At 49.2% G+C, this 109,618-nt stretch carries 129 protein-coding genes, 14 tRNA genes, 2 other RNA genes and 1 pseudogene (1 of these 146 cut by a window edge); 105 read left to right on the top strand and 41 right to left on the bottom strand.

Annotated features, from left to right (window positions below):
• The 25 genes from fusA to map all read left to right on the top strand — a co-directional run.
• Window positions 1–944: the 3' portion of an elongation factor G gene (gene fusA / locus OQJ98_00730; protein ID MCW9054494.1), read on the top strand. It extends 1,249 nt beyond the left edge of the window; only the last 944 of its 2,193 coding nucleotides appear in the window; its start codon lies off the left edge, out of view; its stop codon occupies window positions 942–944.
• A gap of 267 nt (window positions 945–1,211) precedes the next feature.
• A complete protein-coding gene (gene tuf, locus OQJ98_00725) occupies window positions 1,212–2,408 on the top strand; it encodes an elongation factor Tu (GenBank protein ID MCW9054493.1) in 1,197 nt (398 codons plus the stop codon).
• A gap of 69 nt (window positions 2,409–2,477) precedes the next feature.
• On the top strand, window positions 2,478–2,861 hold the full coding sequence (rpsJ, locus tag OQJ98_00720) for a 30S ribosomal protein S10 (GenBank protein ID MCW9054492.1): 384 nt from the start codon (window positions 2,478–2,480) through the stop codon (window positions 2,859–2,861).
• Between the two features lie 270 nt (window positions 2,862–3,131).
• A complete protein-coding gene (rplC, locus tag OQJ98_00715) occupies window positions 3,132–3,737 on the top strand; it encodes a 50S ribosomal protein L3 (GenBank protein MCW9054491.1) in 606 nt (201 codons plus the stop codon).
• Window positions 3,738–3,747: 10 nt separating this feature from the next.
• Window positions 3,748–4,440 (top strand): 50S ribosomal protein L4, encoded by a 693-nt coding sequence (gene rplD, locus OQJ98_00710; protein ID MCW9054490.1) that lies wholly within the window; start codon window positions 3,748–3,750, stop codon window positions 4,438–4,440.
• Window position 4,441: 1 nt separating this feature from the next.
• Window positions 4,442–4,852 carry a 50S ribosomal protein L23 gene (locus OQJ98_00705; GenBank protein MCW9054489.1) on the top strand — a complete coding sequence of 137 codons (411 nt, stop codon included), beginning with the start codon at window positions 4,442–4,444 and terminating at the stop codon, window positions 4,850–4,852.
• Window positions 4,853–4,858: 6 nt separating this feature from the next.
• Window positions 4,859–5,698, top strand: a complete 840-nt coding sequence (gene rplB, locus OQJ98_00700; protein MCW9054488.1) for a 50S ribosomal protein L2 — start codon at window positions 4,859–4,861, stop codon at window positions 5,696–5,698.
• A gap of 474 nt (window positions 5,699–6,172) precedes the next feature.
• The gene (rpsS, locus tag OQJ98_00695) at window positions 6,173–6,505 is read left to right on the top strand and encodes a 30S ribosomal protein S19 (protein ID MCW9054487.1); all 333 of its coding nucleotides are present in this window, start codon (window positions 6,173–6,175) and stop codon (window positions 6,503–6,505) included.
• 13 nt (window positions 6,506–6,518) lie between these two features.
• Window positions 6,519–6,848 carry a 50S ribosomal protein L22 gene (gene rplV, locus OQJ98_00690; GenBank protein ID MCW9054486.1) on the top strand — a complete coding sequence of 110 codons (330 nt, stop codon included), beginning with the start codon at window positions 6,519–6,521 and terminating at the stop codon, window positions 6,846–6,848.
• Window position 6,849: 1 nt separating this feature from the next.
• Window positions 6,850–7,515, top strand: a complete 666-nt coding sequence (gene rpsC, locus OQJ98_00685) for a 30S ribosomal protein S3 (GenBank protein ID MCW9054485.1) — start codon at window positions 6,850–6,852, stop codon at window positions 7,513–7,515.
• Between the two features lie 6 nt (window positions 7,516–7,521).
• Window positions 7,522–7,944: a 50S ribosomal protein L16 gene (gene rplP / locus OQJ98_00680; protein ID MCW9054484.1), complete on the top strand. Its 423-nt coding sequence runs from the start codon at window positions 7,522–7,524 to the stop codon at window positions 7,942–7,944.
• 4 nt (window positions 7,945–7,948) lie between these two features.
• Window positions 7,949–8,128 carry a 50S ribosomal protein L29 gene (rpmC, locus tag OQJ98_00675; protein ID MCW9054483.1) on the top strand — a complete coding sequence of 60 codons (180 nt, stop codon included), beginning with the start codon at window positions 7,949–7,951 and terminating at the stop codon, window positions 8,126–8,128.
• A gap of 17 nt (window positions 8,129–8,145) precedes the next feature.
• Window positions 8,146–8,430 (top strand): 30S ribosomal protein S17, encoded by a 285-nt coding sequence (gene rpsQ / locus OQJ98_00670; GenBank protein MCW9054482.1) that lies wholly within the window; start codon window positions 8,146–8,148, stop codon window positions 8,428–8,430.
• A 23-nt stretch (window positions 8,431–8,453) separates the two neighbouring features.
• Window positions 8,454–8,825 (top strand): 50S ribosomal protein L14, encoded by a 372-nt coding sequence (gene rplN / locus OQJ98_00665; protein ID MCW9054481.1) that lies wholly within the window; start codon window positions 8,454–8,456, stop codon window positions 8,823–8,825.
• A gap of 10 nt (window positions 8,826–8,835) precedes the next feature.
• Window positions 8,836–9,144: a 50S ribosomal protein L24 gene (gene rplX / locus OQJ98_00660; protein MCW9054480.1), complete on the top strand. Its 309-nt coding sequence runs from the start codon at window positions 8,836–8,838 to the stop codon at window positions 9,142–9,144.
• A gap of 5 nt (window positions 9,145–9,149) precedes the next feature.
• Window positions 9,150–9,692, top strand: coding sequence for a 50S ribosomal protein L5 (gene rplE / locus OQJ98_00655; GenBank protein ID MCW9054479.1), 543 nt, complete (start codon window positions 9,150–9,152; stop codon window positions 9,690–9,692).
• Window positions 9,693–9,997: 305 nt separating this feature from the next.
• Entirely contained in the window at window positions 9,998–10,183 is a 186-nt protein-coding gene (locus OQJ98_00650; protein ID MCW9054478.1) for a type Z 30S ribosomal protein S14, read from the top strand.
• Window positions 10,177–10,572 carry a 30S ribosomal protein S8 gene (rpsH, locus tag OQJ98_00645; GenBank protein ID MCW9054477.1) on the top strand — a complete coding sequence of 132 codons (396 nt, stop codon included), beginning with the start codon at window positions 10,177–10,179 and terminating at the stop codon, window positions 10,570–10,572. Before OQJ98_00650 ends, rpsH begins: the two co-directional genes overlap by 7 nt.
• 10 nt (window positions 10,573–10,582) lie before the next feature.
• Window positions 10,583–11,119, top strand: coding sequence for a 50S ribosomal protein L6 (gene rplF / locus OQJ98_00640; GenBank protein ID MCW9054476.1), 537 nt, complete (start codon window positions 10,583–10,585; stop codon window positions 11,117–11,119).
• A gap of 21 nt (window positions 11,120–11,140) precedes the next feature.
• Window positions 11,141–11,485: a 50S ribosomal protein L18 gene (gene rplR / locus OQJ98_00635; GenBank protein MCW9054475.1), complete on the top strand. Its 345-nt coding sequence runs from the start codon at window positions 11,141–11,143 to the stop codon at window positions 11,483–11,485.
• A gap of 18 nt (window positions 11,486–11,503) precedes the next feature.
• Entirely contained in the window at window positions 11,504–12,061 is a 558-nt protein-coding gene (locus tag OQJ98_00630) for a 30S ribosomal protein S5 (protein MCW9054474.1), read from the top strand.
• Entirely contained in the window at window positions 12,018–12,521 is a 504-nt protein-coding gene (gene rplO / locus OQJ98_00625; protein ID MCW9054473.1) for a 50S ribosomal protein L15, read from the top strand. The genes OQJ98_00630 and rplO overlap by 44 nt, the downstream gene beginning before the upstream one ends.
• Before the next feature lie 4 nt (window positions 12,522–12,525).
• Complete coding sequence (gene secY, locus OQJ98_00620) at window positions 12,526–13,800, top strand: preprotein translocase subunit SecY (GenBank protein ID MCW9054472.1); 1,275 nt, start codon at window positions 12,526–12,528, stop codon at window positions 13,798–13,800.
• Between the two features lie 215 nt (window positions 13,801–14,015).
• The gene (locus tag OQJ98_00615; GenBank protein ID MCW9054471.1) at window positions 14,016–14,612 is read left to right on the top strand and encodes a nucleoside monophosphate kinase; all 597 of its coding nucleotides are present in this window, start codon (window positions 14,016–14,018) and stop codon (window positions 14,610–14,612) included.
• A 49-nt stretch (window positions 14,613–14,661) separates the two neighbouring features.
• The gene (map, locus tag OQJ98_00610) at window positions 14,662–15,426 is read left to right on the top strand and encodes a type I methionyl aminopeptidase (GenBank protein MCW9054470.1); all 765 of its coding nucleotides are present in this window, start codon (window positions 14,662–14,664) and stop codon (window positions 15,424–15,426) included.
• Between the two features lie 85 nt (window positions 15,427–15,511).
• Here the strand turns inward: map and OQJ98_00605 are convergent, their stop codons facing one another.
• A complete protein-coding gene (locus tag OQJ98_00605; GenBank protein MCW9054469.1) occupies window positions 15,512–15,652 on the bottom strand; it encodes a hypothetical protein in 141 nt (46 codons plus the stop codon).
• Between the two features lie 116 nt (window positions 15,653–15,768).
• Between OQJ98_00605 and OQJ98_00600 the strand changes: the two genes are divergently transcribed.
• The 3 genes from OQJ98_00600 (at window position 15,769) to OQJ98_00590 (ending at window position 18,514) form a co-directional block, all read left to right on the top strand.
• Entirely contained in the window at window positions 15,769–16,374 is a 606-nt protein-coding gene (locus OQJ98_00600; GenBank protein MCW9054468.1) for a nucleoside-diphosphate kinase, read from the top strand.
• Window positions 16,375–16,722: 348 nt separating this feature from the next.
• Window positions 16,723–17,142 (top strand): hypothetical protein, encoded by a 420-nt coding sequence (locus OQJ98_00595; protein ID MCW9054467.1) that lies wholly within the window; start codon window positions 16,723–16,725, stop codon window positions 17,140–17,142.
• Entirely contained in the window at window positions 17,129–18,514 is a 1,386-nt protein-coding gene (locus OQJ98_00590) for an MBL fold metallo-hydrolase (protein ID MCW9054466.1), read from the top strand. The genes OQJ98_00595 and OQJ98_00590 overlap by 14 nt, the downstream gene beginning before the upstream one ends.
• A 45-nt stretch (window positions 18,515–18,559) precedes the next feature.
• Here the strand turns inward: OQJ98_00590 and OQJ98_00585 are convergent, their stop codons facing one another.
• The 5 genes from OQJ98_00585 to OQJ98_00565 form a co-directional block, all read right to left on the bottom strand.
• The gene (locus tag OQJ98_00585; GenBank protein MCW9054465.1) at window positions 18,560–18,979 is read right to left on the bottom strand and encodes a hypothetical protein; all 420 of its coding nucleotides are present in this window, start codon (window positions 18,977–18,979) and stop codon (window positions 18,560–18,562) included.
• 140 nt (window positions 18,980–19,119) lie between these two features.
• Window positions 19,120–19,467 (bottom strand): 50S ribosomal protein L20, encoded by a 348-nt coding sequence (gene rplT, locus OQJ98_00580; GenBank protein ID MCW9054464.1) that lies wholly within the window; start codon window positions 19,465–19,467, stop codon window positions 19,120–19,122.
• 31 nt (window positions 19,468–19,498) lie between these two features.
• Complete coding sequence (locus OQJ98_00575; GenBank protein ID MCW9054463.1) at window positions 19,499–19,684, bottom strand: 50S ribosomal protein L35; 186 nt, start codon at window positions 19,682–19,684, stop codon at window positions 19,499–19,501.
• 5 nt (window positions 19,685–19,689) lie between these two features.
• Window positions 19,690–20,238, bottom strand: coding sequence for a translation initiation factor IF-3 (gene infC, locus OQJ98_00570; GenBank protein ID MCW9054462.1), 549 nt, complete (start codon window positions 20,236–20,238; stop codon window positions 19,690–19,692).
• A 38-nt stretch (window positions 20,239–20,276) separates the two neighbouring features.
• Window positions 20,277–21,347 carry an AI-2E family transporter gene (locus OQJ98_00565; protein ID MCW9054461.1) on the bottom strand — a complete coding sequence of 357 codons (1,071 nt, stop codon included), beginning with the start codon at window positions 21,345–21,347 and terminating at the stop codon, window positions 20,277–20,279.
• A gap of 168 nt (window positions 21,348–21,515) precedes the next feature.
• Between OQJ98_00565 and OQJ98_00560 the strand changes: the two genes are divergently transcribed.
• Complete coding sequence (locus OQJ98_00560) at window positions 21,516–21,824, top strand: rhodanese-like domain-containing protein (protein ID MCW9054460.1); 309 nt, start codon at window positions 21,516–21,518, stop codon at window positions 21,822–21,824.
• A 54-nt stretch (window positions 21,825–21,878) separates the two neighbouring features.
• Here OQJ98_00560 and OQJ98_00555 read toward each other — a convergent pair whose 3' ends face one another.
• The 6 genes from OQJ98_00555 to smpB form a co-directional block, all read right to left on the bottom strand.
• A complete protein-coding gene (locus tag OQJ98_00555; GenBank protein ID MCW9054459.1) occupies window positions 21,879–22,385 on the bottom strand; it encodes a YbjN domain-containing protein in 507 nt (168 codons plus the stop codon).
• 94 nt (window positions 22,386–22,479) lie between these two features.
• Window positions 22,480–22,629, bottom strand: a complete 150-nt coding sequence (locus tag OQJ98_00550) for a hypothetical protein (protein ID MCW9054458.1) — start codon at window positions 22,627–22,629, stop codon at window positions 22,480–22,482.
• 119 nt (window positions 22,630–22,748) lie between these two features.
• Window positions 22,749–22,874, bottom strand: coding sequence for a hypothetical protein (locus OQJ98_00545; protein ID MCW9054457.1), 126 nt, complete (start codon window positions 22,872–22,874; stop codon window positions 22,749–22,751).
• Between the two features lie 411 nt (window positions 22,875–23,285).
• Window positions 23,286–23,540, bottom strand: a complete 255-nt coding sequence (locus tag OQJ98_00540) for a hypothetical protein (protein ID MCW9054456.1) — start codon at window positions 23,538–23,540, stop codon at window positions 23,286–23,288.
• 122 nt (window positions 23,541–23,662) lie between these two features.
• Window positions 23,663–24,075, bottom strand: a transfer-messenger RNA (tmRNA) gene (gene ssrA / locus OQJ98_00535).
• Window positions 24,076–24,130: 55 nt separating this feature from the next.
• Window positions 24,131–24,577 (bottom strand): SsrA-binding protein SmpB, encoded by a 447-nt coding sequence (gene smpB, locus OQJ98_00530; protein ID MCW9054455.1) that lies wholly within the window; start codon window positions 24,575–24,577, stop codon window positions 24,131–24,133.
• A gap of 48 nt (window positions 24,578–24,625) precedes the next feature.
• Here smpB and ftsH point away from each other — a divergent pair, with 48 nt between their 5' ends.
• Entirely contained in the window at window positions 24,626–26,614 is a 1,989-nt protein-coding gene (ftsH, locus tag OQJ98_00525; protein MCW9054454.1) for an ATP-dependent zinc metalloprotease FtsH, read from the top strand.
• 51 nt (window positions 26,615–26,665) lie between these two features.
• Here ftsH and OQJ98_00520 read toward each other — a convergent pair whose 3' ends face one another.
• Window positions 26,666–26,995, bottom strand: coding sequence for a hypothetical protein (locus OQJ98_00520; GenBank protein ID MCW9054453.1), 330 nt, complete (start codon window positions 26,993–26,995; stop codon window positions 26,666–26,668).
• Window positions 26,996–27,093: 98 nt separating this feature from the next.
• Here OQJ98_00520 and OQJ98_00515 point away from each other — a divergent pair.
• From OQJ98_00515 to OQJ98_00505, 3 genes are all read left to right on the top strand, one after another.
• Window positions 27,094–27,167: transfer RNA gene (locus tag OQJ98_00515), tRNA-Ile, on the top strand.
• Between the two features lie 303 nt (window positions 27,168–27,470).
• Window positions 27,471–27,731, top strand: a complete 261-nt coding sequence (locus OQJ98_00510) for a hypothetical protein (protein MCW9054452.1) — start codon at window positions 27,471–27,473, stop codon at window positions 27,729–27,731.
• Window positions 27,732–27,842: 111 nt separating this feature from the next.
• The gene (locus tag OQJ98_00505) at window positions 27,843–28,172 is read left to right on the top strand and encodes a hypothetical protein (protein MCW9054451.1); all 330 of its coding nucleotides are present in this window, start codon (window positions 27,843–27,845) and stop codon (window positions 28,170–28,172) included.
• A 39-nt stretch (window positions 28,173–28,211) separates the two neighbouring features.
• Here the strand turns inward: OQJ98_00505 and recG are convergent, their stop codons facing one another.
• The 5 genes from recG to OQJ98_00480 form a co-directional block, all read right to left on the bottom strand.
• Entirely contained in the window at window positions 28,212–30,365 is a 2,154-nt protein-coding gene (gene recG, locus OQJ98_00500) for an ATP-dependent DNA helicase RecG (GenBank protein ID MCW9054450.1), read from the bottom strand.
• Complete coding sequence (locus tag OQJ98_00495) at window positions 30,365–31,987, bottom strand: ATP-binding protein (protein ID MCW9054449.1); 1,623 nt, start codon at window positions 31,985–31,987, stop codon at window positions 30,365–30,367. The genes recG and OQJ98_00495 overlap by 1 nt, the downstream gene beginning before the upstream one ends.
• 28 nt (window positions 31,988–32,015) lie before the next feature.
• Window positions 32,016–32,417: a response regulator gene (locus tag OQJ98_00490; GenBank protein MCW9054448.1), complete on the bottom strand. Its 402-nt coding sequence runs from the start codon at window positions 32,415–32,417 to the stop codon at window positions 32,016–32,018.
• Between the two features lie 289 nt (window positions 32,418–32,706).
• Window positions 32,707–32,793, bottom strand: a tRNA-Ser gene (locus OQJ98_00485).
• Window positions 32,794–32,865: 72 nt separating this feature from the next.
• Window positions 32,866–33,501, bottom strand: a complete 636-nt coding sequence (locus OQJ98_00480) for a ComF family protein (protein ID MCW9054447.1) — start codon at window positions 33,499–33,501, stop codon at window positions 32,866–32,868.
• A 95-nt stretch (window positions 33,502–33,596) separates the two neighbouring features.
• Between OQJ98_00480 and pilM the strand changes: the two genes are divergently transcribed.
• From pilM to OQJ98_00395, 17 genes are all read left to right on the top strand, one after another.
• Window positions 33,597–34,745: a type IV pilus assembly protein PilM gene (gene pilM / locus OQJ98_00475; GenBank protein ID MCW9054446.1), complete on the top strand. Its 1,149-nt coding sequence runs from the start codon at window positions 33,597–33,599 to the stop codon at window positions 34,743–34,745.
• 30 nt (window positions 34,746–34,775) lie between these two features.
• On the top strand, window positions 34,776–35,387 hold the full coding sequence (locus OQJ98_00470) for a hypothetical protein (GenBank protein ID MCW9054445.1): 612 nt from the start codon (window positions 34,776–34,778) through the stop codon (window positions 35,385–35,387).
• A 1-nt stretch (window position 35,388) separates the two neighbouring features.
• The gene (locus OQJ98_00465; protein ID MCW9054444.1) at window positions 35,389–35,928 is read left to right on the top strand and encodes a hypothetical protein; all 540 of its coding nucleotides are present in this window, start codon (window positions 35,389–35,391) and stop codon (window positions 35,926–35,928) included.
• Window positions 35,929–35,930: 2 nt separating this feature from the next.
• On the top strand, window positions 35,931–36,242 hold the full coding sequence (locus OQJ98_00460; GenBank protein ID MCW9054443.1) for a hypothetical protein: 312 nt from the start codon (window positions 35,931–35,933) through the stop codon (window positions 36,240–36,242).
• A gap of 141 nt (window positions 36,243–36,383) precedes the next feature.
• On the top strand, window positions 36,384–38,201 hold the full coding sequence (locus OQJ98_00455; GenBank protein ID MCW9054442.1) for a GspE/PulE family protein: 1,818 nt from the start codon (window positions 36,384–36,386) through the stop codon (window positions 38,199–38,201).
• Between the two features lie 31 nt (window positions 38,202–38,232).
• Entirely contained in the window at window positions 38,233–39,294 is a 1,062-nt protein-coding gene (locus OQJ98_00450) for a PilT/PilU family type 4a pilus ATPase (GenBank protein ID MCW9054441.1), read from the top strand.
• A 4-nt stretch (window positions 39,295–39,298) separates the two neighbouring features.
• Window positions 39,299–40,507 carry a type II secretion system F family protein gene (locus OQJ98_00445; GenBank protein ID MCW9054440.1) on the top strand — a complete coding sequence of 403 codons (1,209 nt, stop codon included), beginning with the start codon at window positions 39,299–39,301 and terminating at the stop codon, window positions 40,505–40,507.
• 222 nt (window positions 40,508–40,729) lie between these two features.
• The gene (locus OQJ98_00440; protein ID MCW9054439.1) at window positions 40,730–41,176 is read left to right on the top strand and encodes a prepilin-type N-terminal cleavage/methylation domain-containing protein; all 447 of its coding nucleotides are present in this window, start codon (window positions 40,730–40,732) and stop codon (window positions 41,174–41,176) included.
• A 90-nt stretch (window positions 41,177–41,266) separates the two neighbouring features.
• A complete protein-coding gene (locus OQJ98_00435) occupies window positions 41,267–42,070 on the top strand; it encodes a prepilin peptidase (protein MCW9054438.1) in 804 nt (267 codons plus the stop codon).
• Window positions 42,067–42,678 carry a prepilin-type N-terminal cleavage/methylation domain-containing protein gene (locus OQJ98_00430; GenBank protein MCW9054437.1) on the top strand — a complete coding sequence of 204 codons (612 nt, stop codon included), beginning with the start codon at window positions 42,067–42,069 and terminating at the stop codon, window positions 42,676–42,678. Before OQJ98_00435 ends, OQJ98_00430 begins: the two co-directional genes overlap by 4 nt.
• 3 nt (window positions 42,679–42,681) lie before the next feature.
• Window positions 42,682–43,257, top strand: coding sequence for a type II secretion system GspH family protein (locus tag OQJ98_00425; GenBank protein ID MCW9054436.1), 576 nt, complete (start codon window positions 42,682–42,684; stop codon window positions 43,255–43,257).
• A 23-nt stretch (window positions 43,258–43,280) separates the two neighbouring features.
• Window positions 43,281–43,808, top strand: coding sequence for a prepilin-type N-terminal cleavage/methylation domain-containing protein (locus OQJ98_00420; GenBank protein MCW9054435.1), 528 nt, complete (start codon window positions 43,281–43,283; stop codon window positions 43,806–43,808).
• 13 nt (window positions 43,809–43,821) lie between these two features.
• On the top strand, window positions 43,822–44,310 hold the full coding sequence (locus OQJ98_00415; GenBank protein MCW9054434.1) for a pilus assembly PilX N-terminal domain-containing protein: 489 nt from the start codon (window positions 43,822–43,824) through the stop codon (window positions 44,308–44,310).
• A gap of 151 nt (window positions 44,311–44,461) precedes the next feature.
• On the top strand, window positions 44,462–46,474 hold the full coding sequence (gene ligA, locus OQJ98_00410; GenBank protein ID MCW9054433.1) for an NAD-dependent DNA ligase LigA: 2,013 nt from the start codon (window positions 44,462–44,464) through the stop codon (window positions 46,472–46,474).
• Window positions 46,475–46,505: 31 nt separating this feature from the next.
• Complete coding sequence (gatC, locus tag OQJ98_00405) at window positions 46,506–46,790, top strand: Asp-tRNA(Asn)/Glu-tRNA(Gln) amidotransferase subunit GatC (GenBank protein ID MCW9054432.1); 285 nt, start codon at window positions 46,506–46,508, stop codon at window positions 46,788–46,790.
• Between the two features lies 1 nt (window position 46,791).
• Window positions 46,792–48,207, top strand: a complete 1,416-nt coding sequence (gene gatA / locus OQJ98_00400) for an Asp-tRNA(Asn)/Glu-tRNA(Gln) amidotransferase subunit GatA (protein MCW9054431.1) — start codon at window positions 46,792–46,794, stop codon at window positions 48,205–48,207.
• Window positions 48,208–48,233: 26 nt separating this feature from the next.
• Window positions 48,234–48,827, top strand: a complete 594-nt coding sequence (locus OQJ98_00395; protein MCW9054430.1) for a hypothetical protein — start codon at window positions 48,234–48,236, stop codon at window positions 48,825–48,827.
• Window positions 48,828–48,933: 106 nt separating this feature from the next.
• On the opposite strand, the gene OQJ98_00390 is transcribed toward OQJ98_00395, so the two are convergent.
• Window positions 48,934–49,007: transfer RNA gene (locus OQJ98_00390), tRNA-Asp, on the bottom strand.
• 37 nt (window positions 49,008–49,044) lie between these two features.
• Window positions 49,045–49,121, bottom strand: a tRNA-Met gene (locus OQJ98_00385).
• A gap of 259 nt (window positions 49,122–49,380) precedes the next feature.
• Between OQJ98_00385 and OQJ98_00380 the strand changes: the two genes are divergently transcribed.
• From OQJ98_00380 to OQJ98_00285, 20 genes are all read left to right on the top strand, one after another.
• Window positions 49,381–49,451: transfer RNA gene (locus OQJ98_00380), tRNA-Met, on the top strand.
• A gap of 127 nt (window positions 49,452–49,578) precedes the next feature.
• Window positions 49,579–49,654 (top strand) — tRNA-Thr (locus tag OQJ98_00375).
• A 36-nt stretch (window positions 49,655–49,690) separates the two neighbouring features.
• Window positions 49,691–49,763 (top strand) — tRNA-Thr (locus OQJ98_00370).
• A 92-nt stretch (window positions 49,764–49,855) separates the two neighbouring features.
• Window positions 49,856–50,734, top strand: a complete 879-nt coding sequence (locus OQJ98_00365; GenBank protein ID MCW9054429.1) for a PCRF domain-containing protein — start codon at window positions 49,856–49,858, stop codon at window positions 50,732–50,734.
• Window positions 50,735–50,881: 147 nt separating this feature from the next.
• Entirely contained in the window at window positions 50,882–51,562 is a 681-nt protein-coding gene (gene ftsE, locus OQJ98_00360) for a cell division ATP-binding protein FtsE (GenBank protein MCW9054428.1), read from the top strand.
• A 189-nt stretch (window positions 51,563–51,751) separates the two neighbouring features.
• Entirely contained in the window at window positions 51,752–52,678 is a 927-nt protein-coding gene (locus OQJ98_00355; protein ID MCW9054427.1) for an ABC transporter permease, read from the top strand.
• A 2-nt stretch (window positions 52,679–52,680) separates the two neighbouring features.
• On the top strand, window positions 52,681–54,360 hold the full coding sequence (locus OQJ98_00350; protein ID MCW9054426.1) for a CTP synthase: 1,680 nt from the start codon (window positions 52,681–52,683) through the stop codon (window positions 54,358–54,360).
• A gap of 42 nt (window positions 54,361–54,402) precedes the next feature.
• Window positions 54,403–54,678: a hypothetical protein gene (locus OQJ98_00345; GenBank protein ID MCW9054425.1), complete on the top strand. Its 276-nt coding sequence runs from the start codon at window positions 54,403–54,405 to the stop codon at window positions 54,676–54,678.
• Window positions 54,679–54,854: 176 nt separating this feature from the next.
• Window positions 54,855–54,925 (top strand) — tRNA-Gln (locus OQJ98_00340).
• Between the two features lie 202 nt (window positions 54,926–55,127).
• Window positions 55,128–56,003, top strand: a complete 876-nt coding sequence (locus tag OQJ98_00335; protein MCW9054424.1) for a serine protease — start codon at window positions 55,128–55,130, stop codon at window positions 56,001–56,003.
• A 207-nt stretch (window positions 56,004–56,210) separates the two neighbouring features.
• A complete protein-coding gene (locus tag OQJ98_00330; protein MCW9054423.1) occupies window positions 56,211–56,453 on the top strand; it encodes a GIY-YIG nuclease family protein in 243 nt (80 codons plus the stop codon).
• Window positions 56,454–56,570: 117 nt separating this feature from the next.
• Complete coding sequence (gene radC, locus OQJ98_00325; protein ID MCW9054422.1) at window positions 56,571–57,215, top strand: DNA repair protein RadC; 645 nt, start codon at window positions 56,571–56,573, stop codon at window positions 57,213–57,215.
• Window positions 57,216–57,234: 19 nt separating this feature from the next.
• Window positions 57,235–58,695, top strand: a complete 1,461-nt coding sequence (locus tag OQJ98_00320; GenBank protein MCW9054421.1) for a Sau3AI family type II restriction endonuclease — start codon at window positions 57,235–57,237, stop codon at window positions 58,693–58,695.
• Window positions 58,696–58,725: 30 nt separating this feature from the next.
• Window positions 58,726–60,045 carry a DNA (cytosine-5-)-methyltransferase gene (gene dcm / locus OQJ98_00315; protein ID MCW9054420.1) on the top strand — a complete coding sequence of 440 codons (1,320 nt, stop codon included), beginning with the start codon at window positions 58,726–58,728 and terminating at the stop codon, window positions 60,043–60,045.
• A gap of 157 nt (window positions 60,046–60,202) precedes the next feature.
• The gene (locus OQJ98_00310; protein MCW9054419.1) at window positions 60,203–61,675 is read left to right on the top strand and encodes a hypothetical protein; all 1,473 of its coding nucleotides are present in this window, start codon (window positions 60,203–60,205) and stop codon (window positions 61,673–61,675) included.
• Window positions 61,676–61,823: 148 nt separating this feature from the next.
• Entirely contained in the window at window positions 61,824–63,614 is a 1,791-nt protein-coding gene (typA, locus tag OQJ98_00305; protein MCW9054418.1) for a translational GTPase TypA, read from the top strand.
• 299 nt (window positions 63,615–63,913) lie between these two features.
• On the top strand, window positions 63,914–64,621 hold the full coding sequence (locus tag OQJ98_00300; GenBank protein MCW9054417.1) for a zeta toxin family protein: 708 nt from the start codon (window positions 63,914–63,916) through the stop codon (window positions 64,619–64,621).
• Complete coding sequence (locus OQJ98_00295) at window positions 64,618–64,806, top strand: hypothetical protein (protein ID MCW9054416.1); 189 nt, start codon at window positions 64,618–64,620, stop codon at window positions 64,804–64,806. Before OQJ98_00300 ends, OQJ98_00295 begins: the two co-directional genes overlap by 4 nt.
• A gap of 59 nt (window positions 64,807–64,865) precedes the next feature.
• Window positions 64,866–66,545, top strand: coding sequence for an AAA family ATPase (locus tag OQJ98_00290; protein MCW9054415.1), 1,680 nt, complete (start codon window positions 64,866–64,868; stop codon window positions 66,543–66,545).
• 49 nt (window positions 66,546–66,594) lie between these two features.
• The gene (locus OQJ98_00285) at window positions 66,595–66,951 is read left to right on the top strand and encodes a hypothetical protein (protein MCW9054414.1); all 357 of its coding nucleotides are present in this window, start codon (window positions 66,595–66,597) and stop codon (window positions 66,949–66,951) included.
• A 38-nt stretch (window positions 66,952–66,989) separates the two neighbouring features.
• Here the strand turns inward: OQJ98_00285 and OQJ98_00280 are convergent, their stop codons facing one another.
• Window positions 66,990–67,187 (bottom strand): hypothetical protein, encoded by a 198-nt coding sequence (locus OQJ98_00280; GenBank protein MCW9054413.1) that lies wholly within the window; start codon window positions 67,185–67,187, stop codon window positions 66,990–66,992.
• Window positions 67,188–67,287: 100 nt separating this feature from the next.
• Here OQJ98_00280 and OQJ98_00275 point away from each other — a divergent pair, with 100 nt between their 5' ends.
• From OQJ98_00275 to OQJ98_00225, 11 genes are all read left to right on the top strand, one after another.
• The gene (locus tag OQJ98_00275) at window positions 67,288–67,701 is read left to right on the top strand and encodes a hypothetical protein (GenBank protein MCW9054412.1); all 414 of its coding nucleotides are present in this window, start codon (window positions 67,288–67,290) and stop codon (window positions 67,699–67,701) included.
• Window positions 67,702–67,703: 2 nt separating this feature from the next.
• Entirely contained in the window at window positions 67,704–68,261 is a 558-nt protein-coding gene (locus OQJ98_00270) for a Gmad2 immunoglobulin-like domain-containing protein (protein ID MCW9054411.1), read from the top strand.
• Window positions 68,262–68,290: 29 nt separating this feature from the next.
• Window positions 68,291–68,416 (top strand): hypothetical protein, encoded by a 126-nt coding sequence (locus tag OQJ98_00265; GenBank protein MCW9054410.1) that lies wholly within the window; start codon window positions 68,291–68,293, stop codon window positions 68,414–68,416.
• Between the two features lie 44 nt (window positions 68,417–68,460).
• A complete protein-coding gene (locus tag OQJ98_00260; GenBank protein ID MCW9054409.1) occupies window positions 68,461–69,009 on the top strand; it encodes a hypothetical protein in 549 nt (182 codons plus the stop codon).
• A gap of 4 nt (window positions 69,010–69,013) precedes the next feature.
• A complete protein-coding gene (locus OQJ98_00255; GenBank protein MCW9054408.1) occupies window positions 69,014–69,709 on the top strand; it encodes a tryptophan-rich sensory protein in 696 nt (231 codons plus the stop codon).
• A gap of 6 nt (window positions 69,710–69,715) precedes the next feature.
• The gene (locus OQJ98_00250; GenBank protein MCW9054407.1) at window positions 69,716–70,276 is read left to right on the top strand and encodes a 2'-5' RNA ligase family protein; all 561 of its coding nucleotides are present in this window, start codon (window positions 69,716–69,718) and stop codon (window positions 70,274–70,276) included.
• 18 nt (window positions 70,277–70,294) lie between these two features.
• Window positions 70,295–70,813 (top strand): rhodanese-like domain-containing protein, encoded by a 519-nt coding sequence (locus OQJ98_00245; protein ID MCW9054406.1) that lies wholly within the window; start codon window positions 70,295–70,297, stop codon window positions 70,811–70,813.
• 19 nt (window positions 70,814–70,832) lie between these two features.
• A complete protein-coding gene (locus OQJ98_00240) occupies window positions 70,833–72,380 on the top strand; it encodes an efflux RND transporter periplasmic adaptor subunit (GenBank protein MCW9054405.1) in 1,548 nt (515 codons plus the stop codon).
• Between the two features lie 10 nt (window positions 72,381–72,390).
• On the top strand, window positions 72,391–73,107 hold the full coding sequence (locus OQJ98_00235; protein MCW9054404.1) for an ABC transporter ATP-binding protein: 717 nt from the start codon (window positions 72,391–72,393) through the stop codon (window positions 73,105–73,107).
• Window positions 73,108–73,112: 5 nt separating this feature from the next.
• Window positions 73,113–74,357, top strand: a complete 1,245-nt coding sequence (locus OQJ98_00230) for an ABC transporter permease (GenBank protein MCW9054403.1) — start codon at window positions 73,113–73,115, stop codon at window positions 74,355–74,357.
• 149 nt (window positions 74,358–74,506) lie between these two features.
• Window positions 74,507–75,229 carry a TIGR00341 family protein gene (locus OQJ98_00225; protein MCW9054402.1) on the top strand — a complete coding sequence of 241 codons (723 nt, stop codon included), beginning with the start codon at window positions 74,507–74,509 and terminating at the stop codon, window positions 75,227–75,229.
• 46 nt (window positions 75,230–75,275) lie between these two features.
• On the opposite strand, the gene OQJ98_00220 is transcribed toward OQJ98_00225, so the two are convergent.
• Window positions 75,276–75,527, bottom strand: a complete 252-nt coding sequence (locus OQJ98_00220) for a hypothetical protein (protein MCW9054401.1) — start codon at window positions 75,525–75,527, stop codon at window positions 75,276–75,278.
• On the opposite strand from OQJ98_00220, the gene nth reads away from it, so the two are divergent.
• From nth to OQJ98_00200, 4 genes are all read left to right on the top strand, one after another.
• Complete coding sequence (gene nth, locus OQJ98_00215; protein MCW9054400.1) at window positions 75,514–76,194, top strand: endonuclease III; 681 nt, start codon at window positions 75,514–75,516, stop codon at window positions 76,192–76,194. The two genes, OQJ98_00220 and nth, sit on opposite strands and share 14 nt — an antisense overlap.
• A gap of 31 nt (window positions 76,195–76,225) precedes the next feature.
• Window positions 76,226–76,912: an HAD-IB family phosphatase gene (locus tag OQJ98_00210; GenBank protein MCW9054399.1), complete on the top strand. Its 687-nt coding sequence runs from the start codon at window positions 76,226–76,228 to the stop codon at window positions 76,910–76,912.
• 11 nt (window positions 76,913–76,923) lie between these two features.
• Window positions 76,924–77,160, top strand: coding sequence for a PspC domain-containing protein (locus OQJ98_00205; protein MCW9054398.1), 237 nt, complete (start codon window positions 76,924–76,926; stop codon window positions 77,158–77,160).
• Window positions 77,161–77,251: 91 nt separating this feature from the next.
• Window positions 77,252–77,947: an A/G-specific adenine glycosylase gene (locus tag OQJ98_00200; protein ID MCW9054397.1), complete on the top strand. Its 696-nt coding sequence runs from the start codon at window positions 77,252–77,254 to the stop codon at window positions 77,945–77,947.
• A gap of 7 nt (window positions 77,948–77,954) precedes the next feature.
• Here OQJ98_00200 and OQJ98_00195 read toward each other — a convergent pair whose 3' ends face one another.
• The 4 genes from OQJ98_00195 to secG form a co-directional block, all read right to left on the bottom strand.
• Entirely contained in the window at window positions 77,955–79,139 is a 1,185-nt protein-coding gene (locus OQJ98_00195) for an MFS transporter (GenBank protein ID MCW9054396.1), read from the bottom strand.
• Window positions 79,140–79,152: 13 nt separating this feature from the next.
• On the bottom strand, window positions 79,153–81,030 hold the full coding sequence (locus tag OQJ98_00190; GenBank protein ID MCW9054395.1) for a ribonuclease J: 1,878 nt from the start codon (window positions 81,028–81,030) through the stop codon (window positions 79,153–79,155).
• A 41-nt stretch (window positions 81,031–81,071) separates the two neighbouring features.
• Window positions 81,072–82,781, bottom strand: a complete 1,710-nt coding sequence (locus OQJ98_00185) for an ABC transporter substrate-binding protein (protein ID MCW9054394.1) — start codon at window positions 82,779–82,781, stop codon at window positions 81,072–81,074.
• A 95-nt stretch (window positions 82,782–82,876) separates the two neighbouring features.
• On the bottom strand, window positions 82,877–83,110 hold the full coding sequence (gene secG / locus OQJ98_00180; protein MCW9054393.1) for a preprotein translocase subunit SecG: 234 nt from the start codon (window positions 83,108–83,110) through the stop codon (window positions 82,877–82,879).
• Window positions 83,111–83,243: 133 nt separating this feature from the next.
• Between secG and OQJ98_00175 the strand changes: the two genes are divergently transcribed.
• The 8 genes from OQJ98_00175 to OQJ98_00140 all read left to right on the top strand — a co-directional run bounded on the left by OQJ98_00175 (window position 83,244) and on the right by OQJ98_00140 (window position 88,628).
• Window positions 83,244–83,558, top strand: coding sequence for a co-chaperone GroES (locus tag OQJ98_00175; GenBank protein MCW9054392.1), 315 nt, complete (start codon window positions 83,244–83,246; stop codon window positions 83,556–83,558).
• Window positions 83,559–83,565: 7 nt separating this feature from the next.
• Window positions 83,566–85,230, top strand: coding sequence for a chaperonin GroEL (gene groL, locus OQJ98_00170; GenBank protein MCW9054391.1), 1,665 nt, complete (start codon window positions 83,566–83,568; stop codon window positions 85,228–85,230).
• A 133-nt stretch (window positions 85,231–85,363) separates the two neighbouring features.
• Complete coding sequence (locus tag OQJ98_00165; protein MCW9054390.1) at window positions 85,364–85,924, top strand: LemA family protein; 561 nt, start codon at window positions 85,364–85,366, stop codon at window positions 85,922–85,924.
• 11 nt (window positions 85,925–85,935) lie between these two features.
• Complete coding sequence (locus OQJ98_00160; protein MCW9054389.1) at window positions 85,936–86,442, top strand: hypothetical protein; 507 nt, start codon at window positions 85,936–85,938, stop codon at window positions 86,440–86,442.
• Window positions 86,443–86,447: 5 nt separating this feature from the next.
• On the top strand, window positions 86,448–86,774 hold the full coding sequence (locus tag OQJ98_00155; protein ID MCW9054388.1) for a nucleoside triphosphate pyrophosphohydrolase: 327 nt from the start codon (window positions 86,448–86,450) through the stop codon (window positions 86,772–86,774).
• A 9-nt stretch (window positions 86,775–86,783) separates the two neighbouring features.
• Window positions 86,784–87,701, top strand: a complete 918-nt coding sequence (locus OQJ98_00150; protein ID MCW9054387.1) for a M48 family metallopeptidase — start codon at window positions 86,784–86,786, stop codon at window positions 87,699–87,701.
• Between the two features lie 15 nt (window positions 87,702–87,716).
• Entirely contained in the window at window positions 87,717–88,439 is a 723-nt protein-coding gene (locus tag OQJ98_00145) for a GGDEF domain-containing protein (GenBank protein MCW9054386.1), read from the top strand.
• Between the two features lie 101 nt (window positions 88,440–88,540).
• A tRNA-Ser gene (locus OQJ98_00140) sits at window positions 88,541–88,628 on the top strand.
• Between the two features lie 37 nt (window positions 88,629–88,665).
• On the opposite strand, the gene OQJ98_00135 is transcribed toward OQJ98_00140, so the two are convergent.
• Window positions 88,666–89,043: a hypothetical protein gene (locus OQJ98_00135; protein MCW9054385.1), complete on the bottom strand. Its 378-nt coding sequence runs from the start codon at window positions 89,041–89,043 to the stop codon at window positions 88,666–88,668.
• 66 nt (window positions 89,044–89,109) lie between these two features.
• On the opposite strand from OQJ98_00135, the gene msrB reads away from it, so the two are divergent.
• Window positions 89,110–89,511: a peptide-methionine (R)-S-oxide reductase MsrB gene (msrB, locus tag OQJ98_00130; protein ID MCW9054384.1), complete on the top strand. Its 402-nt coding sequence runs from the start codon at window positions 89,110–89,112 to the stop codon at window positions 89,509–89,511.
• A 42-nt stretch (window positions 89,512–89,553) separates the two neighbouring features.
• On the opposite strand, the gene OQJ98_00125 is transcribed toward msrB, so the two are convergent.
• The gene (locus tag OQJ98_00125; GenBank protein MCW9054383.1) at window positions 89,554–90,285 is read right to left on the bottom strand and encodes an rRNA pseudouridine synthase; all 732 of its coding nucleotides are present in this window, start codon (window positions 90,283–90,285) and stop codon (window positions 89,554–89,556) included.
• Window positions 90,286–90,355: 70 nt separating this feature from the next.
• On the opposite strand from OQJ98_00125, the gene OQJ98_00120 reads away from it, so the two are divergent.
• Window positions 90,356–90,856, top strand: coding sequence for a DUF192 domain-containing protein (locus OQJ98_00120; GenBank protein MCW9054382.1), 501 nt, complete (start codon window positions 90,356–90,358; stop codon window positions 90,854–90,856).
• A 158-nt stretch (window positions 90,857–91,014) separates the two neighbouring features.
• Entirely contained in the window at window positions 91,015–93,405 is a 2,391-nt protein-coding gene (locus OQJ98_00115; protein ID MCW9054381.1) for an ATP cone domain-containing protein, read from the top strand.
• 77 nt (window positions 93,406–93,482) lie between these two features.
• Here OQJ98_00115 and rnpB read toward each other — a convergent pair.
• Window positions 93,483–93,885: RNase P RNA component class A (gene rnpB, locus OQJ98_00110), an RNA gene on the bottom strand.
• A gap of 147 nt (window positions 93,886–94,032) precedes the next feature.
• Here rnpB and OQJ98_00105 point away from each other — a divergent pair.
• From OQJ98_00105 to lepA, 3 genes are all read left to right on the top strand, one after another.
• The gene (locus OQJ98_00105) at window positions 94,033–96,381 is read left to right on the top strand and encodes a tetratricopeptide repeat protein (protein ID MCW9054380.1); all 2,349 of its coding nucleotides are present in this window, start codon (window positions 94,033–94,035) and stop codon (window positions 96,379–96,381) included.
• A gap of 8 nt (window positions 96,382–96,389) precedes the next feature.
• Window positions 96,390–98,066 (top strand): oligosaccharide flippase family protein, encoded by a 1,677-nt coding sequence (locus OQJ98_00100; protein ID MCW9054379.1) that lies wholly within the window; start codon window positions 96,390–96,392, stop codon window positions 98,064–98,066.
• Window positions 98,067–98,213: 147 nt separating this feature from the next.
• Window positions 98,214–100,016 carry a translation elongation factor 4 gene (gene lepA, locus OQJ98_00095; GenBank protein MCW9054378.1) on the top strand — a complete coding sequence of 601 codons (1,803 nt, stop codon included), beginning with the start codon at window positions 98,214–98,216 and terminating at the stop codon, window positions 100,014–100,016.
• Window positions 100,017–100,020: 4 nt separating this feature from the next.
• Here lepA and OQJ98_00090 read toward each other — a convergent pair whose 3' ends face one another.
• The gene (locus OQJ98_00090; GenBank protein ID MCW9054377.1) at window positions 100,021–100,143 is read right to left on the bottom strand and encodes a hypothetical protein; all 123 of its coding nucleotides are present in this window, start codon (window positions 100,141–100,143) and stop codon (window positions 100,021–100,023) included.
• A gap of 128 nt (window positions 100,144–100,271) precedes the next feature.
• On the opposite strand from OQJ98_00090, the gene OQJ98_00085 reads away from it, so the two are divergent.
• Together OQJ98_00085 and OQJ98_00080 are read left to right on the top strand one after the other, a co-directional pair.
• On the top strand, window positions 100,272–100,658 hold the full coding sequence (locus tag OQJ98_00085; GenBank protein ID MCW9054376.1) for a septum formation initiator family protein: 387 nt from the start codon (window positions 100,272–100,274) through the stop codon (window positions 100,656–100,658).
• A 129-nt stretch (window positions 100,659–100,787) separates the two neighbouring features.
• Window positions 100,788–101,024, top strand: a complete 237-nt coding sequence (locus OQJ98_00080; GenBank protein MCW9054375.1) for a glutaredoxin family protein — start codon at window positions 100,788–100,790, stop codon at window positions 101,022–101,024.
• A gap of 60 nt (window positions 101,025–101,084) precedes the next feature.
• Here the strand turns inward: OQJ98_00080 and OQJ98_00075 are convergent.
• A tRNA-Arg gene (locus tag OQJ98_00075) sits at window positions 101,085–101,156 on the bottom strand.
• Window positions 101,157–101,234: 78 nt separating this feature from the next.
• On the opposite strand from OQJ98_00075, the gene OQJ98_00070 reads away from it, so the two are divergent.
• From OQJ98_00070 to OQJ98_00060, 3 genes are all read left to right on the top strand, one after another.
• Window positions 101,235–101,720, top strand: a complete 486-nt coding sequence (locus OQJ98_00070; GenBank protein ID MCW9054374.1) for a DUF456 domain-containing protein — start codon at window positions 101,235–101,237, stop codon at window positions 101,718–101,720.
• A gap of 48 nt (window positions 101,721–101,768) precedes the next feature.
• The gene (locus tag OQJ98_00065; protein MCW9054373.1) at window positions 101,769–102,074 is read left to right on the top strand and encodes a hypothetical protein; all 306 of its coding nucleotides are present in this window, start codon (window positions 101,769–101,771) and stop codon (window positions 102,072–102,074) included.
• Window positions 102,075–102,099: 25 nt separating this feature from the next.
• Window positions 102,100–102,173 (top strand) — tRNA-Phe (locus OQJ98_00060).
• Window positions 102,174–102,454: 281 nt separating this feature from the next.
• Here the strand turns inward: OQJ98_00060 and OQJ98_00055 are convergent.
• From OQJ98_00055 to OQJ98_00010, 10 genes and pseudogenes are all read right to left on the bottom strand, one after another.
• Window positions 102,455–102,961: an Hsp20/alpha crystallin family protein gene (locus OQJ98_00055; protein ID MCW9054372.1), complete on the bottom strand. Its 507-nt coding sequence runs from the start codon at window positions 102,959–102,961 to the stop codon at window positions 102,455–102,457.
• A gap of 2 nt (window positions 102,962–102,963) precedes the next feature.
• Complete coding sequence (locus OQJ98_00050; GenBank protein MCW9054371.1) at window positions 102,964–103,668, bottom strand: PrsW family intramembrane metalloprotease; 705 nt, start codon at window positions 103,666–103,668, stop codon at window positions 102,964–102,966.
• A gap of 12 nt (window positions 103,669–103,680) precedes the next feature.
• Window positions 103,681–105,915, bottom strand: a pseudogene (locus tag OQJ98_00045) (valine--tRNA ligase).
• A gap of 27 nt (window positions 105,916–105,942) precedes the next feature.
• Window positions 105,943–107,124: a tRNA (adenosine(37)-N6)-threonylcarbamoyltransferase complex transferase subunit TsaD gene (locus OQJ98_00040; GenBank protein ID MCW9054370.1), complete on the bottom strand. Its 1,182-nt coding sequence runs from the start codon at window positions 107,122–107,124 to the stop codon at window positions 105,943–105,945.
• 9 nt (window positions 107,125–107,133) lie between these two features.
• On the bottom strand, window positions 107,134–107,985 hold the full coding sequence (locus OQJ98_00035) for a DHHA1 domain-containing protein (GenBank protein MCW9054369.1): 852 nt from the start codon (window positions 107,983–107,985) through the stop codon (window positions 107,134–107,136).
• 5 nt (window positions 107,986–107,990) lie between these two features.
• A tRNA-Val gene (locus tag OQJ98_00030) sits at window positions 107,991–108,064 on the bottom strand.
• A gap of 72 nt (window positions 108,065–108,136) precedes the next feature.
• Window positions 108,137–108,394 (bottom strand): GIY-YIG nuclease family protein, encoded by a 258-nt coding sequence (locus OQJ98_00025; GenBank protein ID MCW9054368.1) that lies wholly within the window; start codon window positions 108,392–108,394, stop codon window positions 108,137–108,139.
• 111 nt (window positions 108,395–108,505) lie between these two features.
• Window positions 108,506–108,754 carry a hypothetical protein gene (locus OQJ98_00020; protein ID MCW9054367.1) on the bottom strand — a complete coding sequence of 83 codons (249 nt, stop codon included), beginning with the start codon at window positions 108,752–108,754 and terminating at the stop codon, window positions 108,506–108,508.
• Entirely contained in the window at window positions 108,745–109,152 is a 408-nt protein-coding gene (locus OQJ98_00015) for a hypothetical protein (GenBank protein ID MCW9054366.1), read from the bottom strand. The genes OQJ98_00020 and OQJ98_00015 overlap by 10 nt, the downstream gene beginning before the upstream one ends.
• A 144-nt stretch (window positions 109,153–109,296) precedes the next feature.
• A tRNA-Ser gene (locus OQJ98_00010) sits at window positions 109,297–109,380 on the bottom strand.
• A gap of 114 nt (window positions 109,381–109,494) precedes the next feature.
• On the opposite strand from OQJ98_00010, the gene OQJ98_00005 reads away from it, so the two are divergent.
• Window positions 109,495–109,566, top strand: a tRNA-Glu gene (locus tag OQJ98_00005).
• Window positions 109,567–109,618 lie beyond the last annotated feature (52 nt).

Below are 109,618 nucleotides of genomic sequence, written 5' to 3'. Positions count from 1 at the left end.
TCGAGCTTGAGAAGATCGAGTTTCGTCTCCCTGTTATCTCAATGCGTATTGAGCCGAAGACAAAGGCAGACCAGGAGAAACTTGGTGTTGCACTTGCAAAACTCTCGGATGAGGATCCAACGTTCCGCGTTGAGAGTGATGACGAGACAGGAGACACCATCATTTCGGGTATGGGCGAGCTTCATCTTGATATTCTTGTTGACCGCATGAAGCGCGAGTTCGGTGTTGAGGCAAACACCGGTAAACCACAGGTGGCTTACCGTGAGACAATCAATGGAAGTGCCGAGGCAGAGAATAAATATGTAAAACAATCGGGAGGTCGTGGTCAGTACGGACACACCAAGATCCGCATCAAGCCACTAGCACCACTACCGGAGGACGAGAAAGAACTCGAGAAATATCTCCGCACAGTTGACCGTGAGGACCATTTTGAGTTCGTCAACTCTATTAAGGGGGGTATCATCCCGAACGAGTTCATCCCTGCGGTCAAGAAGGGAGTGAAAGAAGCAATGGAGCGCGGTATTGTTGCCGGCTACCCAATGGTGGACGTGTCGGTGGAGCTCTTCGATGGGTCATATCACGATGTCGACTCATCGGAGATTGCCTTTAAGATATCAGGATCCCAGGCGTTCCAAGATGCGGCGAAGCGTTCAAATCCGGTACTCCTCGAGCCGATTATGCGTGTTGAGATCGTTGTTCCTGAAAAATTCATGGGTGATATCAACGGGAACATCAGTTCAAAACGCGGGCAGGTAGAGAGTATGGAAGATCGTACTGGTGGGCTTAAGGTAATCCACGCCAAGGTGCCGCTTTCAGAGATGTTTGGCTACACCACCACCCTTCGCTCAATGACCGAAGGTCGCGGGAATATGGTCATGGAATTTGACTCATACATGGCTGTTCCGCAGAATGTCGCACAAGACATTATTGCGACGCGTAGTTAAAAGAGTATTATATAAGCCACAAAAAACACCAACCTGCAGGTTGGTGTTTTTTCGCGATTATCTTACTTTCTAAAGTTAATGATTTTCAGCTTCTTTTTTCTTGACTTTCACACTAGCCCTCTGTAGTATGTTCGGTACGCATTAACGCGTGTTTTTTTGTGCGGGTTCTGCCCGTTCATTTATTAGTCATTGGTAGTTCTTGGAAATAAGTTATCGTTCTCGCGCGCTTACTTCTGGGAATTCCTAAGTCATTAAAAGAAAATTATCATGACAGATTTTGATCGTTCAAAACCGCACGTAAACGTGGGAACCATTGGTCACGTTGACCATGGAAAGACCACACTTACCGCTGCGATCCTCCACGTCCTCGATATGATGGGTGGAGACTACGGTGCAAACGTGAAAGCTGTTGAAGCTATCGACAGCGCACCTGAAGAGAAAGAACGTGGTATTACCATCGCGCTTTCTCACAATGAGTACTGGACACCAACGCGCCACTACGCGCACATTGACGCGCCAGGACACGCCGACTACATCAAGAACATGATCACCGGTGCCGCACAGATGGACGGCGCAGTGTTGGTGGTTGCCGCTTCAGACGGTGTGATGCCACAGACACGTGAGCACATCCTTCTTGCAAAGCAGGTTGGTGTTCCGAAGATCATCGTCTTCCTTAATAAGGTAGACCAGGTTGATGACCAGGATCTTGTTGATCTCGTGGAGGAGGAAGTTCGTGAACTTCTCACCAAGTACGAGTTTGACGGAGAGAACGCCCCTGTTATTCGCGGATCAGGTCTCAAAGCACTTGAGGCATCATCAGCTGATGATGAGTGGGCAAAGAAGGCTGAAGAGCTTATTAAGGCGATGGATGAGTACTTCCCGCTTCCTGAGCGAGAGACCGACAAACCATTCCTTATGCCGATCGAGGACATCTTCTCAATCGAAGGTCGCGGTACTGTTGTTACCGGACGTATCGAGCGAGGAATTATCAAGGTTGGTGAAGAAGTTGAGATTGTTGGAATCAAAGACACCGTCAAGACCACAATCACCGGAGTTGAGATGTTCAACAAGCAGCTTCAGGAAGGGCAGGCGGGCGACAACGCAGGACTCTTGGTTCGCGGTATCAAGAAAGAAGATATCCACCGTGGTCAGGTACTTGCAGCGCCAGGCTCAATCACTCCTCACACTGAGTTTGAAGCAGAGGTGTACATTCTCAGCAAAGACGAAGGTGGACGACATACACCATTCTTTACTGGCTACAAGCCGCAGTTCTACATGCGAACTACTGACGTTACCGGAGAGGTGACCCTCGCTGAAGGAACAGAGATGGTGATGCCAGGTGACACGGTTACCTTCAAGGTAAAGCTTGTTGGGCCGATTGCACTCGAAGACCAACAGCGTTTCGCTATCCGTGAAGGAGGACGAACCGTTGGTGCTGGAGTCGTCACCAAGGTTGTTGCCTAAGCAACACAAACGACACTCTGTGCTACACTGGTAGTTACACGCGTGTCATCCAAAAGAGAAAAAAGAACCATGACAACTAAAGAGACAAAAGAAAAAACGACAAAGAAAGCGTCTGCAAAAAAGAAATCGCCGGAAGCTTCCGGCGGCATCGAACGCCTTCGTATCCGGGTTCGCGCCTACGAGCACAAACTCCTTGATACATCGGTGAAGCAGATCATCGATACCGCGATGCGCTACGACGCTGAGGTTGTGGGACCGGTGCCGCTTCCGACTGAAAAGAAGCGCTACACGGTAAATCGGTCTACGTTCGTACATAAGGACGCGCGAGAACAATTCGAGATGCGGGTCCATAAGCGGATGATCGACATACTCAACCCCAACCAGAAGGTCATCGAGTCGTTGACCAACCTATCTTTACCTTCAGGTGTCTCGATTGAGGTGAAGATGATGTAGTCTCTGGTTATCAGAAACACAACAAAAAACCGCCTATATAGGCGGTTTTTTGTTGTGTCAGCACCAGTGCCACATTAGATAAATTTTATGGAGAATCAGAATACTTAGAACGTTTAACCTCCAAGTGAGGTGCGGGCGCTCTACTTGCATTATTATTCCACTCCTGTATACTCTCCCTGTACCCAATTTTGGGTAGCTATGTCCGCCTCGCGGACCAATGGCAGATATTCCGCACATGGAACTCTGTCCATTGCGGATTTTTTCGTAACAATGAAATTCATTCTTGGAACAAAGCAATACATGACGCAAGTCTTTGATGAGACTGGTGCTGTGTCGCCGGCAACCGTCCTCAAGGCGGGTCCTGTGACCGTGACTCAGGTAAAGACGACCGAGAAAGACGGATACCAAGCGGTGCAGGTTGGCTTTGGTGAGAAGCACGAAAAGAATGTTGCGAGTGCACAGAAGGGGCATTTCAAAGATCTTGGCATGTTTCGTACGCTCAAAGAGTTCAAAACTGATGAGGAATTCAATCGTGGAGATGTCGTCGATGTCTCAAAGTTTGAGGTGGGAGATGTTGTTGAGGTTTCAGCTGTCTCAAAAGGTAAAGGGTTCCAGGGTGTGGTGAAGCGCCATGGTTTTGCCGGCGGTCGTCGTTCGCATGGTAACAAACACCACGAGCGAACTCCGGGTTCAATTGGAGCACAGGGTCCGCAGCGTGTGCTTAAAGGGCTTCGTATGGCAGGGCGTATGGGTGCTGACCGGGTAACGGTCAAGAACCTTAAAGTGCTTCAGGTCGACACGCAGAACAATCAGATCGTGCTTAAGGGCGCGGTACCCGGACACCGAGGAACCCTCGTTGAGATTCGTGTAAAGTAATTTTTATAGTATGGACGCAAAAGTATACAACCAAGAAGGAAAAGAGGTTCGCACCATCTCGCTCCCCGAGCAGGTCTTTGGACTTCCGTGGAATGCTGATCTCGTGCATCAGGTCGTTGTTGCGATCGAGGCAAACGCACGCACGCCCGTAGCTCACACGAAAGATCGCGGCGAAGTGCGCGGTGGCGGTAAAAAGCCATGGCGCCAGAAGGGCACCGGTCGCGCGCGTCACGGCTCAAGCCGTTCACCACTCTGGCGCGGTGGCGGTGTTACTTTTGGTCCGCGAAACGACAAGGACTACTCAAAGAAGATAAATAAGAAAATGCGCACCAAGGCGCTCTATACTGCGCTTTCACAGAAACTTCGTGATGGGGAGCTTCTCTTTGTTGATTCATTTGCGTTTGATGCGCCAAAGACCGCTGAGGCAAAGAAAACACTTGGTGCATTGTCACAGGTTGCAGGATTTGATACGCTCACCTCAAAGAAGCGCAATAGTGCTCTTGTGGTGACCGCTGATAAGGACCCTGTGGTTGAGAGGAGTTTTAATAACTTCGGCAACATGGAGGTTGGCGAGGTACGCAATCTTAATGCGCGTGACGTGTTGGCAACCAAGTATGTCATCTTCGCGAATCCATCTGAGGCACTTTCATTCCTTGAGAGCAAGGGAGCGACACGCAAAGAAGAAGTGATAGTAAACGAGTAATATGGCATTATTTCGAATAAAAAAAGACGGTGAGGAGAACGCGGCAGAAGCGGTAGCTCCGGCAGTAGAGAAGAAAACGCCGAAAGCGGAAAAGAAGGTCGACACCAAGGCTACGCCAGTTATCACACGAGACACCGCATCGATACTTACTCGTCCGCGAATCACCGAAAAAGCTACGCTCAATGCCGAGGAAGGAGTATATGTTTTCGATGTCTCCCCTCGTGCGACCAAGCACGACATTATTGAGGCGATTCAAACACTCTACAAGGTGACGCCACGGAAGATCAACATCACGAGAGTTCCGTCAAAGCGCGTGCGTGTGCGTGGATCTCGCAATCTCTTTGGAACAAAATCCGGAGGGAAGAAAGCGTACGTCTACCTTAAGAAAGGTGACACGATCAGTATCGCATAAACCAATATGAAATCATTTAAACCAATAACACCAGGACGGCGCGGCATGACACAGGTGAGTCTCAAGAAACTCACTCGATCAAAGCCACTCAAGAAACTCACAAAAGGCGGCAAGCGCTCAGTTGGTCGCAACAGTGCAGGACGAATCACAACCCGACACAAAGGTGGCGGTCATAAGCGGCGTTTTCGTGATGTTGATTTTCTCTACAATAAACGCAACATCCCGGCGCGCGTTGAGACGATTGAGTACGACCCAAATCGTTCAGGCTTCATCGGGATCATTCTCTTTGCAGACGGCGAGCGGCGTTATGTCCTATTGCCACAGTCCATTGAGGTAGGGGACACGATCACAATCGCTGATCGAGCGCCAATTAAGCCGGGCAACCGTATGCGTATGAAGCATATCCCGGTTGGTACCTTTGTATACAATATAGAGATAAAACCTGAAGGGGGTGCAAAACTCGCCCGCTCAGCAGGAAACTACGCGGAGGTCATTGGACTTGACGCGGGCTATACGCTCCTTAAGATGCCGTCAAGTGAGGTGCGCAAAGTGTCGGCCGAGGCATGGGCATCGATTGGAGAAGTCTCAAACGAGGAACACAAACTCACCAATATCGGAAAAGCGGGACGAAACCGCTGGCTCGGTAAGCGCCCAACGGTCCGTGGTTCAGCAATGAACCCAGTTGATCACCCACATGGTGGTGGTGAAGGAAAGGCAGGACGCGGCCGTCGTCGCGCAGTGAGCAAGTGGGGCAAGCCGACCGGAAAAGGTCAGAAGACTCGCACGCCAAAGAAATATTCAAACACACTCATCGTTCGCCGGAGAAAAGTTGGCAAAAAGCGATAGAACAGAAACACCCCACTCCCACGAGCGGGGTGTTTTGATTTTCTTGTTAATTCGTGCTTTTGTTAAATCAGATAATCACTATACAAGAAGGTGGCGATTATGTGGATCGGCAATATAACTGAATCCTTTTCGTGTCAGGGGGGTGGTTTTGATCATGAAATTCATCCTGTTGAGAGTTTTATATCTCAGCGAGTCGTCTTCCACAGTGTCCGGGAATACCCCGAGGGGAACAAGGTCAGAGTGGATGTATGTGTAACAAAAGGGGTGCGGCGGCTCCGAACCCTCCAAATATCGGGTGAAAATGGTTGGATTCCAGTGAGGTTTGAGGATGGGCCACGTACCTATGTGTACACAAAATAAGGGCGGCGTTACAGATAAGAGAGCGCCGTCCTTTAAATTTGACATTAGAACCTATTTCGGCTACTATACCCTGCAAGCTCGAAGAGGGCTTATTATTTTGGCTTTACATATTTTATGGCACGATCCATTAAGAAAGGACCATACGTCGAGCCTCGACTTATGCGAAAGATCGAGGGTAAGAAACCGGCAGAAGCGGGGATTATTAAGACGTGGGCGCGCCGTAGCCAGATTTCTCCCGAGATGGTCGGCTTCACTTTTGGAGTCCACAATGGTCGTGATCATGTTGAAGTATTTGTAACTGATGAGATGGTTGGTCACCGACTTGGTGAGTTTTCACCAACCAAGAAGTTCCACCGACATGGCGGTAAGATGCAGAAGGAGCTTGAACAGAAGAAGAAGGATGCCGAAATCGCAGCAGCAAAGGCAGCAAAGGCATCTGATAAGTAGTATTTATTCAATCATGAAAGCGTTTTTAAAGAATTACCGACAGTCACCACGCAAGGTTCGCCTCGTTGCTGATCTTGTTCGTGGAAAGAGTGTTCTGCGCGCACTTACGGCACTTTCATTCCTTGAAAAAAAGTCGGCACTTCCGATGAAAAAATTGATCGAGTCAGCTGTCTCAAACGCTGAACAACAAGGTGTAAAACGCGAAGAGCTCAAGGTGTCTGAGATCAAAGTTGACGAAGGGCTCTCATTTGTTCGTTTCCGAGCGCGTGCACGTGGTCGCGCAGCGCCAATCAAAAAACGTTCAAGTCACATCCACGTGGCACTAGGAAAAGTAGAAAAATAACATGACACACACTGTACATCCATACGCACACCGCCTCGGCATCCTTCGTGATTGGAAATCACGATGGTTCTCAACAAACCCGCGTGCATACCGTGAGGGTGTTAAGATCGATACCACCATCCGCGACTTTTTGATAAAGCGACTTCGCGGCATGTATGTAAGCGGTGTTGAGATTGAGCGCAATCAGAATGTGCTTAAGGTCATCATCAAGACCTCTCGCCCAGGTATTGTTATTGGTCGCAGTGGTGAAGGCAGCACCAAGATTAAAAGCGAGATCGAGAAAGTGGTACGAAAGACCGGTGTCGAGGAACTTCCTGAGATCAACCTTAGTATTGAAGAGGTTCGCACACCTGAGTCCGATGCGGCAATCGTTTCGCAGATGATTGCGGAAGGTCTTGAGAAGCGCATGCCGTTTCGTCGCGTCCTTAAGCAGACCGCAGAGAAGGTCATGGCAAACCGTGACGTTAAAGGGGTGCGCATCGCGGTATCAGGACGCCTTGGTGGTGCAGAGATGTCGCGCCGCGAGGAGGTGAAAAAAGGACGTGTGCCACTTCAGACATTTCGTGCGGATATTGATTTTGCGCGCGAAAAGGCGTATCTTCCGTATGGGGTTATCGGCATCAAAGTGTGGATCTACCGTGGTGAGGTGTTTGAGAATGATAAGTAAACACGTATGCTATTTCCGAAGAAAGTAAAATTCAGAAAGTGGCAGACCGGACGCACCAACAAAGATAAGGTGCACGCGGCAGCACGCGGAACAAGAGTCTCTTTTGGCTCACACGGGCTTAAGGCAACCACTGGCGCGCGAGTGACTTCAAATCAGATTGAGGCAGCGCGTCGCGTGATTAGCCGTTCACTCGGCAAGACTGGCAAGACATGGATCCGCATCTTCCCTGATCGACCGTTTACACGAAAAGCTGCCGAAGTGGGTATGGGTAAAGGTAAAGGAGATCCGCAAGGATATGTTGCTGAAGTCCGTCCGGGGCGTATTGTCTTCGAGATTGACGGAGTAAGCGATGTTGTCGCTCGTGAAGCGCTCCGCAAGGCTGGCGCAAAGCTCCCGCTTAAGAGCAAGGTGGCAACTCGAGAAGGATAATAATATGACGGAGATTAAGAAAAAAACAGACAAGGACTTGATAAAGACGCTTAACGAGAAGCGTGAATCTTTGCGCGCCTTTCGTTTTGGTATCTCAGGAAGCAAGACACGTAACGTCAAAGAGGGACGAAACACCCGCAAAGAGGTCGCACGCATCCTTACCGAGCTTAAGAGCCGAGGGTAAATAAACACGATATCATCATGGAATCGAAACAAACAAATCAGACCGAGAAGACAACCGAAAAGAGAGTTTTCAGTGGTGTGGTCGTGTCCAACAAAATGAAAGATACGGTGGTGGTTCAGGTGTCGCGTTACACCAAACATCCGAAGTATAAGAAGTTTATCAAGCGATCAAAGAAGTACATGGCGCACGATACAGGCAACACAAAGCAGATCGGTGAGAGAGTTTCCATACAAGAGACACGCCCGTATTCAAAGAATAAGTCATTTGTCGTCCTTAATGGCGAGACTAAGTCTGATTCATAATCTTTCTTCTTAATTTTAAATCCATGATTCAACCGCAAACAAAAGTAAAGATAACTGACAACTCGGGCGCAAAAATAGGCGTGGTATTCAAGGTGCTTGGCGGATCGAAGCGACGCTATGCGCGCATTGGTGACCTTGTGGTACTCTCAGTAAAGAGTGCTGAGCCGCGCAAGCAAGTGAAGAAGAAAGACGTTGTGCGTGGTATTGTGGTCCGCCAGAAACAGCCATTTCGACGCAAAGACGGTTCGTACATCCGGTTCGACGAGAACGCGGTGGTTATTGTAGAGAAGGAGAAGAAAGAACCAAAAGCAGGACGTATCTTCGGTCCGATCCCACGAGAGATTAGCGAGGCTGGATACCAGAAGATCGTCTCGCTCGCACCAGAAATTGTTTAGTGAAATCAATATGAAGATAAAGAAAGGAGACAAAGTACAAGTAATCGCAGGAAAGGACCGGGGAAAGACCGGTAAGGTGCTTCGTGCGCTCCCACGAGAGGACAAAGTGGTCGTTGAGGGGGTAAACGTGAAAAAGCGTCACCAGCGTCCAACGGCGCAGCGCCAGCAAGGACAAATCATCGACAAGACGCTCCCGGTCCATGTATCGAATGTTATGGTGCTTGACCCGAAAAGTGGAACACCAACCCGTATCGGAATCAAAAAAGTAGACGGCAAGTATACGCGTGTCGCGAAAAAGAGTAATACCACACTTGAATAAATAGTATGTCAGTAACAAAAGAAAGACAAAAGAACATCTTTTCAGAAATCAAGGAGCGTTTTGGATATACAAACGTGTTCCAATCGCCGCGTATTCAGAAAGTGGTCGTCTCAGTTGGTACCGGGTCACTCAAAGATAAGAATAAGGTCCAGGTGATCCAAGATCGTCTCATGAAGATCACAGGACAGAAGCCTTCAGCGCGACCGGCGAAGAAATCTATCGCAACCTTCAAACTTCGCGAGGGAGACATTGTCGGATACCAGGTAACACTCCGTGGTGCGCGCATGAACGATTTTCTGGATAAGCTTATTCACATCGCGCTTCCGCGCACCCGCGACTTCCGTGGCATCAAACGCTCAGCGCTCGATGAGATGGGCAACATCACCATCGGCATCAAGGAGCACACAATCTTCCCCGAGACACCGGACGAGGAGCTTCGCGATGTCTTTGGGTTCGCGGTGACGATCACCACCACCGCCCGCACGAAGGAAGAAGCAGCGGCACTCCTTGAGAATCTCGGCTTCCCACTTCAAAAAGAGGAGAGTTAAAGGGTAGAATTGACTTTGGACGGTCAGCCTGATACTATAGGCCGAGCGTCACAGAACGCTTTTTTAGTGAAGCACCGAGTCGCGACATCTCAGTCGGGACGACAATGCTGAACTAACCCCGTGAGATGTGTCGCGAAGCGACACGCTTCCGCCCTAAGGCGGAAGATTTCATCGGGGTCGGAGTATAGAATCACCGAACCCCAGTGAAATCCCGCACCGCAGGGCGCGGGTGCATCACCAAAGTGATGCATTTCACGGGGTGTAAGATCTAGTAAGCGCGCTATCGCTTGCGACTATATCTAAATATGGCAAAGAAATCAGTAATCGCACGATCAGAGAAGACACCGAAGTTCAAATCCCGCGTAGTACGGCGATGTTTTCGATGTGGCCGCGCACACGGCTACATGCGCGACTTCGACCTCTGTCGGGTTTGCTTCCGCGAACTCGCAAACGAAGGGAATATCCCCGGTATTAAGAAAGCATCATGGTAGGAGACCCAGTAGGAGATTTCATCATACGAATTAAAAACGCGTCTGCCGTTGGGAAAGATGTGGTCTCTGCGCCATACTCAAAGTTCCGCCAGGCGATTGCCGATGTGCTCAAGCAAAAAGGCTACCTTACATCAGTGGAAGCGAAAGGTAAGAGTGCACAGAAAGTGCTCGAGGTTGGGCTTCGTTACGACAAAGCCGGCAAGTCCGCACTTCACGGCATCAAGCGCGTATCACGCCCTGGCCGTCGTTTGTATGTTGGAGCAAATGAGATTAATCCGGTGAAATACGGAAAAGGGTCGCTTATCATCTCAACCCCGAAAGGAGTGCTTACTGACGAAGAAGCGCGCAAAGAGCGTGTTGGTGGAGAAGCACTCTTTAAGATCTGGTAGAAATTTACATATGTCACGTATTGGAAAACAGCCCGTCATCATTCCTGAGAAGACCGAAGTCAAGATTGTTGATGGTGTCGTCTCAGTAAAAGGACCACTCGGTGAGCTCTCGCGCCCTCTACACAAGGCGGTCTCGGTTGCTGTTAAGGAGGGTGAAGTGGTTGTCTCACCGGTAAATGATTCAAAAGCAGCGACTGCGCTCTGGGGTACTTTTGCATCACATATTAAGAACATGGTCGCCGGAGTGAATCAGCCATTTGAGAAGAAACTTATCCTTGAAGGAGTCGGGTATCGTGTCTCTCTTTCCGGCAAGAACCTCGAGCTTATTGTTGGTTTCTCACACCCGGTTATTCTTGAGGTTCCTGAAGGACTCACCGTAGTGGTTGAAAAGAATACAATCAGTGTCTCAGGTTCCGACAAAGAGAAAGTCGGTAAATTTGCAGCTGAGATCCGTGCGGTAAAGAAGCCGGAGCCATACAAAGGCAAGGGTATCCGCTATGAAGGTGAAGTCGTACGACGAAAACAAGGTAAGAAGACTGTCGGGTAATCCTGATCTAAAAAGATAGCTATGATTGGCAAAACAAAAAAAGAACAACGCGCTCGCAGACACTCACGCATCCGTGCGAAGGTGTCAGGAACCAGTGCGCGTCCACGACTTGCGGTGTTTCGCTCAAATACTCGCATCACTGCGCAGATTATTGACGATAGCGCGGGGAACACGCTTGTGTCTGTTTCTTCCGCGGGGAGCAAAGGCACACCTCGTGAGCGCGCTGAGGCTGCAGGTATGAGGGTCGCAGAGGAGGCAAAGAAAAAGGGTATCACCAGCGTTGTATTTGACCGCGGTGGGTTTCTTTATGCGGGAAGCATTAAAACGTTTGCGGATAGTGCCCGTGCCGGAGGTCTTGAGTTTTAATAGAGAGTAGTAATCGATATGACAAAAGAAACCGCAACAATAGAAAAAAACGATACCCAGGCGACATCCGGCGTTGATGTAAATCCTGCGAAGAATACCTTTAAGAAGAATCCGCGCAGGATCGTCCGTCGAGCAGATCGCGCACGTTCCGAGTTCATACAGAAGATCGTGTCAATTCGTCGAGTAGTCCGTGTTGTTGCTGGAGGTCGCCGCTTCAGCTTCTCGGTTACCATGGTGCTTGGCGACAAAAAAGGGCGTGTGGGTGTTGGTGTCGGAAAAGCAAGTGACACTGCGCTTGCGATCGAGAAGGCGACGCGCCAGGCAAAGCGAAACATGATCACCGTGCGTACCACCAAAGAGATGAGTATCCCTCATGATGTGTCCGCCAAGTATGGCGCATCACAGATTCAGATCATCCCGTCTCCCGGGCGTGGTTTGGTGGCGGGAAGTTCAGTGCGTACTGTACTTGAACTCGCCGGGATCAAAGATGTGACGGCGAAGATTTTCTCGCGAAGCAAGAACAAGCTTAATAATGCTCAAGCAGCAATTAAGGCATTACAAGATCTTCAGGCATAATCCAACCATCATGCAGCTTAACGAACTACAACCAAAGACAAAGCGACAGACCAAAAAGCGTGTCGGTCGTGGGGGGCTCCGTGGTAAAACATCGGGGCGTGGTATGAAGGGACAGACCGCGCGTGCAGGGCACTCTCTTCGACCAGAGATGCGCGACATCATCAAGAAGCTCCCCAAACTCCGTGGGCACGGCAAGAACCGAGGGCGCACCGTCAACAGCAGCGTGGTTAAACCAACACCGGTAAACCTCAGCACCATTAACGCGCTCTATAAGAGTGGTGAGCAGGTGACACCGGAGACACTTCACACACATGGTGTGATTACCCAGGCGGGTGGACGACTCCCTGTAGTAAAGATTCTCGCAAAGGGTGAGATCAGCAAGAAGGTATCAGTTTCTAAGTGTCTTTTCTCCGAGGCTGCGAAGGTGGCGATTGAGAAGGCGGGAGGATCGATTGCATAAAAATATGTTCGGAACACTTTTCAGTAAATTTTCTCTCGTAATCAAGGACAGCACACTTCGTAATCGTTTGCTGTTCATTGTGTTTGCGTTGGTAGTGTTCCGTCTCCTTGCCGCTATTCCTATCCCCGGTATTGACCTGGTACAGCTTCAGAACTTCTTCACAAACAACCAGTTCCTTGGTCTCCTCAATATCTTCTCAGGAGGTGGGCTTGCAAACCTCTCGATCGTAATGCTTGGTGTCGGTCCGTACATTACCGCCTCGATCATCATGCAACTCCTCACTATCATGTCGCCGAAGCTCAAGGCGCTATACCAAGAAGAAGGGGAAGCGGGGCGAAAGCGATTCCAGCAGTATTCACGCCTACTCACTCTTCCGCTTGCGCTCGTTCAAGCGTTCAGTTTTTATATTTTGCTTCAGCGTCAAGGTATCATCACCGACACAGATTTCTTTACCACTCTCACCAATGTCGCGGTCATTGCGGCTGGCTCGATCCTTCTGATGTGGATCGGTGAGCTTATCACTGAGTTCGGTATCGGAAACGGTGTCTCGCTCATTATCTTTGCGGGTATCGTCGCAAGTCTCCCGACAACCGTCAGTCAACTTATCTTTGCGTTTGACATCTCTCAGTTGCCACTTTACCTCGGATTCGTCCTCGTGGGCATCTTTATCACAGCGGGGGTTGTGGTAGTTACTGAAGCGGAGCGCCCTATCCCAATTACCTACGCGCGTCGTGTGCGCGGCATGAAGGTATACGGCGGCATGTCGACTTACCTCCCACTCCGAGTCAATCAAGCTGGTGTGATCCCAATCATCTTCGCACTTTCGTTTCTGCTCTTCCCGCAGATGGTTTTCAGTTTTCTCTCAAATCTTGGTATCGCGTATGTGAGTCCTGTTTCAGCCGCGATTGTGAATGGCCTCTCAAATCAGGCAATCTACGCAGGTATCTACTTCCTTCTTGTGTTTCTCTTTACTTACTTTTACACCGCAGTTACCTTTGATCCGGATCAGACTTCAAAGAATCTCCAGAAGAGCGGCGCATTCATTCCTGGTGTCCGTCCGGGTCGCATGACCTCGGAGTATCTCGCGAAGATCCTCACTCGCCTCACACTCGTTGGGGCCCTCTTCCTTGGCGGTATTGCGGTATTACCACTTGGTATGCAAGCAATCACCGGCATCACTGCGCTCGCAATCGGTGGTACCGCGCTTCTTATTGCAGTATCAGTGGTGATTGATCTAGTGAAGAAGGTTGATGCGCAGATCTCTATGCGCGAGTATTAAACCGTCAAAATCGGCAAATTACTTCGTCGGTTACGGAAAGAAATCTTTTTCTTGCCTCCCGTACTTTATCCGATTTTGACGGTTTACATGTATCTGCTTTTTCGTGTTTTAAGCGAGCAGGTTTAGCCTCTTCGTTCTTCATTCGATTTTGGCGATCCTAGTGGATTCTGTCGCATCCACTTTCAACTTTTAGCCATTACCCGTATACTGATTTCATGCAACCCAAAACAATTATCTTCTTTGGACCCTCAGGAGCTGGCAAGGGTACTCAGGCAGATGTGCTCAAAGCGCATATTGAGACTTCGTACCCACAGACACCAATGCTCTCTTTTGACGGTGGTGAAGAAATTCGCTCATTCATAAAAGAGCATCCGGGTGCAATAGCACAGCGTGCGGCAGGTATCATCAATGAGGGGAATCTCTTGCCATCTTTTATTCCAATTTGGCTTCTTTCGAGTTTTCTTATTGCGAACTATACAGGGAAAGAATTCCTCATGCTCGATGGGGTGCGCCTCCTGCCGGAATTTAAGATGCTTGAAGAAGCACTCGAATTCTTCGGTGCGCCACAGATGCACGCGATTATTCTCGATGTCCCTGAAGATATTTGCCGTGACCGTTTACGGAATCGCGGAAGAAAAGACGACCTTGACGACGAGTACGTTTCCAAACGTCTCACTTGGTATAGTACAGAAGTACTCCCGTCGATTGAGTATCTCCGCGAAAAGGATGGGTATTATGTCCATGATATCAATGGCGATCAGTCGGTCGAAGATGTGCAGAGAGACATCCGTGCCGCACTCAATATCGACTAACTTTTAATACAATCTAATAATCTAGAACCTAATCCCTAACACCTGGAAAATGATCGCTAACGAACAAGATAAAGAGAAACTTCGCGAATCGGGTCGCCGTCTGGCGACCGTGCTCCAAACACTTGCAAAGGCTGTAAGACCGGGCATGACTGTGCGTGAGCTCAACGATATGGCGGAAGAGATGATTCGCGAGCATGGCGATACGCCCGCATTTCTCGACTATAAGCCGCACGGTGTGTCCCGACCGTTCCCGGCAACGCTCTGTGTCGCAGTTAATGACACAGTGGTGCATGGCATTCCAACCGAGCGGAACACTGTGCTTCAAGACGGCGACATCGTCGGACTTGATACCGGGCTTATTCATGACGGCTACGCATCCGACAGTGGTATCACGGTACCTGTTGGTAATATCGATAAAGAGACACAGGAGCTCCTCCGAGTGACCCGCGAAGCGCTCTACGTAGGGATTGACGCGGCACGTGTCGGGAATACGACGGGCGACATCGGGCACGCAATACAGGAGTTCGTGCGCCCCTACGGCTACGGCATTGTCCGCGAGCTTTGCGGGCATGGTATTGGGAAGAGTGTTCACGAAGGGCCGCAGGTTCCAAACTACGGCAAAGCGGGCGAGGGAGAGGAGCTTAAAGAGGGTCTGGTGATTGCCATTGAGCCAATGCTTAACATGGGTGGCGCCGATGTTATCTTTGAAGATGACGATTACACGGTACGTACCGCCGATGGTTCGCGTAGTGCGCACTTTGAGCACTGCATCATCATCACCAAAGACGGCCCGGAAATACTCACGGAAGTCTAAAATATACGGACATGGGGTGTCTGTATATCTGCAAAAGTGAAAGCCGCGCTCAGAGAGCGCGGCTTGTGCGTTGTGCAGGGAGTCTTCAGATGCCCTTTTCTTCGAGACTGGTCCGTTCTTGACCGATGTCTGCGGAGCCCCCGCCGATGAATCCGCCACCACCTCCGGTGATGTCGCCACCCGACGGTTTGTGGATGATGATGGGTTTCCAACAGAGTTTTTTCATGACGTCCTCCATTAGTTCTCAAAGCAGAATTGCTACGATGATTCTGTAAAAACTATACCATAGAATAATCCGTTTTCCACTTTCAACTTTAAACTTTTGACTTTATACTTGTTCTTATGTCAAAACACAGCAAAGAGAGAACACTCGTTATTATCAAACCGGATGGCGTACAGCGCTCACTCATTGGAGAAGTTATTTCACGTTTTGAACGTGTCGGACTCAAAATGGTGGCGCTTAAGATGGCTGTTCCTGAGGCAGGTCAAGTAGAGGCGCACTATACTCTTGATCCATCGTGGCGCACAGTTACCGGCGAGAAAGCTATCGAGTCATACAAGAAGAAAGGGCTCACTCCACCTTCAGAAGACCCGCTTGAAGTCACTGCGAAGATACTTGAGAACCTCAAGAAGTACATGACCTCAGGGCCGGTCGTGCTCATGGTGCTCCAGGGAGCGCACGCAGCAGAGTTGGTACGCAAGATTGTTGGCTCGACGGAACCACTCTCGTCAGACGTTGGGACCATTCGCGGTGACTACGTCCTCGATTCATACCGCATGGCAGACGGCGATGGGCGTGCGGTGCGTAACATTGTGCATGCATCAGGCTCAGCTGAGGAGGCAGAGAATGAGATCAAGCACTGGTTTGTGGAGGGTGAGCTTATCAGCTACCGCCTCATTTCAGACGAGATCCTCTACGACGTTAATATTGATGGGATTTTAGAGTAGTCCCTGGAAGGCTTACATAAGCCAAAAATAAACGCCAGGCTGTGCCTGGCGTTTATTTTTGTGCACATTTGCACCTTCGCACGAGGAGAGTACAATATAGACAGGGGAGAAGAAAGTATTATCCACTTAGTTACTTATCCAGGGAGCTTAAAATGCATTAAGTATGTGCATGACACGGCACATCGCTGAGGGCACCCACGTGTACAACACTGGGTAAGTACTTTCATCCCCCTTAACAAAAAACCGCCTCGTGCGGTTTTTTGTTTTTGTTCTTCTCTTGAATACAGACACCAAGAGATCAATACAGTATCACTTTCAACTTTTGACTTTCAACTTTATACTTACTCTATGCACAAACATCCACTCTTCATACTCTGGTTCATGCTACTTGTGATGATCGCGGTGCTCCATGCGTCGGCAATTGAGTTCTATCTCTACTGGACGTACTCGTGGTTTGATACCATGATGCATTTCCTTGGCGGGCTTCTTGTTGGGCTCGCATCGCTCTGGCTTTTCTTTGAGTCTGGTTACATCTGCGTCGCACGTAGTCTGACCAAGACGCTCCTTGTTGCCGGAGGGGCGATTGTTATTGTTGGGGTCGGGTGGGAGGTGTTTGAAGTGCTTGCGGGGATCCCGATTGAGAACAATTATGTACTCGACACCACCACCGATCTTGCTATGGATGCACTCGGTACGATTTTCGCGGTAATATTTTTTACTACCATATATGGTAGTAACCAAAATGGAACAAAATATGGAACAAAATAAAGATACAGAAGTGAATAAAGCAGCGATCACGTTTTACGGCGGCGCCGGTGGCGTGACCGGGGCAAACTTTCTCTTTGAGTTTGAGGACGCGCGGATTCTCGTTGACTGTGGGTTCGTGCAAGGCGAGCAGTACTGTCACGATTGCAACTACGACCCGTTTCCGTATGATCCGGCATCAATCGACATACTCTTTGTGACGCACGCACACGCGGACCATATTGGGCGTATCCCTAAGCTTGTGCGCGACGGCTTCCGTGGGAAGATATACTCAACACCGGCAACGCGCGACTTGGCAAGGGTGATGTTCGAAGATGCGCTTACGATTCTTGCGCATGAGGCGCGTGAGCGAGGTAAGCCGATTATGTATGAGAGAGAAGACATCGACCGTGCGCTCAATCAGTGGGAAACAATCAGGTATCACGAAGAACAATCGTTTCCGCAAGGTTTCTCCGTAACCCTAAAGGATGCCGGGCACATCCTTGGCTCAGCAATACTTGAATTTGCTTACGACGGAAAGAAGATAGTCTTTACTGGAGATCTTGGCAACTCCCCATCACCACTTCTTCCGGACACAGAGAGTATTAAAGGAGCAACACACTTGGTGATGGAGAGTGTCTATGGTGACCGTAATCACGAAGGGAAAGATGATCGGGAGGGGCTCCTTGTAGAAGCTATTAAGGATACGATCTCTCGGAAAGGAACATTGCTCATTCCTGCATTCTCGCTTGATCGGACGCAGGTCCTTCTCTATTTTCTCAATAATCTTATTGAGGATGGGGTTGTACCTGAAATCCCTGTGTTTCTTGATTCGCCGCTTGCGATACGCGCGACGGATATATATACCCGTTATTCCGATGATTTTAAAGATGAGGTAAGAAAGGAAATTAGAGAAGGAGACAACATCTTCCAGTTTCCACTTTTTAAGAAGACACGCACTGTCCCCGAGTCAAGAGTCATTATGAAGACGCCGGGTCCGAAGATCATCATTGCCGGTTCGGGGATGTCGGTTGGGGGGCGTGTACTCGAGCATGAGAAGCACATTCTCTCTGACTCGAAGAACACGCTACTCTTCATTGGCTACCAGGGTGCCGGGACGCTTGGTAGACGACTCAGAGAGGGGGCAAAGGAGGTAACGATCTACGGTGATAAAGTTTTTGTGCGTGCCGAGGTGCGCGCTATCGACGGTTTTTCTGCGCACAAAGACTCCGACCACCTCATCGACTTTGTTGCTGACGCAAAAGACACACTCAAGCAGGCATTTGTCGTGATGGGGGAGCCAAAGGCGTCACTCTTTCTCACACAGCGTTTGCGTGATGAACTTGGCGTGAATGCCACCGTCCCTGAAAAGGGAAGTCGCGTTGAGCTCTTTTAGAATATAAAGAAAAACCGCCGCACCCTTGAGTGCGGCGGTTTCGGCTCATTCGCCGATGGCGACGAACGATGCTCCACGATTGAAGTAGACACGAGTAAGACCTCCTCCGAATAGATTTGGGCGTTTCTCTTGAATACCCTCACGGACTTTTTCGATAAGTTGCTTCGGTAGCGGAAGTAGGTGAGGGCCTGGCAAGTTTTCCTCGATCGCGCGCCTGACCATCTCCATCCCCAGATCTTGCTTTCTGTGCTCAAAGCCTGGGCAGGTGAGAAGATCGTGCTGATACCCAGGTTTGCGTTTAGCCTCCTGGTACTTCCGCTCCTCAAAAGGGCCCCACCAAAATTTTTCTTCGTCGATGGGTACATGAAGGGGTGTGAGTCCGTCATAGAACCCAGCATCTGAAACTTGATGGGTTTGATGTAAAAATTCGATATTGCCACAATGGGCACAGGGGAATCCGAGCATGGCACGTTCCTTTCCTTAACCTTGTGTGATGTCTGTGGATACCATACAAGGAAGTGGCAGGGGACGCAAGTATACAAAACCGCGGCGCAAAGCGCCGCGGTTTTTCTGATGACTGATGGCCGTTGACCAGTGACTCAGCCTTATTTTACCTGCTCAACGATGCGCGCAAAGCTCTCCGGTCGATCTTTGGCGATCTCTGCAAGCACTTTCCGGTCGAGTCCGACTTCCTTCTTCTTTAGTGTGTCGATAAATCTGCTGTATGAAAGATTACCGAGCGCACGCACTGCGGCATTGATGCGCACAGTCCAGAGCCGACGGAAGTCTCCCTTCTTGTCTTTTCGGTGGGCAAATGCGTGGTTACCTGCATGTGCGATTGCCTCGTACGCTTGCTTTTTCTTTGTTGAGCGTCCAAGACGGTAGCCCTTGGTCATCCCAAGAGTCTCTCGACGTCGCTTTAGTGTAGTTGTTCCTCCTTTTACTCGTGCCATATGTTATGAATTAGGGATGATGAATAAAGAATTATGCGTGTGGTAGAAAACGGTTGCGTACCTTTGCGGCAAGTTTAACTACAACACCGTTGCGTTTCTTTCTGCGCTGTTCACCTGTCGCTTTTGCATTGAAATGGTTCTGACCCGGCTTACGCCCAATGGTCTTGCCGGTCTTCGTTACCTTCAATCTCTTTGAATACGATTTGTTTGTTTTCATGATATTTATTTCTCCAAAGTCTCCGCGGTATCTTTTTTAACAATTTTACCGCGTTCAATCACTACAGTGAGTCCTTTGGGACTCTTCTTGATCTCATCGGCAACCTTGTATTCTTCGGTGATAAGGTTGAGGAATCGCTCGAGGCGTTCCTTGAGGAAATTAAAGTCCATGTACTTATAGCGTCCCCACAAAAACAGATCAATCTTCACTCGGTGGCCCTCAGAGAGCCACTTTGAGATACGGCGTGCCTTGAGATTCATGTCGTTCTCACCGGTACCAACCTTCACCTGCGCAGATTTGGTCTCAGTGACGTGAGACTTTGCTTTCATCTCGCGCTGCTTTTTCTTTAGCTCGTACTGGAATTTACCATAGTCCGTTATTTTTGCAACTGGCGGCTTGGCGTTCGGCGAGATCTCAATAAGGTCGAGTCCTGCCTCCTCGGCCTTCAAAATAGCCTCTTTGAGCGACAAAACACCTAAATTAGCGCCATCGGCGCCAACCACTCTGAGCTCTTTTGCTCGAATTCCTTGGTTTATTCGTACCTGTTTACTCAAATTGACCTATGTTTAAAGGTACCGCAGTATAACACACATTAGCCTTGTGTTTCAAGGTCTTTTCGGTAATCGACCTCAAAGATCTTCCATAGGGAGAGGAAGAACCCGGCAATGACCGGACCAATAATAATACCGGTAATTCCAAAGACAGAAAGACCACCAATTGTGGAGAGGAGAATGATTGCATCAGGAATCTTCACGTCTCTGCCTACGAGGAGTGGGCGTAGTATATTATCGACAAGACTAATGATAACAACACCACCAACAAGGACAACCGCTCCTTGCCACATAAAGCCTGAGAGCAGTAGGATGACACCAGCTGGTAGCCAGACAATACTCGGACCGATCGCCGGGATGATTGAGAGGAGTGTCATCACCACACCCCAGAGAAGCGCGCCATCAATGCCGGCAATCCAGAAGAGCGCACCACCGATAGCACCTTGGATGAGTGCAATCGCGAGTGTCCCTTTGAAGATGGAGCGTGTGATTCGCGCAAAGTTAGTGAAGAGAGCCTCCTCTCGTTCATTGCCAAGCGGGAGTGTGTGCTCGATTGCGCGACCAATTCTCGGTCCATCACGGAGCATAAAGAAGAGCAGGTAGAGCATAAGCAAGAAGCTTACCATCACACCAAAGGTCGCTTGCCCAAGTTCAAATGCTTCGCGCGCGAACCACGCGCTTACCACCTGAACAAACGACGAGAGTTTCTCTTTGACACCTTCCTCATCAAGGTAAACGCCATCAATCTTGTTCAACTGCTCAAGCGCTTGATTCACAATACTTGATCGAGACGCTTCAAAACTACCGGTTGCAAAACGGTCATAGGTGCTGATTGATTCTTCGACTACGAGCCCGCCAATAATCCAAAGAGGAACAAAGATAACAAGGATCACTGAAGAGATGGTGAGCAGTGAGGCGACCGTACGGTTCCGTACAAAGACCGCCCACCGGTGCTGTAGCGGATAAAAGACAATCGCGAGTACAATCGCCCAGAAGACGGGCATAATAAAATCGTTAATCAGCCAGATAAATGCACCGGTACCTAGAGCGAGTAAACCGAAGAAGAGCGTGTTCTGTACTGTTGAGAATCGAGTGAGCGTGTTTCGTGTCATTATCTATATAGTAGCAAGGTCCCTGCTTTTTATAAAGAAGTGTACACAGAGAAGACGGATAATTATGAGACATCGGACACTTTCGTCATCACAGGACAACACCAGGCCACCTTGTTGGCTTGGTGTTCTTGTGTTTGTTATACTGGTCGAGTAAAAAAGATCTCAAATATGTTTGATATACGAAAGATTCAAAAGGGGCTTGATTCTGGAGAAGCAGTGTTGATTGATGTTCGCACGGGTGATGAGCGTCTCAGTGACGGATATGCAGACGGTTCATTGCATCTCGACCTTGCTCGCCTAAACGGCGGCGTACTGCCGGAGTGTTCAAAGGACACCGATATATACGTATATTGTCGTAGCGGCGGCAGGGCAGGTATGGCATGTCAGCTTCTTGAAGCAGCAGGGTTTAGTAGTGTGAGTAATATCGGCGGCCTTCACGATTGGGTAGAGGCCGGTGGCAAAGTGGAGCGTCAGTAGCTTATAAAAAAGGAACCGCCCGGCGCAGCCGGGCGGGTACTTATTGCAAGGAGATTATGCGGTGCCTTCAACTTCAATCATGGCATCACGGATCGCTTCTTGTGGGTTCTTGCCACCCCAGATGACGAATTGGAATGCTGGGTAGAATCGCTCACATTCGGCCAGTGTTTCATTGAGCATATCCTTGATTTGCTCAGGACTCACTCTTTTCTGTCCTCGCATCGGAACGACGATCCGAAAGAGTGGAAGTCGATCTTCAGCCGAGATCGTAAAAGACCCGAGTAATGTCTTGTCGTTTGATATACCGACAAGCTCATACGCTTCTTTCATTCGATTGGGTTCGATGCGCATATCGAGCACGCAAAAGAAGGCAAGGAACTCCATTTGACCAATCCATGTGAATTGGACAGCGTAGTCGCACCACCTTCCTGGTACTTGAGTCGAGAGTTCATCTCCCCGTCGTTCGTGAGACCATTCCATAACAGAGACAACATCCTCAATGACATCGAGTACTTGTCCTACGTTTGGGTGGACGGAGGTTTCTTGGGCTTCTATGGTCATCACCTCTCTCCTTTCTTCTATTCAACGTTTTCTGCTCTTCAGCATACGACTTTCAAATACTTTGTAAAGTATGAAAATAAAGACCCGCACAGGTTTACTGCGCGGGTTTATTCTCGATGGTCCGTTTACCTCTGTCAGATTTTTTGAGTGCAAGCTTTGCTTCTTCGATGATACGCCATGCGGCGCCGATCGCACGCTTACTCTTGGCGAGAAGTTTCTCTGCTCTCTGTAAAGGTGTTTTCATGGAAGATCTCCTTCAGTGTGCCTATCAAGAAAGATAGAGTATTCAGGCAGGTACGTAAAGGAAAAAGAAAAGCCCCACTTAAAGCATGGGGCTTTTTGTGGGGCTATGCGCCGGCGAAATTACTGGATGTATTGCGCGGCGAGGAAGACTGCGAACATGATGACGGCGAGACCAGCGAGCATATCTCGGTTGGAGACGCGTTGCGCCTGGAAGCTTCGCATGGCGGCTTTCGAATCGAATTTCATGACCCGTGTCCTTTGTGTCTGGAATTGATCTTTACTAATAACAGTATAGCATATCTATATATTTTGTCAAGTAACACCCGTGCGGCCCAGAAGAGACAGGGTGAGTACCACCTTGCGCACCCCAGATTGTCTCGACGTCGTCTGATGGCTCTACCAATTCCGTCATAAACTCCTCGCTCTAGGTGCTCGACCTAGTACCTCGAGTTTTGATGTAGGGATCCATTACGAAGACTGTTCTCTGGTGAAGCAAAAACACCCCGTTTTAGCAAGGTATTTTTAATAGTATGGAGTTCATCGGGACCACTGGAAAACTTTAATTACCAATTTGGTACGAAGTGGTACAGAGTGGTATATATCGGTGTAATTAAAAATGAAGAAGCCCCGAGAGGAGTGGGACTCCTTCGGGACTTGTTAGGTGACCTTCTTCTTCGGGATGAAGAAGTAGCTGCTGGTCATGATTAGTATGCCAGGTATGAGCGTATAGAACGGTTCACCTGCGGCCATAAGGCAAAGAGTGAACCCGAGCCCTGGAAGCCACTTGGACCACCAGAACTTGTCGCCATCTTTTTTGACCCCGTAGGGGTAGATGGCAAAGAGTTCTTTGGTGAGTTGATAGGCAACGTAACCGAGGCATGCGTACCCCAGCAAAAGTAGCAGAACAGACATTTTCTTACTCCCTATTTTTACTGATCAAAATGTACTTATATACACGGAGTGTGTCAAGAGTACCAAAAAACCACCTGTACATATTGGTACAAAGCGGTCTGTTTTGGTCCATATTGGTATAAATGTGGAGATGGCGGAAATCGAATCCGCGTCCAAGAAAGGTCTCATAAATGATTCTACAGAGGGCTAGTTTGTCTTTTTGACCCAGATACAAGATCAGGATCTGTTTGAACGTGGTGTGTTTGAAACAAACAAAATCACATCACGTCGAGTCTCTTAGTTTCAGATGTGCGTCGAGGCAATCGCGCACCCTAGACCGATTGGGGTTACACCAGTGTCGTCATATCGGACGTCAAACGTACTGATGGTCGCTTAGGCTTGTGCGTAAGCGAACTGGAAGTTTTTCATCTGGAAAGGTGAAAGCATTCCAAGTGCAGATTTCTTTGCACGTATTGTGTTCCAGCTTTTTAAGCAGTTCTGGTCTGCTCCCTTGCACATAGATAAGATATCTTCATTGTCGAAGCCGATCATCCCCCGCCTTTGATCTCGCCGGAGCCAGATCAAAGGCGGGGAAGGACCGAAACAATCTATTATTGTTGTTTCAAGGTTCTCTCGATTGCTCGCTTGCTCTCTCGCTTCTTTATCACTTCGCGCTTGTCGTATTTCTTCTTTCCGCGCGCGATTGCAACCTTGAGCTTGAGCTTTCGTGCTTTACTATACACCGAAATGGGCACTATTGTCAACCCTTTCTGCGCCTCAACGTCTGCCAATTCACTGATTTCTTTTTTTGAGAGGAGCAAACGGCGAGAGCGCTCAGGATCATAATCTACCGGTGTGTTTGCCGGCTGAAAGGGCGGAATGGTCGCCCCCACTAAGAATACCTCTCCGCCGCGCACAAGGACGTGCGCACCCTCAAGTGAGCCTTGTTTTTTGCGGAGCGATTTGACTTCAAACCCAAGAAGCTCGATCCCTGCTTCGAAAGTTTCGAGGATTTCGAAGTTGAACGTTGCTTTTTTGTTCCTAATCAGATCTGCCATACTTCTTCCTGTTCATCTTACCTCATTTTAATGTATAATGGCACGACTATGGACCTCTTTGGAAAAAATCACAGCGGTAAGAAAAAAGCCGCAAAAAACACCGGACAAAATCCGAAGAAGGGTGAGAAGAAGCCTTCGTCCGAGATGCCAAAACTCCCTGAACGTCAGCAGTTCTGGGCGAACCTGCTCAGCACACTCCTCCTCCTCCTTATTTTGGTGAGCACATACTCATTCATTGTTGGTCGCGAAGAGGGGACCAAAAACATCCCTATCTCTGAGCTTGCGCGAGATATACAGGCAGGAGAAGTCTCTTCGATTGTGGTAAGTGGCGAGAGAGTGGTAGCCACGTATGTTGCCGAGGAGGGTGAGGAGCCTACTGAGAAAGAGTCGAAGAAAGAAGCTAATACCGCACTCACCGAGACGCTTGCCAACTATGGCGTCACTCACGATGAGTTGGGAGAGGTGAGTGTTGAAGTGAAAGACCCGAGTGGGTTTAAATTCTGGTTCTTTTCACTTGCGCCTTTCCTCATCCCAATATTCCTCATCGCATTCTTCATATGGTACCTCTCACGGCAGGTGAAAGGCGCCGGCATGCAAGCATTCTCATTCGGGCAATCAAAGGCGCGCATCATTGACCCGAATGACCAGAGCCAGAAAGTAACGTTTAAAGATGTTGCCGGTGCAAAGGAAGCGAAAGAAGAACTTGTTGAGATTGTTGATTTTCTTAAGAACCCAAAGAAGTTTATCGCGATTGGCGCGCAAATCCCGAAGGGGATTATCCTCATGGGTGCACCGGGAACCGGGAAGACCTTGCTCGCGCGCGCGGTCGCAGGTGAAGCTGGCGTGCCGTTCTTTTCGATCTCCGGTTCAGAGTTCGTCGAGATGTTCGTCGGCGTTGGAGCATCTCGTGTACGCGATCTCTTCAAGCTCGCGAAGCAGTCCGCCCCGGCGATCATCTTTGTCGACGAGATTGATGCAGTGGGGCGTGTGCGTGGCACAGGAGTCGGGGGTGGTAATGACGAGCGCGAGCAGACGCTCAACCAGATCCTTGTGGAGATGGATGGATTTGAGCCGAATGAAAAGGTGATCGTGATGGCGGCGACCAACCGCCCGGACGTCCTTGACCCTGCACTCCTTCGCCCGGGGCGATTTGACCGCCGGGTGACTGTTGACCTGCCGGACCGCTCTGACCGTGAAGCAATCCTCAAGATCCACGCGCGCAAGAAGCCACTCTACTCAGACGTTGACCTTACCGTGATCGCCGAGCGTACGCCTGGTTTCTCGGGGGCCGACCTCTACTCACTCATGAACGAAGGTGCGATTTTGGCGGCACGTGAGAATCGCAAGAAGGTGACTCAGTACGACCTCATTCGCGCAATCGAGAAGGTGATGCTCGGCCCAGAGCGCAAGAGTCATGTTTTGAATACAAAAGAAAAGGAGATCACCGCGTACCATGAAGCGGGGCACGCACTTGTCTCAAGCGTGTTGCCGTACGCTGACCCGGTACACAAGATCTCGATCATCTCGCGTGGTCGCGCTGCAGGCTACACACTCAAGCTCCCGTTTGATGAGCGGAGGATGCAGTCAAAGAAAGAGTTTCTCGATGATATAGCGACGACGCTTGGTGGGTACATCGCTGAGCAGATGGTTTTTGATGATGTGACGACTGGTCCATCGAATGACCTCCAGGTGCTCACTGCGCTCGCGCGCAACATGGTGACCAAATACGGTATGTCAGATAAGATCGGGCCGGTCGCGCTTGAGGGAGAGGGTGGTCGCGCGCTCATGGGCTCCGGTATCGACGGAAAAGAGTACTCCGAGAAGGTCTCAGCGGAGATCGATGCCGAGGTGCACAAAATAATTGACGATGCGTATAAGAAGGCAGAGGACATCCTCACCAAACACCGCGGTGCACTCGACGCGATCGCGCAGGAGCTCGTTAAGGTAGAGACGCTTGAACGCGATGAATTTGAAAAACTCCTCATCGCAAACGGCATCACCCCGAAGAAAAAAGAGGATATCGAACACAGCGAATAGGCAAACAAAAGAAAGGGCCAGCGGATGCTGGCCCTTTTACGTTGTCGCCGGCTAGGCAGCACTGAGCGTGCGGCGGAGATTGTCGAAGATGTTTTGCGGAGCTTCGCAAAAGATGAAATGGAAGCCTTCAACGACGTCCCGCCAAGCTTTCTTGGTCTCGCGGATCTCGTTGCGCCATGTTTCCCCAAAGGGAACCCCATATTTCCCGAGACGCCCGAATGCACGGATAGCGATGACTGGCGTCCAGCAAAGGTTGATGATGAAAGCGAGAAGCGGAAGGATGTAGATCACCAAAAAGATGACGAATCCGACGAGAGCCCCAAGAAGAGACCCAATGATCGAGTAGCTGGTCATAACCAACTTTGCGATTCGGTAAAGCATGTCATTTTCCTCGGTTCATTGGAACAAAACTGATGCCACTGTAGCACAGACGATGAGAGCTTCAAAGAAGTCCAACTTTACGGTATAGTTCTTGCATTCCGTCCTTAGCTCAGTTGGTTAGAGCACCAAGCTTATATCTTGGCGGTCCCAGGTTCAAATCCTGGAGGACGGACAAATGTTTGCAGTTCACTCGAATGTAGAGAATATATGAAATATATCTCCGCGGTCCCAGGTTCAAATCCTGGTACGCTCACAAATCTGAGATTATTACTTTATTTTGACCGAGTGAACCAATCCCACGAATGTTATATCCTGGCGGTCCTAGGTTTACCACAAGAGCACTTCTTGTTTACTCATTTGTAAGCTCATACTCCCGTCACTATAGCGCGCATGTCGTGTTATAAGAGGTATTGCTATATATAGAAATATGTGGTATTTTCACGACTAGATACACGCCAAAGAGAAAGGAAGACGCATGAACAGACACTTGATCTTCAAGACCTCCAAGGTGCTTATTGCGTGGATTGTCTTCGCAATCGGAGACATTAAAAACAAAAATATCGATGAGCTCCTTAAGGCTGACGTAGTGGGCATTCTCATGCTCTATGGAATGATTACCTCACTCCTCCTGGTCCTCTCGTTTGTGACATCGGTGCCATCACTTTGCGCGATCATGGTTGGTTTTTATCTCATGTCTGGCACGCTCTATGTTTTTATCAAAACGCCCTTGGTGTAATCCAAGGGCGTTTTCTTATTGTTATGCATATCGAGCCCGAGAGTATGCGAGTGGCTTTTTAGAGTCCTGTGTGATAGCCTGTCCGCAGAAACAGTCTGAAGGAGCCAGGTTATGTATATTCAAATTGGACCTCGGATTTCTCCCGTTGCGCCGATTCGGCATCTGGGACTTTCCGTGAAGTACGCCTCCATCCTGCTTTTACAGTGGGTGACATGGTTTATCCCCGCCATTGCGAATGTGTTTGATGAGGAAACAGGGGAGTATTACCAAGATGGCGCGGCGATGATTTTAATAGCATGGTTCGGATCGATGCTGGTTATGCCATGCGGACTCTATTTGGCGAACGGTCTCAGTTTGTCGTGGACTATGCTCGTCGGCGGCGTTATGCATCTCACCTTTGGTATCCTCTATTTTCTCCATGAGCGCTCGTGGAGAATGTAGGCACCAGAAGCGCCCGCAGCCAAAGCTGCGGGCGTATTTTTATTCAAAATGTGACGCTTCCACTTTTTCTTCGACGTGTCGTCTGAGGTCAGGGTGTTTTACGAGCGTTGGGTCGAGGTTAATAAGTTTCTCTGCTTCACTGCGCGCCGCCTCGACCATCTTTACATTCTTAATGGCTTCCATGCCAATGTCGGAGAGCCCCCACTGCTTCTTGCCATAGAGCTCTCCTGCGCCGCGCAGTGTAAGGTCAAACTCTGCCAGGTCGAAGCCGTTCTTTGCGGTTGCGAGTGCCCTAAGTCGCTCAACACTCTTTTTTGATTTGCTTTCCGAGAAAACAAAACAATGCGCCTGGTGGTTGCTGCGGATAACGCGGCCGCGCAGCTGGTGGAGCTGCGCGAGCCCGAAGCGCTCCGCACCTTCAATCACGATTACGGTCGCGTTCGGCACATTGACCCCAACCTCAACGACCGACGTCGCAACGAGGATATCAATATCACCCGCAGCAAACGCATTCATCACCTCTTCTTTCTTGGCGGGGGTGAGCTTGCTGTGGAGGATGCCGATCTCGTACTCAGGAAACACGTCTTTCTTTAATCGTGCTGCTTCCGCGGTCACCGACTTTGCGTTAAGCGCGAGCGCTTTCTTCGGATCCGGCTCGTCGATGCGCGGGCAGATGACGTACGCCTGGCGACCAGCTTCAAGCTCGGTGCGGATCTTCTCATAGGTTTTTGTGCGTCCGTCGGGGACCACAATCTCAGTCCTGATTGGTTTCCTGCCGTGTGGCATCTCGTCGAGGACGGTGAGGTCAAGGTCGCCATAGATAGTGAGCGCGAGCGTGCGCGGAATCGGGGTTGCGGTCATCGAGAGCAGGTGCGGCGCGCGGTCATCCTTGCGCGCAAGCGTCTGCCGCTGGATGGTACCGAAGCGGTGTTGCTCGTCGATAATGACGTACGCGAGGTTCTTGAACTCTACCGTCTTTTGGATGAGCGAATGTGTCCCAATAACGATCGGGATCTCACCATTCTTCACCCACTTAAGGAGTTGCGCGCGTGAGATCTCAGTCGCCTTACTTGGGTCGACCTTGGACGGGAACTTCTTACACCCGCTTGAAGTGATAAGCGCGATCGAGACCGGCATGTGGTTGAAGTACTCGATGAACGACTCGAAGTGCTGTTTGGCGAGGATCTCGGTCGGCACCATGTATGCTGTTTGGAGCGCGCCGAAGTCCTGCCCCTCGGGGCGCGAGGTGGTCACCGCGTAGACGGTGGTCGCGGCGACAGCAGTCTTTCCGGAGCCAACGTCTCCTTCAAGGAGGCGCGACATCGGGTGTTCTTTTTTGAAGTCCTCAGCGATTGAGTCAATCGCACTCTTTTGCGAGTCGGTCGGCTCAAACGGGAAACGCTCCACGAATTCCTTGATACGCGCTTCGTCGACGGTGACCCGGAGCGAGTGTTTCTCATTGTTCTCGTGTCGTTCTTGTTGCTTGAAGAGCTGGATGAAAAAGACCTCGTTAAACGCGAAGCGCTTACGCGCCGCCAAGCTATCTTTCTCAGATCTCGGCGTGTGTATCCATACGAGCGCAGTCGTGAGTGAAGGAAGATTGTAGCGCTTGAGGATCTCTTCCGGCACCGGGTCAGTAATCTGTTCGAGAATACCTCCTTCAAGTATCTTGCGCATGTTGTGGTAGAACCACTTGGAGGTTATTCCTTTGCTCTCGGGGTAGATTGCGTAGAAGTCTGATGCACCGTCTCCATTTGCAAAGAGTCCATGCGTCTCAACGGGAATCGCATCAATCCGCTCGATCTCCGGGTTGGCGATGTAGAGACTGTCTGTATCACCAGTGACTTTCCCAGTGAGCTTTACGTGTGTTGCGCCCTCATACATTTTCGCGATGTACGGCTGGTGGAACCATGTAATCTTGATTGAGCCGGATTCGTCACGAAACTGCGCTTCGGAGATGGGTGTGCGCAAGCGAAACGACTTCTTGGTTTTGAGCCCTGAGAGGGTGCCATAGAGGATCGCCGCGTCGTCTTTCTTGAGGTCTGAAACGCGCATGATCTCAGATACATTCTCGTAGCGAGAAGGGAGGTGGTAGAGGAGCGACTCAATAGTAGTGAGCCCAAGACACTTAAGCGCCTTCTTCTGTGTCTCAACCAGGCGAAAGTGTTTCTCAATCGAGTCAGTGAGTTGCATTATACCGTTGTATCAGGCGTAAGTTTTTCCGGTTCAGCGTTCTGAGGAAGAGTAATGTGAACCTCAGTACCTTCGCCTTCTTTGGAGTTAATCCAGATTCTTCCGCCGTGTTTCTCCACTATTTGTTTACTGATGTAGAGACCGAGTCCGGTTCCATCAGGCCGCACCTTAACAGCATTTTTGGCTCGGAAGAAGCGAGAGAATAGTTGTGGCACCTGTCTCTCTGGGATGCCTATACCGGTATCTACTATATCTATATATACTACCCCATCCCTTGTTCGAGAGATAATCTCAATCTTGTCGCCGGGCTCGGTATATTTCATAGCGTTGTCGACAAGGTTCTCAATTGCCGTCTTCAATTTCTCAGCATCGAGCATAATGTTTGGTAAGGGTTTCTCTTCATGAGTGTAGTTGAGCGTTATATTTTTATCTTTTGCTTGTTGCTCGAAACTCTTGTGTATACTGGAGAGAATCTCGTCAAGAGACTCTTCTTTAAACTCGTACTGAAACTTTCCTGACTCCATGCGCGATGTGTTGAGCAGGTTGTTAACAAGTTTGGTTATACGTTCGCTGCTCTGGTACCCCTTATCAAGCAGCTCTTTTTGCTCCTCATTTATCTCACCCGCCTCACCCGAGAGCACCATGTTGATTGCCCACTTAGCTGCGGAAAGAGGGGTGCGTAGCTCGTGTGCAGTTGTTGCAACAAACTCGGATTTCATGTGATCGATCTCCTGAAGGCGAAGGTTCGCTTCTTTGAGTTTCTCAGATAATTCCTGAAGCTCAAGTTTTCGTTTGGATTCTTTGAGTACACTTTTGATAATGATGGTCCCGACAATTATGACAAAAACGAGAATGCCGATATCGAAGACGATCCCCTCTGTGTTTTTCCGGAGAATAAGATTGGCGAAGATGCTTCCGCTGATGAGGAATACAAGAAGCTCGACCGTGAGGAGTTGGATGTTAAACAAATAGCTTTTGACGAGAGCGTATACAGATAGACCAACGTATACCGAAACAAGGACATTGCCGTAAGGCGGAATGGGGATACCGTACCACATGAGGTAGTTTGTTGTGCCCGCAACAAACCCACTTGTGATCCCTACCAGTATGATACTTGCTTGCTCACGGCGTAGCCCGGTTGAATCCATGAATTCACGGAAGAGAAGGAGGGTGCTGCCTGCAAGATATGCAAACCACAGGACAAGAAATGGAAGGAAGAGTATTCCCGGCGTTGGCCAGAACTTAAATGAGAGCGCCGGGGCGACTCCTTCTACAAAATATTGGGTAAAGTTTGCAACAAAGAATACAGAAAATACCGCAATGCCTACATATACAAACCTCTTCCACTTTTCGTACTGATCAAGAAAACGCAACGTGAAGATAAAGTAAAGCAACGGGATCCATATTGCGGCCGCCATGAGTGCGCGTGAGAAGAAGAGTGCCGAAGATGCGTCTGTACTGACCTGCCAGAGAAAATAAAAGCCGCTCCAAATAGCGACGCTCAGACAGAATAATGCAAATGATCGGTATACTTTAGAGTCGCGGTTCTTTCTAAGGATAAATACTCCTGATCCAAGAGATACAATGAAGTTTATGAGTGCTGAGATACTAAAGAAGGTCATGAGAACGCGCGTGGTGCACTATGCCCAGCTATTTTTTTGCAAGTACACCATGAATTTTATGAATGATCTTGTCCGTTGTGAAGTTCGCCTTAACAAGATAATCCTCAGCGCCAAGCTTCATGCTTTTCTGGACATCTTCTGGTTGGTCAAGGTTGGAGAGCATAATAACTGGGACTCCCTGGGTCTTTGGATTTCCCTTTATTTTTTGAAGAACTTCAAAACCGTCCATCTCAGGCAAGAGTATATCTAGGAGGACAATATCAACTGCCTCTTTCTCAAGGGTTGATAATCCTTCGGCTCCTGTCGGAGTTAGTAGCGATCTGAAACCATTATTCATCAGTTTCTTTTGAAGGATGCTACCAATGAAATTGTCATCCTCTATAATGAGGACCGTACTTGTTTCTTGTGGTTTTTCTTGGTTGTTGTCCATGTCTTATCGTTGCATTTTAACACACAACTTCACTAAAGGGCTATAGAATCGGTATGAATAAGGTAGCTCCTACGGCTAGCCGTTAGATGCGGAGACGGTAGGATTCGGTCACGAGTTACTAAATATTTTACCACGCTACGCTTGTAAAATACTAAGTACTCTCGACCCCGACTCGGCGACAATTTTGTTTCATAAAATCGTAGACCGCCTCCGTCTTTCGAATCCCGCCATCGCATCTATTGTCGACACATGAAAACAACCCCTCAATCGGGGTTGTCTTCATATGTTGCGGAGACGGTGGGATTCGAACCCACGGACCCTTTTACAGGTCACCTCGTTAGCAGTGAGGCGCTTTCGACCACTCAGCCACATCTCCAAGTTTCGCTATAGTACCACATTTTCGTGGCCTCAGTAAGCTCCACTCAACGCTTCATGAGAAGCCTCTATCCTAATGTGCGAGCGCCAAGCAACTGACTTTTTTCACCCCAGCGTCCTTGAGTGCTCGCTTCGCTTCGCGAAGTGTACTCCCTGTTGTGAGGACGTCATCAACGAGAACGATGTGTGCCCTGGCAATATTTTTGCTCGCATGCACGCGGAAAGAACCTTTAATGTTCTCTCTGCGCGCTCTTTGCGAGCGAAGTGACGTTTGTGGCTTGGTGTAGCGCACGCGCTTGAGGATATCAGTCTGCACCGCAATGCCATCGAGCCCTTGTAGCTCGCGTACGACGAGCTCGGCTTGGTTGTACCCGCGGGAAGCGCGCCGAAAGAAGGAGAGCGGAAGCGGGACAACAATAATCGGCGTGTCACTATCATATATATAGGAGTCCGCGAATTCCTCGAGGAGGAATTCGCGAAGTAGCTCACCGAAGAGCTTTGCCACGTATCGGTCATTTTTATATTTAAGACGCCAGACCATCTGTTTAATCAGCGGATCATGGTACGAGAAGAGTGCAGTTACGCCATGCGCTTCGATTGGGTTAAACCTCTCGGCGAGCGATGCTGGTGTGAGTGAGCGGATCTCTCGCTCAATCGCTGTCGGCGGAAATATAAGGTTGAACAATCTCTCGAAAAAGGAGTGCATCATGTATCTAGCATAACAGAGAATATTCCAGTTTTTTAAACCCTCCTCTTATTGTCATCCACTTTCAACTTTCAAGGTTTAACTTTATACTAAGTGTTATGGAAAACCCCCTACAGACAATCGTTCAGACGGCAACCTCTCTCTTTCAATCGTTGGTGCCCGGCAAGGACACGAAAAGCATCCTCGGTGTTGATGTTGGATCGTCTTCGATCAAAGTGGTACAGCTTAAGCGTAGACGAGGTACCGCAGTTTTAGAGACCTATGGTGAGCTCGCCCTCGGTCCTTATGCCGATATGGAGGTGGGTCGTGCGACAAACCTGTCGCCCGAGAAACTCGCTGAAGCACTCAAGGATATTATTGCGGAGGCGAACGTTACCGCAACTTCCTGCGGCGTTTCGATACCGTTTAGTGCGAGCCTTATTACCGTGATCACACTTCCGAAGGTGGATAAAGGACAACTCGCGAATATGATACCGATTGAAGCTCGTAAATATATCCCTGTCCCGATTTCTGAGGTAACGCTCGACTGGTTCGTTATCCCCGAAGAAGAGGAGCAGTATCTCTCGAGAGAAGAGGCAGAGCAGAGCGCGTCAGCTCAAGAGAAGGTCCAGGTACTCCTTGTTGCGATACATAAGGAGACACTCAATAAATATCAGCAGGTATTAAAGGATGTTGGGCTCGATGTCTCTTTTTACGAGATAGAGATCTTTAGTACCATTCGCGCGGTTCTCGGACAGGGGGTTGAGCCAGTCATGGTCATCGATATTGGTGCAGCATCCACCAAAGTGTACATCGTTGAGTTCGGTATCGTGAAGGTATCGCACCTCATTAACAAGGGGTCGCAAGATATTACCCTCGCGCTCTCGCGCTCGGACAGCACAAGTGTTATTAATGCAGAGAAAACAAAGCGTGAGGTTGGGCTATTGAATGACACTAACAATCCGCAGACGCGCAAAACTATTTTATTAACACTTGAATATATATTTTCACAAGCGAATAGGGTACTATTAAATTACCAGCGAAAGTATAATCGCAGTATTGGCAAAGTAATATTCACTGGAGGTGGTGCGGTACTGAAAGGATTGCAAGAAGAAGCAAAAAATCACTTTAGTACCGATGTCATCATCGCAGATCCGTTCGCAAAGACACAAACACCCGCATTCCTTGAAAACGTTTTGAAGCAGGTTGGGCCGGAGTTCGCTGTCGCGGTTGGTGCCGCACTTCGCAAACTCGAAGAGCTTAAATAATAGACCAATAAGGTACATTTATTACAGAGTATGGAGCCGAAATTCCGGACATCATTCATCCCCAAGAAGACTCTCGCCGCCGCAACGGTAGAGAAACGACGTGCCGGTTCGCTCGGCATCCTCTCTCTTCTTGCGCTAACCCTTGCGCTTGGTGCGGTAGTGCTCTCTGTTGGCACATTTCTCTACGCGCAGTTGCTTGATGCCAGTATTACCCGTAAGTCAGAGACTCTTACGCGTGCCCAGGCTGCGTTTGAGCCGGCACTTATCCGTGAGCTTGTTCGGCTTGATTCACGGATCAAGGAAGCAGAAGGCATTCTTGATGAACACTTGAGCCCCTCTGCATTTTTCGAAGAGCTCGAAGGGCTTACGCTCAAGAGTGTGCGTTTCAGTGAGTTCAGTCTAACGCGTATTGGCGAAGGGCGTATCAGTATCAGCATGAAGGGAGTGGCTGATGATTTCAGCGGGGTTGCACTTCAGGCTGACATCTTCGGGAAGAGCAGAATGATCCGTGAGCCGATATTCTCAAACCTAAACATCAATCAAGAAGGAAGAGCTGTCTTTAATGTAACGGCGATTCTTGACCCATCTGAGCTCGAGTACACCGAGCAGGTGGCCGCCGGATCACTAAACATAGAACAATAGTATGTTGCGCACAATCACACCAATCATACTCGTCGCTACCGCACTCGGACTTTTCTTTGGGTATGTGCGACCATCATACGAAGGTATCCAAAAGCTTCGGGTTGAAGAAGCGCAGTATGATGAGGCGTTGACTCAGTCGCGCGAGTTGCAAGACCTTCGTGACTCACTTCTTTCTCGGTATAACACCTTTTCTCAAAACGACCTCAACCGCCTTGAGAAGCTACTTCCTGACAATGTTGATAATGTGCGACTTATCCTTGATATCGATAGCATCGCGTCGAAATACAACATGCGCACACGTAATGTAACCGTCTCGGGCGCGGGCTCCGAGGCAACAAATATTATTGCAGCTGGCGCCGGTGCGACTGATTCTGTTGTGCTCAGTTTCTCAGTTGCGGCACGGTATGATGATTTTATCCGCTTCCTGAAAGACCTCGAATCCAGTCTGCGCATTGTCGATGTTGTCGGCTTGTCGTTCAAATCTGATGAGGGAGACGCATATACCTTTGGTGTAAGTTTACGAACATATTGGCTCAAATAATCATGATGGAACTTCTGCAAAAATATAAAACGCTCATCATTGTCTTAGTGCTTATTGTTATTGGTTTTGTCTTGTATTCACTATTTTTCACTAGTGGCAATGATGGTTCGGTGCTCGTATCTCAAAAACCTTCCGGTGCAGCCCGCGAGGGCAATGAGCTTCCTATACTTCTTGTGAACCTTAAGTCAATCAGACTCGATAAGGCACTCTTTGATGATGCTGCGTTTCAGAGTCTGACCGACTTTGGTCAAGAGTTGATTCCGCAGCCAACCGGAAGACCGAATCCGTTCGCACCGGTTGGTACAGGAGAGTAGCAAAAAGCACCAAAGATTCATGGATTCCGTCAGAGACCACACTCACACGGAATAAATAATAGACACAATGGATATGGTCGAGAGAATTACAAACAATAACCCAACACAGGTCACCAGGGTCGCGACCTGTCTCCAAACAGGATGGATCTACTAGGCGCGCTTGCAGAGCGCAACACAATATCATCCGGCGATGTTGCGGCGATTAATGCTGAAGCAGCGAAGACGGGCGAATCTATAGAGAGTGTGTTGGTGAAACGGGGGGTCGTCCCTGAGGACATCCTCAGTGTCAAAGGAGAGATATTAAACGTGCCAACCCGTGTCATTGGTGAAGAAAAAGTATCGTTTGAGGTACTCAAGTATATCCCTGAGGAATCAGCGATTCATTACAACTTTGTACCACTCGGTGTCGTTGACGGGGTGCTTGAGGTTGGAATCGTTGATCCGGACAATATTGAAGCGCTCGATGCCCTCAATTTTATATCTTCAAAAGTCAATCTGCCGTATAAAGTCTTTCTGATATCCGAGGCGGATCTGCAGAGGGTCCTTGGGATGTACCAAGGGCTTACTGGTGAGGTGGGTAAGGCGCTCTCTGAACTTGAAACTGAACTTGAAGCTGAGCCAACCGAGTCTTTGAGTATTGATGAGCAGGATATTTCCGGGGACATCGATGCGCCTGATGGTGTTGCGCATCTTGTGGAAGATGCGCCTGTTACCAAAATCGTCGCGACCATTGTTGGATATGCTGTTGATGGGAGTGCGTCAGATATTCACATTGAGCCGACCGAAGAAAAGATAAAAGTACGTTTTCGTACTGATGGCATGCTCAGCACCAGCCTTGTTCTTCCGCGAAAGGTACATCGAGCTGTTGTTGCGCGTATCAAGATCCTCTCCTCGATGAGTCTTGACGAGAGACGCAAGCCGCAAGACGGGCGCTTCTCTGCTACAGTCAATAAGCGCAAAGTAGACTTTCGTGTCTCAACATTTCCAACGTACTACGGTGAGAAGGTCGTGATGCGTATTCTTGATAAAGAAAAGGGCTTCTTGAAACTTGAAGATATTGGGTTCGGCGAACACAACTTCTCTATAGTAAAAGAAGCGATTAAGCGACCATACGGACTCATTCTTATTTCCGGCCCGACTGGATCAGGTAAATCAACTACTCTCTACTCGATACTCAATGAGCTTGACCGTGAATCAAAAAACGTACTCTCGCTCGAAGACCCGGTCGAGTACAACATGGAAGGAGTCTCGCAGTCGCAGGTGCGACCGGAGATCGGGTACACATTCGCGACAGGTCTGCGTACTACACTTCGTCAAGACCCGGACGTTATCATGGTCGGTGAGATTCGTGACAAAGAGACCGCACAACTCGCGGTGCAAGCCGCGCTCACCGGACACTTAGTGCTCTCAACGATTCACACGAACGACGCAGTCGGCGTAATCCCGCGCCTCATCGATATGGGTGTCGACCCGTACCTGATTGCGCCAACTTTAGTTATTGCAGTTGCACAGCGACTTACTCAAAGAATTTGCGAAGGTGCTGCTGACCCTGTTTTGGTTGATGGCAGCTTGAAACTAATGATCGAGAACCAGTTTAGTGATCTGCCAAAGTCTGAGCGGGCAAAGCTTCCCAAGATTGAGATGTTACACGAAGCAAAACCAACGAACACTTGTCCACAAGGAGTTCACGGACGTACCGCGGTGTTTGAGGTCCTTGAGATGAATAAAGATATCGAGCAAGTGATCCTCACCAACCCGGTCGAGACAGAGATATACAAGATTGCGCGCTCAAACGGTATGCTCACCATGAAGGAAGATGCTATTATTAAGTCAGCGCAAAAGATTGTCCCCTTCAAAGACGTGAATACACTTGGTGGCACTTTGCTTGAAGATGAAGAAGCGCCAGAGTCTCCGGTCGCGCCGGCGATGTCAGAACCGGCAGAGTCGCCACAGACGTAGCGCGCAAATATAATGATAACGAACATATAGAATGGAGTACGCATCAGAAATCAAGAATCTCATAGACACGCTCATGCAAGAGGGAGGTTCGGACCTGCACCTCTCGGCGGAGAACCACCCGACGATTCGTGTCTCAGGTGTGTTGACGCCGCTTACCACACGACCGGTACTCACTGCAGACGACACCCTCGGGTTGATCTCAGTGCTCATCAACGAGGAGGAGCGTGAGCGGTTCCTCAGAGACCAGGAGATCGATTTTTCATATGACTTTGAAGGCAAGGCGCGCCTTCGCTGTAACGGTTATTTTCAACGCGGTGCGGTGAGTATCGCGCTGCGCCTCATTCCAAAGGAGATCCGCACCCTCGAAGAGCTTAGTTTGCCGCCAGTCTTGATGGACTTCGCTCAGCGCGAGCAAGGTTTCTTCCTTGTGGTTGGTCCGGTGGGGCAAGGGAAGTCGACGACTCTCGCTTCACTCATTGAGCTTATCAATACACAACGGGCTGAGCATATTATTACGATCGAAGACCCGGTCGAGTACGTGTTTGAGCAAAAGAAAGCAATGATCGACCAGCGAGAGGTGCGGATCGATACCAAAGACTTCCAGACCGCGCTGCGCTCAAGCTTCAGACAAGACGTTGACGTTATCATGATCGGTGAGATGCGTGGCCCGGAGACCATGGCAGCAGCGGTTACCGCAGCCGAGACCGGACACTTGGTATTCTCAACACTTCACACAAACAACGCCGCGCAGACCATCGACCGCATCATAGATTCCTTTCCTCCCGGACAGCAGGAGCAGATTCGCATTCAGCTTTCCGTCTCGCTTGCGGGCATCTTCTCACAGCGGTTGGTACCCCGTATCTCTGGCGGGCTTATTCCTGCGTATGAACTCTTAATCAACAACAAAGCCGTTGCGAACCTTATCCGCGAGAGGCGGACCCATGAGATTAATACAGTTATCGAGACTGGTGCTGAAGAGGGCATGATCGACCTGAATCGTTCTCTTGCAGAACTGGTCAGACGCGGTGAAGTTAGTGTCGAGAACGCGTATACACGATCGCTCAGCCCGCAGATTTTAGAGAAATACCTATAATCCTATGCTTTTTACTTATCAAGTCATTGACCAAAGTGGAAAAACGTCGTCGGGGAGTATTGACGCGATTAATGTTGATGTTGCAATCAACTCTCTCCAGCGTCGTGGGCTGACTATCACTTCGATTAAGCCCGCAGGCGAGACGGGGGGAATCCTTGATAAAGAAATCACGATTTTTAACCCGATCTCAAACAAGGACGTCGTGATCCTCTCACGACAGATCGCAACTCTTTTTGAAGCGCAAGTCTCAGCGCTTCGGGTGTTTCGATTGCTTTCAGCAGAGACTCCAAATAAAAAACTTGGCGAGAAACTCGCTACCGTAGCTGACGACCTTCAGAGTGGTTCAACAATCTCAAATGCGTTTTCAAAACATCAAAAGATCTTTTCCCCATTCTATGTTGGCATGGTGCGTGCCGGTGAGGAGACTGGAAAGTTAGACAAGACATTTACCTTTCTTGCCGATTATCTCGACCGATCATATGAGGTTGGCAGGAAAGCACGCAACGCACTCATCTATCCGGCATTTGTGATCACGACGTTTGTTGCAGTGATGATCCTCATGCTTACGTTGGTCATTCCGCGTCTGACCGCCATTTTGCTTGAGTCAGGGCAGGACATCCCCTTTTACACAAAGGTGGTTATCGGCATGAGCACCTTCCTAGTCGACTACGGCGCGTTTCTGATCATCCTACTTTTAGTTGGTGCATTCTTCGTATGGCGATTCTTAGGAACGCGCCGCGGTAAATTGTCGCTCGCAGAGCTCCAACTTTCAGTACCGTATGTCGGAGACCTCTATCGAACACTCTTCCTCTCGCGAATTGCTGATAACTTCAGCACCATGCTCACCAGTGGTATTCAGATGGTGCGCGCAGTTGAGATTACCGCATCAGTGGTCAATAACCCGCTTTACGAAGACCTACTTTCCGACATCAATGAAAAAGTGAAAGGAGGTGTGCAACTCTCAGAAGCACTTCAAGAACACGAAGAATTCCCCGGCATCTTTGTGCAGATGGTCAAGGTGGGCGAGGAGACCGGCGAGCTTGGATCTATCCTTGAGACGCTAGCTAAATTCTACCGACGTGAGGTTGATTCGGCAGTGGATACGCTAGTCAATCTCATAGAGCCAATAATGATAGTGCTTCTTGGCCTGGGGGTTGGTTTCCTTCTCGCCTCAGTGTTGATTCCAATCTATAACATCTCTGCTGGTATTTAAGAATCGTTGTTAATCACCGGTTAGCGAACTCATTTAGCGCACCAAGTTGCGTTTTGCCGGCTTTCTAATGATTGATTCTTCGATAGTCGTGCCTAGTTATCCACAAAGCGCTCAATGTATCCTCGGGCACAAAGGCGTATACTATAGTAAAAGCAGCAGGTATTTTGCTTGAAATATTCGGAGTGATACTTTTGCTCCATACTTAAACATCTTATAGATAATATGACCCATAAAAACAAACAAGGATTCACGCTCATTGAGCTCTTGGTCGTGATTGCTATTATTGGAATTCTCTCATCAGTTGTCCTCGCATCACTTAATAGTGCGCGAGAAAAGGCGCGCGATGCGCGTCGCATCTCAGATGTCAAACAGCTACAACTCGCACTTGAGCTCTACTTCGACTCAAACGCAAACTATCCAACCTCAACCGCTTCTTTGGTATCAACTTACATCGCGGCAATACCAACCGATCCACAGAGTGGATCAGCGTACTCATACGCGGCACTTGGTTCAGGTTCAACGTGTTCAAGCTACCACCTTGGTGCGACTCTCGAGAACACCTCTCATACCGCGCTTAACGCAGACATTGACGCATCAGCAGGCACTGAGTGTACCAATGGCGGCACTGACTTTGCCGGCACTGATCCGATCTACGACGTAAAACCATAGGTTGTCTTTAGATCTATAGGACTCGGATTCTAGAAAAACAGCTTGCGCAGGCAAGCTGTTTTTCATTGGTGGGTGGTATAATCAATACCAATGGAAATACTGCTCAGCGTATTTGTCTTCATCTTCGGTGCAATCATTGGGAGTTTCCTCAATGTGGTCATATTGAGGCACAACACCGGCACAGATCTGGGTGGGCGATCGCAATGTGCTTCATGCGGGAAGACACTTTCTTCACTTGAGCTCTTGCCGGTGCTTTCTTTTGCGATTCAGCGAGGGAGATGTCGTGCATGTGGGAGTCTGATCTCATGGCAATACCCACTCGTTGAGATAACTACCGCAACACTTTTCTTTCTGATCTTCTCCAAAGGCGGCCCAATACTGGAGGTTTTCAGCATGTTTCTCGTAAGTTCGTTGCTTGTCGTCATACTTGTCTATGATCTGCGACACAAAATCATTCCCGATAGGTTCGTATTCTCTTTTATCATTCTCGCATTCCTCTCTCTTTTTATTGATTTTGCAAATTATTCATTGGTCTTACCAACACCTTCTGACGCAAGTGCGGGTTTGCTTCTCGCTTTCCCTTTGTGGTTGCTCTGGCATATCTCTTCCGGGAAGTGGATTGGTCTCGGTGACGCAAAACTCTTTTTGGGTATCGGGTGGTTGCTGGGTCTTGAAGCAGGGATCACCGTATTCGTATTTTCTTTTTGGATCGGTGCGGCAGTAAGTCTCTTCTTGCTTGCACTTTTAAAGTTTTTGCGGAAAAGAAAATTGTATTTCCGCATGAAACCGCTTACAATAAAAAATGAAATACCGTTCGCACCCTTCATCATCGTAAGCTTCTTTATTGTTTATTTTTCGCATATCTCAATTGGTAATCTCCTTGGTCTCTTATGAACACCGGCGTACAACGAATCAGACCAAAGCACCCACAAGGTGGTTTCTCCATGATCGAGCTTGTGGTCTCGGTTGGGATTCTGGTTGTGATTACGCTTGTGGTGCTGGTGAACTATGCTGCGTTTGGTGGCAGTGTCCTCATTGGGAGCTTGGCATATGATGTGGGGCTCTCGATTAGGCAGGCGCAGGTATTTGGTCTTTCGGTTCGGGAGTTTGGGTTTGGTTCTGGGCAGTTTGATGTTGGCTACGGGGTGCACTTCGACATGGATAGCCCGCAAGATTACTTTATCTATGCCGACCTCGATAAGAATTATATCTACAACGCTGACGATGGAGCTCAAGAAGTCTTCAATATCGGTCGCGGTTTTTCTATCAAACGCGTGTGTGTGACAACAGTATCCTCTACCGAGCTATGCTCAGACACTGACAATATCAACGTGCTGGACATCACGTTTGTGCGACCTGACCCAGATGCGTATATTCGGGTAGATGGCGACGCAGGCACAGTCTACCAGAGTGCGCGAGTTGTTGTGGGGTCGCCGCAAGGGGCTGAACGAGAGGTGACGGTAGAATCTACGGGTCAGATATCCGTTGTGCCCGGATCTTAATATATGAAGGAGATAAGAAAACAGAGAGGTTTTACACTCATCGAGATCATGGTCGCGGTCGCGCTCTTTGCGGTGGTAATGACCATTAGTATTGGTGCGCTTCTTTCTTTGGTTGAAGCAAACCGGAAAGCACAGGCGCTTAACTCGATTAAGGACAACCTGAATTTTGCACTTGAAAACATGTCGCGAAATATGCGCGCCGGTACAACGTACCACTGCAGCACCAACACATTGGTGCCGTCCGACCTTGATTCACCGGAGGATTGCGCGAGCGGTGGTGTATTGGTCGCGTTTGAGAAGTTTGATGGTGATCCGGCCGATCCGGGGGACCAGGTCGTTTATCGCTTCGTTGCGAACCGTATTGAAAAGTCGGTAGATGGTGGTTCGACATTTATTCCAATCACTGCCAGTGAGGTGGTTATTGAGGATATGAAATTTTACGTTGTCGGCACCACACAGGGTGACACAAAGCAGCCACGCATTGTGATGACTATTCAGGGTTCTGCAGGAGTGAGTGCTCGGACGGTTACCAATTTCAATTTGCAGTCAACAATATCGCAACGCGTTCTTGATTTGTAGTAAACACTGCCTACCAATACGTTATGAGAAGGAAAACACTACAAAAGAATACTGAAGGAAAGCAACGAGGATTTACCTTAATCGAGACCCTGGTGGCAATATCAATCTTGCTTCTTTCAATTAGTGCGCCGCTTACTATCGCGTCTCGCGGGCTCGCAACGGCGCAATTTGCCCGAGACCAGGTTATTGCCTTTTATCTCGCACAGGATGCAGTTGAGTATATTCGCAATCTGCGCGATGAAAATTCGCTCTCGGGACTCTCCTGGCTCAATGGTCTTGCCAGCACGGATGGCGCGGCGTTTACGATTGATACAATCGACGGTGATATGGAGCTTTGTCCGGTCGATGGGTGTCCGCCGCTTGAGTACAACGCCGAGACAGGTTTCTATGGCTATGGCGATAGCGGTGCCCAGGAGAGTTATTTCGTTCGATCGGTTTCAGTCGAGGTCATCGATACCCAAGAAGCGGTGATAACAATCACTCTCTCGTGGAGTGCAGGAGTGTTCAGCCGAACCTTTAGTATTACTGAGAATATATTTGATTGGCAGTAAATAGTCACCAGTGATGATAAAAAAAATATTACAAAGGAATACAGGATCATGTCGCGATACCACCCGAGACCAGGATGGATTTACGTTGTTGCTTGCCGTATTGATCGCTGGTATTTTGCTTGCTATCGGACTCGCAATCTTTAATATCACCATCAAGGGGCTTCTCCTCTCATCCTCGGGGCGAGACTCACAGTTCGCGTTTTACGCAGCAGACACTGGTGCTGAGTGTGCGCTCTACTGGGATCAGAAACAGGACAGTTTTGCAACCTCATCAACGGCGTCTATAAGCTGCAACAGGGCATCAATAGTCGATGTTGGGGGTCTGGGTTATGACGTGCCGAGTATATTTCAGTTTGAGGTGGATGGCTTCTGTACAATCGTCTCTGTAACGAAAAAGGAGACGCACCCACGCACAAAAATAGAGTCGAAAGGATACAACACGTCATGTGGGAATACCGAGAACCCACGCCGAATTGAGCGCGCGATACGCGTGACCTATTAGCGAGTCCTCAAAGGGGCACCGTTTCTGTGTTTTTCAATATTGTTTAGACAAAAGCCTGCTTACAGACAGGAGTATTTCGTGTCAGAGCGTTTCTGCTCGTTGGATCTGCTCATTTTGAGACACGCCGTTCAATTGGAGTATAATAAGAGACATGTCAGTTCCCAAGGAAGTAACACAGCGGGTAGAGAAACTCCGCGAACAGATTGACTATTATCGCCATCAGTACCATGTGCGCGACATTGAGGAGATTAGTCCAGCTGCGCTTGATTCTCTGAAAGACGAGCTCGTTAAGCTTGAAGGACAGTATCCCGAGCTTGTTACTTCTTCCTCACCTACACAACGTGTGGCCGGGGAGCCGCTTCCCGGTTTCAAGAAGGTAGCACACACCGTAGAGCAATGGTCGTTTAACGATGCGTTCTCAGAAGATGATATTCGCGCGTTTGATACGCGGGTGCGCTCTTTTCTTAAGAAGGAGACCGGCGAAGATGTTGTCCCCGAGTATGCCTGTGAGCTCAAGATTGACGGGCTGAAGGTGGTGCTCACCTACAAGAAAGGGGATCTGGTGACCGCCGCGACGCGCGGTGACGGGAAGGTGGGAGAAGATGTCACCCACAACGTGCGCACAATCGAGTCGATACCACTTAAGCTCCGCAAAGAGATCGACATGGTTGTTGTTGGTGAAGTGTGGCTCGGCAAGCGTGAGCTCGCACGGATCAATCGTGAGCGAGAGGAGATGGGTGAGCAGCCGTTTGCGAATCCACGCAACGCTGCCGCCGGCTCGATTCGCCAACTTGACCCGAAGGTGGCGCAAGCACGTAAGCTCGATAGTTTTATATATGACATCGGGTCGATTGCAGGCACATCTCCCAAGGACCAGATTGCTGAACTCGCGCTACTCCAAGAACTTGGTTTTAAGACGAATCCGCACGCGAAGTTGTGTAAATCAGTTGAAGATGTGTTTGTGTACTGGGAGAAGTGGCGGAAACAAAGTGAGCGCCAAGACTATTTGATTGACGGCATTGTGATCAAGGTCGCCAAAAAACAGCATCAGGACATTCTTGGATACACCGGCAAAGCACCTCGTTTCGCAATTGCGTACAAGTTCCCCGCAGAACAGGTCACAACTATTGTTGAGGATATTGTACTCCAGATCGGAAGGACCGGCGTCCTTACCCCGGTTGCACATCTAAAGCCGGTCTCAGTTGCAGGCTCGACTGTCTCGCGCGCGACCCTCCACAACGAAGATGAGATCAGGCGACTCGATGTGCGTGTTGGCGATACAATTGTTTTACAAAAGGCGGGTGATGTTATCCCCGAGATTGTCTCGGTTCTCACTGAGTTTCGCACTGGAGAGGAGAAGCCGTATCGTTTCCCCACCCATGTTCCCGAGTGCGGCGGCGATGGGCGCGTAGAGCGCATTGAAGGTCAGGCAGCCCATCGGTGCGTAAACAAGAATTCATTTGAGCAGCAGAAGCGAAAGTTCTACCACTTTGTCTCAAAAAAATCACTCGACATTGATGGTCTTGGTCCGCGCATCATCGACCTGTTGCTTGAAGAGGGGCTCGTGAGCTCCTATGACGACATTTTTACCCTTGAAGAAGGTGACATCACCGCACTACCCGGTTTTAAAGAAAGGTCAGCACAGAATTTGGTTGCTGCCATTCGTCGAGCTCGGCAGACAACACTTCCGCGCTTTTTGATCAGTCTCTCTATCGAGCAGGTCGGTGAGGAGACTGCGTATGATCTCGCGGAGCATTTTGGGTCTCTCGAGCGAGTTTCCGGCGCATCCCTTGAAGCGCTTGAGCAGGTCCCAGGTATCGGTAGTGTGGTGGCACACTCCATCTATACCTGGTTTAGGGAGACAGGACATAAAGAACTTCTCGATAGACTCCTTCGGTATATAACGATCGTTAAAGAGAAGAAGCTCAAGGGCTCGACGCTCTCAGGAAAGACCTTTGTGCTCACCGGAACACTCGCTCAAATGACGCGAGACGAAGCAATGCAACGCATTCGCGCCGAAGGAGGTGAGATATCAAGTTCAGTCTCGAAGAGAACAAGCTATGTGGTTGCCGGCGCAAACCCGGGGTCGAAATATGACACGGCGCGTACGCTTGGTGTGCCAACTCTTTCTGAAGATGAGTTCGTTGCACTCCTCGCCGCATAGCGGTATGCTCTATATTACTTAATGACCACATATGGACGAAGCCCACATTGAAAAACTTGCGACACTCAGCCGCATCTCTCTGACTCCAGAGGAACGGTTAGCGCTTAAAGAAGACATCGGCGCCATCTTGGGGTACGTCGAGCAGATCCAATCGATTCCGGCTGACCTCACACCAGAGGTGGACACGCTTCGCAACATCATGCGAGAAGACGGAGAGCCGCATGCTCCGGGTATTTACACCGAGGAGCTCCTCGCCGAGGCGCCGAAGACACGTGATAACTATATCGAGGTAAAGAAGATTCTTGATCAAAGGTAGTATGGCAGTTATAGATATAGAGAAACTCACCATACCGAAAGTGCGCGCAGCTCTTGATGCTGGTGAATATTCTGCAGTAGCGCTCGCTGAAGCATTTCTGGCGAGGATAAAAGAGCGCGAAGGACTCAATGCGTACCTTGAAGTATTTGATGATGTCATTGAGCAGGCGAATGCCGCTGACGAGTTGATTGCAGAGGGGAAACCGGGTCCGCTCACCGGAATCCCGCTCGGTGTTAAAGACAACATTCTTATCAAAGGAAGAAAAGTGAGCGCAGCATCGAAGATGCTTGAGAACTACACTGCGACATACGATGCAACCGTGATCAAGAAGCTAAAGGAACAAAGAGTAGTCTTCTTGGGGCGGACCAATTTAGATGAGTTTGCTATGGGAGCTTCGACCGAGAACTCCGCCTTTGGGGTGACCAAGAATCCGCATGATGAAACTCGTGTCGCAGGCGGTTCATCGGGCGGCTCCGCTGCAGCGGTCGGCGGTGTGCTTGCGCTTGCAGCGCTTGGCTCGGACACTGGTGGTTCGATCCGTCAGCCGGCAAGTCTCTGTGGAGTCGTCGGACTCAAACCCACCTACGGAGCAGTTTCCCGTCTTGGTCTTATCGCGATGGGTTCTTCCTTCGATCAGATCGGACCAATCACACACACTGTTGATGGTGCAGAGATGATCTTCAACGCGATTCGGGGGAACGATCCAAAAGACAGCACATCCACTCCGGATAGTTTTTATACAGAAGTGTCAAAGAAACCAAAGAAGATTGGTGTGCCACGTGCGCTTCTCGAGGAGGGTGTTGACCCTGATGTGCTTGAGAATTTTGAAGGAACGCTTGCCAAACTCGAAGCTGACGGGTATGAGATTGTTGATATTGAGCTACCGAACGCTAAATATGCGCTCGCCGCGTACTACATCATCATCCCTGCAGAAGTTTCCACAAACCTCTCGCGTTTCGACGGGGTGCGCTATGGACTTCACTTTGATGGTACCGGGGTTGATGACGAATATGCGAAGAGTCGCAGTGCTGGGTTCGGCCCTGAGGTGCGCCGCCGAATACTTCTCGGTACCCACGTACTCTCCGCCGGGTACTACGACGCGTATTACAACAAAGCACAGGCGCTTCGTGGACTCATTCGCAAAGATTATGAGGCTGCACTTGAGAAGGTTGATGTGATTGCAACACCAACGAGCCCGATCCCCGCATTTAAGATTGGTGAGAAGAGTGACCCGCTTTCAATGTACCTTCTCGACATCTTTACGGTGACCGCAAACCTTACCGGCATGCCGGCAATCTCGGTACCGTCGGGTACAGTTGATCGAGAGGGGAGTTCGCTTCCTGTTGGGATTCAGTTCCTTGCACCCGCATTTCACGAGAAGTATCTTTTTGACGCAGGGCGATCCGTTGAAGCGTAACGCGCCCACGCGGTATAATAAAACGAATGGAATTATTCTACCTCAATCTTGAGTATCTCTTCCTTCTGATCTATCGGTTTATCACCGGGCAAGGTAGCGCGGCTGACGGGCTTGCTATTCCTCGTGAATTGATCCTCTTCTGGGATGGAGTGAAGATAGTATCAACTCTTGTCTCGCTTCTGCTTCTCACGGGTATTATATATTCATACATCAGACTCAAACAGATACGCAGGGCTGAGTTTTCACAGTATGGTCCCAAGGAAAGGGACGTGGTCGAGGAGACTGCTAGCAGAGTGGCGCCCGATGAGAGATGGCAAGGTGTCTTGCAGCACATACATTCGGAGAATCCGAACGACTGGCGACACGCAATCATTGAAGCAGACACGATCCTTGATGATATTGTGCTGCGTGCAGGCTACCCTGGGGATACGCTTGGCGAGCGGATGAAGGGCATCGAGAGGAGCGACTTCCGCACTATTGACCAAGCATGGGAGGCGCACAAGGTGCGCAACCGGATTGCGCATGAAGGATCAGCATACCCGCTTAATAAGCGCGAAGCGCTCCGCATCATCGATCTCTACCGCCAGGTCTTCAAGGAGTTCTTCTTCATCCAAGAGTAACACAAGAAGATGCGCAAGCGGTGGTGTTGTCCTCCTCGTTACGTGCGACGTCTCTGTAAAACACTTAGACCCCAACGCGGATGCGTTGGGGTCTAAGTGTTTTATGCGCGAGTGATGGGACTTGAACCCACGGCCTTCCGCGTGACAGGCGGACGCTCTAACCAGCTGAGCTACACCCGCATGAGACAAAGTCTACCAAAAAAAGTAGGCTCTGTCTTGGTGCCGAGGGGCAGAATTGAACTGCCGACCTTAGGTTTATGAGTCCTACGCTCTAACCAACTGAGCTACCCCGGCAAGGAAAAGAGCTCTTTCGAGCTCGTATCAATAAAATACCATTAAACCAGGGATTGTTCAACGTTTCATTGCGTCATGTTTGATACTGTGGTATCTTTTCTTCAAGCGCTCGTAGAGCGTTTTTATGAGCTCCTCAACTCGAAGCATGAAGATATATCGCGGGGTAGAGGAGAGGTACCTCGCAGAAAGATCAAATGACTCATAACCTCTGGAGGTTATGGACTGATCAAGGAGAAATACTCTCTAAAAATAGTTATATCGCGGGGTAGAGGAGAGGTACCTCGGGAGGCTCATAACCTCCAGACCCTGGTTCGATTCCAGGCCCCGCAACAAGAAAAATAAATACCCCGCATGTGCGGGGTATTTATTTTTCTTGGTTTATGACATTATTACGATATATTTTTACAATAAAAAATTACATGCTATGATAGCAGCTGCTATCAAAGTATTGAAATAAGCCGCCCTAGCTCAGTTGGTAGAGCGCACCCATGGTAAGGGTGAGGTCGCCGGTTCAATCCCGGCGGGTGGCTCCAGGAAGCGTCGGTGCGTGATTCTCCGTGCGCTCCGATGCCACCTTAGCTCAGTTGGTAGAGCATCTCACTCGTAACGAGAAGGTCCGCGGTTCGAACCCGCGAGGTGGCTCCGAAACGAAGCGTATACAAGGACCGCCCTTGTACAAAATACAAGGGCGGTCCTTGTGTATTTAAGTCTGTTATACTTGATATATCTATATTATGACCGAGAAAGCAGACCTACAAAAGAAGATCGACGAGCTTGAAGCGGAGATGTTGAAGTCCGACTTCTGGGCCGATAAAGACCGTGCACAAGCCATTATCAAAGAGCTTCAAGAACTCAAAGCAGAAGCTGAGGGAGGCAGCGTGTACGACCGTGGGAACGCGATCATCACGATCTTCTCCGGTGCGGGCGGCGATGATGCTGAAGATTTCTCAGCAATGCTTCTTCGGATGTATTTCAAGTACTGTGAGGGTCGTGGATGGGAGACGAGTATCCTACATCAAAACGAGAATGACCACGGCGGTTATCGCAACATCACCTTCGAGGTAGTCGGTAAGAATGTCTACGGCGCACTCAAGAACGAGTCCGGCGTGCACCGGCTCGTACGTATCTCACCTTTTAGTTCTAAGAAGCAGCGGCACACATCATTTTCAATGGTTGAGGTGGTGCCCGAGATCCCCAAGACGGCCGGTGTTGAACTCGATGAATCAGAGCTCGACATTTCCTTTGCGCGCTCAAGTGGCCCCGGCGGGCAAAACGTGAATAAGCGCGACACGGCGGTGCGAATCGTACACACCCCGACTAATATCGCAGTCCATGTCGAGTCCGAGCGCTCACAAGCGCAGAACAAAGAGAAGGCGCTCGAGATCCTTAAAGGTAAACTCGCGCGTAAAGCTGAAGAAGACCGCGACCGCGAAGCGCGCGGACTTGCTGTCTCAAAGACCACTGAGATTGAGTGGGGGAGCCAGATTCGATCCTACGTACTCCATCCCTACCAGATGGTCAAAGACCACCGCACGAACACTGAGGTGCGCGACGTTGATGCAGTTCTTGATGGGGATGTGCAAGAATTCATTGACGCAGAGAGGGAACTGTAGACGTATGTGCTCGCCGTTTCCTAGACTCTCGCCTCCACCTTTAGTAGAATAGCGTAATAAGGTTTGAACGTTCCTAATCACCTAAAACTTCCGACGTGAAGTCGGGATCCCGACCCGGAGCGTCGGGCTAACACTTAATCCCTAGACATGATTTACTTCGATAACGTTTCAAAAATCTACAACGGTGGCGAGTCGGCACTCGAAGAGGTAACACTCTCTATCGAGCCGTCCGAGTTCGTTTCTATTGTTGGGCACTCCGGCGCCGGCAAGACCACACTCCTTAAGATGCTTCTCGCGGAAGACCACCCAACCGAAGGCTCAATCTTCTTCGAATCAACCAACATCAACAACCTTGCTCGAGGTGACCTCAACAAGCTTCGTCAGCGGATGGGGATGGTCTTTCAGGATTTTCGTCTCATCCCGAATAAGACCGCGTATGAGAATATCGCATTTGCCATGGAGGCTGCAGGGAGAAGTGAAGAAGAAATCGCGACTGATGTGCCGTATGTACTCGACCTTGTTGATTTGGGTGATAAGATCTGGAATTTCCCGCGTGAACTCTCCGGCGGTGAGCAGCAACGTGTTGCGATCGCGCGCGCAATCGTGAACCAGCCGGACGTTGTCATTGCTGACGAGCCGACCGGCAACCTCGACCCGGTCAGCACGTTTGATATCGTACAGATCCTTAAGAAAATCAACGACCTCGGCACCACGGTTATCCTTACAACCCACAACAAGGGCGTGATCGACTCTCTCGGTCGCCGTGTGGTCACCATGGATAGCGGGCGAGTGGTGAGGGACGACAAAAGCGGCCGCTATTCATTATAAGCACGTTCAAAAAACACCAATTCCTGCGTTGCCAATGCCGCGCTATACTCATCGTATGCCCGATACGTCTCGTACAGCAGCGGCTCGGCGCCTTGGAATGGGTGATTTTTGAGACATGCTCTGAGTCTGCGGGGTGAAGAGGTATCAACACTTCACCAGGCAGGACTATCGAGGTATACTAGAGACATCATGTGGTGGACGAACGCAAAGCGAATCATCAAATACGGTTCAGTCGGATTCATCCGAAATAGCTTCGTCTCCCTCTCCGCTATTGTTGTTATGGCGATCACACTCTTTGTGATTGGTTCACTTATCTTTATTGGCGCACTGCTTAACACTACGCTCGAGCAGGTCAGAGATAAGGTCGACATCAATGTCTACTTTGTCACGACCGCGCCCGAGGGGAACATCCTTTCATTAAAGAAACAGATCGAGGCGCTTCCCGAAGTGAAATCAGCTGAATACACCTCACGAGAGCAGGCGCTCGAGGACTTCCGTTTGCGCCACGAAGGTGACCAGCTCACCCTCCAGGCACTCGACGAGCTCGGTGAGAACCCGCTCGGTGCATCGCTCTCCATTCGCGCAAGAGAGACCTCGCAGTATGAGGGGATCGCGAATTTTCTTCAGCACGATGTCGCCGTATCAGCCGGTGAAGAGCCGATTGTCGAGAAGATCAACTATTTCCAGAATAAAGTTGCAATCGATCGCCTCACCAGTGTTATCGACACGTCCGAGCGCTTCGGTATTGCAATCATTCTCTTCCTTTTGCTCGCCTCGGTCATGATTACCTTTAATACGATTCGACTCGCAATCTACACCGCACGTGATGAGATTTCAGTGATGAAGCTCGTCGGTGCCGGCAACTGGTATGTGCGCGGCCCATTCATGTTCGAGGGTGTACTCTATGGCGTTGCGGCAGCGTTCCTCACGCTTATTCTTTTCTACCCACTCACGCTTTGGCTCGGGCCGATCACCGAAGGTTTCTTTAATGACATCAATATATTCCAGTACTACCTCGACAACTTCGGGCAGATCTTCCTCATTATTGTTGGCACCGGCGTTGTTCTTGGTGCAGTATCAAGTTTCTTGGCAGTCCGTAGATACCTGAAGGTCTGATCATGCCAAAAAAGAAGGATCACAAGTATATTTTCGTTGTCGGGGGAGTCATGTCTGGTGTCGGGAAAGGTATCGCCACATCCTCGATAGGAAAAATCCTCCAATCGAGGGGTTTTAATGTGAACCTCGTCAAAGTCGACCCGTACCTCAATGTGGACGCCGGCACCATGAACCCGACCGAGCATGGCGAAGCGTTTGTGCTTGAGAGCGGCCTTGAGACCGACCAGGATATGGGCAACTACGAGCGTTTCTTAGGCAAGAGCCTCGGCGAAGAGAACTACATCACCAGCGGCATGGTCTACAAGCACGTGATCGAGAAGGAGCGTAACTTAGGCTATGGCGGCAAGTGTGTTGAGGCGATCCCACACATTCGCGATGAGATCGTCCGCCGCATTCAGGCGGCAGCTGATGTAAATGGATCCGAGATCTCGGTCATTGAGATTGGCGGCACCATCGGCGATTTTCAAAACTCACTTTTCTTCGAGGCGGGGCGCGTCATGCGGATGATGCACCCGGACAATGTTATTTTTGTAATGGTTTCTTACCTCCCGATCCCCGGCAAGCTCGGTGAGATGAAGACGCGCCCGACCCAGAACGCCATTCGCCAACTCTATTCGTACGGCGTGCAACCCGATGTGGTGATTGCGCGCTCGGAGGTTCCGCTTGATAAACGGCGCAAAGAAAAGATTGCGGTCTCGTGCAGTATGCGCACCGAGGATGTTATCTCAGCCCCCGACATTGAGAGTGTGTATGATGTGCCGATCAACTTCGAGCGCGACAATCTCGGGCACATCCTCGTCGAGAAACTCGGGCTTCGTGAGCGCGTAAAGAAGACCAACCTCACCAGCTGGAAAAATTTTGTAAAGAAGGTGAAGGGGACCTCGCACCCGGTTAAGATCGCAATCGTCGGCAAGTATTTTGGCACGGGCGATTTTACGCTCTCGGACTCGTACATCTCGGTTATCGAAGCGATCAAGTATTCCGCCTACAAGCTCGGCGCAACACCAGACATTCACTGGCTCAACTCGCGTGACTTTGAGAAGAACAAGCGCAAGCTTACGGAACTCAAAAAGTATGACGGTGTTATTGTGCCGGGTGGCTTCGGCGAGTCTGGAATAGAAGGCAAGCTTAATGTGATTGAGTATGTGCGCGAAAACAAGATCCCGTACTTTGGACTCTGCTACGGCATGCAGCTCTTGGTGATCGAGTACGCGCGCAATGTGCTTGGTATAAAAAACGCTCAGACCGCCGAGATTGATCCGAAAGGAGAGAGTCTGGTTATCGATATCATGCCCGACCAGAAGAAAAAGCTCGCCAAGGCAGACTACGGCGGCACTATGCGCCTCGGCACCTACCCGGCATATCTCAAGAAGGGCACTATCGCGCGTCGCGCGTATGGCACAGAGATTGCCCACGAGCGACACCGTCACCGCTACGAGGTGAACCCGGAGTATGCCGAAGAGCTCGCCTCGCGCGACCTTGTCTTCTCGGGTGTCTCACCGGACAAGCGGCTTATGGAGATTGCCGAGCTTCCTTCGAGTCTCCACCCGTTCTTCCTCGGGACGCAGTTTCACCCGGAGTTTCTGGCGCGTCCACTTGATCCGCACCCGCTCTTCACCGCGTTTATTAAGACGGCAATGGGTGATAAGAAAAAGGGAGCAAAACGCACGAAGCGCAAATAAGTGATATAGTAGAAACCATTAAAGAAGAACGTAAATAGAAATATGCATCAAGGAAATTGGACATGTAGTGGATGTGGAGGAGCGATCACCGAGCTTCCATTCGAGCCGCGGAACACCGCAGGTTTGAAATGCAAGTCATGCTTCGCCAAAGGAGCTGGTGGAAATGGTGGAAATGACACACCTCGTGCCGAGCGCACCATGCACAAGGGCGACTGGAAATGCGCCGGCTGCGGAGGAGCGATCACCGAGCTTCCATTCCAGCCACGTGACACCGGCAACCTCAAGTGCCTCGACTGTTTCAAGAAGGAGCGTAGCTAGGCGAATCAGGGGGCTCAACAAAAAGAAAAAATGTGCTACTATAGCTATGCGCTTGGTAGCGCTTTTTCTTTAGGATTCTTTAGAAAAATTGCCTGGTCGTCTAACGGTATAGAAACTATATAAGTTTCGATCGCTCGGTCATAAATAACTTCATACACCCGCTTCGTGCTCAAAGCTGCCGGATCGTCTAATGGTAGGACGACTGGTTCTGGTCCAGTTAATCTTGGTTCGAGTCCAAGTCCGGCAGCTTTGAGCGGGAAATATTCACTTGTTTATGACGCTCACTCGCTCACTTATAGGACGTTGGTTTCTGGCACCAAAAATCGGGGTTCGATTCCCTGCCGGGCAGCCCGTTAGAGCTAGCTCAAGTCGCGTAGCGACCTCGTGCGCTCAGAGAGCGTTGTAGGCAACTTGCTATATAAATATGATGGTTGCGATATAATGAAATCATGGCAAAAGCACAAAAGAAAACAACTAAAAAAGCAGCAAAGAAGGCACCAGCAAAGAGAAGAACAACAAAAAGAAAGACAACTGCTAAGAAGACCGTAAAGAAAACAACTAAAAAAGCAGTTAGGAAACCTTTACAGCCACAAATACCTAAAAAAATTGCTTTGACATGGCAAGGAGCTTTGAGACTAGTAAATGATAGAGTAGTTAAATTGAATACTCCAAGGGGCCACGGCACCGGATTCCATATAGGAAATTTTGGCACCAATGATAATTTATGTGCAATTGCTACAGCCTATCACGTTGTTGACGGGGTCCATGAATGGGGCGAACCCATAAAGGTTGTACATGAGGCTACTGGAGAAGAAATTTTACTTAAAGAAAAAGATCGAGCGGTATTTACTTATCCCAAAAAAGATCTAGCCGTTATGCTTTTTGTGAAGCCGAAAAAATTTAACCTTCCAAAAACTCAAATTGAATTAATACCTTCAGGTAGCTATCTTGTGCCTGGTGTTGATGTTGCCTGGTGTGGTTACCCTGGGTTAATGAGTGGTCAATTATGTTTCTTTCACGGGTTTATTAGTTGCCATATTTCAGGGGACTACCTAATAGATGGTGTCGCGATTAATGGTGTTAGTGGTGGACCAGTTTTTTATATAGATGCTAACTCAAATAGACCAAAAATAGCAGGTGTAATCACTGCTTACATACCGAATCGGAGAAGCTCAGGGGACTCGTTACCGGGAGTTAGTATGATTACATCTATTGCTCCGTGTGAGGACACCATAAAAAGTCTACGCAGCCTTGGCGAAGCAAAGAAAGAAGCGGCTGAACAAAAGAAAGACGAGGATAAAACAAAAGACACTAAGGGAGAATAATAGATTTTATAAACGTCTTTTAAAATTTATTTTGGAATAGAGGTGCTCGAGATCCGTCGAATTGGTAAAATAAAATAGTTAGAAATAACCTTACGGGACTTGACCGACCACGGTTCTGGCTCGACTCGGCCAGCTAGCAAAAATTCTTAGTGCTGTAGCACTTTAGAATTTTCTAGTACCGAGGCGTGTAGCCAAGGTGCATGATATATGTATTTCCTCTATATTCTTGAATGTAACGACAGCACGCTCTATACCGGCATTACCACTGACCTCAAGCGCAGGCTCGCGCAACACAAGGACGGCACCGGTTCCAACTACACGCGCGCAAAAGGAGCAGGGAGCATTGTCTACACCGAAGAGTGCGCCGACAGATCGTCCGCGCTCAAGCGCGAAGCGGAGATCAAGAAGCTGACGCGCACCAAGAAACTTGCTCTGATACAGGGAAACTAACCGATTTCATCTCAGTTTGCCGACAGGCAGGCAAAATAAACGCCTCACACGTGTGTGGCGTTTATTTTTCCCAATAGGTGACAATGTTTTAGCAGGTTATCTGATATTATTTAGAGTATGAAGATGAAAGATGCGCCCAAGTACGCGCGACCACGTGAGAAGCTTGCACGCTATGGGGTTGGTAAATTAACCAATCACGAACTGCTCGCTATTGTGCTTGGTTCGGGCACGCAAGGCACAAATGTTGTGCAGCTTGCAAAGAAGATTGTGAATAAGGTGGAGGAAGTTGGTCTTGAGAGTCTCACTATTAAAGACCTCACTTCAATCAAAGGTCTTGGTATGGTCAAAGCAGGACAAGTGCTCGCTGCTCTTGAGTATGGTCGCAGGCAGCATGCGGCCAAAGATGAAGTTGTTATGACTCCCGAAAAGGTCTTTGAGCTCTGCGCAGACTTTCGCAACTCTCGTAAAGAGCATTTTGTGGCGTTCTATTGCAACTCACGCGGCGCGCTCATTGCACGTGAAATCATCTCAATCGGGACACTTGACGCCAGCCTAGTTCACCCGCGCGAGGTCTTTGAACCCGCCCTCCGTCACTCAGCCGCCTCAATTATTGTCGCTCACAACCACCCGTCGGGGGACAGTGAGTGTTCGCATGAGGATGTTGAGATTACAAAACAACTTCAGCACGCGAGTAAGCTGCTTGGCATAGACCTTATTGACCACGTCATCGTCTCAAGAGGTGGTTGGACGAGTGTCCTATGATTGGTGTATAAATCTAAGTATGCAAGACACACAGTATCAGACAGCAGAAGATGTCATAACAGCAGCAGAAGCAGTCCTAGGGAAGACTCTTCGAGATATTGTGTCGAAAGAGGAAGCAGATGATATTGAGAAACAGCTCGGGAAATACGGAACCCGCCGAAAGGGTTTTTTTGGTGACCTTGTTGAGCAATATGTGTTTGACCTAGAGAATAATGGTAGAGCGGAGGCGGACTTCAAAGTTGCAAATGTTGAGCTTAAAGCAACCCCGCTAAAGAAGCACAACAAGAAGCGGTTTGTTTCGAAGGAGCGTCTCGTCTTCTCTATGATTAATTACGACACAGTGATTAGCGAAAAGTGGGAGACCAGCTCTTTTCTCAAGAAGAACCGCTTCCTCCTGCTCATCTTTTATCTTTGGCTGAAAGAAGCAAGTCTTTTGGATTATAAATTCAAGTTCGTACATTTTCTCGATCTACTCGAAGGGCTTTCTCAAGAGGATGTTGTGCAAATCAAGAAGGACTGGGAGTGCATTGTCGACAAGATTCGGGACGGTAAGGCGCACGAGCTATCTGAAGGCGATACATTCTATCTTGGTGCGTGTACAAAAGCGGCGCACAGCCGTGTGGTTCGCGACCAGCCAAAATCGCGCATTCCAGCAAAGCCACGCGCGTTTTCTTTGAAGCAGGCGTACCTGAATTATCTTATACAGACGAAGCTGCTCGGGGTCTCTCCAGACGAGGTTTCTATATATAAAGGAGCACCAAAGACGAAAACTATCGACCAGGTTGTCGAAGATAGATTTAGGAAATTCATCGGAAAGACTGATACCGAGATTCTCAAGATGCTTAAATGGAAGCCAAAAGTGAAACCAAAGAATTACAAACGACTCATAGCTAACCATATCCTTACGGGCACAGGGTCAAACAAGGTAGAGGAGCTTGAGAAAGCAGATGTGACGCTGAAGGTGTTGGCGCTAGAACCGGACGGCTCCCTAAAAGAGTCTGTTTCTTTCCCGGCATTTAATTTCAAAGACCTCGTTACACAAGTGTGGTATGACGAAGAAGCAGAGCAAATGAGTGATTTTCATGCACAACTTGAAGAGAAAAAGTTCCTCTTTGTTGTTTTCCAGAAACAAGAAGAATCTGATGAGATTATCTTGCAAAAGACAATGTTCTGGAATTTCCCTGCGGAAGACATGGGTAAGGCGCGGGAGACTTGGGAGAAGACTATTGAGTTGCTGAATGAAGGGAAAATAATAAAGAAAGTCCCCCAAAAAGCCGACGGGAGAATATATAATCATTTTCCAGGTAGCACCTTCAATGGTGTAGCGCACGTGCGCCCTCACACCACAAACAGGGGTATAACAAATGAGCTACCGGTCCCTGACCAGCTCACTGGCTGGAAAACCTTTACAAAACAAGGATTCTGGCTCAATGCCAAATATATTCAGCATGCAATAGAAAACGACAAAGATCAAGATTGATCTTTTTTCTCTGCTTGGTAGAATAGGGGCATGAAGAAAAAGCCTGGAATGTCCGACAATAAATTGCGCGTGGCAGAACTCTTTGCGGGAGTTGGTGGATTTCGTGTCGGCTTTGAGAAGGCGTCACGGAATCGCTTTGAGACAGTTTGGTTCAATCAGTGGGAGCCCGGCAAGAAACAACAGCACGCTCATGATGTGTATTCAAAGAATTGGGGCGTGGAGAACCTTTTGCATACCAACACCAACATCGAAGAGGTTGTGAAGTATCATATAGATTCGGTTCCTGATCACGACATTCTTGTTGGTGGTTTCCCATGCCAAGACTATTCTGTAGCAAAGCCACTTCGACAGTCGGCCGGCATTATTGGGAAGAAAGGGGTCTTGTGGTGGTCGATTGTGTCGCTTGTGCAGCAGTTACAGGAGAAGCGCGGTCGCAAAGCCCCAAAGATACTACTCCTCGAGAATGTCGACCGTTTGCTGAAGTCACCGGGGACACAGCGGGGTCGCGACTTTGCTGTTATGCTTCGCTCCCTTGAGACTCTTGGGTATGACGTTGAGTGGCGTGTTATCAATGCGGCTGACCATGGTTTCCCGCAGCGCCGAAGAAGGATATTCATCCTTGCCTACAAGAACAATAGTGGTATAGCAAAACAAATGCGTTCAAAGGGGCATCTTAGGTGGTTGCATGAGGGCGTCTTTGGTAAAGCATTCCCAATCAAGCGTGTTCAAGAACATGAGCTCAACGAGATACTCCTACACGAAGACGAGAAACAGATATCAGATCATTTTGGGCGCGGTTTGAAGGTGTCACCTTTTCATAATGCGGGTGTGATGATAAACGGTGATGTATATACTGCAAAGGTCACACCCAAACCAGCAAAGACGACCGTGGTTCTTGGGGATGTGCTGCTTGCCGACAAGGAGGTTGGTGAGGAATATTTCATAGACGACAAAGAGGTCATAAAGAAATGGAAGAAGCAGAAAGGCGCAAAGAAGATAGAGCGTGTTAATAAACACACCGGTGAATCGTATGTTTTCTCGGAAGGTGGCATGTCATTTCCCGACTCATTGGACAAACCGTCTCGGACAGTTGTTACGGGCGAGGGCGGTAGTGGACCTTCACGTTTCAAGCATGTGGTACAATCTCCTCAAAGTGGGAAGATGAGGAGGCTCACTCCGGTCGAGTTAGAGCGGCTGAGCATGTTCCCAGATAATCACACCGCAGAGGGAGTGAATGGCCCTGTGTCTGACAACACACGAGCATTCTTCATCGGTAATGCTTTGGTGACGGGTATTATCGCCAAGATAGGGAAGAACCTCATCAAGTATGTCGACGAGTACGAAGCATAGCCGACTGGAAGGTTTATGTATTTTGGGAGTGTGGGGTGGAACAGATCCAGAGAAACATGAAGAAGGGGATTTAAGAGGTAATAAAACTACAGATTTTCTAGAAAGGATACCAATAATACAGGTGGTTAATCCATGAAATTAAGTATATTATGTAGAAATGGAAAGAAGCGAACTAGTTAAGTCATTAAGATTTGGTGAAGGGGTAGCCGAAAGCGAGAGCAGCGACCTCTCAAAATATTTTGTGGAAACAGATCAGTGGAATCGAGTTATTGCAGGAGAGATTGATATTGTCTACGGCCATAAAGGTTCAGGAAAGAGCGCTCTTTACACTCTGTTGCTTGAAAAGAACGACAAGATAGAAGAGGCCTCTATTATATCCGCTGAAAATCCACGAGGAGACACGGCATTTCAAAATATTGAGATAAAACCACCTACAAGTGAGGTAGATTTCCAGTCACTCTGGAAACTTTACTTCGTTTCTTTGGTTGGTCTTTTCTTACAAGAAGCAAAAGTTAAGAATAACCCTGCGAATGAACTTACAGCAGTGTTGAGGAGGGCCGGCTTTTTAGAGCAAGATAAGAAGACTTTGATTTCGAGAATTCTAGACTTTATCAATAAACGAAAACTTCAATCGCTAGAAGGAATGTTAACATTTGACCCTAATACGGGAATGGTCTCATGTGTTGGCAAAGCATCTCTTGAAGGTGATCCTACGGACGATTCAAAGGTTAATATATCTATCGACCAACTCATCACTTACGCCAATCAGGCATTAAGGATGGAAAATCTTATAGTCTGGATTGCAATTGACAGATTAGATGTCGCGTTTAAGGAGAACCATAATCTTGAAGAAAATGCGCTTCGAGCATTGTTTCATTGTTACCTAAGTTTACTCAGTGCAGAAAGCATAAAACTTAAAATCTTTCTTCGCACCGATATATGGAAAAGGATTACTGAACAAGGCTTCAGAGAAGCAAGCCATATTACACGACACGTGACCATTGACTGGAGTGAAGCAAAGTTATTGAATTTGATAATGCGTCGAATACTCATCAATCCTCAGATTAGTGAATATTTTGGGGTTAATCCAAATGATGTATTGTCTGATTATACAAAGCAACAAGAGTTATTTTATAGAATCTTCCCCAAACAAGTGGACCTGGGACCCAAAAAACCTGAAACTTTCAAGTGGATGGTAACGAGATGCACCGATGGGACAGATACTGTAGCCCCCAGGGAGCTTATTCAGTTGCTTAATCAAATCAGAGAGGAAGAAACAAGGAGTTTCGAAATGGGGCAAGCTAGTGAGGATAAAGAACCATTATTTAGTAGGACTTCAGTGAAAGAAGCATTGCCTCAAGTCTCTCGAACCAGACTTCATCAGACTCTATATGCTGAATTTCCAAAATCAAAACCTTACATAGAAAAACTTGAAGGCGAGAAAGCGGAGCATACCCTAGCTACTTTAAAGAAGATATGGAGCGTAGATGATGATGAAACAGAAAAGATTGCAATAAAACTAACAAACGTGGGTTTTTTTGAGAAAAGAGGAAATAAAGATACACCTACATTTTGGATCCCATTCTTGTATAGACCAGCACTCAACATCACTCAAGGAAGAGCAGAGTAGAGTCGCACACCTGAAATATTTATTATCCTAAACTTGGGAGTTTTATATAGTAGAATTACGGGTGGGAACATTGCTTTTCTGCTGAATTTAATGCATAATCTTCTCATTGCTCGGGATGGCCGGGCTTCTTTTTTTGAATACAGACACAATGAACGAAATACGAAACATTGCCATAATTGCCCATGTTGACCACGGGAAAACAACTCTTACTGACGGGTTGATGGAATTTACCGGTGCCCGAGAAGAGGGTGCGTCAATGGACTCAAACGCACTCGAGCAGGAGCGTGGTATCACCATTTACGCCAAAAACACGTCTGTTGAGTACAAAGGTACGAAGATCAACATCATCGACACGCCAGGACACGCCGACTTTGGCTCGGAGGTAGAGCGCGTCTTGCGCTCGATCGACTCGGTGCTCTTGGTGGTCGATGCACAAGAAGGCCCGATGCCACAGACGCGTTTTGTCTTGAAGAAGTCACTTGAGCTTGGCCTCAAGCCGATTGTGATCATCAACAAGATCGACAAACCGGCAGCCGACCCGGCGCACTGCGAGGAGCAGGTGCTTGAGCTCTTTATGGAGCTCGGGGCGAGCGACGAGCAGTGCGACTTCGAGGTGGTCTACGCCATTGGGCGCGATGGCGTCGCGAAGCGGAAGATGGAAGACGAGGCTAAAGACCTTGCGCCGGTCCTCGATACGATACTTGAGACGGTCCCTGCGGCAAAACCATACAACGAAGGCGATGCGCTTCGCGCGCAGGTCTTTAACCTTGGGTACGACGATTACACTGGCCGACTTGCCGTTGCGCGAATTTATGAAGGAAAGATCACTGACGGTGCGCAGCTTTTCATAAAGGACGCTAAGGGAAACACGCGCAAAGGAAAGGTCACCAAGCTCTCTACTTTTAAAGGACTTGAGCGGATTGAATCGAAAGAAGCGCTTGCCGGGGATATTGTGCTCATCGCTGGTTTTGCGGATATTAACATCGGCGAGACCCTCACTGATAGCGAAGGTGCTGAGCCGCTCCCGATGATTGCGGTTGATGAGCCGACAATCGGGCTGCAGTTCCTCCCGAACTCATCGCCGTTTGTGGGTCGCGAAGGCAAGCAGGTCACCAGCCGCGAGATCAAGGCACGCCTGGAAAAAGAGCTCGAGATCAACGTGGGGCTCCAGGTGGATTTCTCCGAGGGAAGTATTTTCAATGTATACGGCCGCGGCGAGATGCACATTGCCATCTTGCTTGAGAATATGCGCCGCGAAGGATTCGAGGTCATGGTCTCACAGCCGCAGGCAATCATTCGTGAGATTGACGGCGTAAAGCACGAGCCGTTCGAGGAGGTCACGATCGATATTCCGCAGGAGTTTCAGGGGGCGGTCATTGAGCGACTCTCAAACCGCGCGTTCGTGATGCAGAACATGATCACACACGAGAATCAGGTGCGTCTCATCTTCGAAGGACCGACACGCGGGCTCCTTGGCTATCGCGGACAGTTCACTATTGATACCAAGGGCGAGGGTATCCTCTGCTCGCAGGTGCTCGGGTTCCGGCCATACGCCGGTGAGATCAAGAAGCGTTTCGTCGGCTCGATGACCTCAATGGTCACCGGCAAAGCGGTTGCCTTCGCGCTCTGGAATTTGCAGGAGCGCGGCGTACTCTACATCGGGCACGCAACGGAGGTATATGAAGGTATGGTGATCGGGAACACTTCAAAGGGCGACGAGATGGTGGTCAACCCAACCAAGGGCAAGCAGCTCACCAACATTCGCGCGTCCGGGTCTGAAGAGGCGATCACCCTCATCCCGCACCAGGCGCTCTCGATCGAGAGCGGGCTTGAGATTATGACCGAGGACGAGTACCTCGAGGTGACGCCACTCTCGGTGCGCTTACGCAAGAAGTACCTCAAGGAAGGCGAGCGCGTAAAGCACAGTAAACGCGGGTAAAATAAACGCCAGGCCGTGCCTGGCGTTTATTTTGCCTCTGCTGAGCCACTTTACAGCGATTTTTTATACACAGCGTATCCACAGGTTTGTGCACAAATCGAGTTTGCACATATTTCTTTGGAAGAGTACTATCTTACATACCTTAGCGCCTACGGTTGATCTCCTCGGAGTGATACCGCGCAGTATGTAACAGGACTGAATAGACGCTTTGGGCAAACAACAAACACCGCGCAAGCGGTGTTTGTTGTTTTTAATAGAGTTTAGAAAATGGAGTGTAGTATGCATGATACACTGTGAGCATGACTGAAGAAGAGAAGAAGCTGGAAGACGAAGCGCTTGAATATATCAAAACCCACAAGAAAGAACTCATCGAGAGGTTCTGTCCGACCGAAGTGTGTCATTCTGTGAGTAAACCAGTTTCATTGTTCATGGCCGGGTCCCCTGGCGCAGGGAAGACAGAAGTGTCAAAAGGGCTGATGAAGAGGTTTATTAAGGACGCCCCGGTGCGTATCGACGCAGATGAAATACGCGCATTTTGCCCCGGGTATACAGGAGACAACGCTCACGTATTTCAGAGAGCGGCAAACAAAGGTGTCAACTTTCTGTATGATCATGCGCTGAGCAATGATATCAACTGCATCATGGACGGGACCTTTGCGTATGGTGGTGTGGAGGATAACATCAGGCGTTCATTAAAAAGAGGACGCCGGGTGGAGGTGTGGTTTGTATATCAAGATCCGCGTCATGCATGGGAGTTCACTAAGGCGAGAGAACTGGAGGAGGCGCGACACGTATCCAAAGACGTGTTTGTGAGAGCGTTCTTTGATTCTCGGGAAAATGTAAAATCGGTGAAAAGGAAGCTTGGAGATGCTATTAAGATTAATGTGCTCATCAAGGACTACGAAACAGGTACCGAGAAGCTTAAACTGAACGGGTCTGTAGCGGATATTGACCGTTTGGCTGATGGGAGGTATTCTGTAGATGATTTAAACACGTTACTTATATGACGAAATTCATTAGGTTTTTCTCTTCCTTCGGACAGTCAGAGGCGAGAGAGAACGATTTTTCAGAGTTTTTCTCAAGATCTGCTGGTGATAAGAAAAAGGTCATTACTCAGGTGTTAAGAGAAGCAAATGAGGAACAGCGCAAAGTGGTGCACGCATACCGCAAACGCACGACAGTGAATTCGTAATACGTACAAAAACCGCCTGCACGAGCAGGCGGTTTTTGTATGTGTGATAAAATGTGTTCATGAAGCAAGCGCAAGCACTTGATATCTTGAAGGCGGGACGCAATGCCTACCTCACTGGGCCGGCCGGCTCAGGTAAGACGCATGTGCTCCGCGAGTACATCTCCTTTTTGAAAGACCGCGGAGTTGCAGTCGGGCTCACTGCCTCGACAGGCATTGCCGCAACGCACTTTGGTGGGGTGACCATTCATTCATGGTCCGGTATTGGCATCAAAGATTTCCTTTCCGACATGGACATCGACGCGCTCGTGCAGAAGGAGTACCTCTTTAAGCGTTATGACAAGACGAAGGTGCTCATCATCGATGAGGTGTCGATGCTCACACCCGCGATCTTCGACTCGCTTGATCGGCTGGCACGTGCAATGAAGCAAGTCGATCAACCGTTTGGCGGTATGCAGCTTGTTCTCTCGGGAGACTTCTTTCAGTTGCCACCAGTGGTGCGCGGGAGTCGGATGATCGAGTTTGCATACGCGTCTGATGCTTGGGGTGCGGCAGACATTCGTGTGTGCTACCTCGACGAGCAGTTCAGACAGAGTGACGACGCGCTTTTGAATATCTTAAACGAGATGCGGAGTGGTGACGTATCAAACGAGTCATGTTCACTTCTTGAGGGGTGTATGGGGGAGGAAGGTGAGCCTGAAGGTAAGGTGCGGCCGACACGGCTCTACACCCACAACCTGGACGTGGATGCGCTCAATGCCGCTGAGCTCAAGAAACTGCCGGGTGAAGAGCGCGAGTACGATATGGAATCAAAGGGCAAAGCGAGTGTTGTCGCGTCCCTCAAGAAGGGACTTCTCGCACCTGAGACACTCTCACTCAAGGAAGATGCGGTGGTGATGTTTGTGAAGAACAACTTTGAGGCGGGCTACGTGAACGGTACACTCGGCGTGATCACCGGTTTTGAAGACGGCTTCCCAGTCGTGCGTACGTTTTATGGAGACGAGATCACCGTGCTCCCGGCTGAGTGGCGTGTCGAAGAGGGGGAGAAGACCGTCGCGCAGGTGACTCAGCTTCCGCTTCGGCTTGCCTGGGCGATCACGATTCATAAGAGTCAGGGGATGAGTCTGGACGCTGCTGAGATTGACCTTTCAAAATGTTTCGTATCCGGCCAAGGGTACGTTGCACTCTCACGTTTGCGTACCCTTAAGGGGCTTACTCTACGCGGGCTGAATGACCAGGCGCTTGAAGTCAACCGTGAGGTGCTTGAGTATGATTCTCACCTGCGCCGCGAGTCAGCGAAATGGGAGCGGGTCATCTCGCGTTTTTCAGCAGGTGAGGTTGCAGAGATGCACAAAGAGTTTGTTGAGCGTATGGGCGGCACGGTAGATGAAAAGGAAATCCTAAAGAACGCCGCACGGAATGCAGACATGAAACGGGAGGGTGTACGAGAAAAGGTCCCCACGCACGAACAGACGCGGCTACTTATCGAAGAGGGTCTCTCTCTTAAGGATATCGCAAAGGCGCGCGGCATGACGCTCAGCACGATCGTCTCACATCTTGAAAAACTCCAGAAGCTCGGTGCGGACATCGACCTTGCGCGCTTCAAACCGAAGGCAAAAGACCTCAAGAAGATAAAAGCGGCCTTTGAGAAAGCAAAGGACACCAAGCTCGCTCCAGTCCACCGCGCGCTTAAAGGGGAGTACACCTACGAGGAGCTTCGCATTGCGCGGTTGTTTGTATAAGCGTGAGCTTGTCGACTTCAGATCAAAGGAGTACTATGGGCGTACGAATATGAGAGATAGATACACGAAAAATTTTAGCAATGTGAAGAAGTGGATCGAAAGCCATGGTGGTTTCCCGGTTGTGATCTCAGGGGTTACGGACGAGGATACTGACCGACCGCTTGTGATGGACATTGCATTTGACCCAAATAATACTGAGGTCGAGCGGATTGAGTGGGAAGAATTCTTTGATTGGTTTGAACGCGAGAACCTCGCGCTTCGCTACAACAACGACGCAGAAGGTTACTCAGCATTTGAGCTCGTTGACCGCGATCGGGTACGAAGTGAACTTGAGCCGGAGCTTGAAGCAATCGACTCAGGCGACCCGGATGTCCTCAGACAGAATACTATTCACGACGCAGAATAAAAAACGCCAGGCATTGCCTGGCGTTTCTTCTCTAACGATTAGTTGTTGAGCTCTTTCTTGAGGAGTCCGGTGAGGAGCGCAATGTGTTCCTCTTTATCTCTAATAAGGTCTTCCCAGACTTGTTTGCACTCAGCAGCTTCCTTAGCATCGTTGCAATAGTACTCTTTCATCTGGTAGATACTCTTTGACTCAGTGACGATCTGCGCCATAAGGTTGTAGGCGTTGTTATTGTGCATCGTGGTATTTTTAGGTCGGTAATATGTCCATTATATGGTCGGGTGGAGTTGTGGGCAACGCTGATATTCATTTCTTGATGTCTTGGTATAATCACTGTATATGAAACAATATCTGACACACCCTATACAGATGCTTATCCTCAGCGCTGCCGGCGCGCTTTTCTCTGGGTACCTCAGCGCGGTGAAATTATTCACAAAAACGTGTGCGTTTGGAGAAACATGTCCCTATTTTCTCGGGTATCCCGCGTGCTGGTATGGCTTCGCGCTCTTTGTGACTCTCTTTGTGGTGACGCTACTCGGCCTTACCGGAGTGATCTCAATGTACCGGATGAGCATCCTCCATGTAGTAGTTGCGGGAATTGGAGTTGTTTTCTCAGGTTCTTTTGCGATCCCTGAGATCGTTGGACTCTTTACCGATCCGACCTTCTACACCCTCGGACTCTCGACGTGCATCTACGGGTCCCTCTTCTTTATTCTCTGTTTTGTGATCGCGCTTCGACGTCTCACCCGTTAGTTATGCGAAAGTTGCTTCAGATCACCGCCGCGGCTGTTTTCATTACGCTTATTTTTTTCGTTGTTGATCTGATTGTCGGGTGGAGTGAGGAGTCGCGAGTCACCACTTTTGAGGAGTGTGTCGAGGCGGGGAATCCGGTCATGGAGAGCTACCCCCGACAGTGCCGCACCAGAAGCGGCGAGCACTTCATTGAGTATATAGGCAATGAACTTGAAAAGGTTGACCTGATCCGTATTAGTGCGCCCCGACCGAACGGACGTATCGTGAGTCCACTTGAGATTGCTGGAGAAGCGCGCGGGTATTGGTTCTTTGAAGCATCATTCCCCGTAGTGCTCACCGACTGGGATGGGCGTATCATTGCTGAGCACTACGCTGAGGCAAATGGTGAGTGGATGACCGAGGGGTTTGTGCCGTTTGAATCGACTCTTGAGTTCGAGCGTCCATACGACGTTGGTGACCCTGAGTTCATGAAGCGCGGGACGCTTATCCTCAAGCGACACAACGCGTCGGGCCTTCAGCAGTACGACGACGCGCTTGAAATCCCCGTTGTGTTTGAGTAGTTTCCAGGCACCTTTGGTATACTGAGGACATGAAGAAATTCAAGGAAAAGATGGCAGGAATATTCTTTCGCCCAAAGCAGGCGTCGCGTCTTCGTGGTGTCGACAAGAACAGAGGTATCAAGCCAAAGAAGCAGGAGCCGAAAGGGGAAGCCTAGCAGAACTTCCTATTCAATGGCCTCTATTATCTAAAACAAGAAACATGTCTTTATTTACTACATTCTTTCAGGTGTTCTCTCGGATCGCATATATCCTAATCGCACTTTGTGTCGGCGCTCTTACATTTGCGATCTCTGTATGGATTTTGAATGCATCTCTGATCAACAGTATTGTTATCCATCTAGATGCACCACTTTCCCAGAAGGCAGGGCTCTTGATGAGTCTACTCACATCATTTAGTGCGAGCGTACCCACGGTGTCAGTGGTATTTATTGTTGTTGCGTCGGTGCTCTTTGGGATCAACGCTGCGCTGTTGGCATACTACATAAAAGTACGACAAGGTGGGCTCGGCGGCGGTAGCACGGTGTTGAGTATTGGCGGGGTCGTTGCGAGCTTTCTCGGTATTGGTTGTGCGGCGTGTGGCACCATAATCCTCACCTCACTACTCGGGCTACTTGGTGGCGCGGGGTTGGTGGCGCTTCTGCCGTTTGGTGGCGCTGAATTCGGTGTGCTCGGTGGAGTAGCGCTCTTGTATTCAACCTGGTTCATTCTTGAGAACATCAGTAAGCCGCTTACGTGTCCAGTAACATAAAACCATGAATATCATCAACAAGAACAACCTGCATCGCCTCATCTTATCTGTGATTCTCGCACAAGGAGCGGGAGTCATTGGTTCGTGTTTTACCGCACAATCGCTTTCAGTCTGGTACGCAGGTCTCTTAAAGCCGGTATTCATGCCACCGAGTGAAGTCTTTGGTCCGGTATGGTTCTTGCTGTATCTTGCTATGGGTTTCTCCTTTTTCCTTATATGGGAGCGGGGACTCAAAGAAGCGCGGAATCGGTGGGTGTTCTATCTTTTTCTTGTCCACCTGGGGGTAAACATACTATGGTCGCTTGTCTTCTTTGGGATGCAGGAGCTCTTCCTCTCGATTATTGTTATTGTGATCCTCTGGCTTATGATCGCGGCACTTATCGCATTCTCGTGGCACATTGACCGTTGGGCAGCGCTCTTGCTTATTCCATATCTCCTCTGGGTATCGTTCGCGACCGTGCTTAATGTGTCGATCTGGCAACTCAATGACGGTCCAGGTGCGCCACACTCACGTGTTCCTATCGAAGCAGAATACCAAACACACATCGTCTATACATCAGACGTTGGTCTGGACAAGGAACCGTTTCGATCTGACTGCCGCGCACGCAGTGGCGTATTCCAATCGTGTGGCTCGCCGTGTGACACTTCGGCCGAGGTCTGTATTGCGGCATGCGCGTTCACGTGCGAACTGCTCGAGTAAGGAAGTATGCGTCACAAAACCGATCGCTATTTCGTTGGACATCTGATTACTGATGAAGTGGTGGCTCGGTACTACAAACATCTCACTACAAATCTCTCAGAACGTTTCGGTATAAAAAATCTCTCACTTCACACTCCGCCGCACCTCACTCTTAAACCACCGTTTGAGAGTGGGGATACTGCCTTGTTCAAGGAACTTCTCGGAGAGATTGCAGGAGAGGAGCGCTCGATCCCACTCACTATTGAGGGATTTGGTTCCTTTACACAGAAAGACGGTGGCGGGATCGTATACCTCGCCGTACGTAAAAGCGGAGTTATTCAAGCACACGCTGAGCGTATCGTTGATAGAATTGCTGAATTTGGCGAAGGAAAGAACCTTCTTAGGCGACCTCTCACTCTCCATGTGTCAGTGGCACGTTTTCTCTCACCTGAGGATATGGGGCACGTTCAGGAATATCTTAAGAATATCTCATTGCCGCAATTTGATCTTGTGCTCAACAACATCACGCTCTTCCGACACATCTCGGGCAGGTGGGAGGTCGAAGAGGTATTCCCTCTTTTGGGGTAGGTCTTGTATACTGTATATATGAAGAACGTATCCCCAAAAGAGCTCGACTTACTCTTGCACGACAACAATCAGGACGAGCTCCTTGTCGATGTGCGCACGCCTCCTGAGTACCAAAGCGCGCACCTCATCGGTGCGGTCAATATACCAATTCAGACGATTGAAGAAGAAAAGAACATTGAGCGCTTAAGGAAAGTGGGAATTGTCTACGTAATGTGTGGATCTGGTGCTCGAAGTGCGCGTGCGTGCCAGATACTCAGCGCACGCGGCATTGCGGTGATGAACCTCTCAGGAGGGCTTCGTGCATGGCAGAACAGCGGATTCCATGTCGTTGGGAGCGGGAAGATCCGCATCCCAATCATCCGTCAGGTTATGATCACTGCCGGCGTGCTTATCCTCTTGGGTGCCGGGCTCGGCTATTTTGTTCATTTGTACTGGTTTGCGCTCTCTGCATTTGTCGGTGCCGGCCTGCTTTTCGCGGGAGTTTCCGGCATTTGCACGATGTCATGGGTGCTCTCAAAGATGCCCTGGAATACATAGAAACTAAGAAATATATAGTATGGATACTTACTACCTCAAAGAAAACAAGAAAAGCGTCATCGTTATCAGCGCTGTCTTGTTGGTCGTGCTTGCATGGTTCTTCTTCGGTGGGCAACAGGAGGTAGTATACGAAGCAACAATGGCAGAGCGTGGTGAGTTGGTGCAGGAAGTGAGCGTGACCGGGAAGCTCAAAGCAGCTGAAGCGGCGGATCTTTCCTTCGAGCGCAGCGGGCGCGTTGCGCGCATTATGGTTGCTTCCGGTGAAGAGGTATACGCGGGTCAAGTGCTTGCATCGCTCGCAAACGCAGATCTGGTCGCGAAAGTTTCAGAGGCTCAGTCAGTACAAAAGAATGAAGAAGCACGACTCGATGAGCTTCGTCGTGGTACGCGCGCAGAGGAGCTCGCGGTCTCTCAGGCGAGAGTCGCCTCCGCAGAGACTGATTTGTATGAAGCGCGGGAAGCGCTCCGCGAGCGCATCTCTGACGCGTACATCAAATCCGATGACGCGGTGCGTACGCAAGCCGACCAGTTTATCAGTAGCGCGCGCTCAGAACACCCGCAGCTTTCTTTTGCTACAGAGTCAACACTTGAGCGTGATATTGAATCCGGTCGACGAGAGCTCGAGACGATCTTTAGTGAGTGGCATGTCGCAATTGTTGATAATGAGGATCTCACAACACTTGCTGATCGCTCGGTTGCCGCTGTTGAGGTGGTAAAGTCATTTCTCGCGAACGTGGCGTACGCACTCAGTGTCGCGAGTTCATATTCGTCGCTTTCGCAGAGCACGATTGACGCATATAGCGTAGACATATCCGCTGCGCGGACTGCGGTGAGCACTTCGGCGAGCAACCTTGTCTCAACGAGAGGGTCGGTAAATACAGCTGTGGCAGCACTTACGCTCGCTAAGCAGGAGCTGGCGCTTGCTCAAGCAGGTGCGACAGACGAAGAGATCTATGCACAGGAAGCGAGTGTCGAGCAAGCAAAGTCGGCGGTACTTGCCGCGCAAGCCGAGCTTGCAAAGACTATTATTGTCGCGCCGTTTAGTGGTACGGTGACCAAGATGAATATCGAGCGCGGAGAGACGGTTGCCGCAAACACTCCGGTCATCTCTTTGATCACACCGGCTAATTTTGAGATCGAGACTTTTGTACCTGAAGCGGATATCGCGAAGGTGGTGCTTGGGGATGGTGCGCGCGTAACACTCGACGCGTATGATCCGAGTCGATATTTTAATGCAAACGTAGTTTCAGTCGAGTCAGCGGAGACCGTGCTTGAGGGGGTATCAACATACAAAGTAGTACTCGAGTTCATTGATCCGGAAGGTTTAGGGCGCTCAGGCATGACCGCGAACGTTGATATTCTCACCGGCAGGAAGGAGGATGTGGTCACAATTCCTGCGCGCGCAATTGAATACCGCGACGGGGATAAATATGTACAGGTGGTAACGGAGAACGGTGGTTTTGAAGAACGGAAAATCGAGACCGGACTACGCGGCTCGGGTGGTCGTATCGAGGTTTTCTCGGGAATTTCGGCCGGTGAGCGGGTGATCCTCTTCTTTGGGGAATAATCGACAGCGTATGGATCTAATTGATGTACGCAACCTCACAAAGACCTATCAGAGCAGAGATGCTCTGCCGCTCACTGTGCTACTCGATGTTTCTTTCAAGATTGCTAAAGGAGAGTTCGTCTCAATCATGGGGCCGTCTGGCTCGGGAAAGTCGACACTTTTACATATTCTCGGATTCCTTGATCGTGCAACAGCTGGCGAGTACTTTTTTGACGGGAAGTTGGTGCAGGAGTATTCGGATGATGAGGCAGCCTTTGTCCGCAATGATCGACTAGGTTTTGTCTTCCAGACATTTAACCTACTTCCGAGCGTATCGGTCCTAGAGAACGTTATGCTTCCATTTTTGTATTCAGAGGTGCCGGAGAGTGAATGGGAGTCACGGGCGCAGGAAGCGATCCGTGCGGTGGGTATGGAGCACCGTGTTAAACACGAGCCGGCGCGTCTCTCTGGTGGTGAGCGGCAGCGGGTTGCGATTGCGCGCGCGTTAGTCAACAAACCGGACGTGATCTTTGCTGATGAGCCAACCGGGAACCTCGACTCAAAGTCGGGGAAACAAGTGCTTGAGGTGCTTGAGAACCTGCATAACAATGGACACACAATCATCTTGGTAACCCACGAGACCTACACCGCCGGCTACGCCGATCGAATCATTCGTATTAAAGACGGACGAGTCGTTAGTGATGAGAAGACACCAGATGATATCCGGCATAAACATGAGATAAAGTAGCTATTATGAAACCACTTCTCCTTCTTCATACGTCACGGCTCGCACTGCTCACCAACAAGGTACGCTCCATGCTCACTGTTCTTGGTATTGTGATTGGTATCGCCGCAATCATCCTCATCGTCTCGATTGGGAAGGGTGCAGAGAACCTTGTGCTCTCTGAACTCGGCGGGCTTGGTGCCGACCTTATCGTCATCCGCCCAGGTCAGGAGCCGACCGGACCGACTGATTTTGCTGAGACATTGTTTAGTGACTCGCTGAAAGAGCGTGATTTTGAGGCACTCAAGCGGCGTGAGAACGTGCCTCATCTCTCTGATATTGCGCCAGCTGTCGTGGTCCCCGGCTCGGTCTCGTATCGAGGTGAGACGTATCGCCCGGAGATATTTGGTTGGTCAGCAGAATTCATGGGGAGTGTATTTGATCTTTACCCGAGCGAGGGTGCATACTTCACCGACATTGATATTAGGCAGAAGGCGAGCGTTGCGGTTATCGGGAGTGAAGTAAAACAGGAACTTTTCGGGGGTAGCGATGCAGTCGGAAAGAACATAAAGATAAGAGACCGAAACTTTCGTGTGGTAGGTGTGTTGCCGTCGTATGGACAGTCATCATTTTTCAATCCAGACAAAGTTGTGGTGATTCCATACACATCCGCGCAGACGTATCTGACTGGTACGGATCACTACCAAGAGATCATGGTGCGTGCGGATGACCCTGTGTATGTTGACCGTACCGTTCGCGACATCGAAGCGACGCTCCGCGAATCACACAATATCACCGATCCAGAGAAAGATGATTTCTTTGTAGTAACCCAAGAAGGGCTTGTTGAACAGATCGGGACGATTCTCTCGGTTCTTACTGCGTTCCTTTCTTCAGTTGTCGCAATCGCACTGGTTGTCGGTGGAATCGGGGTGATGAACATCATGCTCGTCTCGGTGACTGAGCGCACAAAAGAGATCGGTCTGCGAAAGGCAATTGGTGCTACGAAAAAGGACATTATGCGTCAGTTTCTTCTTGAGTCGGTGCTTCTCACTGCGGTAGGTGGCGTCGTTGGGGTCTTGCTCGGCTCGGCCCTCGCGTTCCTTGTGTCTCTCGTCCTCTCGAAGGGGCTTGAACTCTCATGGACGTTCACGTTCCCTGTTGTTGGGGCACTCCTTGGGGTTGGTGTATCGACATTGGTTGGTGTGGTCTTCGGCCTCTATCCGGCGCGCCAGGCCGCAAAGAAGAGTCCGATCGAAGCACTGCGGTATGAATAGGTTTTGTGAGAGGGTATTCATATGAATGAGGAGAGGACACAAAAGCAATATTTGCAGCGGGATGTTTCTGAGAGACCGAAGAATACCACTGGCAGTATGCACAAAAGAATGACCGTGCGACCTGTGGCATATGATATACTCTAGATATTATGGGATTTATTTCGCATCTTCGCGTTGTGAGCGAAGCAGATAAGACCAAAGCGATTGAGAAGTTGATTACGGATAGTACGCCGGATTTCGATTTCTTCCTTATGGCGACACTTTCGGTCCTCATGGCTACTTTTGGGCTTCTTCTTGATAGTGCAGCAATCGTGATCGGAAGTATGCTTATCGCACCAATCCTCTATCCAACAGTGAGCCTTGGGCTTGGTGTGTCGCTCTCTGACTACAAGCTTATTGGTCGCTCCTTTTCCGCAGTGGTAAAGGCGATGCTCTTGGGGATTATTGGCGCTGTCTTGGTGACGCTTTTTGCAAACACGGGAGAGTATCTTACTTCTGAGGTCGTTGCGCGCACGACACCGTCACTTCTGTACTTTGTCGTTGCGGTCATCTCCGGCATAGCGGTCTCGTATTCACTCGTAAAGCCAAAGCTCTCTGAGACGCTCCCGGGTGTTGCCGTCTCGGTCGCACTCATCCCACCGCTCGCTACTGTTGGTGTGGGTATTGCAAATGTCGACTGGGATGTGGTTGCGGGATCTCTTGTGCTCTTTTTGGTTAATATTGTTGGTATCATCTTTGCAGCAATGGTGAGTTTTTCACTCATGGATGTACACGGTAAGCGAAAAGTTGCGGCGAGCGCTATCGAGAAAGAAGAGCGTCGTGTTGAACGAGAAGAGAAGAAGATTGAGAAGGTAGAAGAGGCGGATTACTAACACGTGGGCAGGTGGATAACTCCTCTGTACCTTCTTGAAGGCTATTTTATACTGAGAAGAGGAACACCAAGAGCAGGAGGTGGTCATGGATGATGAGCGCAAGGATCAAGAGCCGGTGCCAGAAGGTCTCGCCAAAGAACAGGAAGCGAAGCCAGATGATGACAGTATCGACCATGTTGCATGTCGCGGCGGTAATCGCGACTGACATCATCAACCCGACCTCTTTAGAGCGGCCGCCAGACTTGCGACCGCTCTTTTCCTGCCCGGTATCTACACGTGGTATTATGGCGAATACCATGTCTCCCAAAAAGAAAAGAGAACGCAGTGAACGGATGAAGAAAATGCTTCGCGTACTGAAGAAGCTCTACCCGGATTTACAAACAGAACTCAATTACTCCACGAATTGGGAACTTCTCGTTGCGGTCATACTCTCTGCACAATGTACCGACAAGCGTGTGAATGAAGTGACAAAGACACTTTTCAAGAAATATCGAAAACTCGATGACTACGTGCATGCATCGCTTCGTGAATTTGAGCAGGACATCAAACCAACTGGCTTTTATCGCAACAAGGCAAAAAATATTCTTGCGGCTGCGAAGGTTATAAAGAATGATTTTGGCGGCAGAATCCCAAATACCATGGAGGAAATGCTCACCATCCCTGGTGTTGCGCGGAAGACCGCGAACGTTGTTCTCGGAGAGGCGCACGGGATCTATGAAGGAATCGCAGTTGATACGCATGTCAGGCGCCTTGCACTCAAGTACGACCTGACTTCTCATAAAGATCCGGTGAAGATTGAACGAGACCTCATGGAGATAATCCCGAAGAAAGACTGGAAATACGTGAATCACGCACTGGTTATGTTTGGGCGTTACATTTGTACGGCTCATAAACATGACTGCACAGAACATCCGCTTACCGTCATTTATCCCAAGGCGGCACACATCTGGCCAAAGTCAAAATAAGACCGGAGACCAGGTGTGCTAAAATGAGTCTATGAAAAAAGTTGCCGTTTTTGATATTGATGGAACGATATTTCGCTCAAGTCTGCTTATTGAGCTCGTCGAAGCGTTTATCCGAGAAGAAGTGTTCCCGCCTGACGTGGCGCAAAAGTATGAAAACGAGTACCGTTCTTGGTTTGAGCGCGAAGGGGGATATGAAGAGTATATCAACGCGGTTGTTCGTACTTTTCGTGAGAATATCAAAGGGGTGCATTACGGCATTCTTAGCGATGTTTCAAAGCAGGTAGTTGACGAGCAGAAGAAGCGCGTATATCGTTATACTCGCGATCTGGTTGCTGAGCTTAAGCAAGAAGGGTACTTTCTTCTTGCTATCTCACAGTCCCCAAAGACAACTGTTGACCCGTTCTGCACCCACTTGGGTTTTGACAAGGTGTACGGCCGGATCTATGAGATCGGGCCGCAAGACCTCTGCACCGGTGAGGTGACTGATGAGCACCTCATCATGAACAAGGCGAACATCTTTCGGCGCGCGGTAGCGAAAGAAGGACTGACACTTGAGGGATCAGTCGCAGTGGGGGACACCGAAAGCGATATTCCCATACTTGAAGCGGTTGAGCGGCCGATCTGCTTTAACCCCAACAACAATCTTTACCGTCATGCGAAGCGTCTTGGGTGGGAGGTTGTTGTTGAGCGTAAAGATGTTATTTATACAATCTCATAAGAATACATACCATGAAAAAGAAACAACTCTATCGATCAGCGGAGAATAAGATATTTGCCGGAATCTTCGGGGGTCTGGGGGAGCACTTTGATATTGACCCAACGCTATTACGACTCGTGTGGGTCGTGGTCACGGTGTTTAGCGGCATTGTCCCCGGGCTGCTCATCTATGTCATCGCACTCTTCATTGTGCCACAGAGACCTTCGATCGTCTTTGAGGAAGAAAGTCATGACACCGCGGAGGTTTAAACAACACATTCTCACATACTATCGCACGCATGGCCGGAAGCTCCCTTGGCGTGAGACGAATGACCCATATCGTATTCTCGTATCTGAGATCATGCTGCAGCAGACGCAGGTCGATCGAGTGGTACCAAAGTACCAATCATTCCTTGATCGATTTCCGACAATCACGATACTTGCAGATGCACCACTTCGTGACGTACTCTCTGTGTGGCAAGGGCTTGGGTACAATCGGCGGGCAAAGATGCTCTTAGCGTGTGCAAAGGAGATCGTACAAGAGCATAATGGTCGTATACCAAGAGATATACAGAGACTGGAAGAACTTCCCGGCATCGGACCATACACTGCAGGTGCCGTAATGGCGTTTGCGTGGAATGCTCCCAGTGTATTCATTGAGACAAATATTCGTTCGGTGTTCATTCATTTTTTCTTTTCAGACAGTAAGAATGTGTCCGATAAGGAACTTCTTCCGTACGTAGAGAAAACACTAGACCGAGAAGATCCACGTGAGTGGTACTACGCGCTCATGGACTATGGCACAAGACTCAAACGAGAAGGGAAGAATCCATCACAAAAGAGTCGCCACCACATAAAACAGACTCCTTTTAAAGGTTCCAATCGAGAGATTCGTGGTGCAATCATGACAGAGCTCACAAAATACAAGCTGATCTCTATTAAAAGGCTTCTCAATGCACTTAGACACTTTGAGGAGTCGCGGGTGCGCGAGCAACTCGATGCACTCAAAAGAGAGGGAATGATCGTCTTAACTAAGACGACTGCGCGCATTGCGTAGTTGTGCGCTACTTTGTGTCTCTGATACGAGACGCGGGTATGATACCAAGAAAGAGAAAGACTGCGGGAATAATGAATAAGTAGTGAATAGTTGTAAAGAGAAGTGCGACACCGCCAAGTGTAGCTCCAATGATGTAGCTGAGCGGGCGTAGGGTGCGGAAGAGACTGATTGTGTCAGCATCTTTCCCGCCGACGTGTTTGAAGAAATAGCTCTCGGTGGTGATCTCAATCGCGCTAGCGCCGGTTCGTGTTGCAAACAAGACCGCTGTCCAGAGAGCAAAGGCAGGTATTGAAATAAGAGACATTAGTAGGGTGGTTGCTCCTGCGATAAGGAATCCAACGATCATGATCTCTTTTTCTCCAAGCAATCGGTCGGCTATCTTTCCGAGCGGAATCTCAAAGAGGACAAACGGCAGAAGCATGATTGCGAACATAATACCGATTGTTGAAAGTGAGAAACCGATTGTGTTATGGAGATACAATGGGGTATAGATAACCATAAATACGTAGAAAATCCTGAGGACAAGGTGTGCCAGGAAGATGTTGCGTAGATTTCTGTCTTGTGAGAAATCATGGAGCACGTCCTTAAGACGGAGTGGTTCGTACACCGGGTCAGAGAATCCTTTAAAGTACCAACCAACGATGATGATAACGGGTAGCAGGAACGAAGCGGAGACCAGATACATTTTACTGAAACCATCACCATTAAGCAGGAAGCCTGCGGCAAGTGGGGAGATGATGAGTGCGGCGTTTGTAACGGTGAGGAAGATGCCGCGGATGCTCCCCGTGGAACCTTCTTGCTTGGTCATGCTCTCCAAGAAGACGTCAAGCGAGAGGAGAATCAGTGGGAAGATAAGGAGGTAACCAACGAACGCTATGAGGGAGATCAGCAGGTCTTGGGTAAATGCCAGTGTTCCGAGAGCAAACATCTCAAGCGAGAGGAGGACAAGCGCAGCACGGTAACAACCAACTCGACGCAAGACGCGGGCAAAGGTAAGCATTCCCAAGATACCGACTGCTGAGCCGAGGATGTATATGCCACTCAAGCTTTCTTCTGAGAACCCTATCTCTTTTAAGTGGCTTGAGTTGAAGTAGACAATGAAGAAGAGGTGGAAAGAGATGATGAAGTTGATGACGTACAACAACCCAAATTGGTGGCTCTTTTCACTGTTGGTGCTTTTCAGAAGATCCATTATTGTCTAGTGTTTATACTCCAAGGAGGACCGGTATCACGATTGGATGTTTGTTCGTCTTCTGGAAGAGGAACGCACTCACTGTGTCCGTGATGTTGTCTTTTACCATATCGAAGTTGACTGGACGCATGCCCTTTGTCGTCTCTTCAACACTTTTCTTTACAATAAGACGTGTTTGCTGCAAGAGGTCTTGGGATTCTCTGAGGTAGACGAATCCGCGTGAAATGATATCAGGTGACTTGCGGAGCTTTCCGGTTTTGAGGTTGATTGTCGCGATAACGACAAACATGCCGTCTTGTGCCATGTTCTGGCGGTCACGGATAACCACATCTTGCACGTTGCCGACTGAGAATCCATCTACCATCATTGGTCCTGATGGAGCGGAAGCTTTCTGTACGATCATCCTCTCACCACCATCGACAATGTCGACAATGGTCCCGTTGTCTGCAACAACGATATTTTTCTCCGGGAAGCCGGACTCGATCACGGCGTCTGCGTGACAGCGAGTCATTGAGTAGTATCCATACGCGGGCATGAAGAATTTCGCGCCGACTTTCTGGTTGATCCACACAAGCTCCCCGGTGTTGCCGTGTCCGGTCGAGTGAACATCTGAAGTACGATAATGAATGACGTGCCCAGCATGGCGGTAGAGGTTGTCCTTCAGGCGTTGGACGGATACTTCGTTGCCCGGAATGACCGAAGATGAGAGGACGACTGTGTCACGTTTCGTCATTTTGAGGAATTTATGCTGTCCGGTCGCGATACGCATAAGAGCAGCAAATTTCTCACCTTGGGCACCTGTTGCGAGAACTACGAGTTTGTCTGGAGGATAGTTATCAACCTCTTGGATTGGGATGAGTGTCGCTTTTGCCGCCTTAAGACGCTCTGCTTTCTTGGCGATCTCAAGGTTCGTCTTGATGCTGCGGCCTTCAACAGCAACCTTCTTTCCGAGTTTCTCACAAGTTTCGATGATTCGGATCATGCGTTCAAACTGTGAGGCAAACGTACCAATAATGATACGCCCATCAGCTTTTCTAATGATGTCTTCAAGAGTGTCAAAGACGACCTGTTCAGGGACCGAGAAACCACCACGCTCCGCGTTCGTTGAGTCGGCAATGAACATAAGGTTCTTACCCGAACCGACCTTGCTCCAGACCTTCTCTTCACGCTCTGAAGGAACACCGTCTTTGTGTTCAAGTTTTAGGTCGCCACTGAGGACAATGTTGCCATCTTTCGTCTCTATGAGCATGCCGGTCGAGTCAGGGATCGAGTGGGTGACAGGGAAAGTGCGCACCTTAAGGCTACCAAGAGTCACCGGGACATCTGGATCCAGAGTCTTTACGGTATGCTTCACACTTGGGAATTCTTCCGCGCGCTTTTTGATCATGAACGCGGTAAGCTCACCGGTGTAGATCGGCGGGTTGCCAATACGGTCGAGAATGAACGGGATACCTCCGATGTGGTCGAGGTGGCCGTGTGTGATAAGGATTGCGCGGATCTTGTCCTTACGCTCCTCAAGGTAGTGGGTGTTGGGGAGGATGTAGTCAACGCCAGGTGCTTCTTCAGAGACAAACTGGAAACCAGCATCGACAATAACAATGTCATCTTTTGTCTCGACAATGGTCATATTACGACCAACTTCTTCAACACCACCAAGTGGGATGATGCGTACACCATCTTTGATCTCAGGTATCGGTTCGCGTTTCTTTTCACGTGAGTCGCGTGGAGCAGATGTGCGATGAATGACACGCCGGGTTGATGACTGTCGTCGTGTGTTCTTCCGTGCGCCGCTGCGCCCAGCCGATGTCTTCTTAGTGGTAGTGCGCGATTGACTATTTGTGCGTGTCGTTGGTCTGGTATTTTGTGTTGTTGTTTTCTTTCTAGGTGTCATGTTTGATAATTTTTATAATAATGAATCAATATTTAGTAAGTTCATCGAGAGAAGATACTCCACACCTTATCTGTTCGTATAAACCACTGATGTACGTCCATGAATCGGTCAGCTGATGTGGTAATCGAGCCGAGGTCTGCACCGCGTATTTTCTCTGGTAGTACGTAAATAAAGTCCGGTGAGTAGAGGAAGACTGCTGGTATATCTTGTCGCACCTCGTCCTCAAACTGCAAGTACACCTCATCTCGAGCTTCACGATCAAGGGTTGTGCGCCCCCTCTCAAGCAGTGCATCAGCAGTGATGTTGGCGTATTGTGCGATGTTGAGTCCGGGGTCATTGCGTTGCGAAGCGTGCCAGAAAGCAAAAAGATCAAGCTCGCGTCCAATGACTTCGCCAAAGAGAAGAGCGTCATACTCGCGTGGACGGATGACATTCTGGTTGAGGTTGCCGGCTTCAAAAACTTTCACTTCAACCTGTGCGCCGAGTTCATTCCACACCTCTTTTAGTAGGTAGGCGGCCGACTTCAACTCAGTCACGTTCGATGTTGAGAGTGAAAATCGGAGTGGCTCGTCGTCTTCAGAGACCCACACACCCTCCTCTTCGTCAAATGTCCAACCATTGCGGTCTAATATGTCGCGAGCTTCTTCGATATTGCCTCGGTGTCCATTTTCACGTGTGTTGACTGTGGTGCGACCAATACTTCCCGGGGGGATTGGACTGTCGATTTCTGTACCATAGCCAGCAAGAACCTGCTCAACAATCGCGGTCTTGTTAGCTGCTATATCGAGCGCCTTACGAACCTCTATGTGAGAGAATATCTGCGCGGTATTTTGGTTGAAGAAAACGCCGAATATACGCAAGAGTGGTGTGCGTGACACTTTCGCATCTTCAAGCTCGCTTACGTGCTCGGGAGAGATGCTGTTGAGTGCGTCAATGCGCCCCTTGTTAAATGCAACAATCAGATCGGATTCGTTTTTGTAGAAGTGTAGAGTTATTGAATTGATGAATGGGCGACCGAGCACGTATTCTTTGAATGAATCAAGTATATATGTTTCAGGAATCCCGGAAGAATCTTTCGCTATTTTCTTTATTCGATATGGCCCGGAGCCAACCGGTTCGACGTTAAACTGACTGAATGGCAACTGTTCTGCGTCGATATCTTCCCAAAGGTGCTTGGGAAGGATCCCCAGAGTGGTGTTCTGAAGGAATGGCGCATACGGACGCGCAAGCGTAAAGCGGATTGAGTGGTCGGAGATTTTCTCCACACGCACACCGTCCCAGTTCGCCCGTTGCGCGCTCTTCAGTGTTGGGTCAAGCGTCTTCCCTATGGTGAAGATTACGTCATCTGCCGTTACTGGTGTGCCGTCATGAAATAGCGCATTATCCTTGATCGTAAAGTCATACACCAAACCGTCTTCGGAGACGGTGTATGACTCCGCGAGGTCGAGAGATAATGAACCATCAGCGGTTGGACGCATGAGCCCTGAATATATGAGAGACACCAGGTCACGATCGGCATCTGAGAGTGCGAGGACCGGATTGATGAACCGAGGCGATCCAAGGATACCTTCAGCGAAACTACCGCCACGTGCTTCAGTCTCAATAAGGATCGAGTCGTTCACCTCTGCAATTAATCCAAGGGTACTGAATACGAGGAGTCCAGTGAGGCCCCAGAAGAGTATCTTCTCAGAGGGTGAAAAAGAAGTGAAGACACGCTCGAATGTAGCCGCACGCGGAAGATGAAAATGCATATGAAAGAGTGGGTGGAGTTTTTTCACAAGAGAAAAAGAGTTTCTCAGAGTACCTGAATATTTTCAGTGTCTCGGTTTCGTTTGCTGAGAGATTGCTATTGAATAATGAGCGCGATAAATGCCGAGAGCGCGAAAAGAACCGCAATAACGATTGTTGCGTTAAAAAGTGTCTTTTCAAATCCGCGTCGCGTGTGGAATCCGCTTGAGAAGTTATCTCCACCGAATGCACCTCCGAGTCCCGCTCCGGTCTGCTGAAGCAGTACCGCAAGAACGAGAAGGATGGAGAGCGCAATTTGGATATACGGCAATATTGCTGTAAGTGTTTCCATTTGCTCCGCAGTATAGCAGGGGCAAGAAAGATTGTAAACATATCCATTCTGGATTGACAGCGTGTCTCGTGAACGTATAATACTACTGCAAATCAAGCTTTATTAACCTCTTAATTAAGCATTTCTCACAGTTATGGCAAAAGATACGAAAAACAAGTTGGATATCAAGCTACTCAGTGACCGTGTACTCGTTGAGCTTCCGCCACGCGAAGAGATGACCAAAAGCGGCATCATTATTCCTGAAACCGTGAAGGGCGAAAAGCCGGAAGAAGGTGTGGTAGTCGCGGTAGGTGAAGGTCGTCAGCTTGAGAGTGGTGAGCGTGCGCCGATGACAGTGAAGGTTGGCGATCGTGTTGTATTCTCAAAATATGGTCTCGATGAAGTGTCTATTAATGAGAAGGAATATTACATTCTCCGCGAAGAGAACATCTTGGCAGTGATTAAATAAAATCAATATGGCAAAACAGATTATTTTTGATGAAAATGCACGGCGATTGCTCAAAGTCGGAATTGACGCGGTAGCAGACGCGGTCAAAGTGACACTTGGTCCGCGTGGGCGCAACGTTGTCTTTGATAAAGGGTTTGGCGCGCCGACTATTACCAACGACGGCGTTTCGATTGCAAGGGAGATTACCCTTAGAGATAAGATCGAAAACATGGGGGCCGAGATCATTAAAGAGGTTGCCAATAAGACTAATGAGCTTGCCGGAGATGGGACCACGACTTCGGTTGTCATCGCACAGGCCTTAGTTGCTGAAGGACTCAAGCATGTCACGATGGGCGTGAATGCTATGGCAGTGCGAAGCGGGATCGAGCAAGCGACAAAGCAGTCGATCGAAGTCCTCAGGAAGATAGCAAAGCCAATCCAGGGGAAGGAAGAGATCAAGCAAGTAGCAACTATCTCAGCTGAGTCTGAAGAAATTGGTGGCATTATTGCTGACACGATTAATGCCGTTGGTAAAGATGGTGTGGTGACAGTTGAGGAGTCACAATCGTTTGGTATTGAAAAAGAAGTCGTTGAAGGGCTCGAGTTTGATAACGGCTACATCTCACCATACATGGTGACGAACTCGGAGCGTATGGAGGCAGAATATAAGGATGTCGCAATCCTCGTTACCGATAAGAAGATTGCAAATGTACAGGAGGTACTCCCGCTTCTTGAGAAGCTTGCACAGACCGGCAAGAAAGAACTCGTAATTATTGCAGATGATGTAGAGGGTGAAGCGCTTGCAACATTTGTCGTGAATCGCCTTCGTGGCGCGTTCAATGTGCTTGCTGTCAAAGCGCCCGGGTTTGGTGACCGGAAGAAGGTAATGCTTCACGATATTGCCGTCGTTGTCGGGGCGCACGTCATCTCTGAGGATACCGCCACTACGTTTGAGAACGCAGAGGTGGCGATGCTTGGGAAGGCAAGTCGTGTTGTGGCAACAAAAGACAAGACAACCATTGTTGGCGGTAAAGGGAAGAAAGCAGACATAGACACATATGTCTCGCAACTTCGGGCGCAGGTTGCTGGTATAACTTCAAAGTTTGACGTGGAGAAGCTTGAGGAGCGCATCGCGAAGATCTCTGGTGGTGTCGCAGTGATTCGTGTTGGCGCGGCGACTGAGACTGAGATGAAGTATCTCAAGCTCAAGATCGAAGATGCGGTCAATGCGACCAAGGCGGCAATTGAAGAGGGGGTGGTTCCCGGAGGTGGCGTCGCACTCGCAAAGGTCTCCCAGAAGGTCCGTACACAGTTTGAAAAAGATAAAGAGAACATGAGTCGCGAGGAAGCGGTCGGGTTTGAGATCGTACTCGATGCACTCGTGCGACCACTGAAGCAGATCGCGATGAATGCCGGGAAGGAGGATGGATCCGTGATTGTGGATAAGGTCATGCACGGTAAGGCAAATGGCGGGTACGACGCGAAGCGAGATGAGATCGTAGACGACATGCTTGCGGCGGGCATCATCGACCCGGTCAAGGTAACGCGCTCCGGTCTCCAGAACGCCTCATCTGCTGCAGCAATCCTCCTTACAACCGAAGTCGCCATTGCGGACGAGCCGGGAGAAGAGAAGGGTGGAGCAGCACCTGCTTCCGGCATGGGGATGCCTGGCGGTATGCCGGGGATGATGTAACCCTTCGTTACAAGGTTTATTTGAGGGAATGGAGAGTGGCGTCTTGGTAAACAGCGAGGGTTCTTCTGGTTGTTGCTGTCCCGTTTTAGAGAATGGTATACTAGAGATACTTAGTATCTAAACCTACAAAAACATGACTATTGTCTACATTCTTATTGGTGTTGTTGCGGTAGTTGCCCTCTGGGTAGTCTTCGCGTACAACAGTTTTGTGCGCATGATCAATCGCGCAAAGGAAGCGTGGGCGGACATCGATGTCCAGCTTAAGCGTCGCTATGATCTGATTCCGAACCTTATCAATACTGTGAAGGGGTATGCCGCGCATGAGAAGCAAACACTCGAGAAGGTGACCGAGATGCGTGCAAAGGCAATGCAAGGAGGTTCGCTCGAGGAGCGCGCAGAGGCGGAGAACATGCTGACCGGCGCGCTCAAATCACTCTTCGCTGTTTCAGAGAACTATCCGGACCTCAAAGCAAACGAAAACTTCCTTGAGCTTCAGCGTGAACTCTCCGACACTGAGAATAAGATTCAGGCGGCGCGTCGTTTCTACAACGGTAATGTGCGCGACCTCAACACTGCAATCGAATCGTTCCCACAGAATATTGTGGCAAACGTATTTCGCTTTGATAAGCAGGAATTCTTTGAGCTTGGTGAGGACGAGCAGGCGGCAAAGGACCCGGTAAAGGTTTCGTTCTAGCACGGCAAGGTATGTCCGGCCGGCATATATCAATCAAGTCTGCAGAGGAAGACAAGCTCTTTTACTTTGTGACGACCATTGTGGTCTTCCGAGAGAGTGACCAAAAGTGTCTGATTCTCAAGCGAGATGAGCGCGATGATGTGTACCCCGGCAAGTGGGGGCTTCCTGGCGGCAGGCTTTCGTGGGGTAAGTTTAATCTCGATCAGCCTGATTCAAGAAGTGATGGTGTACTCAACTTCAATAGCCCGATTGAGGAGCATGTAAAGCAAGTTGTCCGCGAGCGCGCCGGAATTGAGGTCGCGAATAAGCCGCAGTATCTTGAGAGTGTGTTCTTTGTGCGCAGCGACGGTACGCCATCGGTCTTAGTGCGATTCGCAGTCGCATATAAGGAAGGGGGCGTGGTGCCAGAGCACGGGTTCACTGACTTTGCGTGGGTGGACGCGGAGGAGATTGGAGGATACGATCATATTGAGGGGATCGACACGGACATCCTCAAGACGATAAAATTGTATTCATAAGCATTATGAAGCAAGTATTCAATAAGTTAGTGCGCGATCGCATCCCCGAGAAGATCGAAGCAAACGGAGAAACCTGTGTGACGCGCGTCCTTGATGATGACGAGTATCGCATTGAACTCATAAAGAAACTTGAGGAGGAGATTATCGAGGTGCGTTTAGCAGCAGACGATCCCAAGGAGCTTATCGAGGAACTTGCAGATGTTTTTGAGGTTATCGATGCGATCGTGAAAGGGTTTGCACTTGATCGAGCGGAGATTGATCAAGCGCAGAAAAAAAAGTTGGAAAAGCGCGGCGGTTTCGAACAGCGTATTTTCCTCGAATCGACCAGGTAACACTTCAGTATGGCAACAGCGTACACACACAAGGACAGTAATATCAGAAAGACGTGGTTTCTCATGCTTGCGTTCTTCTTTGTGATAGTCGGTGTGGCGTGGAGTTTTTCATATATCCTTGAGAGTCCGGTCATTCTCTGGGTGGCAGTTGCCTTTAGTGTTCTTATGAATATCGGTGCATACTGGTTTTCAGACAAGGTGGTACTCAAGATGTCTGGTGCGCAACCAGTCTCGCGCGATTCACACCGCGAATTGTGGAATATCCTTGAGAATCTCTCAATCACTGCAGGGCTTCCAATGCCGAAGCTCTACATTATTAATGATACTGCACCCAATGCATTTGCAACCGGTCGCGACCCAGAGCACGCAGTGGTTGCGGTGACGAGTGGGCTTCTTTCGATACTTGAGCGCGATGAACTCGAAGGGGTGATCGCACATGAGCTCTCACACATCGGGAATCGCGACATGCTCCTCATGACCGTCGTCGTGGTGCTCCTTGGGTTTGTGACACTGCTCTCTGACTTTTTCTTACGCATGACGTTGTTTGGGAATCACAATGGAGACCGTGATGGTCGCGCACAGCTTGTATTGATTGTTGCCGGCTTTGCGCTCGCACTTCTCTCGCCCATTGTCGCGAAACTCATTCAGCTCGCGATATCTCGCAAGCGAGAGTTCTTGGCTGACGCGTCAGGAGCGCTTCTCACACGCTACCCAGACGGGCTTGCCTCGGCGCTCGAGAAGATCAGTGGGTACAACGCCCCGATGAAGCGAGCGAACCACGCGACCGCGCATCTCTTTATCTCGAATCCTTTTGGGGGAGACAAGAGTGGAAAATTCTTGAATAAGCTTTTCTTAACCCACCCACCAGTCGAAGAAAGGGTCCTCGCTTTGCGCCAACATACCCAAAGTAGACAAGAATTAGAATAAGGTCAGATATTATATATGAAAAGACAATCAGATCCTCAAAGCTGTGTCGCGCTTCAAAGAGAAAATAAGAAACTTAAAAAACGAGTTGAGCAGCTTGAGCACGACCTTATTCACGACGAGCTTACACAACTTAAAACCAGGAAGTACTTTGTCGAGAGTGTGAAATCCCGGCTCAAGTTCCTCTTTCCGCTTCGCGATAAACACCGAGAGCTCGATACCTCCGGTAGAAGGCGGCATGTTGGCTTTCTTTTTTGTGATATTGACTTCTTTAAGAAGGTGAACGATACACTTGGGCATGCAGCTGGTGACCATGTGCTTAAGCGTGTGTCGCGAACACTTGAAGAGACTGTTCGCGACATTGATATTGTCGCTCGCTTTGGTGGCGAAGAGATCGTGGTTGCACTCCTCGATGTCTCCAAAGAAGAAGCAAGACAGGTTGCCGAGAAGCTGCGTGCAGGGATTGAAGGACTTTCGTTTGATGAGTATCCAAAGCTTAATGTGACAGTGAGTATTGGTGTGTCGTCAACCGAAGATGAGGTCATTGATGAGGACAAGCAAGAGGGGCGAATCGATCGAATGTTCGATGAGCACATGCGCCGTTCCGATAGTGCGGTTTATGTTGCCAAAGACACCGGGCGCAACCGTGTAGTAGTATGGTCCTCGGAAATCGAGGATCGATTGCATAATAAGACGGTACGCGCGAAGATACTCGGTGCGTTTCGTAGAAAGGAGAGATAAGGCTTAGAGAGATGGTCGCGCTATTGAAGGTGTAAGAAGATTATTCTCGATTTACACAAGAGCGAAGCGATTGTAAGGTAAATCATGATCCCGCCCATGGCGGAGGAGTGGCAGAGTGGTCGAATGCGCTCGCTTGGAAAGCGGGTATACCGCAAGGTATCGCAGGTTCGAATCCTGTCTCCTCCGCCATGGGCGGGAACGCGCATAGTGTGTAAGAAAATTACACTCACAACCCAGAATAGTTTTGATACGCGAGCCAACCGATAAGGTTGAGCAGGAGGAAGACACCAAAGAGGATGCTAATTAGCAGTTTTTTTCGTCTACGTAATTTCGGAAGCGTGGTGAGAAGAAGGCTGACCGTAAGGAGTCCGAATACCGCAACAACCACATCAATAATCTGATTTGAGAAGTGCTCTTTAATACCGTAAAAGACCTCCACGAGTTCCCATCCGACAGTGATTGCAAGGACAACGAGGATGAGTGCCACAATGGAGAGCTCGATGAATATCGGTATCAATCCAAGCAGAGTGCCGGCGGAGAAATGTACCGTTGACCAGAGGTCAAGGTAGGGCTGTTCCCAGAGGGTGTGGTGATACCATGTCATATGTTTAGGATAGGATATATCTTATACTGATGTAAAGAAGATTATCACTATATAAAGAGTGATCATATGGATGATATGAAAGATACGACCAAAGACGATTGGGAGAAGGATCTCACTCCTGAGCAGTACGCGGTATTGCGCGAGAAGGCGACCGAGGCGCCATTTAGTGGAGCATACCTCGAGAATAAAGAATCGGGGATGTACCACTGCGCCGCGTGTGGAGCATCACTCTTCCCCTCAGAAACAAAGTTTGATTCAGGGACCGGTTGGCCGTCGTTTACTGACCCGGTCGTTGCCGAAGCGATTGAGACTAAAGAAGACACCAGTCACGGTATGCACCGCACCGAAGTGGTGTGTAAGAAGTGTGGCGGGCATCTTGGACATGTCTTTGACGATGGGCCAGAAGAGAAGGGTGGCAAGCGTTACTGCATCAACTCCTGCGCACTTGATTTCAAGAAAGAGAAGTAAGGGTACGCACAGGTTGCCTTTTACCATCTCAACTTAGTTAGACTAAGTTGAGATTGGATTCTCCACGTTAAGCACATCGAGGAGTTTTTTGCGCTGGCCTTCTGAGAGCTCACGGGTCGCACCCTCTTTGAGAGCGCCGAGTTTGATGCTCATGATACGCGTGCGCTTAAGGTCAAGGACCTGGTAGCCGAACGCGGCGACCATGCGGCGGATTTGATGCTTCTTACCTTCAGTAAGAATGATTGTAAAGGTGCGTTCGCCAGTTTTCTTTACGATTGCGGGTTTCGTGCGATACCCTTCGATATGTACACCGCGGCTCATACCGTTTACAAAGGTGCCGGTGACGCGTTTGTCGACTTTTACTATGTACTCTTTCTCATGTTCAAACTTTGGATTAAGCATGCGATCGACAATACGCCCATCGTTCGAGAGGAGCATGAGTCCGTGTGACGCCTTGTCGAGTCGACCGACAGAGACAAAATCCTTGCTGAGGCCAGAGACATCCTCGACACCCTCCTCATCTTTCTGTGGATTGTGCGAGACAATCCCGACTGGTTTGTTGTACATAAAATATTTGTATGAGCGGGGGAGTGCGGTCATCTCTTTAGCGACCACGACTTTGTCATGTGCAAAAACTTTTGCACCAACCTCTGCACGCTTACCATTTATAGTGACAAAACCTTTTTCAATGAAACTATCTGCCTTGCGACGTGAACAATACCCCTTGAGGTAGAGGTAGCGGTTGATACGGATTGGGTAGTCTATTGGTTTCATGCTTATTCCTTTAAGTTTTTCTCCACGTAGTCTGTTCTGCTTCAGTGCTCTATATTATACTAAGAGTATCGTGAATCGTCTTATCTTACTTGCACTCTCGTTACCAACCGCCATTATATTTGGTGTGCCGGCGATACTTGTCTCGATTCCTCATAAGGAAAATACCATACTACAGACTCCACAGCTACGCCTTTCTCTTGAGTCGGCAGATGTATCCATATTTATTGCGGATACCGCGCACCTCAGACAACAAGGCCTTTCGGGCGTTCCCAAACTCCCAGACGGTCACGGTCTCTTCTTCGCGTTCTCTAAGAGTGATGAATACGGTGTTTGGATGAGGAGCATGCTCTTTCCTATCGATATTATCTGGTTTGATGATCGATTTCGGGTTATAGCTTTTGAGGAGAATGTGACTCCAGAGTCGTACCCACAGGTCTATCGACCCAAGACGCCCGCACGCTATATTCTTGAGGTAAATGCGGGTGTAGTGGAGGAAGCAGGTATAGAAATCGGCAGTGTTGCACATATTGACTACCGCATACAACCTCGCGATGGTAGTGCTGGACAATAAGATAGCTGTATTTAGGGGTTCTGTGGAAGGAGTGTTTGACCGAGGATTTTTTTTATCCCCTGGTGTCTTTTTATAACAGTTTTCCACTTCAAGAAGGGTGGGTCGAGGATGTACAATGGGTGGACATTACTACACTTCAATAATTGAGCATCCTAGATATGGCCAAGACAGATAAGAATGCCAAGGTTCAGGCAAAGATTGATGAAATCATGAACGCAAAAGTCGATACAAAGAAAAAGACAGCGGTAGGTGCCGCTGATTATAAAAAATTCATCCCGAAAATCCAGAAACGGGACGGCAGAATTGTTTCATTTGAGTTCGATAAGGTCGTGGGTGCGATTCACAAAGCGATGCTCGCTACCGGGGAAGGGTCTCCGGAGGAGTCAGCGATGGTTGCGCATCGTGTTGCGTCAGATATGGTTCGCATTGCGCGAAAATATAAGAATTTTATGCCGACCGTTGAAGGTTGCCAAGACGAAGTTGAGCGTCAGTTGATCTTAGGGGACTACGTGGCGACCGCGAAGGCCTATATCCTCTACCGCGCCGAGCGCGCGAAGCTCCGCGATCTTGGTGTGGTCGTCCCTGAGCATGTAAAAAAACTTGCAACGGAAAGTGCAAGATATTTCAAAGGTAACGAACTTGGATACTTCGTGTATCTTCGTTCATATGCGAAGTGGATTGCGGATGAAGGTCGGCGCGAGACATGGATTGAGACCGTTGATCGGTACATGGACTTTATGAAAGAGAATCTTGGCAAGAAACTCTCGGCAAAGGAATATGCGGAGGTGCGCGAGACAATTCTCAAACAAGAAGTGATGCCTTCGATGAGACTCATGCAATTTGCAGGAGATGCCGCACGGAAGTGTAACGTCTGTGCGTACAACTGTTCATACATTGCACCAACTAAACTTCGTGACTTTGGTGAGGTGCTCTACCTCTCGTCGCGTGGTGCCGGTGTTGGCTTTGGTGTCGAGAGCTGGAACGTGGGGCAGCTACCACAGATCAAGCCACAAACCGGTAAGACCGTGAATGCATTTGTTGTTCCCGACTCAGCGGAAGGGTGGGCGGACGCGCTTGTTCTGGGAATGGAGACATGGTTCGAGGGGAAGGATATTTCTTTTGACTATTCAAAGGTGCGCCCGTCTGGCACACGCCTCAAGACCATGGGTGGTAAGGCGTCTGGTCCTGAGCCGCTTCGTCAGCTTCTTGATTTCACCCGTGAGCGTATCCTCTCACGGCAAGGTCGACGACTTCGCAACATCGATGCACACGATATTCTCTGTAAGATAGGGGAGGCGATCGTTTCTGGTGGGGTCCGTCGTTCAGCCATGATTTCGCTCTCTGATCTCGATGATGAAAATATTCGAAACTCAAAGACTGGGCAATTCTGGCTTACCGATCCACAGCGCGCACTTGCGAATAACTCGGCAGTGTATGAAGAGAAGCCATCAAATATGGACTTTATGGAGGAATGGTTTTCACTTATGAAGTCTCAAGCGGGAGAGCGTGGTATTTTCAACCGTGGTAGCCTGATTAAACAGCTTCCTGAGCGCCGCGTGGAGTATCTTAAAGGCAAATATGAGAACGACCCAGATCGCGCCGGGCGACACGGTATTGATCGCCCAGGGACTAACCCGTGTGGCGAGATCATCTTGCAGTCAAAACAGTTCTGTAATCTCTCTGAGGTAATCTGTCGTGCAACTGACACCGAGGAGACACTCATCCGAAAGGTTCGTGTGGCAACCATTCTCGGGACCTACCAGTCAACACTCACAAAGTTCCAATATCTCTCAAAGGAGTGGACTGAGAACTGTGAGGCGGAACGACTTCTCGGCGTGTCACTCACGGGGCAGTGGGACTCAAAGACTGTTCGCCAGGACGCAGTACTCAAAAGACTCAAAGCAGAGACAATAAAGGTAAACAAAAAATATTCAAAGAAGTTTGGCGTCAACCCATCAAACGCGATTACAGCGGTGAAGCCATCAGGAACAGTTTCTCAGACAGTGAACTGTGCGTCCGGTATGCACCCGCGCCACGCACCATACTACATCCGTCGCATTCGAATCTCAGCAACCGACTCACTCTTCAAGATGCTTCGCGATCAAGGGGTGCCGTTTCACCCAGAGGTGGGGCAGACCATGGAGAGCGCAAACACGTTTGTGCTTGAGTTCCCGGTGAAGTCACCAAAAGGTGTTGTCTTCAAGAATGACCTCTCCTCACTTGACCAGCTCAAACACTGGAAGGTGGTGAAAGAAAATTATACTGAGCACAATCCGTCAACCACAATCTCAGTTGGGGATGACGAGTGGGTTAAGGTAGCCAACTGGGTATATGAGAACTGGGATATCATCGGTGGACTCTCATTCCTCCCGCGAAGTAATTTCGTCTACCAACTCGCACCGTATGAGGAGATCACAAAAGAACAATACGAAGACATGGTTAAGAAGTTTGAGAACGTCGACTTCTCGAAGCTTATGACCTACGAACTTCAGGATGAGACTGAGATGAAAAAGGAACTCGCGTGCTTTGCGGGCACTTGCGAGATCTAGAGTATAGCTATCTAACCAATAGCCAATCATTCGTAGGCAAATGAAAATGACTCGCTTTGAGCGAGTCATTTTCATTTTTGTTGTCTGTATCTATAAGCCGAATTCTGTCCTCCATCACTGTTTCCATTGATGGATGTGTAGCCATTTATCTGGGATTGGTGTTACCACCAACCTCAAGCGGCACTTTACCGCACCTTGTGGGGTGTGGTAACACGACCTTGCACAGGGGTAAGGATTTAGCCGTTTCACCCCCTCACTTGCTCGCAAGTGAGGGACTACGCTCCATGTGGAGCGCCTAAAGCTGTTTCCAACTTCAGCGTCTCTGCTCGCACCTCTATAGCGCACTGTTCTGACAATCAAGCCAAGACAATGCACGATGACGGGCGTTACCCGCTACCTTGCTGCAGTATAATCTACTGCCTGTGTTCGGACTTTCCTCCCTGCATCACGATGATGCAGAGCGACTACCCAATACAGACTGATAAAATTATACCATGTAAAATGAAATACACAAGTCTCCGTAAGAAGAAGGGGAGATAAAAGTGTCTCTACCCACAGATAGTCGACACCTTTAATCGATTTTTTTGGTATAGTTAAGTGTATTCTACTGTTTAAATAAGCATTTTTATGATGAGTGAAAAAATAGATTCGTTTGCAACAAGACTTATGATGTTCGTGGTCTTTCTTCTTCCGGTTATATTTGTACCGATTTTGTTTGTGTCGCAGCAAGAGACAAAATTATTCACCCTCTCTTTTGGTGTCCTTATCGTAGCGCTTCTTTGGGTGGTCGCGCGACTTAAAGAGAACAAGGTATCAATCCCTATGAGTCTTGTGTCAATCTCTTTCCTTGCCCTTCCGCTGATTGCTCTCGTTGCTGCGGTCTTCTCAGGGAATATGATCCACTCTCTTGTTGGGCAGAGTCTATCGATGGATACCGCTTTTATGATGTTAGTTCTCTCTCTTGGTTTTGGTGTTGGAGCGCTTCTTTTTAATTCGAAAGACAAGATCATCAAACTGTATCTTGCCATGATTGGATCGGCATTAATACTCTTTGTCTTTCAGGTGGCCCGACTCTTTTTAGGTGAGGACATGCTTTCATTGTCGGTATTGTCTGGAAGTACTGCCAATCTAATTGGAAAATGGAACGATGTCGCGATCTTCGCGGGACTTATAACACTCCTCACCTCGGTAACAATCGAGACACTTAATCCTCGTGGACTGTTCCGTGTACTCGCCTATACAGGATTCCTTCTCGCGCTCTTTATGCTTGTGGTGGTTAATTTCTCTCTCGTGTGGGTTGTCCTTGCAGTCCTCTCATTCGCGCTTCTCATTCGCACCTTTATTGAAAACCGGGTCCTTACTACTAATCAAGAAAGAGAAGGAGGTTCAATAGATTTGAGTCAGAAGAAGACCAGGGGTATCGCAAAGGTGTATCTCGCTCTCTTTGTGATCTCGACCGTATGCATCTTCGCAGCACCAGTATTTGAGACACACATCAGTAAATACTTTAGTCTCTATCAGATTGAGGCGCGACCGTCTTGGCAGAGTACAACCGAGATATTGAAGAAGACATATGACACAACGCCATTCTTTGGTGTTGGACCAAACAACTTCTCAAAAGAGTGGCTGATCCATAAGCCACTGAGTGTGAACCAAACACCGTTCTGGAATGCAGACTTCTCCTTTGGTGTTGGTACGATTCCTACTTTCTTTGTTACCCAGGGAATACTCAGCGTCTTTACGTGGGTCGTGCTCCTCGGCATCTTCCTCTTCAGTGGTCTACGCGTCTTGACCCAAGCAAGGAAGAAGATCTTCGACACGTATCTCTTACTCTCATCATTTGTCGGAGCGGTTTTCTTGTGGGTACTCTCAATCTTCTATGTACCACACCCAACACTGTTTTTCTTTGCATTTCTTCTCACCGGGGTCTTTGTCGCTGCACAAGGGCAGGCTGGGGTTGTGCGCAAGAAAGAAATTGTCTTTCAGGAGAACGTGAGGGCTGGTTTTGCTGGAGTGGTTATTCTCTTTGCTCTCTGTATTCTCTTGGTCGTCGGTGTGTATGTTTCGGTCACAAAATTCACTTCGGGGATATATCTGAGTCGAGCACATATTGCAGCAAACATAGATCGCAATCTTACTGGTGCCCAGGAGTCGATAGGTCGCGCACGTATGTGGGATGAAAGTGATCGGGTATACCGGTCGGCAGCCGAGGTTCTCCTCCTTCGACTCTCCGAGATACTCAATCAGAACGGCGACCCGGAGGAGGTGGGGCAACAGGCTCAAGCGGTGCTTAGCTCTGCTATAGAGAGCGGCCGACGCGCGGTTTCAATCGACAATCAGAATTATCTTAACTGGATCGCCCTTGGGCGTATCTACGAGTCACTCGTGCCACTAAAGGTTGAGGGAGCGTATGAGAACGCAAAGATAAGCTATGAGCAGGTTCTTGCACTCAATCCACACAACCCGCTCTCGGAACTTAATCTTGCTCGGGTTGAGATGCTTTCAGGGAATAACCAAGACGCACGATCACACATTACGGCTTCACTAAAGATCAAGCAAGATTACACTGATGCACTCTTTTTGCTCTCTCAGATAGAGGTGCAGGAAGGCGATGTCGAGAACGCAATCTCATCCATTGAGACTGCGGCGATCTTTGCACCAAACGACCCACTTGTTTTCTTTCGGCTTGGATTGTTGCGATACGGTAGGGCAGACTACGAGGATGCTGTTGCAGCGCTTGAGCGAGCAGTAGTACTTGATGAGCAGTACGCGAACGCCCGATATTTCCTCGGACTCTCATACTATGAGCTAGGACGTCGGATTGACGCAACTCGGGAGTTCACTACGATCCAATCGCTCGACCCGAATAATACAGAGGTCAATGTGATCATTGAGAACCTAATCTCCGGTCGAGCGCCACTTCAGAACTTCGCACCTCCTGTTGATCCACTGGAAGCGCTGCCGGCTACTGAGTAGATTATATTATGGTGCGCAACCTTCTTTCACTGCTTCATCGAGAGATCCGAGGATTGCATGCGGCCGCATATTTCTTAGGTATCTTTGCGCTCCTGTCCGCTGTATTGGCGTTAGTGCGTGACCGACTGCTTGCGCACTATTTTGGCGCAGGAGACGTGCTCGATATATACTACGCCGCATTTCGTTTACCGGATATGGTCTTTGTCTCTGTTGCTTCTCTGGTATCCATTTATGCCCTTATTCCGTTTTTAAGCAGGAATGAGGATGGAGAGGAAGGTCAGCGCCGTTTTATCGGACATATTCTCTCCGCGTTTCTATTCTTTATTAGTGGTGTTAGTTTGGTGCTGTTCTTTCTCGCACCCTACATACTTCCGCGCCTCTTCCCCGGATTAGTTGATTCGGTACATTTTGATACCCTCATCATACTTACGCGTCTTCTTCTTCTCCAACCAATCGTGCTCGGTATATCGAATATTTTTGGGAGTGTAACACAGGTCTACGGTCGTTTTGTGCTCTATGGCATCACCCCACTTCTCTATAATCTCGGTATCATAATCGGAGTACTCTTCTTCTATCCCTCGCTTGGCTTACTTGGACTTGGGTATGGTGTGCTCCTCGGTGCCGTACTTCACGCAGGGATTCAGCTTCCGTTCGTTGCGGCGCGCGGATTCCTTTCACGAATCACTGTGCGTTTCAATATGCGTGAGTTAAAGGACGTTGTCACTCTCTCACTCCCAAGAACCCTTGCACTCTCAGCGCAACATATCGCACTTCTCTTTTTGATCTCCATCGCCTCTCTTATGGCGAAAGGATCGATCACGGTCTTTAGTCTCTCATTTAATCTTCAGGCGGTACCACTTGCAATCATCGGAGTGAGTTATTCGGTTGCTGCGTTTCCAACGCTTGCGCGACTCTTCTCGAGTGGCAACAAGGAAGAATATATCGAACATATACTCACTGCTGCTCGACATATTATCTTTTGGTCAACACCGATTGTGGTCTTGGTGGTGGTATTGCGGGCACAAATTGTGCGCGTCATACTCGGTTCAGGCGCCTTCGACTGGACTGATACACGACTCACCGCCGCGCTCTTTGCACTCTTCTCGCTTTCGCTTGTGGCGCAAGGTCTGACGTTGCTTTTCGTGCGTGGATATTATGCATCCGGCAGAACGCAGCTTCCGTTTGTTGTGAACGTCTTCTCTGGAGCACTTACCATTGCAAGCGCAGGAGCTTTTCTCTACATCTTTAATGCATCAGATACCTGGCGATTCTTCTTTGAGTCACTCTTCCGTATCGAGGGGATTCCCGGTACGGAGGTTCTAATGCTTCCACTCGGGTTCTCTTTTGGAGCGATAGTGAATGCGGGTATCTTCTGGTTTCTCTTTGGGCGGGATGCTCGAGGATTCTCTCGACGGATCCTCAAAGTGTTCTTTGAGGTGCTCTCAGCTTCGGTGGTGATGGGGTTCATTACCCACCAACTTCTCAATCTTTTCGATGACATCTTTGATATTGAGACATTTTGGGGTATATTTGCCCAGGGGTTTTTCTCAGGAATCATAGGTATCCTTGCCGGTAGCATCCTCCTTATTGCGCTTGGTAACAAGGAAATAGGTGAGATTAAACAGTCACTCCTTCATAGGTTCTGGAAGACACCAGTGGTTGGAGGTGAGCGCACAGAACTGTAGGATTCTGTGGAGATGTCTCTGTTCATACGGCTTCCGGGTAGATTCGTTTTTACATCATGAACAGAATCAGAAACTCCAGCATCTACGCTACGTCTTAGTTCCATACGGAGCAAGTATTCATAGCCACATCGTTTTATCTCAACTCTTATGAACACCATTCGGAATTTTTCAATAATCGCACACATTGACCACGGCAAGTCCACACTTGCCGATCGTATGCTTGAGATCACAGGGACGGTTGAGGCGCGTAAGATGAAAGAGCAGGTGCTCGATAGTATGGAGCTTGAGCGTGAGCGGGGAATCACGATCAAGATGCAGCCAGTTACCATGCGTCACACAATGGGTGGTAGCGGGTACACATTGAACCTTATTGACACCCCCGGACACATCGACTTTCACTATGAGGTTTCTCGAGCGCTCAAAGCGGTTGAAGGGGCAATCTTGCTCGTTGACTCAACGCAGGGTGTGCAGGCACAAACACTCTCCACCCTTCGTATGGCGCAAGAAGCGGGGCTTGTGATTGTCCCCGCATTAAGTAAGGTAGACTCACCACTTGCGCGAGTAGAGGAGGTTGCGCAAGAGGTCGCAACACTCCTCGGGTGCGACCCGAGCGATGTGTTGCACTGCTCAGGGAAGACCGGTGTTGGGGTTTTAGAGCTCCTCAAGCAGGTAATTGAGCAGGTTCCCGCTCCGGTCTCTGAGCTCAGTGACTCACCTGAGAGTCTGCGTGGTTTGGTGTTTGATTTTCAATATGATACGCATCGCGGTGTAATCGTCTATATTCGCGTACTTGATGGCAAAGTGATGAGAGGTGACACGCTCGCGTTTAAGATAGCGAATGAGAAGTTTAATGCTATTGAGGTGGGGATCTTCTCGCCTGAGGAAACGCCGGTTAACGAACTCACCCCGGGTTCAATTGGCTACATTGTGACGGGGATTAAGAAGCCGGGTATCGCGTCTGTCGGAGACACGCTTGTGAAGCAGGGGAGTGTTGTGTCGGCACTTTCTGGGTACATGCGCCCGACACCGATGGTTTGGGCGTCCGTCTACCCTGAGAGTCAAGACGATTTCACCGAACTCAAACAGGCGCTCTTGCGACTCTCTCTTTCCGATTCCTCGCTCTCTTTTGAGGAAGAGACCTCGGGGGTGATGGGGCGCGGGTATCGTTGTGGGTTCCTCGGGATGCTTCATCTTGAGATTGTGACCGAGCGACTGCGGCGCGAGTTTGACCTCGAAATCGTGGTAACAACACCGAGTATCACATACGAGATTGTGTTCAAAGGAGGTGAACACAAAAAAGTATACTCAGCAATCCAATTTCCTGAGTCAAATATATATGAAAAAGTGCTCGAGCCGTGGGTAGCAGTTGAGATCATTGTGCCTGCTGACTACATCGGCGCAATCATGCAGCTTCTTTTTGAGCACGAAGCGATCGTGGGTGACTCAGAAAACTTTGGTGACGACCGTATTCGGGTTGCGGCAGATATGCCACTTCGTGAGCTTATGCGCAATTTCTTTGATCAACTCAAGAATGCGTCCTCTGGGTTTGCCTCTATCCTCTATGAGGTCGGGCCGATGCTTGATGCTGATGTGATCAGGCTTGATGTGCTCATTTCCGAAGAGGTGGTACCGGCGTTCTCTCGCATTGTCGCACGCCGCCGGGTGCAAGAAGAGGCAGAAGCCATCGTTGAGCGACTCTCAAAACTCCTGCCTCGTCAGCAGGTGGTGGTAAAGATCCAAGGTCGCGCACTTGGGCGTATCCTCGCCTCGCGCAAGCTCTCAGCACTCAAGAAGGATGTGACCGGGCACCTCTATGGTGGCGATATCACTCGAAAGCGCAAGCTCTGGGAAAAGCAGAAGAAGGGAAAGAAGAAAATGCAGCTGCATGCAAAAGTGAACATCCCACAAGACGTATTCCTTAAGGTGATGCGCGGTGATGAGAGGAAATAGTCCGCTAGTAGCCCACTCCGGAGATGAGTCCAGGTGCAAAGAAAAGCACCATGCTCGCAATAATTAGGATACTAAGCACGATCCAAATATAACGCATCACTTTCTTGGTTCGTTTGTGGAATAGCATAAAATGGGTTGGAAGTTACAGGTTTATAAAGTTATGAAGGATATCGCTTTATCCTAAGGTATAATCAAGATAATAGACGAGATACGGTCTTTTTTCAAGCAGTACTGCTAGATCCCTAACCAGCCCTTATGTTTGACTTTTACGAGAAACGAAAAATACGATATTGGTTGTACTCGTGGCCGAGTGTGGTGCTCCTAATCATTATTGCTGGCTTACTTACACATGGCGTCTGGGGGGTATATCAGCAAGCGCGTCAAACACGCATCAATAAAAACCAACAACTTGCGCACCTTGAGGGGCTTGAAGCGCGTGAGCAGGCGATCCAGAGTGAGATCGACCGCCTGAATACCACCCGTGGTGTCGAAGCGGAGATACGGCAAAAATACGAAGTGGCAAAAGAAGGAGAGCAGGTCATTGTGATTGTAGATACTCCAAGGAGCATGGGTGACGAAAACGGAGGAGAGCGCGGTGGATTCTGGGACGTACTTGTTGATATTCTTTTGTTTTGGCGATAGAGGCAATGTAAGACCCCACCCTGCTATTCATACGATATATCGTATGAATAGCAGGGTGGTTGTGGTTGTGGATGGGGTGGTGGAGTGTGGTATACTGTGGTGACATTACGAATTAATCTGAGTATATTTATGGATAAGAATGTAGTTATCTATAGCACCCCGAGTTGTCACTTTTGTCAGATGGTAAAAGAGTTCCTTGATGAGAAGAGTATTGAGTATACCGAACACAATGTGGCAGAGGACCTCGAGAAGCGCCAGGAGATGATTGAGAGAAGCGGACAAATGGGTGTCCCGGTCATCTTTGTTGACGAGGAGATGATGGTTGGCTTTGACAAGGAGAAACTCTCGCAGCTACTCGGTATTTAATTTAGTCTGGATTGCATAAAGACACCCAACTTAGAGTTGGGTGTTTTTGTGTGAATTCTGTGCCCCCGCCAGGAATCGAACCCAGAATAATCCCTTAGGACGGGATTGTTATATCCATTTAACTACAGGGGCGATGCATGTAATGTAGCATATTTTTAGTGCCATGAAGAGGAGCTCTGTCCGGACTGTCTTTATGCTATACTCTCAAGCATGAATGGAGAACTCTTGTGGACTTTTACCGCGCTTCTCTTTGCTTTCGGGGTGGCAGGCACTGTTATACCAGGACTCCCCGGTATTGGGTTCGTCTTTAGTGGTATCTTTTTGTATGCGTATGTGACGGGATTTAGTACGGTGACAGTGCCATTTGTGGTGGGTGCAGGTGTGGTCGCACTCCTTGCGGTATTTGCTGACTACGTGGGATCCGCTCTTGGTGCGCGCATTGGAGGAGGAAAGTGGAAGTCGATTCTCGGGAGTATCGCCGGCCTCATGGTTGGTGTGGCAACACTTGGTCCTATTGGCGTACTCATCGGCGCGCTCATAGGCGCTTTTCTCGGCGCTCTTGCTGAGGGGGTCGAGCGTACACAAGCGCTCCGCGTAGCACTCTACACAACGCTTGGCATAGTGGGCAGCACTGTGGTGCAGTTTGTCCTCGCAGTTACGCTTATTGCCGGCTTTCTTATTGCTTTGGTATTCTAATACCGCCATCTTCTTTTTTTTGGCTATTTTTGCTATACTCTCTTTTGTATGGAACGCAGTACCGAGGAGCTTATCAAGCAGAATCTCGAGCTTACGAAGGAGAACAATAAACTCCTGCGGAAGATGCGCCGCCATGCGCTTTGGGGAGGTATACTCAAATTACTCTGGATTGCTGCTCTTATTGGGGTGCCAGTATATCTCTACATCAACTTCCTTGCACCCGTCCTTGATCAGGTGCTCGGTGCCGCGCAGGCGGTGCAGGAGGTCGGTGGAAAGGTTGAAGGACTTCAGGGGCAGCTGCAGGATATTGGTGGAAGTGGTATTGAGGATATCCTCAACATCTTCAACAGATAATCAAAGACGGGTATAGTAAACACATGCTTGGGTAGCTCAGTTGGTTAGAGCACTGCTCTGAAGAAGCAGGGGTCGGCAGTTCGAATCTGCCCCCAAGCACAAGAAACAAAGAACCCAACGCGTTAGCGTTGGGCGATTTTGTTTCTCGCTTTAGGGTAGATTCGAAAGACGGAGGCGGTATACAAGACGAGCGTTAGCTCGGGCTTGTCGCCGAGTCCGGGGAGGAAGCTCTTAGCGAGTTTGCGAGCTTAGAGACTTGACCCCGAATCTGCCACCAAGCACAAGAAAAAACGCCAGGATATGCCTGGCGTCTTTCAAAACACGGCTCCACAGAGCCACCATAAACGCCAAGATGACCCTGGCGTTTATGGTGGCGTCTACTATGACCCCTTGACCTTGAGTTTTGTTTCCCGGTCTTTGTCGATCTTCGGAAGTTTAATGGTGAGCACGCCGTGTTTCTCATTTGCCTCAGCACTCTCGGGCTCAATCTCTTGCGGAAGGAGGATGGTGCGGGCAAATGATCCCCAATAGAGTTCTTTGTAAAAATAATTTTCTTCAGTGACTTCCTTTGCCTCTTCGCGCTTACCTTTAATGGTCACCATGTCGCGGGTGATTGAAACATCGAGGTGGTCCGGACGGACACCGGCAACGATCGCCTTAATGATGATCTGGTCAGCGGTCTGATAGACGTCGACGCTGAGCTGTCCTTCTTCTTCAATCCAGCGACCTTCTTCGTCGCCCTTTTCTTCATCTTCGAGTTCTATCTCTATGTGTCTTGCCTTCCGTGGGGCAGGGGCAACTTCCTCGTCAAAGATATCGTCTTCGTAGTCATCAATTGACGTCGCTCCTGTGAGTCTCTCAAAGAAAGATGGTTTGTTCCTTATCATGGCTATTTTCTCTTAATTAGTGACCAGCACTTCTGTTTAATACGTTTTATCTTCTCGAGCATGAGCATGAGTGCGACAATACCCGCCCACACGAACGCAAACACGAGTAGAATGTTCGTTTCGTTACTGTTAATTATAAAAAAGTTGAAAAGAGTATGCAATAAAATGGCAAGGATAAGTCCGACGATGGTGAAGAGAGAGCGAACTTTCTTTCCTCTATAAAAGCTCAGTGCCATAAAGACTCCAACGGTTGCCGATGAGAGTACATGAAGCAATGTCGCCCCAAGGAAACGGAAGTTGCCGGTGAGAATACTCGTAACCAGATCACCGTCGGCAATAGGTTCAACAAGGAAGAGCGTATTCTCAAGCGCGGCAAAACCGAGCGCAATGCTGATCATATAGATCACCGCGTCTATTGGTTCATTAAGTTCTTTTCGGCGTAATACCGAGAAGTAGGCAAACCCAAATTTAAGGAGTTCTTCGATTGCTGCCCACGAGGCAATCATCATTGTTCCAGTGAAGATGCCTTGCGCATATCTCTCAAATGGCACCACGAACGGCACTGAGAGCATACCCATGAAGAACGCGAGGAATATGAGCCGCTTTGGCTCAGGGTGTTTATCTTGCCGCAGCCAGAACCAGAGCCAGAGTAAAGCAGGGAGGAGGCCGCCAAGGAATGCGAATATGAAAGTCTCAATTGGTGGCATATAGCGTGTTGGTTAGCGATTTGTTGGATACGATGCAACGATAAGCATCTCAGTGTCACGAAGATTCTCGGGGAGATGTTGCCACACTGCTTCAGTCACAAACGGCATGAACGGGTGGAGTATCTTGAGTGAGTCGGTGAGCGCGCGCGAGAGCATCCATTGTGTTGAGCGCTTCGCATCCTCATCTTCCCCGTTGAGAATCTCTTTACTCTCTTCAATGATAACATCAGCGAAAGTGTGCCACACATACTGATAGATCTGATCGGCAGCGAGGTCAAGACGGAATTTCTCAATGTTCTCAGTGACCTCGTCTACCACGCTACCAAGCTCGTCGAGGCGCTTCTGTTCCTCTAGACGGAGTGTGGGTGTGTTCTTAGGGTCGAAGTCTTGAGGCAGGTTTGAGAGTACGAAACGACTGATGTTCCAGATCTTGTTCGCAAAGTGTTTATAGCCACGTACTTTATCTTCTGAGAGGCGCAGGTCGTTGCCAACTGCAACGCCGATGATGAGCGAGAGTCGAGTTGCGTCAGCACCGTATTTCTCGATCATATCGAGCGGATCGATGATATTGCCGAGCGACTTGCTCATCTTGCGACCTTTCTCGTCGCGCACAAGCCCGTGGAGGTAGACGGTGTGGAATGGCACTTCACCAAGGTGATACGTCGACATAAGCACCATGCGTGCCACCCAAAAGAAGAGGATATCGTAGCCGGTCTCAAGGACACTCGTCGGGTGGTAGGTCTTGAGGTCGTCCGTTTCCTCAGGCCAGCCAAGTGTTGAGAAGGTCCAGAGCCCGGAAGAGAACCAGGTGTCGAGCGTGTCGGGATCCTGTTCCCAACCCTCTCCTTGCGGAGCTTCTGTGCCGACATGTATTTCGTCACCCTGCCCGCCACGAGCGTCAGTCGGGCGGTACCACACGGGGATGCGGTGTCCGTACCAAATTTGTCGAGAGATACACCATGGTCGAAGGTTATCAATCCAGTGGTAGTAGGTTTTCTTAAAGCGCTCAGGGAGGATGTCGATCTCGCCATCTTCAACCGCATGCTTCATGAGCTGCTTGAGAGTGACCGTCTCACCACTCTCAATTCCTTTGATATGTGACTCTTGAAGTACAAACTCTTTCTCAGTGTCGATCCACCACTGGAGTTTTGGCAGCGGCTCGATGATGCCGCCGGTGCGTTCAGCTGTTGAGACGTTCTGTGTGATCTCTTCCTCGCCCTCAAGAAGGTCTCTCTCTCGAAGCCACTCGACGATCACTTCACGTGCTCCAGCTACATTTTTGCCTTCAACAAGTGGCCCGGCTTCTTTGGTCATTTTTGCATACTCATTGATGACCTGCGGACGCGCGTCAATATTGTGTCGCTCAGCTATCTCCCAGTCGGCTTGGCTGTGCGCGGGGGTTACCCCGAGTGCACCGGTACCGAATTCGGGATCAACAGATTCGTCGGCAAGCACCGTGACAGAAAGAGTCACTCCGGCGAATTCCCCGGTAAAGGTTTTGCCAACATACTCCTTGTATCGTTCGTCCTCAGGGTTGACCGCGACCGCCGTGTCACCCACTTTCGTCTCGGGGCGTGTTGTTGCGATTGAGATAGGGAAGTCAGGAAAATATTTAAACGTATAGAGTGTCGCCTTCCGCTCTTCGTGCACCACTTCATCATCCGAGACGGTTGTCTGTCCTTTCGGGTCCCAGTTAACAATGCGCGCACTGCGATAGATAAGCTCGTCATTATACATGCGTACGAACGCGGTGTAGACCGCGTTCGTACGCGCACTGTCGAGGGTGAAAGCTTCGCGACTCCAATCAACCGATGAGCCCATCTTGCGCACCTGGTTTACGATGGTGTCATGACTCTCTTGCGCGAACTCCTCAATGCGCTTGAGAAATGTTTCGCGACCAAGGTCGTGTCGGTTTTTCTTTTACTTTTTGTAGATCTCTTTCTCGACCTTTGATTGGGTAGCAATCGCTGCGTGGTCGGTGCCGGGGAGCCAGAGAGTCTTCTTACCACACATCCGGTTAAACCGTATCAGGATATCCTGGATCGCGAGCATCGATGCGTGACCCATATGGAGCGTCCCGGTCACATTAGGCGGGGGGAGGACTATTGAAAATGGTTCAGTGCGCTCTTTTCCTGAGGGGAGTGGAGGAAGCAAATCTGGGTTGAAGTATCCTAACTTTTCCCATTTCTCATAGAGCACATCTTCATGTGTCTTGGGGTCGTATGGTTTGAGGAATATATCGTCCATTCTTCAAAATAATAGCAAAATACGGGGCTATTTCAAGGAATATGTGCCGTTTGCGACAACATCTTCCAGCTTCGGCAGCTTCTTTGCTTTGAGGTGTGTAAGGTACGCGCTTGCAGCGATCATGATGGCATTGTCACCGGTGAGCGATACGGGAGGGATATACAGCTCTACATAAGGGTGGGTACGCTCAAGGTGAGTCTCAAGTGTGTAGCGGACATGGGCGTTTGCAGAGACTCCGCCGCCGAGGAGGAATGTCTGGGCACCGCTCTCATCGAGCGCACGAAGTGTCTTTTTAAGAAGGACGTCTGCAGCCGCATCTTCAAACTCATGTGCAATCTGCTTTTTGGTTGTTTCAGTGAGTCCGGTTTCGCGACCGTTCTGTTCTTGAACAAGGTGCAACACGGCAGTTTTGAGTCCGGAGAACGAGAAATCAAGATTATTTGAATCGACCATTGGTCGGGGGAGTGAGAATGGCTTCTCAAGATTCTCTTCTCGTGCCATTTGGGCAAGTTTTGAGATCTCTGGTCCGCCGGGGTAGGGAAGCTCGAGCATACGTGCCACCTTATCAAACGCTTCACCGACCGCATCGTCGCGCGTTTCGCCGAGGATCTCGTACTCGCCCCATTTTTTCATAAGGACTAGTTGTGTGTGCCCGCCGGAGATAAGGAGCGCGAGAGCGGGCAGATTGATCGGGACAATCTCATTATTCTTAATGAGTGATGAGAGTACATGCCCCTCCATATGGTTTACCGGGATAAGCGGGAGGTCCCATACAGTCGCGAGAGCTTTGGCGAAATTGATCCCGACCCAAAGCGCTGGTTCGAGCCCCGGCCCCACTGTCACCGCGACCGCGTCGATATCCGGCTTCTTGGTGTTTGAAAGGAAGGCAATAAGTAACACGAAGAGATCTGGCTCTCGCTCGAGGAGTTCTTTAAGCCCACTCACCTGGTCCTGAGAGAGCGGCCTCAACGCTTCCTCAGACATACCAGCTTCGGAGAGTGTTTGTGAGAGAAGCGGGACGAGATTTCGCGCATGTTCGCGCTTTGCAAGGGTTGGGTAGACTCCGCCATACTCGCGATGGAGCTCAACCTGCGAGAGGAGCGTGTTCCCCAAGACAGTAAAAGACACACCATCCTTAAACGATCCGTTAGCTTCAACAACGCTGACTGCCGTCTCATCGCAAGATGTTTCTATAGCAAGTATTTTCATAACTTAGAGTTATTCTTCGAGCTCCTCAACGAGAGTAAAGGGAAGCGTCACTGAGTTGGTGATCCTAAATGCCGCCGTATCGTGATTCCCACCACCGCCATATTTCTCAGCAATCTCGGCTACATTAACACTACCATCTCCACGCAAGGAAAAAGTGAGTGCGTCCTCATCCTTGTGTCCCCAGAGAATCGCAAATGGCGGTTTTTTATTGGCGAGGAGATTCCCAAGTTCTGAACGAAATATTCCATGCATATTAATCGCATAGACACGATAACCCTCAAACTCGACCTCCTTGGCACTGTCGGCCAATTGTTTGATGAGCATATTCCAATATTCTTCATAAAGAGAACCCTTCTCTAGAATCGCCGCGCGTTTTTCTTTGTCTTCAAAATCCTCCGCTAGAGCATCCCAGTCTTCAAATTCGAACGAAATGATTCCGAGGATTTTAATAAACGGCTTGGTCTCAGAAAAGTTAAAGAGCCAAAGGTCATTGTCTTCAATGAGTTTAAGTAGGAGGGGTGGCTCTGTATCCGGGAAGAAATATTGCCACGTGAGTATTGCGCCTGAGTGGTCGAGGTCAAAGACATGTTCTTTGAGTGATCGTACATTTTCTTCTGCGCTTAGGTGGTGGTCAATTACTACCAGTCTCTTGGCGCGGATCTCAAGATCACGCAAAACCTCTTTCGGGTAACTGAAGTCGACAACGTACACCTCTTTGCCATCGAGACCTTCGGGTGGGGTTATGCGGTCGCTCACGGGGATATACTCAGCATCCTCGCCGAATTCTTTGCGGCATACCCATGCCGCACCAAAGCCGTCGAAGCATTTTGCGTGGTAGAGAATAACAATATTTTTTTCCATAAATGTGGGCGATACAGAATTCGAATCTGTGACCTCATCAACGTCAATGATGCGCTCTAACCAACTGAGCTAATCGCCCCTCACTTGCCGTAATTACAATTCTACTACAACAATATACTTCAGCTATCGCAAGTGAGGGGCTAATCGCCCCTCACTTGCCCAAGCTATTACGAATCCTATTTTTTAGATGAGTCATCGAGCCTGAAAAACGTTTTAGTTGTTTTTCTCGATGCTTTGCGTCCGCTTGCGCCTTATAGGATTCGTAATAAATGAGCTGAAAAGGGATTTTGTGTTTCGTAGAAGTGTTCTGTCCTTCGTTGTGCTCCACAAAACGCCTTTTCAGATCATTTGTGTATCCAACATAGATACTTTCATCTTTTTCACTCTTTAAAATATATACATAATACATATTCTGCAAGTGAGGGGCTAATCGCCCCTTAGACAGGCTTATAGTAGCAGAAAATAGGTATTTTTCCAGATAAAGAAAAACCGCCGTCGCATAATGCGACGGCGGGTACGGTTAGCTGTTGGTGGCTTGGTAGATCTTCCTGGCCCTCTGTTTCTTGAGGACGTCTTGAACGATTGTGATAATCGTCAAGGAGAACACCATTGCCGTAGCCAAGCAGAAGAGAACCTGGAAGGCTTCGGTATACCACCGAGGAGTGCTCAGGTGGGACATCGATATGCCGAGAAGGATGAGCGTGAGACAGGCGAGGGCTATCCATCCGAGCCTCTTGAATGCCCAGTAGGATTTCTTTCTTACGCGCATCCCGCGACTCCTTCCAAGTAGATCCCGAACTCGTTGAAGAGTTCGAGGTTCTCGAGGTCTTCGCGGGTCACATGGTTACACGCGACCTCGTCTCGAATTGTGTCCTCAAACAGCTTGGTCGAGTCGCTGGATTCGAGTTTGCGGTGGGCCTCGAGAAGTTCGCTGAATTGTCTGAGAACATTCAGACTGCCGACTCGGCAGAGGTGTTTGATCTCCTCCTCGGATGTTCCGATGTCGGAGAGGGGAATACCACTTTCCTTGCTCACCTTGAGCATCTCAGCGTACGTGCTGTACAGTGTTGAACCATGCAACACTTCACGAAGGTGTCCAAGCACAACAACAGCTGCATTGAGCTGAGAAAGATTCGCTCCTTCCCGGATGATGACTGTGTGTTTCATCTGATGCATCCTTTTCTGCTTCTTTGGATTTGTCTAAATAAATGATAGCATATTTATAAGAAAAGTCAATCTCTCCGCTAAAGACAACACTTCAAAGCATACGTATAAAAACAACCCCTCAGTCGGGGTTGTTTTTATACGTTGCGGAGGAGAGAGGACTCGAACCTCCAAGCGCTTACGCGCGCCGCGTTTCGAATGCGGTCCGTTACCAATTCCGGGCACTCCTCCAAGAGCGTACACAGTAGACTACCATTTTTGCGTAAAATCCAAAAGTATTGTATTCTTCTAAATGCCCCATATGTATGGGGCATTGAATTTGGCTTCTCTGAGCCATTTGTGAATGGCCCTATCGTCTAACGGTTAGGACATCGCCTTTTCAAGGCGGTAATCGGGGTTCGATTCCCCGTAGGGTCACAGACACTAAAAGACCGATGCAAAGCATCGGCTTTTTAGTGTCTGCAGGGTT

The organism is Candidatus Paceibacterota bacterium (genome assembly GCA_026195275.1).
Lineage (GTDB): Bacteria > Patescibacteriota > Minisyncoccia > Phycocordibacterales > JABMNX01 > JABMNX01.
The sequence above is the reverse complement of the archived record's forward strand: the minus strand, read 5'-3'. Positions and strand labels throughout refer to the sequence as shown.

Bases quoted from the DNA above. Each gene is read 5' to 3' on its own strand.
- lepA (MCW9054378.1), top strand. From the start codon at position 98,214: ATGAACACCATTCGGAATTTTTCAATAATCGCACACATTGACCACGGC.
- OQJ98_00555 (MCW9054459.1), bottom strand. From the start codon at position 22,385: ATGACCATAGAAGCCCAAGAAACCTCCGTCCACCCAAACGTAGGACAA.
- OQJ98_00195 (MCW9054396.1), bottom strand. From the start codon at position 79,139: ATGGATCTTCTGAAAAGCACCAACAGTGAAAAGAGCCACCAATTTGGG.
- OQJ98_00270 (MCW9054411.1), top strand. From the start codon at position 67,704: ATGCGAAAGTTGCTTCAGATCACCGCCGCGGCTGTTTTCATTACGCTT.
- OQJ98_00415 (MCW9054434.1), top strand. From the start codon at position 43,822: ATGATAAAAAAAATATTACAAAGGAATACAGGATCATGTCGCGATACC.
- OQJ98_00115 (MCW9054381.1), top strand. From the start codon at position 91,015: ATGGCCAAGACAGATAAGAATGCCAAGGTTCAGGCAAAGATTGATGAA.
- OQJ98_00260 (MCW9054409.1), top strand. From the start codon at position 68,461: ATGTCTTTATTTACTACATTCTTTCAGGTGTTCTCTCGGATCGCATAT.
- OQJ98_00455 (MCW9054442.1), top strand. From the start codon at position 36,384: ATGGATCTACTAGGCGCGCTTGCAGAGCGCAACACAATATCATCCGGC.
- rplD (MCW9054490.1), top strand. From the start codon at position 3,748: ATGGACGCAAAAGTATACAACCAAGAAGGAAAAGAGGTTCGCACCATC.
- OQJ98_00705 (MCW9054489.1), top strand. From the start codon at position 4,442: ATGGCATTATTTCGAATAAAAAAAGACGGTGAGGAGAACGCGGCAGAA.
- OQJ98_00480 (MCW9054447.1), bottom strand. From the start codon at position 33,501: ATGATGCACTCCTTTTTCGAGAGATTGTTCAACCTTATATTTCCGCCG.
- OQJ98_00505 (MCW9054451.1), top strand. From the start codon at position 27,843: ATGTATATTCAAATTGGACCTCGGATTTCTCCCGTTGCGCCGATTCGG.
- OQJ98_00585 (MCW9054465.1), bottom strand. From the start codon at position 18,979: ATGCTCGGATTCCCCTGTGCCCATTGTGGCAATATCGAATTTTTACAT.
- OQJ98_00595 (MCW9054467.1), top strand. From the start codon at position 16,723: ATGCACAAACATCCACTCTTCATACTCTGGTTCATGCTACTTGTGATG.
- OQJ98_00395 (MCW9054430.1), top strand. From the start codon at position 48,234: ATGGAATTATTCTACCTCAATCTTGAGTATCTCTTCCTTCTGATCTAT.
- OQJ98_00285 (MCW9054414.1), top strand. From the start codon at position 66,595: ATGAGAGATAGATACACGAAAAATTTTAGCAATGTGAAGAAGTGGATC.
- OQJ98_00575 (MCW9054463.1), bottom strand. From the start codon at position 19,684: ATGAAAACAAACAAATCGTATTCAAAGAGATTGAAGGTAACGAAGACC.
- groL (MCW9054391.1), top strand. From the start codon at position 83,566: ATGGCAAAACAGATTATTTTTGATGAAAATGCACGGCGATTGCTCAAA.
- OQJ98_00275 (MCW9054412.1), top strand. From the start codon at position 67,288: ATGAAACAATATCTGACACACCCTATACAGATGCTTATCCTCAGCGCT.
- OQJ98_00100 (MCW9054379.1), top strand. From the start codon at position 96,390: ATGGTGCGCAACCTTCTTTCACTGCTTCATCGAGAGATCCGAGGATTG.
- OQJ98_00520 (MCW9054453.1), bottom strand. From the start codon at position 26,995: ATGCTTTACCGAATCGCAAAGTTGGTTATGACCAGCTACTCGATCATT.
- OQJ98_00185 (MCW9054394.1), bottom strand. From the start codon at position 82,781: ATGCATTTTCATCTTCCGCGTGCGGCTACATTCGAGCGTGTCTTCACT.
- OQJ98_00445 (MCW9054440.1), top strand. From the start codon at position 39,299: ATGCTTTTTACTTATCAAGTCATTGACCAAAGTGGAAAAACGTCGTCG.
- rplF (MCW9054476.1), top strand. From the start codon at position 10,583: ATGTCACGTATTGGAAAACAGCCCGTCATCATTCCTGAGAAGACCGAA.
- OQJ98_00150 (MCW9054387.1), top strand. From the start codon at position 86,784: ATGGCAACAGCGTACACACACAAGGACAGTAATATCAGAAAGACGTGG.
- ftsE (MCW9054428.1), top strand. From the start codon at position 50,882: ATGATTTACTTCGATAACGTTTCAAAAATCTACAACGGTGGCGAGTCG.
- OQJ98_00330 (MCW9054423.1), top strand. From the start codon at position 56,211: ATGTATTTCCTCTATATTCTTGAATGTAACGACAGCACGCTCTATACC.
- ligA (MCW9054433.1), top strand. From the start codon at position 44,462: ATGTCAGTTCCCAAGGAAGTAACACAGCGGGTAGAGAAACTCCGCGAA.
- OQJ98_00035 (MCW9054369.1), bottom strand. From the start codon at position 107,985: ATGGAAAAAAATATTGTTATTCTCTACCACGCAAAATGCTTCGACGGC.
- OQJ98_00600 (MCW9054468.1), top strand. From the start codon at position 15,769: ATGTCAAAACACAGCAAAGAGAGAACACTCGTTATTATCAAACCGGAT.
- rplO (MCW9054473.1), top strand. From the start codon at position 12,018: ATGCTCAAGCAGCAATTAAGGCATTACAAGATCTTCAGGCATAATCCA.
- OQJ98_00345 (MCW9054425.1), top strand. From the start codon at position 54,403: ATGCATCAAGGAAATTGGACATGTAGTGGATGTGGAGGAGCGATCACC.
- OQJ98_00355 (MCW9054427.1), top strand. From the start codon at position 51,752: ATGTGGTGGACGAACGCAAAGCGAATCATCAAATACGGTTCAGTCGGA.
- OQJ98_00335 (MCW9054424.1), top strand. From the start codon at position 55,128: ATGGCAAAAGCACAAAAGAAAACAACTAAAAAAGCAGCAAAGAAGGCA.
- rpsS (MCW9054487.1), top strand. From the start codon at position 6,173: ATGGCACGATCCATTAAGAAAGGACCATACGTCGAGCCTCGACTTATG.
- rplB (MCW9054488.1), top strand. From the start codon at position 4,859: ATGAAATCATTTAAACCAATAACACCAGGACGGCGCGGCATGACACAG.
- OQJ98_00350 (MCW9054426.1), top strand. From the start codon at position 52,681: ATGCCAAAAAAGAAGGATCACAAGTATATTTTCGTTGTCGGGGGAGTC.
- OQJ98_00015 (MCW9054366.1), bottom strand. From the start codon at position 109,152: ATGAAACACACAGTCATCATCCGGGAAGGAGCGAATCTTTCTCAGCTC.
- OQJ98_00200 (MCW9054397.1), top strand. From the start codon at position 77,252: ATGCTGCAGCAGACGCAGGTCGATCGAGTGGTACCAAAGTACCAATCA.
- OQJ98_00295 (MCW9054416.1), top strand. From the start codon at position 64,618: ATGACGAAATTCATTAGGTTTTTCTCTTCCTTCGGACAGTCAGAGGCG.
- OQJ98_00220 (MCW9054401.1), bottom strand. From the start codon at position 75,527: ATGGTATTCGCCATAATACCACGTGTAGATACCGGGCAGGAAAAGAGC.
- OQJ98_00320 (MCW9054421.1), top strand. From the start codon at position 57,235: ATGCAAGACACACAGTATCAGACAGCAGAAGATGTCATAACAGCAGCA.
- dcm (MCW9054420.1), top strand. From the start codon at position 58,726: ATGAAGAAAAAGCCTGGAATGTCCGACAATAAATTGCGCGTGGCAGAA.
- OQJ98_00160 (MCW9054389.1), top strand. From the start codon at position 85,936: ATGTCCGGCCGGCATATATCAATCAAGTCTGCAGAGGAAGACAAGCTC.
- OQJ98_00365 (MCW9054429.1), top strand. From the start codon at position 49,856: ATGACCGAGAAAGCAGACCTACAAAAGAAGATCGACGAGCTTGAAGCG.
- OQJ98_00225 (MCW9054402.1), top strand. From the start codon at position 74,507: ATGGGATTTATTTCGCATCTTCGCGTTGTGAGCGAAGCAGATAAGACC.
- OQJ98_00070 (MCW9054374.1), top strand. From the start codon at position 101,235: ATGAATGGAGAACTCTTGTGGACTTTTACCGCGCTTCTCTTTGCTTTC.
- OQJ98_00605 (MCW9054469.1), bottom strand. From the start codon at position 15,652: ATGAAAAAACTCTGTTGGAAACCCATCATCATCCACAAACCGTCGGGT.
- OQJ98_00450 (MCW9054441.1), top strand. From the start codon at position 38,233: ATGGAGTACGCATCAGAAATCAAGAATCTCATAGACACGCTCATGCAA.
- OQJ98_00615 (MCW9054471.1), top strand. From the start codon at position 14,016: ATGCAACCCAAAACAATTATCTTCTTTGGACCCTCAGGAGCTGGCAAG.
- OQJ98_00490 (MCW9054448.1), bottom strand. From the start codon at position 32,417: ATGGACAACAACCAAGAAAAACCACAAGAAACAAGTACGGTCCTCATT.
- OQJ98_00430 (MCW9054437.1), top strand. From the start codon at position 42,067: ATGAACACCGGCGTACAACGAATCAGACCAAAGCACCCACAAGGTGGT.
- rplR (MCW9054475.1), top strand. From the start codon at position 11,141: ATGATTGGCAAAACAAAAAAAGAACAACGCGCTCGCAGACACTCACGC.
- OQJ98_00245 (MCW9054406.1), top strand. From the start codon at position 70,295: ATGAAGAACGTATCCCCAAAAGAGCTCGACTTACTCTTGCACGACAAC.
- OQJ98_00105 (MCW9054380.1), top strand. From the start codon at position 94,033: ATGATGAGTGAAAAAATAGATTCGTTTGCAACAAGACTTATGATGTTC.
- OQJ98_00155 (MCW9054388.1), top strand. From the start codon at position 86,448: ATGAAGCAAGTATTCAATAAGTTAGTGCGCGATCGCATCCCCGAGAAG.
- OQJ98_00190 (MCW9054395.1), bottom strand. From the start codon at position 81,030: ATGACACCTAGAAAGAAAACAACAACACAAAATACCAGACCAACGACA.
- recG (MCW9054450.1), bottom strand. From the start codon at position 30,365: ATGCAACTCACTGACTCGATTGAGAAACACTTTCGCCTGGTTGAGACA.
- OQJ98_00175 (MCW9054392.1), top strand. From the start codon at position 83,244: ATGGCAAAAGATACGAAAAACAAGTTGGATATCAAGCTACTCAGTGAC.
- OQJ98_00240 (MCW9054405.1), top strand. From the start codon at position 70,833: ATGGATACTTACTACCTCAAAGAAAACAAGAAAAGCGTCATCGTTATC.
- OQJ98_00560 (MCW9054460.1), top strand. From the start codon at position 21,516: ATGTTTGATATACGAAAGATTCAAAAGGGGCTTGATTCTGGAGAAGCA.
- OQJ98_00230 (MCW9054403.1), top strand. From the start codon at position 73,113: ATGAAACCACTTCTCCTTCTTCATACGTCACGGCTCGCACTGCTCACC.
- OQJ98_00435 (MCW9054438.1), top strand. From the start codon at position 41,267: ATGGAAATACTGCTCAGCGTATTTGTCTTCATCTTCGGTGCAATCATT.
- tuf (MCW9054493.1), top strand. From the start codon at position 1,212: ATGACAGATTTTGATCGTTCAAAACCGCACGTAAACGTGGGAACCATT.
- OQJ98_00280 (MCW9054413.1), bottom strand. From the start codon at position 67,187: ATGCACAATAACAACGCCTACAACCTTATGGCGCAGATCGTCACTGAG.
- OQJ98_00495 (MCW9054449.1), bottom strand. From the start codon at position 31,987: ATGACCTTCTTTAGTATCTCAGCACTCATAAACTTCATTGTATCTCTT.
- rplX (MCW9054480.1), top strand. From the start codon at position 8,836: ATGAAGATAAAGAAAGGAGACAAAGTACAAGTAATCGCAGGAAAGGAC.
- secG (MCW9054393.1), bottom strand. From the start codon at position 83,110: ATGGAAACACTTACAGCAATATTGCCGTATATCCAAATTGCGCTCTCC.
- OQJ98_00420 (MCW9054435.1), top strand. From the start codon at position 43,281: ATGAGAAGGAAAACACTACAAAAGAATACTGAAGGAAAGCAACGAGGA.
- secY (MCW9054472.1), top strand. From the start codon at position 12,526: ATGTTCGGAACACTTTTCAGTAAATTTTCTCTCGTAATCAAGGACAGC.
- OQJ98_00590 (MCW9054466.1), top strand. From the start codon at position 17,129: ATGGAACAAAATAAAGATACAGAAGTGAATAAAGCAGCGATCACGTTT.
- OQJ98_00630 (MCW9054474.1), top strand. From the start codon at position 11,504: ATGACAAAAGAAACCGCAACAATAGAAAAAAACGATACCCAGGCGACA.
- pilM (MCW9054446.1), top strand. From the start codon at position 33,597: ATGGAAAACCCCCTACAGACAATCGTTCAGACGGCAACCTCTCTCTTT.
- map (MCW9054470.1), top strand. From the start codon at position 14,662: ATGATCGCTAACGAACAAGATAAAGAGAAACTTCGCGAATCGGGTCGC.
- gatC (MCW9054432.1), top strand. From the start codon at position 46,506: ATGGACGAAGCCCACATTGAAAAACTTGCGACACTCAGCCGCATCTCT.
- OQJ98_00055 (MCW9054372.1), bottom strand. From the start codon at position 102,961: ATGATAAGGAACAAACCATCTTTCTTTGAGAGACTCACAGGAGCGACG.
- OQJ98_00310 (MCW9054419.1), top strand. From the start codon at position 60,203: ATGGAAAGAAGCGAACTAGTTAAGTCATTAAGATTTGGTGAAGGGGTA.
- OQJ98_00290 (MCW9054415.1), top strand. From the start codon at position 64,866: ATGAAGCAAGCGCAAGCACTTGATATCTTGAAGGCGGGACGCAATGCC.
- rpsJ (MCW9054492.1), top strand. From the start codon at position 2,478: ATGACAACTAAAGAGACAAAAGAAAAAACGACAAAGAAAGCGTCTGCA.
- rplT (MCW9054464.1), bottom strand. From the start codon at position 19,467: ATGGCACGAGTAAAAGGAGGAACAACTACACTAAAGCGACGTCGAGAG.
- OQJ98_00235 (MCW9054404.1), top strand. From the start codon at position 72,391: ATGGATCTAATTGATGTACGCAACCTCACAAAGACCTATCAGAGCAGA.
- OQJ98_00510 (MCW9054452.1), top strand. From the start codon at position 27,471: ATGAACAGACACTTGATCTTCAAGACCTCCAAGGTGCTTATTGCGTGG.
- gatA (MCW9054431.1), top strand. From the start codon at position 46,792: ATGGCAGTTATAGATATAGAGAAACTCACCATACCGAAAGTGCGCGCA.
- OQJ98_00255 (MCW9054408.1), top strand. From the start codon at position 69,014: ATGAATATCATCAACAAGAACAACCTGCATCGCCTCATCTTATCTGTG.
- rplN (MCW9054481.1), top strand. From the start codon at position 8,454: ATGATTCAACCGCAAACAAAAGTAAAGATAACTGACAACTCGGGCGCA.
- OQJ98_00250 (MCW9054407.1), top strand. From the start codon at position 69,716: ATGCGTCACAAAACCGATCGCTATTTCGTTGGACATCTGATTACTGAT.
- OQJ98_00440 (MCW9054439.1), top strand. From the start codon at position 40,730: ATGACCCATAAAAACAAACAAGGATTCACGCTCATTGAGCTCTTGGTC.
- msrB (MCW9054384.1), top strand. From the start codon at position 89,110: ATGGATGATATGAAAGATACGACCAAAGACGATTGGGAGAAGGATCTC.
- OQJ98_00550 (MCW9054458.1), bottom strand. From the start codon at position 22,629: ATGAAAACACCTTTACAGAGAGCAGAGAAACTTCTCGCCAAGAGTAAG.
- OQJ98_00470 (MCW9054445.1), top strand. From the start codon at position 34,776: ATGGAGCCGAAATTCCGGACATCATTCATCCCCAAGAAGACTCTCGCC.
- OQJ98_00300 (MCW9054417.1), top strand. From the start codon at position 63,914: ATGACTGAAGAAGAGAAGAAGCTGGAAGACGAAGCGCTTGAATATATC.
- rpsQ (MCW9054482.1), top strand. From the start codon at position 8,146: ATGGAATCGAAACAAACAAATCAGACCGAGAAGACAACCGAAAAGAGA.
- rpsH (MCW9054477.1), top strand. From the start codon at position 10,177: ATGGTAGGAGACCCAGTAGGAGATTTCATCATACGAATTAAAAACGCG.
- rpmC (MCW9054483.1), top strand. From the start codon at position 7,949: ATGACGGAGATTAAGAAAAAAACAGACAAGGACTTGATAAAGACGCTT.
- rplP (MCW9054484.1), top strand. From the start codon at position 7,522: ATGCTATTTCCGAAGAAAGTAAAATTCAGAAAGTGGCAGACCGGACGC.
- OQJ98_00460 (MCW9054443.1), top strand. From the start codon at position 35,931: ATGATGGAACTTCTGCAAAAATATAAAACGCTCATCATTGTCTTAGTG.
- OQJ98_00065 (MCW9054373.1), top strand. From the start codon at position 101,769: ATGGAACGCAGTACCGAGGAGCTTATCAAGCAGAATCTCGAGCTTACG.
- radC (MCW9054422.1), top strand. From the start codon at position 56,571: ATGAAGATGAAAGATGCGCCCAAGTACGCGCGACCACGTGAGAAGCTT.
- OQJ98_00650 (MCW9054478.1), top strand. From the start codon at position 9,998: ATGGCAAAGAAATCAGTAATCGCACGATCAGAGAAGACACCGAAGTTC.
- OQJ98_00540 (MCW9054456.1), bottom strand. From the start codon at position 23,540: ATGTCTGTTCTGCTACTTTTGCTGGGGTACGCATGCCTCGGTTACGTT.
- nth (MCW9054400.1), top strand. From the start codon at position 75,514: ATGGCGAATACCATGTCTCCCAAAAAGAAAAGAGAACGCAGTGAACGG.
- OQJ98_00085 (MCW9054376.1), top strand. From the start codon at position 100,272: ATGTTTGACTTTTACGAGAAACGAAAAATACGATATTGGTTGTACTCG.
- OQJ98_00040 (MCW9054370.1), bottom strand. From the start codon at position 107,124: ATGAAAATACTTGCTATAGAAACATCTTGCGATGAGACGGCAGTCAGC.
- ftsH (MCW9054454.1), top strand. From the start codon at position 24,626: ATGGACCTCTTTGGAAAAAATCACAGCGGTAAGAAAAAAGCCGCAAAA.
- OQJ98_00265 (MCW9054410.1), top strand. From the start codon at position 68,291: ATGAAGAAATTCAAGGAAAAGATGGCAGGAATATTCTTTCGCCCAAAG.
- OQJ98_00205 (MCW9054398.1), top strand. From the start codon at position 76,924: ATGAAAAAGAAACAACTCTATCGATCAGCGGAGAATAAGATATTTGCC.
- OQJ98_00210 (MCW9054399.1), top strand. From the start codon at position 76,226: ATGAAAAAAGTTGCCGTTTTTGATATTGATGGAACGATATTTCGCTCA.
- OQJ98_00465 (MCW9054444.1), top strand. From the start codon at position 35,389: ATGTTGCGCACAATCACACCAATCATACTCGTCGCTACCGCACTCGGA.
- rplE (MCW9054479.1), top strand. From the start codon at position 9,150: ATGTCAGTAACAAAAGAAAGACAAAAGAACATCTTTTCAGAAATCAAG.
- OQJ98_00545 (MCW9054457.1), bottom strand. From the start codon at position 22,874: ATGAAATTCGATTCGAAAGCCGCCATGCGAAGCTTCCAGGCGCAACGC.
- rplC (MCW9054491.1), top strand. From the start codon at position 3,132: ATGAAATTCATTCTTGGAACAAAGCAATACATGACGCAAGTCTTTGAT.
- OQJ98_00165 (MCW9054390.1), top strand. From the start codon at position 85,364: ATGACTATTGTCTACATTCTTATTGGTGTTGTTGCGGTAGTTGCCCTC.
- OQJ98_00090 (MCW9054377.1), bottom strand. From the start codon at position 100,143: ATGCTATTCCACAAACGAACCAAGAAAGTGATGCGTTATATTTGGATC.
- rpsC (MCW9054485.1), top strand. From the start codon at position 6,850: ATGACACACACTGTACATCCATACGCACACCGCCTCGGCATCCTTCGT.
- OQJ98_00025 (MCW9054368.1), bottom strand. From the start codon at position 108,394: ATGTATTATGTATATATTTTAAAGAGTGAAAAAGATGAAAGTATCTAT.
- smpB (MCW9054455.1), bottom strand. From the start codon at position 24,577: ATGGCAGATCTGATTAGGAACAAAAAAGCAACGTTCAACTTCGAAATC.
- OQJ98_00020 (MCW9054367.1), bottom strand. From the start codon at position 108,754: ATGCGCGTAAGAAAGAAATCCTACTGGGCATTCAAGAGGCTCGGATGG.
- OQJ98_00125 (MCW9054383.1), bottom strand. From the start codon at position 90,285: ATGAAACCAATAGACTACCCAATCCGTATCAACCGCTACCTCTACCTC.
- OQJ98_00565 (MCW9054461.1), bottom strand. From the start codon at position 21,347: ATGACACGAAACACGCTCACTCGATTCTCAACAGTACAGAACACGCTC.
- OQJ98_00050 (MCW9054371.1), bottom strand. From the start codon at position 103,668: ATGCCACCAATTGAGACTTTCATATTCGCATTCCTTGGCGGCCTCCTC.
- rplV (MCW9054486.1), top strand. From the start codon at position 6,519: ATGAAAGCGTTTTTAAAGAATTACCGACAGTCACCACGCAAGGTTCGC.
- OQJ98_00145 (MCW9054386.1), top strand. From the start codon at position 87,717: ATGAAAAGACAATCAGATCCTCAAAGCTGTGTCGCGCTTCAAAGAGAA.
- OQJ98_00135 (MCW9054385.1), bottom strand. From the start codon at position 89,043: ATGACATGGTATCACCACACCCTCTGGGAACAGCCCTACCTTGACCTC.
- OQJ98_00080 (MCW9054375.1), top strand. From the start codon at position 100,788: ATGGATAAGAATGTAGTTATCTATAGCACCCCGAGTTGTCACTTTTGT.
- OQJ98_00425 (MCW9054436.1), top strand. From the start codon at position 42,682: ATGAAGGAGATAAGAAAACAGAGAGGTTTTACACTCATCGAGATCATG.
- typA (MCW9054418.1), top strand. From the start codon at position 61,824: ATGAACGAAATACGAAACATTGCCATAATTGCCCATGTTGACCACGGG.